Origin of the sequence: Streptomyces sp. NPDC051569 (assembly GCF_044454085.1) — a bacterium.
Classification (GTDB): Bacteria; Actinomycetota; Actinomycetes; order Streptomycetales; family Streptomycetaceae; genus Streptomyces.
Map to the genome: position 1 here is coordinate 1 of NZ_JBITDJ010000013.1, position 114066 is coordinate 114066.

Here is a 114066-nt window from a genome sequence, read left to right on the forward strand (position 1 = left end):
GGCAAGGATTTCCTGGCCTTCCTGAAGAAGGCGGTGAGACCGCACGCCGGGAAGGACATCCACGTCGTCCTGGACAACCTCTCCACGCACACCACGCCGGACGTCAGGGAATGGCTGGCCAAAAACCCACACGTCCACTTCCACTTCACTCCCGTCGGCTCCTCGTGGCTCAACCAGATCGAGATCTGCTTCGGAATCCTGACCCGGCAGTCCATCCGCCGAGGCACGTTCTCCAGCGTCAATGTCCTGATCAAACAGATCCGCGACTACATCACCTCCTGGAACGAGAGCGCGAAACCGTTCACCTGGACCGCGACCGCCGGCGAGGTCCTCGCGAAGGTCAGGCTCGTCGCGACCAACGTGAAGAAACTTGTCAATAACAACTCGAACTGACATGAACAGGATCACGAGACACTAGCTGAGATCGGCTCTGGGCGCCTTGCCGGAAAGGACCTTGAGGGAATGAGTGGCTGGTTCGAGGTGACGAAATTGGCGACGGGCATCACGGGAAGTGAACGACTTGGCCGCATCTACTACAAGCCGGACGGCCCAAGAATACTTGTCAGTGTGCACATCAAACAGGACGGCAAACAGCAGAGACGCCACATCGAGAGGCTGCGAGCCTTCTGACCCCATTTACCGACGCCTGAGGGCAGCCTCGAGTCGGGACAGGTACTCGACGACGTGGCGCGGGACGTCGAGCGTGGCGACGTAGGTAACCAACGTGAAGCCTCTGTGGATACGGACATCTGTCCTACCAGGGGCTTTACGTCTGCCTAGAGCCGGGCTACCCGGACTGATCCATCCGGGCATGTGCCGATCAGCCCGCTTCACGGAGATCATTCCGCTGAGAAAGCCTCACTGCGCACGGCGGACGGAATCGAGTTGGTCCGTGCTCTGGCCCAGAAACCCCACAGGAACTCATCGAACTCAAGGTCACCGCCCACATCGGTGCCGCACCGGGCGAGCACACCGAGACCCGCACAGGCCGGGGACCTGGACCTGGCGATCCCCAAGCTCCGCACTGGATCTCTCTCCCCATCACTGCTGGAACGCCGGCGTCGAATCGACCAGGCCCTCTACACCATGATCATGGAGACATACGTCCACGGGTGTCCACTCGCAGCGTGGACGACCTGCTCAAGGCGCTGGGCGGGGCGGCATCACCGAGGACCCGCGGACGCGAAGTCCTCGGACTCATGGTCGGCGACAGCGAGACCGATGCGTTCTGGACCGAGTTTCTGCGCTCCCTGCGTGAACGCGTCCTGACCGGGGGTCCGCCTGGTCATCGCCGACCATCATTCCGGGCTGGTCAAGGTGGTCCGCAAGGCCATGCTCGGCATCGCCCTCCAGCGGTGTCGCATTCAGTTCCTGCGCAACGTCATCTCCGTGCGATCAGCAAAGACTCCGGCGAGATGGTGGCCGCGACGATCCGCACGATCTTCGCCCAGCCCACCACCGAACTGGTCCGTTCCAGCTCGACACCGTCGCCGACATGCTCGGACGGCAGTTTCCCAAGGTCAAAGCCATGCTCCTGGCAGCCGAGACCGACCTGACCGCCTTCGCCGAGCGGATTTGGAAGAAGACGGGAGATCAAGCACCGCGTCGACGTCGTCCAGATCTTCCCCACCCCAACGCCCTCGAACGTCTCACCACTGCCGTCCTCATCGAGATGTACGACGAATGGATCGCGTTCCCCCACAGCTGCCTCCCCAAGTACGGCACGGACTCGGTCTACCCCACGACCGAAGATCCCCGACGCGGTTACACCGCCACAAGGACCGGGCTCACGATGCACGACCTGGGCACCGCCGAGCTGGAAGGCTTCCTCCGCGAGCACTGCCTCGTCCGCTCGACACTGGGCAGACAGCGGCTCAAGTTTGCGCCTAAGGCCCACCGTCCCGATCGTGAGCGACACGTTGGCGACTTCCTGAAGTGAGGACTGGCTGATGGCCTGTGTGGCCCAGGGCGGACCGACCCCCCAGTTTACGGGCGGGCCGTAGCGGTCGACGACGGGTTCGGGGCGCCCCACGACACGCCCGTGGGCCGGTCCGGGCCTCGAACTCACCGCCAAGGTCACCCAAAGGGCGTGTCCAACGCCTGATTCATCCCCCTCTGCCACCTACGTTGGTCCGGTGGAGCAGCACAGGACACGTCAACCCCAGCGCCGGCAGCGACCGGGAGCCCCTCCCTCACCGCGCGGCACCGCCGCCGGGACCGGCGGCGGCTACCGGGCGCCGGGTGCCCGGCGGGTGCCGCCCGTCGTGCTCCAGCTGCGCGGACTGCCCAATCCCCGGTTCACCGGGCTGGGGGCCGGCCTGTTCGCCACCGCGACGATGCTGTTCTTCGCCTTCCTGGACGATCTGGTCTTCGACGGCTCGCCGCTGGTCTACGGGCTGCTGTTCCTGCCGGTCAGCGCACTGACGGCGCTCTGGGTGCGGACCGCCGACCTGGTGACGGCCCCGATCGGCGTGCCGATCGCCTTCGCGGTCGGCACGCTGCCGATCGCCGGCGGGACCGAGGGCTTCGGCGGCCATCTCATCGCGCTCGTCACCGCACTGGCCGTGCACGCCGGCTGGCTGTACGGCGGCACGCTCGTCGCCGGGGTGATCGCGTCCGTGCGGAAGGTCCGGCAGATGGGCCGGCGCCAGTTCGCCCGGGACGCGGCAGCGGGCCGGACCGGGACCGGCAGGACCGGCAACACCACCACCGGCGTCACCGCGCCCAGGACCGGTACGCCCAGGGGCGGCACGGTCAGGGGCGGCACGGTCAGGACCACCGCCACGGGGGCCGAGCGGCGCCGCTGAATCCGGCGCCGCCGGAGCCCGCTCGCGTCGGGGCCCGCTCGCGCCGGAGCCCGCTCGCGCCGGAGCCCGGCCGTCGCCTACGGGCGGAGCCGGGCCGGTGTCACTTCCCCGCCGCCGCCATCGCCGCGCCCACGATTCCCGCGTTGTTCTGCAGCTCCGCCGGGACGATCTCGGCCCGGATCCCTTCGAGCAGCGGAATGAACTTGTCGGCCTTGCGGCTCACCCCGCCGCCGATGATGAACAGCTCGGGCGAGAACAGCATCTCGACGTGTGCCAGATACTTCTGCACCCGGTGTGCCCAGTGGTGCCAGCTCAGATCCGCGTCGTCCTTGGCCTTCGTCGAGGCGTGCTTCTCCGCGTCGTGGCCGTTCAGCTCCAGGTGGCCCAGCTCGGTGTTGGGCACGAGCTTGCCGTCCATGAAGAGCGCGCTGCCGATGCCCGTACCGAAAGTCAGCAGGAACACCGTGCCCTTGCGACCGCGCCCCGCGCCGAACGCCATCTCCGCCACGCCCGCCGCGTCGGCGTCGTTGAGGACGGTGGCCCGCAGGCCCAGCCGGTCGCCGAGCACCTGTCCCGCGTCCACATCGATCCATGCCTTGTCGACATTGGCGGCGGTGCGGATCACGGAACCGGTCACCACCCCCGGGAAGGTGATGCCGACCGGCCCCGACCAGCCGAAGTGCTGTACGACCTCGACCACGCCGTCGGCGACGCTCTCGGGCGTCGCCGGGTGCGGGGTGAGTACTTTGTGACGCGGCTCGACCAGGTCGCCGCGCTCCAGGTCCACGGGTGCGCCCTTGATGCCTGAACCGCCGATGTCCACTCCGAAGACGTTCATGGACACAACGTTACGGGCAGACGCTGATAGCGACTTCCAGGAGCGGAACTTCTCGGCCGGGAAGTCGCCTGCCGGAGGGCCGCCCGGCGGGCGACCGCCCGGCAGGGGCTTCCGTCACCGGACGCGCTGCCACCCGCCGGCCCGCCGCCGCTCCTTCCGCTACTTCCGCGCGAGTGCCGCCGCCGCCTCGGCCCGCAGGTCGCGGCGCAGTTCCTTGGGCAGCGAGAACGTGATCGACTCCTCGGCCGCCTTGACGATCTCGACGTCCTCGAAGCCGTGCCGGGTCAGCCACTCCAGCACGCCCTCGACGAGCACCTCGGGAACGGACGCGCCGGAGGTGACGCCGACCGTGGAGACACCGTCCAGCCACGCCTCGTCGATCTCGTCGGCGCCGTCCACCAGGTAGGAGGCGCCCGCGCCGGCGCCGAGGGCGACCTCGACGAGGCGTACCGAGTTGGAGGAGTTCTTGGAGCCGACGACGATCACCAGGTCGGCGTCGGCGCCCATCTGCTTGACCGCGATCTGGCGGTTCTGCGTGGCGTAGCAGATGTCGTCGCTCGGCGGCGCGATCAGCTGCGGGAACTTCTCCTTGAGCTTGTCGACGGTCTCCATGGTCTCGTCGACGGAGAGCGTGGTCTGGGAGAGCCAGACGACCTTGGACTCGTCGCGGACCTCGACATTGGCGACATCGTCCGGACCGTCGACCAGCGTGATGTGCTCCGGGGCCTCGCCCGACGTACCGATGACCTCTTCGTGGCCCTCGTGGCCGATCAGCAGGATGTCGTAGTCCTCCTGGGCGAAGCGGACGGCTTCCTTGTGGACCTTGGTGACCAGGGGACAGGTCGCGTCGATGGTGGCGAGCCGGCGCTGGGCCGCCTCCTCGTGGACGACCGGTGCGACACCGTGCGCGGAGAACATGACGATCGACCCCTCGGGGACCTCCGCCGTCGCCTCGACGAAGATCGCGCCCTTTTTCTCCAGGGTCTGCACGACGTACTTGTTGTGGACGATCTCGTGGCGGACGTAGACCGGCGCGCCGTACTGCTCCAGGGCCTTCTCCACGGCGATCACGGCACGGTCCACACCGGCGCAGTAACCACGGGGAGCGGCGAGCAGGACGCGTTTGCCGGCGCGGCGCGCGGCGTCTCCACTGGGGGCGGCGGCGGGCGACGGGCGGGACGTGGCAGTCATACGTCCCATCGTAAGGCCGTCCAGAAGAGGCGGAAGTTCGCCCGGCGGCCCGAGACTGGGCGTACGCGATCGACGGAGGGACGCGATGGCCGACACCGGCACCGGTACGGACGGGCAGTCAGCGGGCGGTGGCCTGCCGGTGGAGGGGGTTCTGCGGCGGACGCTGGGGTTCCGCGATCTCGTCGTGTACGGGCTGCTGTTCATCGCCCCGATGGCTCCCGTCGGTGTCTTCGGCACGCTCGACGCCAAGTCGCACGGGTCGGTGGCGCTCGTCTACGTGGTGGCGACGGTCGCCATGGCGTTCACCGCGATCAGTTACGCGCAGATGGTGCGGGTCGCCCCGCAGGCCGGCTCCGTCTTCGGTTACGCCCGCAAGGGGCTCGGCGAGGGGCCCGGATTCATCGCCGGCTGGATGGCACTGCTCGACTATCTGCTGATCCCGGCCGTCGCGTATCTCTTCGCCGGGATCGCGATGCAGTCGCTGGTGCCCTCCGTCGACCGGTGGGTGTGGACCACGATCGCCGTCGTGATCACCACGCTGCTCAATCTGTGGGGGGTACGGGCGGCGGCCCGGGTGGGCTTCGCGGTGCTCGCGATGGAGATCGTGGTGCTGGTGGTGTTCGTGGTGTCGGCCATCGTGGTGCTCGTACAGAACGGCGCCACGCGCGGCTGGTCCACACCGTTCACCAGCGACGCGGGCTTCTCCCTGACGGCGGTGCTCGGCGCGGTGTCGGTCGCGGTGCTCTCCTATCTGGGCTTCGACGCGATCGCCTCGTTCGCCGAGGAGGTGACGGGCGGTTCGCGGAAGGTGGCGCGGGCGGTGCTGTTCTGTCTGGTGCTCTCCGGCGTGCTGTTCATCGCGCAGACGTATCTGGTGGCGCTGCTGGAGCCGATGTCCTCGGCCGAGCTGGCGGCTGACCCGGTCAAGCAGGGGTCGGCGTTCTACGACGCGGTGGACAGCGCTGTCGGGAGCTGGCTGCACGACCTGGTGGCCGCCAGCAAGGCGATCGGCGCGGCGTTCGCGGCGCTGGCCGGGCAGGCGGCGGCGGGGCGGCTGCTGTTCGCGATGGGCCGGCAGCGCCGGCTGCCGCACGTGCTGTCGCGTACGGACTCGGGCGTGCCCCGGGTGGCCCTGCTGCTGGCCGCGCTGGTGACGCTCATCGCGGCGGTGTGGGCCGCCCGGCTCGACAACGGCCTGGACGATCTGGTCTCGATCGTCGACATCGGGGCGCTGACGGCGTTCGTGCTGCTGCACGCCTCGGTGGTGGGATGGTTCGCGGTCCGGCGCGCGGAGGGGCCGCCGCGCTGGTTCCGGCATGTGGTGCTGCCGGTGGTCGGCGCGGGGATCCTGATCGCGGTGATCGTGGAGGCAGCCGACTCGGCGCAGATCGTGGGGGCCTTCTGGCTGGGCGTGGGACTGGTGGTGCTGGCGATGCAGCGGGGGCATGGCGGACGGCCCGATTCCGCGCCGGTGGGACCGGCACGGTAGGCGGTCCAGGGGAGGTGGGACCGGCACGGTAGGCGGTCCCAGGGGAAGGTGCGACCGGCACGGTAGGCGGTCCCAGGGGAGGTACGCGCCCTTCGGCCGCCGGTTTCGCCTCGTCGTCGCCGGGCCGCGCGACCGGTCGGCACGGGCAGCGGGGGCGGCACGGGTCGGTACCGGTCGGCGGGGGCGGCACGGGGGCGTTGTCGGTCGGCGGGGGCGGCACGGGGGCGTTGTCGGAAGGGGCCGATACGCTCCTTGTATGGCTCTCAACACGTCCGCGGAAGCCCCGCTGCCCGTCGGCGAGGTGTCGCGGCTCATCGGCGGATGGATCGACCGGCTCGGCGCCATCTGGGTCGAGGGGCAGATCACCCAGCTCTCGCGCCGGCCGGGCGCGGGCGTGGTCTTTCTGACGCTGCGTGACCCCGCGCACGACATCTCGGTCAGCGTCACCTGCTACCGGCAGGTCTTCGACGCGATCGCCGACGTGGTGTCCGAGGGCGCCCGGGTCGTGGTGCGGGCCAAGCCGGAGTGGTACGCGCCGCGCGGGCAGCTCTCGCTGCGGGCCACCGAGATAAGGCCGGTCGGGATCGGCGAGCTGCTGGTTCGGCTGGAGCAGTTGAAGAAGTCGCTGGGGGCCGAGGGTCTCTTCGACACCGCCCGCAAGAAGCCGCTGCCCTTTCTGCCGCAGCTGATCGGGCTGGTGAGCGGGCGGGCGTCGGCGGCCGAGCGCGACGTGCTGGAGAACGCGCGGCGGCGGTGGCCCGCGGTCCGCTTCGAGGTGCGCAACACAGCGGTGCAGGGGGTGAACGCGGTGGTGCAGGTCGTCGAGGCGGTGCGGGAGCTGGACGCGCTGCCGGAGGTGGACGTGATCATCGTGGCGCGCGGCGGCGGCAGCGTGGAGGATCTGCTGCCGTTCTCGGACGAGCGGCTGATCCGGGCGGTGGCCGCGTGCCGTACGCCGGTGGTCTCCGCGATCGGGCACGAGCCCGACGCTCCCCTGCTGGACCTCGTGGCGGACGTACGGGCCTCCACCCCGACCGACGCGGCGAAGAGGACCGTGCCGGACGTCGGGGAGGAGCTGGACCGCGTCCAGGCGCTGCGGGACCGGGCGCTGCGTACGGTGCGGGGGCTGCTCGACCGGGAGGAGCGCGGCCTCGCCCACGCCCTGGGCCGGTCGGTGATGGAGCGGCCGCAGCGGATGGTGGACGAGCGCGCCGCCGAGGTGACGGCCCTGACCGACCGCGGCAGGCGGGTCCTGCGGCATCTGCTGGACCGTGCGGACTCCGAGCTGTCGCACACCCGGGCGCGGGTGGTCGCGCTGTCTCCGGCGGCGACGCTGGAGCGGGGATACGCGGTACTCCAGCGGACGGACGGATCGGTCGTACGGGCCCAGGGTGATGTCCGCGCGGCCGAGGAGCTGCGGGCCCGGGTGGCGGAGGGTGAGTTCACGGTCCGTGTCGTGGAGTAGGGGAGTAACGGATCGGCCGGCTCGGACCGGAGCGGCGGAGCAGGAGGAGCCGCGGGATGAACGGCGGGGGCGCTCCTCCCGGCCGGACCGCAGGGCAATCGTTGTCGGACCCGCGTCCACGGACGCGTACGGAGGGTGGACCAGATGGCAGGGACGGAAGAGACCGCGCTCGGGTACGAGCAGGCGCGGGACGAGCTGATCGAGGTCGTGCGCCGGCTGGAGGCCGGCGGTACGACACTGGAGGAATCCCTCGCCCTGTGGGAACGGGGCGAGGAGCTGGCGAAGGTGTGCCGCCGCTGGCTGGAGGGCGCCCGGGCCCGGCTGGACGCGTCGCTGGCGGCTCCGGACAGCGCCGCCTCGGGAGACGTCTGATCCCGCGCTTTCCCCGCTCCGCGCCCCTTACCTCACCTCGGCTGTGAAGTGAATCACCAGGCTCCGGCATTGGTTGAAAATTAACCAATTTCCCCCGTACGGTGGGCCGACCGCATGATCCACCGCCCGTCCGGAAGGCATTTCCATGTCCCTCGTCCTTGACCCGATCGCGCAGGACCTCCTTTTCCGGGAGGCCCGCACCGCCAACACGTTCACCGACGAGCCGGTGACCGACGAGCAGGTGCAGGCGATCTACGACCTGGTCAAGTTCGGTCCCACCGCCTTCAACCAGTCGCCGCTGCGCGTCGTCCTGGTCCGCTCCGCCGAGGCCCGTGAGCGCCTCGTCCAGCACATGGCCGAGGGCAACCAGGCCAAGACCGCCGCCGCGCCGCTCGTCGCCATCCTGGCCGCCGACAACGAGTTCCACGAGGAGCTGCCGCAGCTCTTCCCGGCCTTCCCCCAGGCCAAGGACATGTTCTTCAGCGAGCGCCCGATCCGCGAGTCGAACGCCCAGATGAACGCCGCCCTCCAGGCCGCCTACTTCATCGTCGGTGTCCGCGCCGCCGGTCTGGCCGCGGGCCCGATGACCGGCTACGACCCGGCCGGCGTCCAGAAGGAGTTCCTGGACGGCGACCACACCCCGCTGATGATCGTCAACATCGGCAGGCCCGGCGACGACGCCTGGTACCCGCGCTCGCCGCGCCTCGCGTACGACGAGGTCATCACCACCGTCTGAGACGCACGACGGACGACGGACGGCGTCCGAGCCGTCCGACCCGGCGGAACGACGAGGCCGCCACCCCCGGAGGGGGTGGCGGCCTCGCCCGTACCCGGCCCGTGTCATCGCGGGACAGTCATGTCACCGCGGGGCCGTCGCTCCGGCCCCGGACATGCCCTCGGGACCCCGGGACCCCGGGACCGCTTCAGCCGGCACGACCTCGGCACAGCCCCTACGGCCTCAGGACGCCCGCTCCGCCTTCAGCGCGGCCACCATCTCCGCCAGCCGCTCGTACGACGCCGTACCGGTCACCACAGTCGTCGCGCCGCCGGCCGTGCGGACCAGGGCGTCGTACTTCGGCCCCTCCCAGCGCTGCCAGTCCTCGCCCGCGATCCGCTGCGTCTCTCCGGTGTCGGCCGCCTGCTGGCTGACCTCCGGCACGTACTTCGCCGCCGGCGCGCTGGACTGCTCGACCGCGATGTACTGGCCGTCCGGGTCCAGATAGCCGAGGTGCCACGCGTTCTCGTTCCGCCGCTCGTAGGAGACGGACGTCGGCTTCCAGTTCTCCGGGAGTCCGGCCGGGGCCGCCACCGGATACGGCGCCGCACGCCGCGCGGTCACCAGCTCGACGCGGTAGTCGACCGCCTGGACCGGGTCGCCGTTCTCGTCGTGCGGAATGAAGATGTAGATGCCGCCGACGACGAGCCCGATGACCGCCATCGACAGGAACATGTCCCGCACTGTCTGTCTGCCTCGCATACCTGCCACCGCCCCATCGTCGCATCCGGGGTTACGCGCTCATCCGTGGCCCCCTCTGCTCAAACTATCGATCTGTGGATACAGTCGTATCACCCTCTTTTCCGGCCGTCGTCGTACAGAAAGGTGCGCACCGATGACCGAACATGATCTGCCTTCCGCCCTTGAGGTCGCCCCCGAGGCCCCCGACCGCAACCTGGCCCTGGAGCTGGTCCGGGTCACCGAGGCCGCCGCGCTGGCCGCCGGCCGGTGGGTCGGACGCGGCGACAAGAACGGCGCGGACGGCGCGGCGGTGAACGCCATGCGGACCCTTGTCTCGACCGTGTCGATGAACGGCGTCGTCGTCATCGGCGAGGGCGAGAAGGACGAAGCCCCGATGCTCTACAACGGCGAGCGGATCGGCGACGGCACCCACGCCGAGGTCGACATCGCCGTGGACCCGATCGACGGCACCACCCTCAACGCCAAGGGCATGTCGAACGCCATCGCCGTGCTGGCCGCCGCCGACCGCGGCGCCATGTTCGACCCGTCCGCCGTGTTCTACATGGACAAGCTGGTCACCGGGCCCGAGGCCGCCGACTACGTCGACATCAACGCGCCCGTGGCCGTCAACATCCGCCGGGTCGCCAAGGCCAAGCGGATCTTTCCCGAGGACGTCACGGTGGTCGTCCTCGACCGGCCGCGCCACGAGGGCATGGTCAAGGAGATCCGGGAGACCGGCGCCCGGATCAAATTCATCTCCGACGGCGACGTGGCCGGTTCGATCATGGCGGCGCGCGAAAGCACCGGCGTGGACCTGCTGATGGGCATCGGCGGCACACCCGAGGGCATCATCTCGGCGTGCGCGATCAAGTGCCTCGGCGGCGTCATCCAGGGCAAGCTCTGGCCCAAGGACAACGAGGAACGGCAACGCGCGATCGACGCCGGCCACGACCTGGACCGCGTCCTGTCCACCGAGGACCTGGTCGGCGGCGACAACGTGTTCTTCGTGGCCACCGGCATCACGGACGGCGAGCTGCTGCGCGGGGTGCGCTACCGCTCGGAGACCGCGACCACCCAGTCCCTGGTCATGCGCTCGAAGTCGGGCACGATCCGGCAGATCGACTCGACCCACCGGCTCTCCAAGCTGCGCGCCTACAGCACGATCGACTTCGACCGCGACGAGTGAGGGCCGGCCCGTCATACGTGCGCCCGCCAGTCAGGGCGGGACAGCCCTGAGGCACCACCACCGCACGGAAGGGGCGCCCCCGTTGTGCGGCGGGGGCGCCCCTTCCGTCGCACGGGTACGGGTACGGGTACGGATACGAGTACGGGTACGGATACGAGTACGGGTACGGGTCGGCTGCGCGGAGTCGCGAGCCTGGGCCGGTCCGGGTCAGCCTGCGGCGGCGATCCGGCCGTCCGCCGCGACCGCCTTCCTGAGCTCCACCTCGCGCCGCCTGCGGCGGGCCAGCACCACGCGGCGCTCGGCCGCCGTCAGGCCGCCCCACACCCCGTACGGCTCGGGCTGGAGCAGTGCGTGCTCCCGGCATTCCACCATCACGGGACAGCGGGCACAGACCCGCTTGGCGGCCTCTTCCCGCGCCAGCCTCGCGGCTGTCGGCTCCTTCGAAGGAGCGAAGAACAGTCCGGCCTCGTCCCGGCGGCACACCGCCTCCGAATGCCAGGGGCCGGCCTGATCCTCCCGGGCGGGACTCCGCTGCGGGGGCACGGCGGCGACCCGCACGGGCTGATGCGGCAGTTGCAGCACGGTCTACTCCTGACGACGGCTTCGCGAGCGAGAGACGATGCAGCCTTCCCTACCCGCTGTGCGCGCTCCTATGCACTGCGTGGCACTCAGTTCCGGAATTCGGAATGCAGTACGGAATGACGGACGCCCACTCGCCGCCGGCCCCCCGCGCCGGGTTGAACAACAACCTCTTTAACCGAGGTCCTTGCGGAACCGGTCCTGGAGATCCGCGATGCGCTTCCCGCGCTTGGGCTTGGCCTCGACATTGCCGAACACCGAGTAGCCGTTCACCGCGACGACCGGCGCCTGCGGGTCGGCGCCTTCCAGCGTGACCACCTCGAAATTGCCGAAGATACCGGTACCGCTGCCGCGCAGCGTGATGTTCTCGGGGACGCGGACCTCGACGTTTCCGAAAATGGCCGTCGCGTTGATCACGGAGGTCCGCTGCCCGAAGAGCGCCTCGGTGAGGTCGATCTCGATATTGCCGAAGAGCGAGAAGGCATGGGTCCTGCGGCCGATGCGCCAGCGGCCCTTACGGGTCGAGCTGCTGAAGATGGCGACCAGGCTCTCGGCGGGGGACGTGGAGTCCTCGGGGCCGTATCCGTACGCCGTGGACGCGGCGGCAGCGGGCTGCCCTTCGCTGCCGACGGCCGGCAAGTCCCGTACCAGCGGCTCCAGTTCGCCGACCGTCTTGGCCCGGTAGACGGAGTCGATCCGCTCGGAGTGCTCCTCCGCGTCCAGGCGGCCCTCCGCCAGGGCCTCCCGGAGGATGTCCGCGATCCGGTCCCGGTCGGCGTCGGAGGCCCGGATTCCGGCGGGCTCCGCCGGTGCGAGCGGCTGCTGGGGGTGCTTTTCGAGGTCCACGGTCCCAGGGTAGCGAAACGCGATAGATCGCGACCAGGCCCTGTCCGGCGGATCTTCGCGGGCCCGGAACTCCTGGCACGGCAGCTCGCCGCGACTGAGCCCTACCTCACACCGGCGGCGCCGGCGGCGCACCCTACGCTGGACAGCGGCGCTGCCAACGGAGGCGGCGCCACTGTCTGTCGAGTGAGGAATGGCCGAAATGCCAGAGTTTGCGTACTCCGACCTGCTTCCCCTGGGAGAGGACACCACGCCTTACCGCCTGGTGACCGCCGAAGGTGTCTCCACCTTCGAGGCCGACGGGCGTACGTTCCTCAAGGTCGAGCCGGAAGCGCTGCGCACCCTCGCCGCCGAGGCGATGCACGACATCTCGCACTACCTGCGCCCGGCCCACCTCGCACAGCTTCGCCGGATCATCGACGACCCCGACGCCTCCTCGAACGACAAGTTCGTGGCGCTCGACCTGCTGAAGAACGCCAACATCGCGGCGGCCGGCGTACTCCCGATGTGCCAGGACACCGGCACCGCCATCGTGATGGGCAAGCGCGGCCAGAACGTGCTGACGGAGGGCGGCGACGAGGAAGCCCTGTCGCACGGCATCTTCGACGCGTACACGAAGCTCAACCTGCGCTATTCGCAGATGGCTCCGCTCACCATGTGGGAGGAGAAGAACACCGGTTCGAACCTGCCCGCGCAGATCGAGCTGTACGCGACCGACGGCGGCGCCTACAAGTTCCTCTTCATGGCGAAGGGCGGCGGCAGCGCCAACAAGTCGTTCCTCTACCAGGAGACCAAGGCGGTCCTCAACGAGACCTCCATGATGAAGTTCCTGGAGGAGAAGATCCGCTCGCTCGGAACGGCCGCCTGCCCGCCGTACCACCTGGCGATCGTCGTGGGCGGCACGTCGGCCGAATTCGCGCTCAAGACGGCGAAGTACGCCTCCGCCCACTACCTGGACGAGCTGCCGTCCGAAGGTTCCCCCACCGGTCACGGCTTCCGGGACAAGGAGCTGGAGGAGAAGGTCTTCGAGCTGACGCAGAAGATCGGCATCGGGGCGCAGTTCGGCGGCAAGTACTTCTGTCACGACGTGCGGGTGGTGCGGCTGCCGCGCCACGGCGCCTCGCTGCCGGTCGCGATCGCCGTCTCCTGCTCCGCCGACCGCCAGGCCGTCGCGAAGATCACCGCCGAGGGCGTCTTCCTGGAGCAGTTGGAGACCGACCCGGCGCGCTTCCTCCCGGACACAACGGACGAGCACCTCGGTACCGAGGACGACGTCGTCACGATCGACCTCAACCGTCCGATGGACGACGTCCTCGCCGAGCTGACCAAGTACCCGGTCAAGACCCGCCTCTCGCTCACCGGTCCGCTGGTCGTGGCCCGCGACATCGCGCACGCCAAGATCAAGGAGCGGCTGGACGCGGGCGAGGAGATGCCGCAGTACCTCAAGGACCACCCGGTCTACTACGCGGGCCCGGCGAAGACCCCCGAGGGGTACGCCTCCGGGTCGTTCGGCCCGACGACGGCCGGCCGGATGGACAGTTACGTGGAGCAGTTCCAGGCGGCCGGCGGCTCCAAGGTGATGCTCGCCAAGGGCAACCGCTCGCAGCAGGTCACCACCGCCTGCGACGCGCACGGCGGCTTCTACCTCGGCTCGATCGGCGGCCCGGCCGCCCGGCTCGCGCAGGACTGCATCAAGAAGGTCGAGGTCGTCGAGTACGAGGAGCTCGGCATGGAGGCGGTCTGGAAGATCGAGGTGGAGAACTTCCCCGCGTTCATCGTCGTGGACGACAAGGGCAACGACTTCTTCACCGAGCCGGTCCCGGCCCCGACCTTCACCACCATCCCGGTGCGCGGCCCCGGCCTCGTCTGACGTCCGTACCCCTCGACACCCCTCAGCACGCCCTCCCCGGCCTTCCTCCGGGGAGGGCGTTCCCGTGCCGTCGTGTGGTGTCGTGTGGTGTCGCGGGCGCGGGCGGGAACACATCGGATCAGCCGGACGCTCACCCTCCAGGAGGTACGACGACGATGACGACCGATGAGAGCCAGTACCGCACCGAGCACGACTCCATGGGCGAGGTACGGGTCCCCGCGCACGCCAAGTGGCGTGCCCAGACGCAGCGCGCGGTGGAGAACTTCCCCATCTCGGGGCAGCGCCTGGAACGCGCCCATATCGAGGCCCTGGCCCGGATCAAGGCCGCCGCCGCCAAGGTCAACGCCGGTCTCGGGGTGATCGACCAGGACATCGCGGACGCCATCCAGGACGCGGCGGCCGAGGTCGCGGCGGGCGACTGGGACGAGCACTTCCCGGTGGACGTCTTCCAGACCGGTTCCGGTACCTCCTCCAACATGAACACCAACGAGGTCCTCGCCACGCTCGCCACCGAGCGCCTCGGCCGTTCCGTGCACCCGAACGACCACGTCAACGCCTCGCAGAGCTCCAACGACGTCTTCCCGTCGTCCATCCACATCGCCGCGACCGCCGCCGTCACGGGTGAACTGATGCCCGCGCTGGCCCACCTCGCCGCCTCCCTGGAGCGCAAGGCCGACGAGTTCGCCGATGTCGTGAAGTCGGGCCGGACGCATCTGATGGACGCCACGCCCGTCACGCTGGGCCAGGAGTTCGGTGGTTACGCCGCGCAGATCCGGTACGCGGTGGAGCGGCTGACCGCCTCGCTGCCGCGCCTCGCCGAGCTGCCGCTGGGCGGTACGGCGGTGGGTACCGGCATCAACACCCCGCCGGGCTTCTCCGGCGCCGTCATCGCGGAGGTGGCCCGTACGACCGGGCTGCCGCTGACCGAAGCACGCAACCACTTCGAGGCGCAGGGCGCCCGCGACGGACTCGTGGAGACCTCGGGCCAGCTCCGTACGCTCGCCGTCTCCCTCACCAAGATCTCCAACGACCTGCGGTGGATGGCCTCCGGACCCCGCACCGGACTGGCCGAGATCAGCCTCCCCGATCTCCAGCCCGGTTCCTCCATCATGCCCGGCAAGGTCAATCCGGTGATCCCGGAGGCCGTCCTGATGGTCGCGGCCCAGGTCACCGGCAATGACGCCACGGTCGCGGCGGCCGGCGCCGCCGGGAATTTCGAGCTGAACGTGATGCTCCCGGTGATCGCCAAGAACCTCCTGGAGTCCGTACGGCTGCTCGCCAACGTCTCCCGGCTGCTCGCGGACCGTACGGTCGACGGCATCACGGCCGACGCCGAGCGGGCCCGCGCGTACGCCGAGTCGTCACCCTCGGTCGTCACTCCGCTGAACAAGTACATCGGGTACGAAGAGGCCGCGAAGGTCGCCAAGAAGTCCCTCGCCGAGCGCAGGACGATCCGCGAGACGGTCCTGGCCTCCGGTTACGTGGAGCGCGGCGACCTCACTCTGGAGCAGCTCGACGAGGCGCTGGATGTGCTGCGGATGACGCGGCCGTGAATGCGTGACGCGAACCGCAGCGGCGCGGGAGCCCCGACACTAAGATCTGCGCATGACAGACACGGCGGCGAACGGGCACTGGGTGCCCGGCACACAGATCCTGTGGCGGTACCGGCAGAACGCCGCCGACCACGTGCACATCTGCCGCCCCGTCACGGTCGTCCAGGACACCGACGAGCTGCTGGCGGTATGGCTGGCGCCGGACACACCCTGTGTGAAGCCGGTCCTCGCGGACGGCACCCCGGTCCACCGCGAGCCGCTGGACACCCGCTACACCAAGCCGCGCACGGTGGTGCGGGACCGCTGGTGGGGCATGGGCGTGCTGAAGCTGGCGCGGCCGGGTGAGCCCTGGTCGGTATGGCTGTGGTGGGAGCGCGGCTGGCGGTTCCAGAGCTGGTACGTGAATCTGGAGGAGCCGCGCACCCGTTGGTCCGGGGGCACCGACTCCGAGGACCACTTCCTCGACATCGACGTCTATCCGGACCGCAGCTGGCGGTGGCGCGACGAGGACGAGTTCGCGCAGGCGCAGCAGGACGGGCTGATGGACCCGGAGCGGGCGCGGCGGGTCCGCGAGGCGGGCCAGGAGGCCGTCGGGCTGATCACGGCCTGGGGAGCGCCGTTCTCCGAGGGGTGGGAGCACTGGCGGCCCGACCCCGCCTGGCAGGTGCCCGAACTGCCCGCGGACTGGGACCGTACCCCGGCGCGGCTGGCCTCCTGACGCGTCCGCCGGGGTCGTGGGTGGAGTGATGGATTCCGCCCCCGGACCGCGTTCCGGCGTATACGACCTCGTGAGACCCTTGTTGTGCCCCCAGGGTTCAAACGTAGGATCGTCCTCCGGAAGGCCGCTCCCGGGCAACGGACGAGCGCCGCGCCGGACCTGACCCCAAGTCACACCAGACGTCACACCGATCGCATCGCACCACCGGCCCGGACGGACGGAACCCCACGCGTGACGGAGCATCCCCCCTCCCACGAAGGCCGGCAGCCCCTGGTTGCCCGGTCGCAGGAACGCACCCGGCCGCGGCAGGAGGCGGCCGCCGCCGTTCCCCAGCCCGCCGCCCCGGTGCTCGACCCCGCGGGGACGGCGCGGCGCGAGGGTGACCGGCTGCGCTTCGTGGGGGCCGCCACCCGTCGTATCGCCCGCGGTATAGACCTGGACGAGATCGTCCTCGGGCTGTGCCGGGCGACGGTGCCGACGTTCTCCGACGCGATACTCGTCTATCTCCGCGATCCGCTGCCCGTCGGCGACGAACGGCCGGTGGAACCCTTCGTCCTGCGGCTGCGGCGCACCGACCGGCTGCGGCTGACCGACGAGTACCCGGAGGGCGCGGGCGCCATCCCGCTCCAGATCGCCGACGGCGGCCCGCTGCCGGTCCTCGACCCGCAGTCCGACGTGATGGCCGCCGCCGAGCTGTGCGAGGTGCACGCGGGCGGCGCGCTCTCCGAGGTGCTGCGCGGGGTCCGTCCCGTCTTCGGCGACTCGGCCGCGGCGCGGGCCGCGCTGCCCGAGCTGCTGGGCGCCGACCGCACCGTACCGACCGGGCACCGCGCGATCCTCGCGCCGCTGCGCGGCCGGCGCCGGGTCATCGGCGCGGCGGTCTTCCTGCGCAGGCCGGACCGGGCCGCGTTCGAGCCGAACGACCTGCTGGTCGCGGCGCAGCTGGCCACCCACACGGCACTGGGCATCGACAAGGCGGTGCTGTACGGGCGCGAGGCGTACATCGCCGACGAGCTGCAGCGCACGATGCTGCCGGAGAACCTCCCGCAGCCGACGGGCGTACGGCTGGCCTCCCGTTACCTGCCGGCCGCCGAGACGGCCAGGGTCGGCGGCGACTGGTACGACGCGATCCCGCTGCCCGGCAGCCGTGTCGCGCTGGTCGTGGGCGACGTCATGGGCCACTCCATGACCTCCGCCGCGATCATGGGCCAGCTGCGGACGACCGCGCAGACCCTCGCCGGTCTCGACTTGCCGCCGCAGGAGGTGCTGCACCACCTGGACGAGCAGGCCCAGCGGCTCGGCACGGACCGGATGGCGACCTGCCTCTACGCGGTCTACGACCCCGTCTCGCACCGCATCACCATCGCCAACGCCGGCCACCCGCCGCCGATACTCCTCCACCTGGGCGGCCGGGCCGAGGTACTCCGGGTACCGCCCGGGGCACCGATCGGGGTCGGCGGCGTGGACTTCGAGGCGGTCGAGCTGGACGCACCCGCCGGGGCGACCCTCCTCCTCTATACGGACGGGCTCGTCGAGTCGCGGCTGCGCGATGTGTGGACGGGCATCGAGCAGCTGCGGGAGCGGCTCGCGGCCACCGCGCAGCTGACCGGCCCCGACCACGCGCCGCCGCTGGAGGCACTCTGCGACGACGTCCTCGACGTGCTCGGTCCCGGTGACCGGGACGACGACATCGCGCTGCTCGCGGCCCGCTTCGACGGGATCGCGCCGAGCGATGTCGCGTACTGGTTCCTGGATCCGGAGGACGCCGCTCCGGGCCGGGCCAGGCGGCTGGCCCGGCGTGCGCTGGCCCGCTGGGACCTGGAGGAGCTGAGCGACTCGGTCGAGCTGCTGATCAGCGAGGTCGTGACCAACGCCGTGCGGTACGCGGAGCGCCCGGTGACGCTCCGGCTGCTCCGTACGGACGTACTGCGCGTGGAGGTCGGGGACGATTCCCCGCAGCTGCCGAGGCAGCGCCGGGCCCGCGACACGGATGAGGGCGGACGCGGATTGTTCCTGGTCAACCGGCTGGCGCGGCGGTGGGGGGCGACCCGGCTGTCCACCGGCAAGGTCGTCTGGTTCGAGCTGGCCACCCGGACATAGGGCACCGGCCGGGGCCGGGCCCGGGCACCGTCGATATGTTGCCGACCTGGTGTACCGGGGTTTGACTGGGGCAGGCGGCCATCTGACCGCTGCCATCCCCCGGGCTGCCCTCGGTTCCCCGGGCCCTCTATCGACGGGAGGACGCTCGTGACCGAGTCATCCGCCAAGGCTCCTTACACGACGAACAACGTCGGCATTCCGGTGGAGAGCGACGAGAACTCGCTCAGCATCGGCTCCGACGGCCCGCTTCTGCTGCAGGACCACTACCTCATCGAGAAAATGGCCCAGTTCAACCGTGAACGGGTCCCCGAGCGCGTGGTCCACGCCAAGGGCGCGGGTGCGTACGGCGTCTTCGAAGTGACGAACGACGTCAGCCAGTTCACCAAGGCCGACCTCTTCCAACCGGGCAAGCGCACCGACATGCTGGCCCGTTTCTCCACGGTCGCCGGTGAGCTCGGTTCGCCCGACACCTGGCGCGACCCCCGCGGTTTCGCGCTGAAGTTCTACACCGAGCACGGCAACTACGACATGGTCGGCAACAACACGCCGGTCTTCTTCGTACGCGACCCGATCAAGTTCCAGGACTTCATCCGGTCGCAGAAGCGCCATCCGGCCACCGGGCTGCGCAACAACGACATGCAGTGGGACTTCTGGACGCTCTCGCCCGAGTCCGCGCACCAGGTAACGTGGCTGATGGGCGACCGGGGCATCCCGAAGTCGTTCCGCCACATGAACGGCTACAGCTCGCACACCTATATGTGGGTGAACGGCGCGGGCGACCGGTTCTGGGTGAAGTACCACTTCAAGACCGATCAGGGCATCGACTACCTCACGCAGGCCGACGCCGACGAGATGGCCGGCTCGGACGGTGACCACCACCGCCGTGACCTGTACGAGTCGATCGAGTCCGGGAACGCGCCGACCTGGAGCCTGAAGGTTCAGATCATGCCGTTCGAGGCGGCGGCCGACTACCGCTTCAATCCGTTCGACCTGACCAAGGTGTGGCCGCACAGCGACTACCCCCTGATCGACGTCGGCCGGATGACCCTCAACCAGAACCCGGACAACTTCTTCGTCCACATCGAGCAGGCCGCTTTCGAGCCCTCGAACCTGGTGCCGGGCATCGGCCCGTCCCCGGACAAGATGCTGCTCGGCCGGCTCTTCTCGTACCCGGACACGCACCGCTACCGGATCGGCCCGAACTACACCCAGCTGCCGCCCAACCGGGCGCGCTCGCGGGTGAATTCGTACGCCAAGGACGGTCCGATGCGGTACGAGGCGTCGAACGCGGCGATGCCGTACGCGCCGAACTCGTACGGCGGTCCCGCCGCCGACGTCGAGCGCTTCGGCGACCCGGCCGGGTGGGCCTCGGCGGGCGAGATGGTGCGCGAGGCGTACAAGCTGCACCGCGAGGACGACGACTGGGGCCAGGCGGGCACCCAGGTCCGTGAGGTGCTGGACGACGCGGCGCGCGACCGGCTCGTGTCGAACGTCTCCGGGCACCTGGCGCAGGGCGTGTCCCGGCCGGTCCTGGACCGGGCACTCCAGTACTGGCGCAACATCGACAAGGAGGTCGGCGACCGGATCGCCACGAAGGCGAACGGCGGCTGACCCGCCCCGCTGTACGACGGCGGCCCCGGAGAACGCGTGTGCGTTCTCCGGGGCCGCCGTCCTGCCACGGGTGGGCAGCGCACCTGCCCGGGGTGGGCGGTCGTCAGCGGGGCCCGCGGGTCGGCCGGGGGATGCCGATGGGCCGGCCCCCGCCCTCGTCGGGGCTTTCCTGGCCGCCGCCGGGTTCGGTGCTGCCTCCGCCGCCCGGCTCGGTCGGCGCCGTGGCCGGCGGGGTCTCCTGGGGCGGGCCGGGCGGGGTTTCGCTCGGTGTGCCGGCCGGGTCGGGGGTCTCCTGGGCCGGGGCGCTCGGCGACGGCTCGCCGGACGGGGTCTGCTCCGGCGCGGATTCGACCGGTGACCGGCTCGGCTTCTTGGGGGCGGGCTCCATGGCGTCCAGGTCGAACGTCGCGTCGGAGCCGCCGTTCAGCGCGGCCAGCGTGTAGCTCGCCCAGATCCTGGCGGGGAAGCCACCGCCGTTGGCGCGGCCGGAGTTGGCGGTGCCGGTCAGGGTGACCTGTCCGCCGCCTTCCTCGGTTGACTCACCGAACAGTGCGACGACCGTGGTCAGCTGCGGGGTGTAGCCGGCGAACCAGGCGGACATGTTCTTCTCCGAGGTGCCGGTCTTGCCCGCCGCGTCGTAGGCGGAGGTGTTGGCCGCGGCGCCGGACCCCCGGTCGACGACCCCCTGGAGGACCCGGGTGACGGTGTCGGCCGTCTCCCGGCTGATCACCTGCTTGCCGATCGGGTCCGGCAGCTTGACCACGCGGTCCCTGTGCTCGGCGGACTTCACGATCGTCGGCGTGACCTTCCTGCCGTGGTTGTCGAGGGTCGCGTACACCCCGGCCATGTCCCAGGTGGAGGCGTTCATCGTGCCGAGCGTGATCGCGGGCCGCTCGGGAAAGTTCTTGTCCGGCATACCGAGGCCGAGCGCGGTCCGCTTGACCTTGCCGGGGCCGACGTCCACGACCATCTGCGCGAAGACGGAGTTGACGGAGTCCGCCATCGCCTTCCTGACGTCGACGTCGCCGTAGTCGTGGTCGTCCTCGTTCTCCGGGGCGAAGGGGGTGTCGCTGCCCTCGACGGGCCGCTTGCTGGTGCCGTCGTACTCGGTACCGATGTCGATCTTCCGGCCGTCCTGCGTCTCGGAGCCGTTCTCCAGCGCGGAGGCGAGCACGATCGGCTTGAACGTCGAGGCGGGCTGGTAGTCGGAGCGCGTGGCGTTGGATATCCAGTGCCGCGTGGCGCCCACACCGCCGTAGAGCGCGACGACCCGCCCGGTCTTCGGATCGACGGAGGTCGCACCGGCCTGCACCGTCGCGTCCGTCGTGTTCTTCTTCCGGTCGATCTTGTCCTCGAGCTGCTCGTCGACCGACGCGACGAGTGCCTTCTGCCGCTTCTCGTCGATGTTGAGGGTGATCGTCCAGCCGCCCGCCGCGATGTCGGCCTTGTCGACGCCCTGGCGGGCCAGTTCGTTGTTGGCGGCCTCGACGAGATAGCCGGTCTGGCCCTCCATGCCGGGAGCGGCCCTGGGCTCGCGCGGTACGGGGAACTTCAGGCCCTGGCGGACGGACGCGTCCAGCCAGTGCTCCTCGACCATGTTGTCCAGGACGTAGTTCCAGCGCTCGGTGACCAGCGCCTTGCCCGTGTCGGAGGCCACCGCCCAGTCGTACTGGCTGGGGGCCTGGAGCAGCGCGGCGAGATAGGCGCCCTGCGCGACGTTCAGCTTGTCCGCGTCCACGCCGTAGTACGCCTGGGCCGCGGCCTGGACGCCGTACGCGAGGCGCCCGTAGTAGCTGGTGTTGATGTACCCGGCGAGGATCTCGTTCTTGTCCATCTTCCGGTCCACCTTCAGGGCGATCACCAGCTCCTTGAGCTTGCGGGTGGCCGTCTGGTCCTGATTCAGGTAGTAGTTCTTGACGTACTGCTGGGTGATGGTCGAACCACCCTGCTTGCCCTTGCCCGCGAGGGTGTTGAAGAGACCGCGCGCGGTGCCCTTGATGTCGACGCCGGAGTCCTTGTAGAACGACTTGTTCTCGGCGGCGACGAAGGTCCGCTGGACGTCCTTGGGAATCTGCTCCAGGCCGACGATCTCGCGGTTGACCTCGCCGGTACGGGCCAGGATCTTCCCGTCGCCGTACTTGTAGACGTTGCTCTGCATCTGAGCGTCGGCGTTGGCCGTCGGCACCGGGACCAGCAGATAGACCGCGAAGAACCCGCCCATGGCGAGCAGGCAGAGCCCGAAGAAGGTGCCGAGCAGCTTCTTCGGGGTGAAGAGGCGGCCTGTCCCGCCCTTCTTCGCCGCCCGGCGCGCTCCGTGCTTGCGCGCCCGTCTGGCTTCAGCTCGACCCATCGCCGTGTCGCTCCGCTTCTTCAGGTCTCGTCGTCAGGACTCGCCGGAGTCGCCGCCGGTGCTCGCCGGTGCTCGCCGGTGCTCGCCGGTACTTGTCCGCGGCTCGCCGGTACTTGTCCGCAGCTCTCACCCATCGGAATCAGCTCAGAAAACTAACACCGCTCGCTATGACAAAGGGCGCCGATCGGAACTTTTGGGTCGTGACAATCAGCACCCGTTCCCCAGGGAACCGACTCACCAGGGTGCTGAAGGGTTGCCACACGCGTTAATCTGATATCACAATGCTAGTGACCGCCGATCGGCGGAACTGGATGGAAACGGGGAATGATCATGGCCTCCACCAGCGCGACCCCTACGAACGACCTGCCCGAGATGCCCGCACCACGCGTCCGGGAATTTTCCGCCCACAGCATCGGCGGCGGACTCGCCCTGCTGCTCGGCCTGTTCGACGTCGTCGTCGGTGTCGGCCTCGTCGTCGCCGGCGCGACCCTGAGTTCGGCCGGCACGAGCGGCGCGGTGATCGCCGTCGGCGTCCTCGTCGGGATCGCCGGGTTCTTCGCGATGGGCGGACTGAACATGGTGGCGCCGGGCGAGGCCCGTGTCGTCCAGCTCTTCGGCCGCTACCGCGGCACCATCCGCACCGACGGCCTGCGCTGGGTGAACCCGCTCACCTCACGCAGCAAGATCTCGACCCGGGTACGCAACCACGAGACGGCCGTCCTCAAGGTCAACGACGCCTACGGCAACCCGATCGAACTGGCCGCGGTCGTCGTCTGGAGGGTCGAGGACACCGCGCAGGCGATGTTCGAGGTGGACGACTTCCTGGAGTTCGTCTCCACCCAGACCGAGGCCGCCGTACGGCACATCGCGATCGAGTACCCGTACGACGCCCACGACGAGGAGGGCCTGTCGCTGCGCGGCAACGCCGAGGAGATCACCGAGAAGCTCGCGGTCGAACTCTCCGCGCGCGTCGAGGCGGCCGGGGTCCACATCATCGAATCCCGCTTCACCCACCTCGCCTACGCCCCGGAGATCGCCTCCGCCATGCTCCAGCGCCAGCAGGCGGGCGCGGTCGTCGCGGCCCGCCGGCAGATCGTGGACGGCGCGGTCGGCATGGTCGAGGCGGCCCTCACCCGCCTCACCGAACAGGACATCGTCGAGCTGGACTCGGAGCGCAAGGCCGCGATGGTCAGCAATCTGCTGGTGGTACTCTGCGGCGACCGTGCCGCCCAGCCGGTCGTGAACACGGGCACGCTTTACCAGTGACCGAACGCAAGCAGGTTCTCCTGCGACTGGATCCGGCGGTGCACGACGCCCTCGCCCGCTGGGCGTCCGCCGAACTGCGCAGCGCCAACGCGCAGATCGAGTTCCTGCTCCGCCGGGCCCTGGCCGAGGCGGGCCGGCTCCCCGGCGACGCGGCGCCGATCGCGCGCCGGGGCCGGCCTCCGAGGGCTCCGAAAGCGGGCCCGGAGGCGGAGCGATCCGGACCGGAGTGATCCGGACCCGCACCCCGCACGACCCGTCCGCACCCAGGCCCGCCGGGGCCCGCACGGCCCTCGGCGGGCCTTGTCCACAGCCGCTATACACCGTGGGTATACACACGGTGTAGAGTGCGCCGCATGTCAATCGGTCACACCCTCCTCGGGCTCCTGGAGTCCGGCCCCCGCCATGGTTACGACCTCAAGCGGGCCTTCGACGACAAGTGCGGCCTCGACCGCCCGCTGCACTACGGGCAGGTCTACTCGACCATGTCGCGACTGCTGAAGAACGGGCTCGTCGAGGTCGAAGGCATCGAGGCCGGCGGCGGCCCGGAGCGCAAGCGGTACGCGATCACCGAAGCCGGGGTCACGGATGTCGCCCAGTGGCTCGCCCAGCCGGAGAAGCCGGAGCCCTACCTGCAGTCGACCCTCTACACGAAGGTCGTCATCGCGCTGCTCACCGGCCGGAGCGCCGCTGATCTGCTCGACACCCAGCGCGCCGAACACCTGCGCCTGATGCGCGTCCTCACCGAGCGCAAGCGCTCCGGAGATCTGTCCGACCAGCTCATCTGCGATCACGCGCTGTTCCACCTGGAGGCCGATGTGCGCTGGCTCGAATTGACCGCGGCCCGCCTGGACCTGCTCGCCACCGAGGTGATGGCATGATCGCCCCCGGTTCCCTGCTCGCCGCCCATGACCTGCGCAAGGCGTACGGTCCGACGCCCGCGCTCGACGGCGCCTCGTTCTCCATCCTTCCCGGCGAGGTGGTCGCGATCATGGGCCCCTCGGGCTCGGGCAAGTCGACCCTGCTGCACTGCCTCGCCGGAATCATCCGCCCCGACTCGGGCGTCATCACGTACCGGGACCGCGTGCTGAGCGACATGTCGGACGCCGAGCTCAGCGCCCTGCGCAGGACCGAGTTCGGCTTCGTCTTCCAGTTCGGGCAGCTCGTCCCCGAGCTGACCTGTGTCGAGAACGTGGCACTGCCGCTGCGCCTCGCCGGCACTCGGCGCAAGGACGCCGAGCGCGTCGCCCTGGAGTGGATGGAGCGTCTGGAGGTCGACGGTCTGGCCTCCAAGCGGCCCGGCGAGGTCTCCGGCGGACAGGGCCAGCGTGTCGCGATCGCCCGTTCCCTCGTCACCTCACCGCGTCTGATCTTCGCCGACGAGCCGACCGGCGCGCTCGACTCCCTCAACGGGGAGCGGGTGATGGAGCTGCTGACCGCCATGGCCAGGTCCGCCAACACCGCCGTCGTCCTGGTCACGCACGAGACGCGCGTCGCCGCCTACTCCGACCGCGAGATCGTCGTACGGGACGGCAAGTCCCACAACATGGAGCGCGCCGTATGACGCTCCTCGACCAGCGGGCCGCCCCCGCCCCCACTCCCCCGCCGGCTCCGGCGGCCGGCGGCCGGGGATCCTGGCTGCGCGACCTCCAGCTCGGCGTGAAGTTCGCCGCGGCGGGCGGACGCGAGGGCTGGACCCGTACGGCGCTGACGGCGCTCGGGGTCGGATTCGGCGTCGCGATGCTCTTCCTCGCCGCGTCCATCCCGCACATGACCGACGCCCGCGCCGCACGCCAGGATGCCCGCAGCGCCATCGGTTACGTCTCCGGCAAACCGGCGGAGCGCACGGACGCGACGCTGCTCTGGGCCCTGGCGGACACCGAGTACCACAACGAGACCATCACCGGCCGGCTGCTGCGCGCCGAAGGCCCGAGAACACCGGCCCCACCGGGGGTGGGGCACTTCCCCGGCCCCGGTGAGATGGCGGTCTCCCCCGCCCTGCGGGACCTGCTGGACTCGCCCGGCGGGGAGTTGCTGAAGCAGCGCCTGGACTACCGCGTCACCGGCATCATCGGCGACGCCGGCCTGCTCGACTCCGGCGAGCTGTTCTACTACGCCGGGAACGACAGCCTCAGCACCGAGCAGGGCGCCAAGAGGGCGGCCGGTTTCGGCAGCCACGTCGAGCACGATCCGCTGGACCCGGCCCTGGTGGTCCTGGTCATCCTGATCTGCGTCGCCCTGCTGGTGCCGGTGGGCATCTTCATCACCACCGCCGTCCGCTTCGGCGGCGACCGCAGGGACCGCCGGCTCGCCGCGCTGCGGCTGGTCGGCGCCGACACCCGGATGACCCGGCGCATCGCCGCCGGTGAGGCGCTCTTCGGCGCGATCTTCGGGCTGCTCGTCGGTGTCGGGGTGTTCCTGGCGGTACGGCCCCTGGCGGGCACCGTGCGGCTGTGGACCCTCGCCGCGTTCCCGGCCGATGTGGTCCCGGTACCGGCGCTCGCCGCGCTGATCGTGCTGGCCGTCCCGGCCGGAGCCGTCGCGGTGACCCTGTTCGCCCTCCGCTCGGTCGCCATCGAGCCGCTGGGCGTCGTACGGAACGCCCGCCCCCGGCGCCGCCGGGTGTGGTGGCGGCTGCTGGTCCCGGTCGCCGGTGTGGCTCTCCTGACGATGACGGGAGGCACCAGCGACACCGAGGCCTTCAGCGTCTACCCGGTCGCGGCCGGCGCCGTCCTGGTCCTCGTGGGCCTGACCCTGCTCCTGCCCTGGCTCGTCGAAGCGGTGGTGTCCCGGCTGCACGGCGGGCCCGTGCCCTGGCAGTTGGCGACCCGCAGGCTTCAGCTGAGCAGCGGATCAGCGGCCCGCGCCGTCAGTGGCATCACCGTGGCGGTGGCGGGCGCCGTCTCCCTGCAGATGCTGTTCAGCGGCGTGCAGGCCAACTTCACGAAGGCCACCGGAGCGGACCCCACCCGGGCGACCGTCACCGCCACCGCGGACTTCCCGAACGGGGAGCTGGCCCAGAAGATGATCGACGGGTTCCGGGCGACCAAGGGGGTCACCTCCGTCATCGGCACGGTCCAGAGCTATGCGGCCGGGACGGCTCCCCGGGCGGAGGGCGAGGGAAGCTCCAGCACGCTCGTCGTCATCGGCACCTGCGCCACCCTGCGGGAGGTCGCGCACATAACGTCCTGCCAGGACGGCGACACCTTCGTCTCCCACCTCCCCGGCCAGCAGGCCCAGACCGACGCGGTCGGCCAGGCCGCCCGGCCGGGCAAGCCCCTCGATCTGAACATGTACGGGGATGAGGACGGCACGGCGCCGCAGCTGTGGACGCTGCCTGCGGCGACCCGTACGGTCGCGGCCAGGCCGGACCCGGCCGGTAATCTCACCGCGGGCGTCCTCGCCACACCGGGCGCCCTCGACCCGAGCCGGCTGCCGACGGCGACGACTATCGCCTCGATCCTCGTCGACGAACGGGTGCCGGACGCGCGGGAGTACGTACGGAACACAGCCGCGCGTATCTACCCGGCCATGGGGATCTTCACGATCAGCTACGCGGAACGGGCGCACCAGTTCAACAGCGTGCGCAGTGCGCTGCTGATCGGCGCCACCGGCACGATGGGCCTGATCGCGATCAGCCTGCTCGTGACGCAGCTGGAGCAGCTGCGCGAGCGCCGGAGACTGCTGTCGGTGCTGGTGGCGTTCGGCACGCGCCGTTCCACCCTCGCCTGGTCGGTGCTGTGGCAGACCGCCGTACCGGTGGTCGTCGGCACGGCGCTGGCTGTCGCGGGCGGGCTGACCCTCGGAGCCGTACTCCTGCGTCTGGTCGACAGCTCGGTCAGCGACTGGTGGGTCTTCCTGCCCTTCGCCGCCGCGGGGATCGGGGTGATCCTGGTGGTGACCTTGGTCAGCCTGCCGCCGCTGTGGCGGATGATGCGGCCGGAAGGCCTTCGATCGGAGTAACGCGCGGGCGCGTCAGCGTGTCGCGGGTGCCGGGCCGAGACCTCTCGGGCCCGGCACCCGTGCCGGTGCGGGAAAGCGCGCCGACGCGGGCACGCGCGCCGATGCCGGTACCTGTGCCTGCACCGGCGCCTGTACCGGCGCCTGGAGGACTCGCACCGGAAGCGTGCGCAGTGCCTCCCGCAGGGCACCCGCGAACACCTCGAACTCGCCGCCCCGCGCCGCACCCGTCCGCATCGCCAGCGCGATCCGCCGCGACGGTGCGGGATCGGCGAAGTATCCGGTCAGCAGCCGGTCGTTGCGGCCCGTCTCGACCTGCACCGCCGTGCGCGGCAGCAGCGTCACCCCCAGCCCGCCGGCCACCAGCTGCACCAGCGTGGAGAGCCCCGCCGCGGTGGTCGTCACGGGCACACCGTCGGCCCGTCCCGCCTCCCGGCAGATGTCCAGCGCCTGGTCGCGCAGGCAGTGCCCCTCGTCGAGCAGCAGCAGCGGCAGCTCACGAAGGGCCGCGCGAGGCAGGTCCCGCCGCCCGCCGAGGTCGTGATCGCCGGGCGTCACCAGGACGAAGTCCTCGTCGAAAAGCGGCAGTTCGGTGATCCCGGGCTGACCGAGAGGCACGGCGAGCAGCAGCAGATCCAGCCGGCCCGCCGTCAGGCCGTCCAGCAGCGAGGAGGTCTGCTCCTCGTGCACCTGGAGATCCAGCTCGGGATAGCGGTCGCGTACCAGCCGGAGAACCGCCGGCAGCAGATAGGGCGCCACGGTCGGGATCACCCCCAGCTTGAGGACCCCGGTGAAGGGCGCCCGTACCGCCTCGGCCTCGTCCAGCAGCGCGCCGACCGCGCGGAGTACGGCCCCGGCCCGGACCGCGAGCCGTTCACCGGCCGGCGAGAGCAGTACCTTTCGCGTCGTACGCTCGACGAGCTGGACACCCAGCACCTCCTCCAGCGCCGAGACGGCACCGGAGAGCGCGGGCTGGCTCATCCCGATCGCGGCGGCCGCGTCCCGGAAATGAAGATGTTCGGCCACAGCCGCGAAAGCACGCAACTGGGACAAGCTGGGCTGTTTACCCCTGGGCATGACGGCCACTGATAGGCACCTCCGATCACGGCGGCCCAGTCTAGCTATTTCTTTGATCAATGTTCTCTGTGCCACCATCAGTGATCTGTCCAGCCCCCACGGAAGACCCCAAAAGGGATTTCCTCCCCCCGCAAGGAGAGCGCGTGCTCACTGTTGGTGACCAGTTTCCCTCGTTCGAACTGACCGCCTGCGTCTCGCTGGAGAGCGGCAAGGAGTTCGCGGAGATCAACCACAAGTCCTACGAGGGCAAGTGGAAGGTCGTCTTCGCGTGGCCGAAGGACTTCACCTTCGTGTGCCCGACCGAGATCGCGGCCTTCGGCAAGCTGAACGACGAGTTCAACGACCGTGACGCCCAGGTCCTCGGCTTCTCCGGCGACTCGGAGTTCGTCCACCACGCGTGGCGCAAGGACCACCCGGACCTGACCGACCTCCCCTTCCCGATGATGGCCGACTCGAAGCACGAGCTCATGCGCGACCTGGGCATCGAGGGCGCCGACGGCTTCGCGCAGCGCGCGGTCTTCATCGTCGACCCGAACAACGAGATCCAGTTCACGATGGTGACCGCCGGTTCCGTGGGCCGTAACCCCAAGGAGGTCCTGCGGGTGCTGGACGCCCTGCAGACCGACGAGCTGTGCCCGTGCAACTGGACCAAGGGCGAGAACACCCTCGACCCCGTCGCGCTCCTCTCGGGCGAGTGATCTGTCATGGCACTCGATGAACTGAAGTCCGCTCTGCCGGACTACGCCAAGGACCTCAAGCTGAACCTCGGTTCGGTCATCGGCAACAGCGACCTCCCCCAGCAGCAGCTGTGGGGCACCGTGCTGGCCTGCGCGATCGCCTCGCGCTCACCGAAGGTGCTGCGCGAGCTGGAGCCGGAGGCCAAGGCCAACCTGAGCGCCGAGGCGTACACCGCCGCCAAGTCCGCCGCCGCGATCATGGCGATGAACAACGTCTTCTACCGGACCCGGCACCTGCTGTCGGACCCCGAGTACGGGACGCTCCGCGCCGGTCTGCGGATGAACGTCATCGGCAACCCGGGTGTGGAGAAGGTCGACTTCGAGCTGTGGTCGCTCGCCGTCTCCGCGGTCAACGGCTGCGGCCAGTGCCTCGACTCGCACGAGCAGGTCCTCCGTAAGGCGGACGTGTCCCGCGAGACGATCCAGGAAGCCTTCAAGATCGCCGCGGTGATCCAGGCCGTCGGCACGACGCTCGACGCCGAGGCCGTTCTCGCCGAGGCGCTCGTCGCCGAGTAGGGGCGCGGTACACATCCGTACGCGAGGGGCCCCGCGGACACCATGTCCACGGGGCCCCTCCGGCTGTCGGCCGGCTGCCGGCGTCACTTCGTGGGCGCGGCCACTTCCCGCGCGCTGCCGCCCGACCGGCGAGCTGTGACGCGAGCGGGGTGGCCGCCGTCCAGCGCTTCCGGTTCGCGGATCACTCCGGACCGACCGTCGACTCGGCGGCCGCGAGCCGCTCCGCCGGCGCCGGTTCACCGGAGGTGGGCGGCGCGCCGGGCGCCGGGACCCCCGTCCCGTCCGCGGTCCCCCGCTCGGTCCCCGGCGGGGTCCCCGTGGCGGCCGTGCCGGCGGTCGTCCCGGCCGCGGGCGCGGCGCCCGGCGGTGGTGGTTCCTGGCTGTACGCGCGGAGATAGCCGACGACCGTGTTGGTGACCGCCACCAGCGGCACCGCCACCACCGCGCCACCGATGCCGGCGATCAAGCCGCCGGCCGCGACCGACAGGACGACAGCGAGCGGGTGCACCCGTACCGCGCGGCCCAGGATGAAGGGCTGCAGCACATGGCCCTCGATCTGCTGGACGGCGAGGACGACGATCACGACCATCAGCGCGGTGAACACGTTCTGGGTGACCAGGGCGACCACCACCGCCAGCGCGCCCGAGATCACCGCACCGACCAGCGGGATGAAAGCGCCGAGGAAGATGATGACGGCCAGCGGCACGGCCAGCGGGACATCGAGGAAGTAGAGCCCCAGACCGATGAATATGGCGTCGATGAGGGCCACGATCACCGTGCCGCGCACATAGGCGGTCAGGGTGCGCCAGGCGCGCGGCCCGGCCCCCGCCACGCCCTCGCGCGCCTGCGCCGGGACCAGCTTGAGCGTCCACTGCCAGATCCGCCTGCCGTCGTAGAGCAGGAAGAGCGTGGAGAACATCGCGAGCAGCATGCCGGTCAGGAACTCGACCATCACGGTCACGCCCTGGAGGCCCGCCGAGGTGATCTCCTCGGTGTTGGTGCCGATGGCATCGCTCAGGTTCTTCGCGATGTCGTTGATCTGGTCCTCGGTGACATGGAACGGGCTGTTGAGCAGCCAGTGCTTCAGCTCGTTGATGCCGTCGGTGACCTGGTGGGAGAGGTCGTCGATGTTCTCCATGACCTGCCACACCACGAACCAGCCGATCAGCCCCATGAGGACGAACCCGGCGATCGCGGTGAGGGCGGTGGCCAGCGCCCGCGGCACCCCGTACCCCTTGAGCCGGGCGACGGTGGGCTGGAGCAGCGCGGTGAAGAGCAGGGCGGCGACGAAGGCCAGGACGACCAGCTGAACGGCGCTGATGACCCGCATCAGCACCCAGAGCGTGCCGGCGAGGACGAGCAGCCGCCAGGCGGCCTCACCCGCGACGCGGATACCCCAGGGGATGGCGGCGACGGGATCGGGCTTGCCGGCGACGGAGGGGGCGTACGCGGGGGGCGGGGGGATACTCTCGACCGCCGGCCCGCCGACCGGCCCGCCGGCGCCCTCGGCCTCCGCCTCGGCCCTGCGCTCGTCCAAGCGGTCCCCCATACGGGTCAGTTCCGCGCCCACCCGACCGAGCCATGCTGGCACTCTCGACATGATGATTCCTCTTCCCCCCGGCTGTCCCTCCACGCACGTCCCCCGACGCCGTCCGGACCGACCGTACATGCGCGAAGCCCCCCACCGTAGGACGGCGGGGGGCTTCCCGGGGTTGAGCGCCGGACGGGGCCGGCGGCTTCTGGGTACCGCGACCGGTACTAGTACCAGTGGTTGGCCTGCCAGAACGACCAGGCGCCGCAGGGGCTGCCGTAACGGCCGTCCATGTAGCTCAGGCCCCACTTGATCTGGGTGGCCGGGTTGGTCTGCCAGTCGGCGCCGGCCGAGGCCATCTTCGAGGCGGGGAGCGCCTGGACGAGACCGTACGCACCGGAGGACGGGTTCTGCGCCCGGTAGTTCCAGCCGGACTCGTGGCTCACGATGTTGCTGAAGCACTGGAACTGATCGCCCGACATCATCTGCGCCGCGATCGCCTGGACCTGCGAGACGCTGTACGAGCCCTGCGCGGAGAGCGAGGTGATGGCGGAACGCGCCGAGTCGCGGCTGGCGCGCTCCGCGTCGTCGGCCTTGCGCTTCTCCTCGGCCTTGTCCGCCGCTTCCTTCTTCGCCTTGGCGTCCTTGGCGGCCTGCACACGGGCCGATTCCTCCGCGGACTTCTTCGCGGTGGCGTCGGCGGCCGAGGCCTGGGCGTCGGCCTGCTGTGTCAGCGAGGCGGTCTGCACCAGCGCCTGCTGGCCCGCGGGGATGTCTGCGAGGAGCGTCGTGCCGGCGGCCGCCGCCTCGAAGTTGTCGTTCGAGACCTGAGGGTCGCCCGAGGCGACACCTACGACTGCGCCGACGGTGGTGACCGCGGTGGCCGATGCCACGGCGAATCCCCGGACCGAGATCCGGCTCACACGGTGTCCTTCCAGCAACACCCGCATAGGTGACCTCGCGGGCGCGATCGTGCCCCTGGCACTGGTCTCCGTACTGCTCAGGTCACGGGAGACACGGGCCCGGTGGGCAATCCTCCTGCGAGGACTGCCGCGTGGTGCGCGGGCGGCATGCGGCGGCAGTTGTGGAGTTGTGTATGCCGCACCTCGGGGGTGCGTCGGATGCCGCATGCGGGGCCTGACGGAAGCAAGACTCTGCCGGAAGGCGATACCGCGAGGCAATTCTTCCTCGCGTGGGAAAGCTCACACCCTGTTTGGCGCATCGGTTCGTTGGAAAAGGCGGTAAAGCGCGGCGCCGCCCGGCTAAGCTCTCTGGCTTCGCCGGGCGGCGCCAACTGCGGTGATACCGCCTAGATCTGACCGTCCTCCAACATTTCGGTCACGAGCGCCGCGATCTGGGAGCGCTCGGAGCGGGTGAGGGTGACGTGCGCGAAGAGCGGATGGCCCTTGAGCTTCTCAACGACGGCGACGATCCCGTCGTACCGCCCCACCCGCAAGTTGTCGCGCTGGGCCACGTCGTGAGTGAGCACCACCCGGGAATTGGCCCCGATCCTGGACAGAACGGTCAGCAGTACGTTCCGCTCCAGGGACTGGGCCTCGTCGACGATGACGAACGCGTCGTGCAGGGAACGGCCGCGGATGTGCGTGAGCGGCAGCACTTCCAGCATGCCGCGTCCCAGCACCTCCTCGATCACGTCCCGGCCCGCGACCGCGGACAGCGTGTCGAAGACCGCCTGCGCCCAGGGGCTCATCTTCTCGGCCTCGGTACCGGGCAGATAGCCGAGCTCCTGCCCGCCGACCGCGTACAGCGGCCGGAAGACCATCACCTTCTGATGCTGCTGGCGCTCCAGGACCGCTTCCAGGCCCGCGCAGAGAGCCAGCGCCGATTTGCCGGTGCCGGCCCGGCCGCCCATCGACACGATGCCGATGTCCGGGTCGAGGAGGAGATCGAGGGCGATGCGCTGCTCGGCGCTGCGGCCGTGGATCCCGAAGGCCTCACGGTCGCCGCGCACGAGGCGGACATCGCCCTCCGGGGTCACCCGGCCGAGCGCCTTTCCGCGCTCGGACTGGAGCACCAGACCGGTGTGCACGGGAAGCCCACTCGCCTCGGGCACATGGAGGGTGTCCTCGGAGTAGAGGAGATCCACCTGCTCGGCGGCGAGCGTCAGCTCGCTCATCCCCGTCCAGCCGGAGTCGGTGACGGCCAGCTCGGCGCGGTACTCCTCGGCGAGCAGCCCGACCGACGACGCCTTGATGCGCAGCGGCAGATCCTTGGAGACGACCGTGACGTCGTACCCCTCGGCCTGGAGATTACGTGCGACCGCGAGAATCCGTGAGTCGTTGTCCCCCAATCGGAAGCCGGCGGGCAGGATGCCGGGATCGGAGTGGTTGAGCTCGACGCGCAGCGTGCCGCCCAGGTCGCCGAGAGGGATGGGGGCGTCGAGACGGCCGTACCGGATACGGAAGTCGTCGAGCAGGCGCAGGGCCTGCCGGGCGAAGTAGCCGAGCTCCGGATGATGCCTCTTGGCCTCCAGCTCTGTGATCACCACGATGGGGAGCACCACTTCGTGCTCCTCGAAGCGATACATGGCGTTCGGATCGGCGAGCAGGACACTGGTGTCGATTACGTAGGTGCGCCTGTCGGGCATGCGGCGCTTCGTGCTGGTCACCACGGAAGGACGTACCCCCTCGGATGAGGTCGGGGTGCGACGGCATCGGGGGCCGGGGCCGGATTCAGGCCCTGTGCGCGGGCCGAACTCCGGCCCTCCACGTCGCCCGTACGTCTCACCGCACGGTCGTCCTGGTGCAAAAGGACCTCCCGGGCGGACGGCCCCATGCCGTCCACTGAGATGCGACGTCCTCGGACAGAGCTGCTTTCGGACGTCGACCTGCAGGAGGTATGCCCTCGAACACGCGCCGCCATGCCATGGCATATGACGGACAGGGGGTGAACCTGGGGTGACATACCCGCGCCGGGGCCGGTCGGGGCCGCGGGGGTGCCGGTGAACCGGTGAAGGGGGAGGTCAGGATCCGTAGCGGCGGTGGCGCGCCGCGTAGTCACGCAGGGCCCGCAGGAAGTCGACCTTACGGAAGGCCGGCCAGAAGACTTCACAGAAGTAGTACTCGGAATGGGCGCTCTGCCAGAGCATGAACCCGGAGAGCCGCTGCTCACCGCTGGTACGGATGACCAGGTCGGGGTCGGGCTGGCCGCGGGTGTAGAGGTGCGAGGAGATCATGTCGGTGTCGACGATCTCGGCGAGCTCCTCGAAGGAGGTGCCTCTGCTCGCGTGGTCATGGAGCAGGGAACGGACCGCGTCGGCGATTTCCTGCCGCCCGCCGTAGCCCACGGCGACATTCACGAGTATTCCCTCGTTGCCGAGGGTGGCCTGCTCGGCCTCCTTGAGGACGGTCTGCGTGTGGCCGGGCAGCAGGTCGAGCGTGCCGACGTGGTGCACCCGCCAGCGGCCGTCTGCCGCCAGATCGCGGACCGCGTCCTCGATGATGCCGAGGAGGGGGGTGAGCTGATCCTCGGGGCGGTCGAGGTTGTCGGTGGAGAGCAGCCAGAGGGTGACGACCTCGACATCGGTCTCGGAGCACCAGCCGAGCAGATCCTGGATCTTACTGGCGCCGGCCTTGTGTCCTTGCTCGGCCGTACCGCCGGACGCCTTCGCCCAGCGACGGTTCCCGTCGAGGATGACGCCGATGTGCTTGGGCACCTGGGTGTGGTCGAGGCGGCCTTCCACCCGGCGTGCGTAGAGCCTGTACACCAGGTCGCGCAAGTTCACTGAAGTCCGCCTCTCGATTCCATGGGGACCGGCGCGTCCGCTGGCGGGATCCTGGGGCCGGCCCAGGGACCCCGAAGCCGTCACATTACTGCTCGGCCCCCGTGGTCTCCCAACCCGGTCTGTCACAAGTCCGTGATAAGGAAGGAACCATGACTGATTCCTCCTCTTACCTCGCTGCCGGTGACCGGTACGACTCCATGGAGTACCGGCGCAGTGGGCGCAGCGGCCTCAAACTGCCCGCGATCTCCCTCGGTCTCTGGCACAACTTCGGCGATGACCGCACCCTCGATTCGCAGCGCGCGATCCTGCGCCGCGCCTTCGACCTCGGCGTCACGCACTTCGACCTCGCCAACAACTACGGACCGCCGCCCGGATCCGCCGAGCTGAATTTCGGCAAGCTCTTCGCGCAGGACTTCGCGCCTTACCGCGACGAGCTCGTCATTTCGACCAAGGCCGGTTATCTCATGCACCCGGGCCCTTACGGAGAGTGGGGATCCCGCAAGTACCTGCTGTCCTCCCTGGACGCTTCCCTGGGCCGCATGGGTCTCGATTATGTCGACATCTTCTACTCCCACCGCCCCGACCCGAATACTCCTCTTGAGGAGACGATGGGCGCACTGGCCTCCGCCGTACAGCAGGGCAAGGCGCTGTACGTCGGCGTCTCGTCGTACAACGCGGAGCAGACCGCCGAGGCGGCCAGGCTCCTGAAGGAGATGGGCGTCCCCGCGCTCATCCACCAGCCGTCCTACTCGATGATCAACCGCTGGATCGAGGACGACGGGCTGCTGGACACCCTGGAGACGGCCGGCATGGGCTGCATCTCGTACGTGCCGCTGGCGCAGGGACTGCTCACCAATAAGTACCTCAAGGGAATCCCGGAGGGCTCGCGGGCCACCCAGGGCAAGTCCCTGAACCCGGATCTGCTGTCGGACGAGGTCATGCAGCGGCTCAACGGGCTGAACAAGATCGCGCGGCGGCGCGGCCAGTCGCTGGCACAGCTGGCGCTGAACTGGGTGCTGCGGGATCCGCGTATGACCTCCGCGCTGATCGGCGCGTCCAGCGTGAAGCAGCTGGACGAGAACGTCGCGGCACTGACCGGGGCGCCGCTCACGGCCGAGGAGCTGAAGGAGATCGACGGCTTCGCGGTGGACACCGAGGGCACGAACATCTGGGCCGCCCGCAGCTGACGGTCCATGAGGACTCGTCAGCGTCACGCCGATAAGGCAGTTGACGCCGTGACATGAAAAACGGGCCGGTCCGTGGGGGGGATACGGACCGGCCCGAGGGGGGGTTTCCACAATAACCCTTCGTAAGCGATGCTGCGCCCCACGCCGGGCCGCGATCACGCTCCGGAGGCGTCGATGCCCGCTGCCCCGCCTGGAAACGCGGGGTCAGCGGGTTTTCACACCCGGCGTGGCGTGTAGTCGCCACGGCGCGCCGTCCCCCTCATGAGCGACCTCCGGAACGTGCGGCCTGGGCGCCTGGGGCACTGAGGTGTGGGGGATGGGGCGGTGCTGTGCGATGGGCGAGGACAGGCGACGGCGGTGAAGCAACCCGCTTTACGGTGGAGGAAATTGGCCATCGCCCGGCAGCCCGGCGCCGCGATGCGGGAAACGGGACGAACCATTGGGTCGTGCGCATGCCAAGCGATAGAGTTTTACTCACCAGTGGACGCAATGGGACTACGTAGAGTGACGAAAGCGTAGCGGCGCCGGCGACTGGGCGAACGGGGAGAGGGGCCGGATCTCGCGATGGCGAGCGGACAGTACAGAGTTGATCTGAGTGCGTTGGACAACGTGGTGCGGAAGCTCAATGCGGTGATCGCCGACTTGGGCGAGGCGCATACGAGTTCTTGTTACAGCACCTACCTGCCTCCGGGGGCGCTCGGGAAGGGCTTCGGGGAAGCGAGCAATCTGCATATCGCCCATGACGAGATGAAGGCGCATCTTGAGGATGTCGTCAAGCATATTCATGGGCTGGTGGATGAGTTCGGTACGAAGACGAGGAAGACGCACGGTGCGTACCAGGACCAGGACGCGGCTGTGAAGGCGTCGATGGCGGGGGGCGAGTAGGTCATGGCGGGTGGCGGCACGGGTGATGACTTCACGTACGACTATGTTCCGGCGGAGAGGTGTTTCAACGAGTCGCACACGACGGATTTCGCTGGCCTGACCATGGATCAGATGAAGGCGATGGTCGTGGGGGCGAATCCGGGTGAGGTGCACAACGTGGCGACCGGCTGGGGTGATGTGAACACCAAGCTGGTCGGTGAGGGCGGTGGGGGTGGTGTCCGTCAGGCGTTCCTGGCGGCGGTGGACGAGGTGCTGGAGCACTGGGAGGGTGACGCGGCGGACGCGTTCCGGGCCCGGGCGCGGGTCATCGGGGTGAAGATCCAGGACGGTGCGAAGTACGCGGAGTACACGTCGACGGCGATGCGCAGTGCGGCGACGGTGCTGGAGACCATCAAGCCCGAGGTCGAGGCGATGGAGAAACCCGGAAAGCTGGACAGCGCTCTCAACGCCTTCGGGGACGGACTCACCCGCTCAACCGACAACTTGCAGCGTGACCAGGCTGCCGGTAAGTCCACGCAGGATGCGCTGGACAGGAACAAGGACGACCTGTCGGCGGGCAAGGAAGCCCAGCTGCGGATGGCTGTGAAGATGGAGCAGTTGGGGGCGGCTTACGCGTCGCAGGCGAAGGCGATGGGGTCGTGGAAGAAGAACCGCCTTCCCAACGACAGTCATGACGACTATCCGGGTGATCCTGGGGGTATCGCGCCTGTTCCGATCGTGGCGGTTCCTACGGAGGGTGGTCCCCGGTTGGTGGGGAGGACTCCTGCCGGTGGTGGCGTTGCCGGGGGTGGCGCACCCGTTGCTCCGTCGCCGAATTCGCCGCGGCTCGGTGGCGGTATCGGGGGCGGTTCGCCGTCCAGGGGATCTTCTCCTTCCGGTGTCGGTACGGATGTGGACGGCATCGTGTCCGCGGGTCCTCGTGGGGGTGGTGCCGGAGTCGGTCCCGGGGGCGGTGCCGCAGGCTCCGCGGGGGTGATCGGTGGCGGGCCCGGTAGTACGGCGGGTGCGGGTGCCGGTCTCGGCGCGGGGGGTTTCCCGGGTGTTCCCGGGGTCGGTACCGGTGTCGGGCGTGGTGGTTCCGTCGTCGGCGGGTCGGCCGGCACCGGCGCGGGTGCCGGGCGGCCGGGGATGGGTGCCGGTGGTGGTGCCGGGGCGGGTGCGGGGCGTGCGGGAGCGGCCGGCGGCCGGGGTCCGCTGGCCCGTGCGAAGGGCGGGACGGTCGGTGCGGCCGGCGGCAGGCCCAGCCCGGCAGGCGGCGCCGGATCCGGGCTGCACGGCAGCCGCGGCGGCAGCGCCGAAGGCCGCAAAACCTCCGGAACCTCCAACGGCGCCCATGGTGCCGGAGCCACCGGCAAGGGACGCGACAAGGACAAGAACGGCAAACAGCGCCCCGACTACCTCGTCGAGGACGAGGAAACCTGGGTCACCCAGCAGAACGTGACCCCCCGAACCATCGAATAACCACCACCCCACCACCACAAGCGATCATGAAACGGGGCCCACCCCACCACACAGGTGGGCCCCACCGGGCGGGCAGAGAGGACAGACACAGCATGGTGCTCACGCGGACGCTGCGCATCCTGGGCAGCGCGGCAGCAGCGGGAGCGCTGCTCCTCACCACCCCACCCACCGCGACCGCGGACCAGGTACGGAACGACCAGTGGCCACTCCAGGCCTTCGACGCCGACAAAATCTGGCAACTCGCCACCGGCAAAGGCATCACCGTCGCCGTCATCGACGACGGCGTCGACGCCCACCACCCCGACCTTGCGGGCAACATCCTCCCCGGCAAAGACTTCATCGACGGGGACTCCGACGCCTCACCCGCCCCAGGGGACGATCACGGCACGGGCATGGCCGGAATCATCGCGGGACACGGCCACGGCGCCGGAGGAACTGACGGCGTGATGGGACTCGCTCCCGAGGCGAAGATTCTGCCGATTCGTGACAGAGGGTCGGATAGTGACGGCTTCGCTTTGTCGATCAAGTACGCCGTGGATCAGGGGGCTTCGGTCATCAATATCTCCCAAGGTGGCGGATCGCGGCCGGACGGAGACTCGGAATTCGAGGCGGTCAAGTACGCCTTGCAACGCAACGTCGTCATCGTGACTTCATCGGGCAACGACGGAAAGAGCGGAGCCGACGCCATCGGTTATCCGGGAATCTATCCTGACGTAGTGAATGTCGGCGCAGTACAGAGCTCCGGCGAGATCTGGGAGAAGTCCAACTCCGGCCCGAACCTGATGCTTTCCGCTCCTGGTGACGGCATCGTCTCCACGGGTACGGATGCGGACGGCTACCGCATGGGAACCGGCACTTCCGATTCGGCCGCGTTCGTCTCCGCAGCCGCCGCCCTCCTCCGGGAGAAGTTCCCCGACCTCACCGCCGGCCAGATCGTCAACCGCCTCACCAAAACCGCCGGACTCCCCTCCTCGGCCAAGGGCATCAAACTCCCCGACGAGAAATACGGCTACGGCTACATCCAGCCCCTCGCCGCCCTCAAGAACAACATCCCGCCCGGCCCGGCAAACGGCCCCCTCATCATGCCCGCGCCATCCGCGCCTTCGGCCACCGACGACAGCAACAACGGCAGCAACAGCGCGGCGGCAGGCGACAGCGAATCGGGGACTCACCTGGCCCGCTCCGCCGTCTATCTGATCGCCGCCGTCGTTGTGCTCCTGATCGCGGGCGTCGTCGCCCTGGTCATCATCAGCGGCAAGAAACGCAAGCGCCACGCGGCCGAACAGCGGATTCACGGCCAGGGATACGGGAGTTACCCGCAGCAGCAAACTCCGTATCCCCCACAGTCACATCCCCACCCGTACCAGCAGCAGCCCCCGCCCCCGGCTCCGCCGAACCAGCAGCCGCCCGGGTACAACCCGTATCAGCAATAACCCGAACTGGCTCATTCAATCAGTCCAAGTACCAGAGATGAGCCTCAAGATCCTTTCTGAGGGACACCGTTGGCGTCAAAGTCGGCGCGTGTCGGACGGACACAGGAGAAACAAGGGTATGACCGGTTATTACAGGGTGGAGCTCGAAGCGCTCGGCCGGCTGACGGAACAACTCGGCAACTGCGCTGATGACATGCGTGCCGCGATGAAACTCCTTAAGGACTTCGACCCCAAGGGCTCGGGTTTCAACGAGCTGGACAAGGCATGTGACGACTTCCAGGAATCCTGGGGATATGGCATCGGGCGTATCGCTGATGCGACAGGCGGGGTCACCGAAGGACTGATCCAGACCCAGAAGATCTACTCGGCCCTTGAGGAACAGATCGCCGAGGGCTTCAAGATGGCCGACGGAGGCACGGACAAGTGATACCCGAACAGGCGGCGGCGGACGGCATGGCAACGGACGGCGCCGGCCACTCCCCTCGTACGGCAGTCAGCTTCCAGCCTCAGCCAGAATTCCACGAGGTTCCTCTCGGCTTGGACGTCGACGAGGAGACTCTCGACGAGCAGATGCGTACGTTCTCCCGCGCGTACTGGGGCGAACGCGAGGAGTGGGAACCGCTGCGCCGCGTGTTCGCAGCCATGCAGACGGCGAACTCCCAGCAACTTGCCGCAGATGGCGCGATCTACCAAGCGATGGGCATCTTCCCCCGCGCGGGTACGGCGGACGATTCCACCGTGTCCGAGCGCGTCAGCCACTGCACTCTGCTGGTGAGCATCCGGGACATCGACAACCCCGATCCAGGCGTCGCCGCCGCCGGCGTGGCGGAGACACTGTCACGGACCGACGACGGCGGCGAGGCGCAGCTCATCGCGCTGCCCGCGGGCCCCGCCGTGGTACACATCGCAGGACAACGCGTGATGTGGCGGTTGGACGAAGGCGAGCGGGAACGCTTTCTCGTACGCATCGAGGTCTGGATTCCGTTTCCCGCAGAGAACCGGCTGCTGCTGCTCTGCCTGAGTACCTCTGACGTTGGGGACCTGCACCTCTACCAGGCCGTCCTGGCCGACATTGCCGACACCGTCACCTTCGGCGACGCCCCACAGGCAGATGACACAACGGTCGAAGCCACACCGTCGCTTTCCGATTTCGGCTGATCGCCGTCAAGGGGGGACCACAGCGTGAGTACACACATTTTTGACGCGCTCGGATTCGATCCGGCTCCGGGCAGTCCGGCATCGGTGGAGCATCTTGCCACCACCCTGGGCAGGGTCGGCAATCAGCTGAACGACTCTCACAGCACGCTGTCGCGTCTGGGAACGAGCGACGGGATCTGGGAAGGGGAGGCAGCCGCCGGATTCTCGAAGAAGGTCGGTGCACTGCCGAAGTACCTTGCGGAGGGGCACCATTCACTGATCGACGCGGCAGCCGTGCTGCACAGGTGGAACGTTGAGCTGACGGATTTCCAGTCGATCGCCGCGCGCTACGAGTCCGAGGCGGAAGAGGCACGCCGGGTCCTCAGCCAGGCCGAGAACAACCCGGACCTGCATCTCGTAGGGCAGACCTTCGCCACGGACGAGGCGCTACAGGATGCACAGGGACGGATCGACTACGCGTCGAAGCGGGTCAACGAGGCTCAGGCGGCGCTCAACCACATCCTGAAGAAGGCACACGACCTCCTCGACGCCCACGCGGCCGCGGCACGCGCCGCGGCCGAGGCGATCCACAGGGCTGCTGATAGCGCACCGGACGAACCGGGGCTCTTCGAGAGCTTCCTGGACACTCTCAGCAACCTGGGTGACGAGCTCAAGTCGCTGGGGACCGCCATCAGCACATGGCTGAAGGAGCATGCCGATCTCATCTACCAGATCGGCGATTGGCTGGGGCTGGCCAGCGCGGCCTGTGACGTTCTCGCGCTGATCTTCTCCGAAACAGTCATCGGTGCCGTGGTCTTCGAAGCCATCGGAATGATCCTCAACGCGGCCGCTCTGGGTTTCCATGTGAGTGGCTGGGCGCTGGGCGCGAAAAATGGTTCATGGACGGATATCGGCCTGGATCTCGTCGGCTTCATTCCCTTCGGTGATGTCGCGCGGTACGGCAAGGTCGGCTTGGGAGCTTTCAAAGGCGTCAAGATCCCGCTGAATGTGGCGGAGGTGGGGGCGAAAGCGTCGGACGCACTCCAGCGAGCAGGCGATATCGTCGACGTGGTGGGAGGCACAGCCAGGATCGGCCAGGATGCCGCAGGGCAGGTCGCACGTCAATTCGGCGTTCTGGGCAGAGAGGTGGAGGCGATTCATATAACTGCTGACACCTTCAGGGACCGTCTGGGTGTCGCAGTGGCCAGACACCTCGGCGACGCGAACCTGTACAAGGCGGGGACTCACCTCACGGATCGCGCTTTTCAGAAGATGATGCCGCAACTCATCGAGCACACACCCTTGAAGCACATTCCGGCGATAGCCGACTCGGTGAGATCGGTCGCCGACAGCGCCGGCAGAGAAATCAAGTACATAGACCCTCGCTCCTGGGTCGCCCGCGGGAACGAGGCCGTCACAGGCGCGAAAGATCTCTACAAGGAAGGCGTGCGGTATTCCTCAGGGGAAGTCGATTATCTGTCGGACACAGTGCACGAGAAGGTCGATCAGGCCAGGAACGCCATCGGGAGCGTCGCCTCCGTCATCAATCTGTTCGGATGAGCGAAAACAGGAAGAATCTCCAGATGACTGAACCGCGCAAAGACCCGAGATCAGCACCGCGGGCGGCGAAGCCCCTCTCGATGGCGCGTGCCCGTTACGTCTTCCAGATACTCTGGTTCCCTTTGCTCTGGGTGATACTGGCTCTTCCTGCCCTCCTCGCTTTCTGTGTGCTGTACGCGATGTCCGTCCTGCTCGACGCGGACAGCGGACTTCCTTATGTGGCCACCGGGCGCCGTTGGCGGCTACGTCGACGGATGTGGCTGAACCGGGCACGGATGCGCCGGGAATCCTCCACAGATCTGCCGTGGCTCCAAGACGAATTCCGAACGTTGTTCGACGGCAGAAAGACTCCGGGAAGCGACACCGCCGGAACGGTCCGATACCACAAGGACGGCCGAGTAGAGGTCGACGACAGCTACTTCCGCCAGTTGGGAGCGGCACAGGCGCTGCGGATCGCGGCGGAATACGGTTACGTGTCCGCCGACAACGGCAGGGACCTGCCCGTGTGGCTGGTCTTCGGAAGACCGCTTCCCTCAGCGAGCGGTCAGCCGCACGCGGGAGGAGGCCTGGGCCTCGCGGCCGAGACGGATCTGATGCGCCTCATGAATACATTGCACGGGGATCCCCGCGCGGCGCCGCGACCCGCCAAGTCCGCGGCGCTGCTGCGCATCCGCTACATCTGGCAATTTCTCTGGTTCCCGCCACTGTGGTTGCCGTTGGCTGTTCCGACGTTCATCGTGTTGTTGACGTTGAACGTCATCAACGGTCTCCTCGAAGGGGATGGTGGGTTGCCGGTCCATCTGGCTGGTGGCCGCCGGTGGCGGCTACGCCGCCGGATGTGGCTGAGCCGGGCACGCGTGCGCCGGGAGCGTTCCATGGATGTGCGCTGGCTGGAAGGCGAATTGCGCGCTGTCTTCGATGCTGTGGCCGCCCGCCCCTTGATGGACCACACCACCGACACACTGTGGTCTCACCGGGACGGCCGTCTGGAGATCGACGACAGCTACTTCCGCCGGCTCGGCGCGGTACGGACCCTGCAGATCGCTGCTGAGTACGGATACGTCTCCGCCGACGAAGGCCAGGGGCTTCCGATATGGGTGGTCCTGAAGCGGGCTCTGCCCGTCGGAGGGGAGACGTCAGCTGCCCTGTGATCGAGGGCTCGCGCGTGCGGCCGCGATTTAACTCAGGGAGTCGGTCACCGTTTGGACCTGGGGGAAGCCGAACAACAATTCTCCCGCCGATCCGGATCATCTGGCCGAGTGGATCGACCGCTCCGGTGCTGGATCGATCGACCGGCCCCCGGCCTGAGGAAGAAGACTCTCCTGGAATGGGCCCGAGAGATCCCCGCGTCCCGTACGAGACGCGGGGACCGTTTCCTGGCCCTGACACCGCCCGGACTTCAGCTACCGGTCGCGCCGTCGCCGTCATACGTCGGCATCATGTAACCGCCGCGCGGGTCTTGCGCGGTGATATCGAAGTCACCGGGCGGCGGGCCGAACGCATGGCCGGTGGAGGTGTCGGCCGGATTCCAGGGCCCCTCCGGGGCACGGGCCACCGGATGCGTGATGCCGGCGGCCGGAGCGGAGAGGGTCCCGGTGCCTTCCAGGCCCTCGAAGTCCTTGGCCGTGGCTTGCTCGTTCCACTCGTGCCCGTCCGCCGACGTACGCAGGTTGTCGGCGCCCGTCCGCATCCGTTCCCGCAGCCCGTTCAGGGCCGGTTTCCAGCTGTCCGCCAGGGTCCGCAGCGAGGGGCCGACCGACCAGCCCTCCAACGCCCCGGCCGCCGCGCCGGATTCGGTTACGGCCTTGTCGGACGGGCCCTTCATCGCCTGGGCGATCCCCTCCTCGGCGTGCGCGGAGGCACGCAGCTCAGCGGGGTCGGCCTCGGTCTGTCCTGACATCGATCGTCACCTCTCAGAACTGCTGCTGCTTGACGCCGGGCGGAAGCATGCAGAGGGTACGGACGCCGAAGGACATGGACGACGGCGCGCCCTTGTGTGGCTTGCCCGGATCGGACATCACCGAGTAGCCGTCCTTCTCGTGGCGTGCGGAGAACGTGGCGGTGTAGCGGGAGTCCTGGTATTCGCGGTAGCCGGTCACCTCGAATCCCTCCTTCGCCAGACGGCTCTTCAGCTTCCTGACGACATCGGTCTGCTGTTCGGTGGGGACTTCCGCGAAGACGTAGTAGAAGAGGCTGAAGCGGCCGTCCTCGGCCACCTCGTCGCCCTCCCCCACGCAATCTTCGTAGTGCGTCACCTCGGTGGCGCGGTCGATGTCGACGGCCGCCACGGTGCCCAGGTAACTGGTGTATTCCTTCGCCCAGGTCAGGGCGGATTCCCTGCTCATGCGGGGCAGCGGGGCGTTGATGTCCTCTTTGTCGTCGGTGAAGGGCATGCAGCCTCCTGCGATGAGTACGGCGGCCACGACCAGCGCGGCCCGGAGCGGACGGGACCTGCCGAGGAAGGTCCGGAACGGGCGGGATCTACCGAAGGGGACCCGGAGCGGACGGGACCTACCAGGGCAGGAAGGGGACATCGTTCTCCTCCTTGGGAGTCTCTGCCGGCGGCACACCTGCGATGATCTTGCCTTGGTTGTCCAACGAGGCGCTTCCCTCGTCCCAGTAGCCGCTGTGGCCGCTCGTGTCGACCGTGAAGTTGCGCCCGCCGAAGGGCTCTTCCAGCGGGTTGTCGCCGAGCGTCAGATCGGAGGCCCAGTCGATGACACCGTCGTCCTTCGCCCCACCGGCCCAGACGTGGTCAGGGTCCATCTGGAGGTCCGACGCCCGGTCGACGGTCATGCCGGGGCTTCCGACCACCAGGACGTCGTCCGCCCCGAGACCCTGGCCGCCGGCCGCCGCGGCGCCGACGACGGTCGATCCGTAGCTGTGTCCGAGGACGGTGGTGTGGCTGGGCGGGCCCTCGTGCGACGCACGCGTCCCCTCGACGAACTGGCGCAGGTCGGGGGCCGCGTCGTGGGCGCGTCCCGTTCCGCCGACGCTGTTGAAGTCCGTCGCGGAAGCCTCCGGGGCGTCGTATCCCAGCCAGCTCACCATCGCCACCGATCCGCCGTCGGGCTCGTTTCTTCCGGCGGCATCCTGAAGTTTTCCGAGCCGGGTGAGCTGCCCCGGAACGCTGTCCATCGTGGTGTTGGTGCCCGGGACCAGGACCCCGGTGTGGTCGGCGGTGTCCGGGTTGCCCATCGCGATGATCGCCCGCCCCTCCCCCTCGGAGTCGTACCCGAGGACGTACAGCTCCTTGCCCGGAGGCGCGGAGTCGCCCTGCTCGATCCGGTCGCGGAGGAGCTGGAGATTGTGCTGGCGCTGGTTCAACTCATCCTGGCTCGCGCCGGGGTAGAGGGCCTTCGGGTCGCCCTCCTCGATGGCGTTGAGTTCCTGCGTGAGCGCCGTACGGTTCGCGTCGTCGCGTACGGTCGTGGGAAGGCCGTCGGTGGCCCCGATCTCCCTCGGGTAGAGCGTGGCGTATTCGCGTCGCTCCTCCGGGCTCAGCGCGTCCCACCACGCGGCCGCCGCCTTCGGGTCCTTCTCCGGGATCTGCGGGGCCTGCAGGCCCACGGCCTTCATGGCGTCCCTCACGTCCTGGGCGGACTCCGCCGAACCGCCGTGGTTCGTACTGTCCAGGACATCGCCGTTCAGCATCCCCAAGGCCCGGCTGCCGTCGGCGCTCCCTTTACGGGCCATGTCCAGCGCGTCGTCGATCCACTGCTGGTATTCGCTGCGCGGCCCGGCACGGTCCTGGATGATCTGCCGGGTGTCCGGGTCGTTGTGCGGGAGGTCGGCGGTGGTCGGGTCGCTGACCCGGCCGTCGTCGTCCACCGTGTAGTGGTTCTCCTCGGCCCGCTGGACCGCGTTACGGAGATTGGTCTGCGCGCCCGACATCTCGGCCCGTACGTCGTCCAGCACGACGGCGATCGCCATGCCCTCGGTCTGGACGATCCCCAGCCGCGACTCCACGTCTTCCAGGTAGAACAGGGCGCGGTCGGCGTCGTCCCCCTTCCAGGTGGCGTGCAGTGGCCCGGTCACCTGGGAACGGTGCCGGTCCACGCCCTCGTCGGCCTCGGTGGCGAGCTTCCGCCAGGCGGACGCCGCCTCCTCCAGGTCCCCGAAGTCCTGCTTCATCAGCCGTGCGAAGTCCGATGCCATGGTCAGGTCACCTCGCCGGCCTCGATGGAATCGGCTTCATGCACTCCTGCACCCCGTGAAAAACCCACTAGAAACCTCTCCGCGCGCGGTCAACTGCCCTGCCATTAAATACTGGTGACACCACGGTGGGATCGCCGGAGCGGAAATGCCCCCCTTTCCCTGGCCCGCGACGCTCGGTCAAGCCTTCTCGCTTCCCCGCGAACTCCTCTTGACGGCCTCGATCAGGAAGCGGGTCGTCGTGGCCACGAAGGGGCCTTCGGTCTCGATGCGGCGGTGCAGCGCGATCAGCCGGTCCCGGTAGTGCTCGACCGTGAAGCCGGGCACCATCCAGATCACCTTCCGCAGGAAGTAGACGACGGCTCCGATGTCGTGGAACTCGGTGCGGAGCGAAGCCGTCCGCAGATCGACGACATCGAGGCCGGCCGCTTGGGCGTCCCGCCCGGCCCGCTCCGGGTCGCGAACGGACCGCGCGGCGGGCGGCTGCGGCCCCAGGAAGTACTCGACCAGTTCGAAGACGCTGGCCGGCCCGACCTCCTGGGAGAAGTACGTACCGCCGGGACGCAGGACCCGGGCGATCTCGTCCCACCACGCCTTCACCGGGTGGCGGCTGACGACGAGGTCGAAGGCGCCGTCCGCGAACGGCAGCGGCGGCTCGTCCGGGTCTGCGACGACGACGGCACCGAGCGGATGGAGCAGGGCCGTGGCACGGGCGATGTTCGGCGGCCAGGACTCGGTGGCCACGGTGAGCGGCGGCAGTCGCGGTACGGAGGCGAGGACCTCACCACCGCCGGTCTGGATGTCGAGGGCGGCCGAGGCGCGGGACATCCGCTCGGCCATGGCCCGGGCGTAGCCCCAGGAAGGGCGCTCCTCGGTGGCCCGGCCGTCCAGCCAGGAGAAGTCCCAGCCGTCGACGGACACGGCCGCGGCCTCGGCGATCAGCTCTTCGAACGTACGGTGGGTACGAGGCATCGGGCCATGGTCGCAGCGGGGCGGTCTCCCGGGCCATCGGCTTATGGCCGCCGTACGGCTCCGAGCACCGCGAAGCGTGGCCCGGCCCATGAGTCAGCCCGCCCACGAGCCGGCCCGGCCCGCGGGTCAGGCGGCGGCCAGAGCTCCGAGAAGGATGCCCAGCAGGGCTCCGGCGATCATGAACGGGCCGAAGGGGATCGCCGTCCCCCGGCCCGCCCGGCGCAGCAGCATCAGCCCGAGGCCGTAGAGCGAGCCGAGCAGGAATCCGGCGAAGGCGCCGACGAACAGCACGAGCCAGCCGTACCAGCCGAGGGCGACACCGAGCGAGAGCGCGAGCTTGACGTCGCCGAAGCCCATGCCGTTCGGGTTGATCACGAACAGGATGAAGTAGCAGGCGCCGAGGGCGAGTCCGCCCAGCAGCGCCGTCGTCCACGTCCCGCCGTCGCCGGGCAGCAGAGCGGCCAGACCGAGCAGCACGGGGGCCCCGGCGGCCAGCGGCAGGGTCAGCTGGTCGGGGAGGCGGCGGACGTTGCGGTCGACGAGGGCGAGGAGTACGGCGAACGGCGCGAGCAGCAGCCACACGGCGAGCTCGGGGCGGGGTCCGGTGGCAGCGGCGAGCGCGGCGCAGGCGAGCCCGGTGAGCGGGGGGACGAGGAAGGAAGGGGCGTATCGGACCGAACGGGTCGCTGGGGGTACGACGACGGGCGCCGAAGCCACCGGGCCCGGTGGGGGCAGCGGGACAGGTGGTGACAAGGGGCCGGGTGGGGGCTCGGGAACGCCGGTGGCGGATGCGTCGGGCACGGGAGCGTCGCTACCCGGGCTTGTCGCCGTACGCGAGGGCACGGTCACCTCGCAGCTCGGGCAGCCCGCACGACCGAGCCACCCGCGGGCGGGTCCGGTGATCGGGTGGCCGGCCGGGCAGCCGGCCCGCCACGCGTCCTCGGGTTCGACCGAGAGACGGTACGCGGCACGCGGCAGCAGCAGTCCGGTGGCCACCCCCCAGAGAGCGGCGACGGTGATCAGCGAGGCGTACACAGCGCCGAGCTTAGGACGGGGAGCGGCCGGGGGCATGGGTCCAGGGGCCCACTCCCCGCACCGGGTCCCGGAAAGACCGGCCCTACGGGAGGCAGTCGGTACGGCGGGCGCTACGGTCACGCCCATGGGTAAATGGCTGAACGGCAGAGGGAAGTTGACGGTCCCGGAGCACGACGCACCGGTGGAGCTGGAGATCGCCGCCTCGTACGGGACGCGGCGGCGCGGCCTGCTCGGCCGGGACGGGATCGAGGGGGCGTTGCTGATCACCCCGTGCAACAGCGTGCACACCTTCCGGATGCGCTTCGCGATCGACGTCGCTTATCTGGACAAGGAGTTGAAGGTCATCGACGTGCATACGCTGAAGCCGGGCCGGATGCCTCTGCCGCGCCTGCGCGCCCGCCATGTGCTGGAGGCGGAGGCCGGGGCGATGGCCCGGTGGGGGGTACGGCAGGGCACCCGGCTGAGCGTGGACGGGTAAGCGCCCCCCGAACGGGACTACTTGAGTTTGGCCGCCTGGGCGGAAAGCAGGGCGTCGGGCAGCTGCGGCGCCCCGACACCGTCGGGGTCCGCGGCGTGGAACGTCGCCACGGTGCCGCCGACCCGTACGACATGGAATATCAGCGGGAAGGGCAGCCCCTCGCGGTCGCCGGTCACCTGGTAGGCGACCGCTTCGTCGCCGTCCTCAACCGCGTGCAGCCGTTTCACGGCGGTGTAGTGGGACGAGCTGCCCCCGCCGGTCGCGGTGAAGCCGTCGGCGCATGCCTCGACGGCGTCGCGCAGCCGGCCGAGCAGGATGCTCGCCGCCTGCGGACCGTGCGCGGTGAGGAATTCGGAGATGGTGGTCAGGCTGTCCGCGGCGTCGGCGATCCGCCGGTACGCCGTGGCCTGGGCGAGCGGCTCCGGGCGGCCGTTGATCAGGGCGATGAGGGGCGCGCACTCGGCCCGGTCGGCGGTCTCGGCCCCCGGCGGCGGTCCGTCCGCCGGATCGACGGTGAAACCGGGAACGTCGTCGGCGGCGAGGATGGCCCGGTCCAATTCGGCCTGGCTGAGCACTCTTTCGCCGCCGGAAGCGGAGGCGTTCCCGCCGGTGCCGGTGCCGCTGCCGCCGCCGGTGCCGATCTGGCTCGGCCGTAAGGCCTGACCGGGCGCCGCGTCCCCGGTGAGGGCCACCGCGGCGGCTTCCTTCTCCACGCCTCCGCCCCCACAGGCGCCCGCGAGCCCCAGTGCGAGTGCGGCGGCCGCTGCGGCCAGGATGGTGCGGGGTGACATAGCTGTGGTGCTCGTCCTCATCCGTTTCCCCATCTCCCGAGCCATGCGCCGCAGTCGACCACGGCCGACCGCACTTGTCCGGCGGGCGCAGGCTAACAAGCCGGAGGCCACTCCCGCATGGGTCTCCGGACCTAACCTCGGCCCCAGCGGCCCTTCGATCCGCTCGCCAGGGCAGGGAGACAGCGAAGGGGGACGGTCCGCCACCGGCGCGGGACGGACGAGGCCGGCCCACGCCGAGCCCCGGCTCCCCCACACGGAGCAACCCGGTCCGCAGCGCCGTACGTCGCGGACCGGGCCCTTCGTGCAGGTAACTGTGGGGGCTCGCGGTTGACGTCATAGGGCGTCACGCTGACCAGCTGTTTCTCAGGTTGTCTCACGCAGTGGCCGGTGCTCTTGTCTCAGGATCGGTGGCATTTCCTCACGACCGCTGTGGCGATCACGACGGACGGGCGGCGATGTCCTGGCGGGCGGCCTTCCAGACCTCTTCGAATTCCTCGGAGGTGAGCGGCAGCGGGTCGTGGCCTTCCCACTCGGAGACGGGCAGTTCGGCGGTGATCCCGAACCTGCTGTCGTACTCGTCGAGGCGGCCTGCGTCATGGGCTCGCTGCCATTCTTCGAGGGAGGCAGCCGCGATCGGGGTCAGGTCAGGCCCTTCGAGCTCGATCTGCCGGACCACCACCCAGCCTTCGGCATCGACCTCGAAGTAGAACCAGGTGTCTTCCTCGTCCCAGTAGCAGCGCATCCATGTGGTCACCAGCCAATGGTCCCAGGGAGTGTTCTCCCTGCTCACCGAGGTACTGTCAGCGCCATGGTGGAGAATCACGCCATACTGATCGCAACCGACGCGGCCGGGCTCGTGAAGGAGAAACCTTCGAAGCCGGCGATAGGAAGGATGGTGGCGAACCTCCGTCGGGGGAACGCCCATCTGATCCTGGAGCGTGTGCAGGAGGGCATCGAGGGCAGCTGGTACATCCAGGTACTGCTGCGCGACGACAACACGTACCAATTCGAATTCCGGGACGGCGTAGCGGCCGAGCACTATCAGACGCGGACCATCTCCCAGGAGAAGATCCTGACCGCCCTGCTCGGCTGGGCCGCCGGCAAGGCGGACTGGAGGGGCGAGTTCATGTGGAACAACATCGGCTCGGAATTCGAGATCTGAGTGCTTGGCCACTCAGTGCGTGGTGGCATTTCCTCGGGCCGCGTCTGACCCGTACGGGAAGATGGGGGCGTGCTGCCCTACGTCTATCGCGTCACCAAGTACGGCCCTGCCGACCGTGATGAACACGGCCACTACACCGGTGCCAAGGACACGGTCAGCGACCACGCCCAGGTCGAGGATGCCTACCTTCAAGCGATCGAGGCGTTCGCCTCGGACACCGGCATCGAGCGCTTGGCGGTGCGCGAGCCGCAGGTTCCGTCTCTCGCGCACTTCGGTACCGAGCGGCCGTTGGACGGCTTCGGGCTTCGAGGGGCTGGTGCACAACACCGAACTGGGAGACGGGCACCCGGATCATCCACAGTTGGCCGTCCACGTCGGCGACGCACTCCCCGTGAAGATCCTGGACATCGACCCGGCCCAGCGCCGCATCACCCTCTCGCACCGGCAAGCGATCTCCGCCGGCCAGGAGGAACCCGGCGCCTGATACGCACTTACCCCGGAGCCCGGCCTCACAGAGCGTCGTCATCCCCTGATTCTCACGTTCCTGGCCCACCACAGGTGCACTCAGTCCAGGTCTTCGAGGTCCTGAGACCACCACATACGAGGGCTGATGGGCGTGCCGAGATCGAGGGTGAAGTCCTGCTTGCGGAGCATATGCATTACGGGGGCTCGAACTTGAGGCTCTGAACGACTCGGCAGCCAGCCCGTGGCCAGCCCAGAGAGACTCCGTCAAGCTCCACCTGGCCGACTCATCCATGAGCGCCGGGCCGAACAGCCGGCCCCTGCGGTATCCGGCCAGGAACCGGATGTTATCCAGATCCACCGGTGGCGGCTCGATCCGGGCCTCGTACCGCCACCCCCGCGACTCCACCAGCTGACGGATCCAGCCGAAGGTGAAGGCCACCCCGGGCTTCGACACCCTGTGCAGCAGCAATTCCCATCCCGCACCGATCACTGCTTGGGTGGCCCGAACCGAAGTCCGGGCCACCCAAACGAGTGAACCGCCTGAACTGGCAGTCTCAGAACTACGACATATCTGCCGCCACTTGGCCATCCCCTCTGAGAGTCGGCCAAGAAATCCGAGACCCTACAGCCGTGTCAGCCCTCGGAGCTGCCGCCCGCCCCGCGCGGGAAGGAGACCTCCACGCGGCGGTTCTTCTTGCGGCCCTCCTCGGTGCTGTTGTCCGCGACCGGGTACTGCTCGCCGTAGCCACGGATCTCGTACGTGATCCCGGCGGAGGCCAGTTCGTGGTCCAGAACACCGTGGACGGCTTCCGCGCGCGCCTTGGAGAGCACGTCGCCGTGCGCGGCGGAACCGAGGTTGTCCGTGTAGCCGAAGACACGCACCGTGGTCGCGCCCTGCTTCTTGATCTCCGCGACGATGGACGCGATGCGCTCGTTCGCCGCCGGGGACAGCTTGGCGCTGTCCTTGCCGAAGAGGACCTCGGCCTGGAGGGCGATCTTCACGTTCTCGGGGGTGTCCTCACGGCGCTCCTCGCCGCCCTCGGACTCGACGACGGAGACGATGTCCAGCACCTTGGCCGGGGCGAGGGTGGCGCCGTCCCGGAGCTTCAGCCCCGGAGCCGTGCCGTCGACCTCGGGGGGCGGCGAGGTCGACTCGGTCCCCGGCGGAACGCTGGGGGCGTCGTCGGCGCGCGCGCCGGCCGCCAGGGTGAACTGCACGCTGGTGAGCAGCAGGACGGCGGCGAGGGCTGTCGCCGCCGGCCGCCGGGAGGCTCCGCGCGCCCGGGGCTTCGTGGCACGCATCAGGAGATCTCAATCGTGGCGGAGGGCATCATCGGAACCTGGATATCGACCTGCGATGTACTGTCCGGCGGTGCGGGGAACTGCGCGAAGAAGGCGATGCTCTCGCCGGCCTTGACGCCGGTGACACCCGTAGTGGTCAGAGGGAAGCCATCGGTGTCCCGCAACACGTAGTAGCGCTTCTTCTCCGTCTTGTCCACCAGGGTCGTGCCCCCGAGTGACGGGCCTGTGCGCTTGACCTGGGTCTCCTGGCCGTTCCACTGAATGGGGGCGTAGATCTGCTTGTCAGTCGTGTTCTTGATGCTCCCCGTGACCGTCAGGAATCCACCCGCGTCACGGACGGCGGTGTTGATGACGAACTGAAACCCATTGCTGCCGATGATGGTCGCCAAGGTCACGCTGGTGTCCGGCACCGTGTTGCCACCGTTGCCGTCGTCCGTCGACGTCTCCTTGCTGGGAGCAGAGGACGGCGTGTTACCGCCCCCCGCCTTCTGTCCGTCTCCGTCGCCACCGCCACAAGCGGTCAGGGAGATGGTCAAGGCCACCGCAGCGAGGGCGGCCCCCGCCGCCCTGCGCGCCTTCGCTCCACGCCACATACTCATGAGTGCTGTTCCTTTGCGTTCGCTCGCGGTCAGTCCTGGGCCAGACGAACGGAGAATAGATCGGCCAGGCTCGGCAGGCGGTCAAGATGCTCCGGATCGATGGGCCACTTCGTCCCGCCGCAGTCGAGTTCGCCCGGCGACACCGGCTTGTCGTCGCCCGGTTCGTCCTCGTCTCCGCCGTCCGACGGCTCTTCCTCATCCTCGGCGGGCTCGAACGAGCACCGGGACGTGACGATCGCCGTCGCCTGGGCCCTGGCCTTCTCGTTGCCGGTCCCCGGCAGGACGCTGTCGCCCATCGGCTCCTGCGTGATGACGTGGACCGTGAACCCCCACCTGAAGCCACCGATCCTTCCGCAGCCCCCCGCGTCGACATCCACATCGGCCTTGTTCTGGTCGGCGAAGCGCGTTGCCGCCGCACAGCCGTCGGCGGTGCCGATCGGGTTGCCGTTGAAGATGTCGTCCAGATGACCGGGATCCAGCAGGTCCCCGAGGAGGAACGCGTCCCGGGACTCTTGAGCGGCTGCCAGTGCCGCGGCGTCCGCCGCCGACTGGGCGCCGTTACGTGTGGCGCCGGCCTGGCCGACCGCGAAGAACGCGAGCGCAAGAAAGAGCAGGCCCGCCACCATCGTGATGTAGATGGGAGCGGCCTGCCCTGTCTCGTGAAGTCTGCGCACCATCAGCCGCCGAGGATCTCGCCGACCTTGGTGGTCAGACCCGTCGCGATGGTGTCCGCCACACCCGAGCCCACCAGCGCCGCGATGATCAGCGCCACCAGCACGATCACACCCACGTACTCGACGGCACCCTGGCCCTTGTCGCTGCGGCTCTTCATCGTCTTGACGGCCGTGTTCGCCCAGGTGCCGACGTAGAGCTTGGTGGCGGTGGCGGCCTTCAGCGTGATGTTCGACATGGTGTTCTCCTCCGGTGTCGGCCGGCCGTGTACCGGCCGACTCGTACGAGTCCTTGGTGTCGTTCGCGCTTCCGGCTTCCTCCTGGCCGGTCTCGCTGGCGACATGAGAAACGTACGCCGGGGGCAGTCCCTCCAACATGGGTCTGAGGGCCCAAAATCGGGCCCAGCCAAGGGATTGGGCCTTCTTCCGTCCGCCCGGTGCGGTGCCCGCCGGTGCCGTACCCGCCGGTGCCGTGCCCGCCGGTGTGGTGCCTGCCGGTGCGGTGTCCGGTGCGCGCTCAGCCATGGTGGGCCACCCCGCCTCGTGTGGTGCCGTTCCACAGGGCGATGGCCTCGCCGCGGCTGCCGGCGTTCAGCTTGGCGAAGATGCGGTTGATGTGGTTCTTGACCGTCTTCTGGCTGATGAAGCAGGCGGCGGCGATCTGCTGGTTGGTCATTCCCGACGCGATCAGGTCCATGATCTCCACCTCCCGCTGACTCAGCTCCGCGTGCGGGGTCCCCGCGGCTCCGGTCTGTTGCCTGGCCTGAGAGGAATGTGGCACATTCCCTTGCGGTTGCGAAGGGTTGACAGCGAATTGTTGCGGGTTCAGGACATGGTCGATCTGGGGTCCAGGCATGGGAATCGCCGGGGGAAGGATCGAATGGACCGTGGCCACGTGTGCGGAAGCAGACGGTTTCCTCGGCGCTGTGAACGCCGTCCCCAGCCCTTCCGGGAGCGGCCCGGACGGCGCCCCGGCGCTCTCCGGACCGCCTCCCCGCAGCCCCGCCAGCAGCGCGCTCGACGCGGAGTGGGTGAAGTGTGCCCGGCCCTGCTTGATGTCTCGTACCGCGAGGACCAGTTGGTCGGCTGTGAACTCGCCGTGGACGAGGTAGCCGCCCGCGCCCAGCCGTAGTGCCTCGTGGACGATCTCGCTCTCCCGGCTGTACGTCATCATCAGTACGGGCGCCAGGCTCACCAGATGAGGCAGCGCGGAGATCCCGTCCACGCCCGGCATACGTACGTCCAGGAGGATGACGTCCGGGCGATGCCGTACGGATTCCTCGTACGCCTGACGGCCGTCCGAGGCCTCCGCGACGACTTCGAGGTCGTCGCGTCCGGAGAGCAGGACGGTGAGACCGGCGCGTACCACCGGGTTGTCGTCCGCGACCACGACGCGCAACGGCGTCTCCGCCGAGGGCGGATGGGGGAAGACGGGGAATTCCGTGGCGTGCTGACTGGCGGGACTGCTGGAACCGCTGGAGCTCTCGTCCGGCATGACCGCGGCCTCCTCTCAGAGGGTTCGGGGGGTGGAAACAGGGGGCGGTGCGAAACCCGCGGGTGCGGGGGGCGGTGCGAAATCTGTGGGTACGGGCTGCGGTGCGAGCTGCTGGGAGCCCAGGACCGCCGCCGACAACTCCAGCCGTACTTCCGTGCCCTTCGTGGCCCGTCCCTTGCCGATGCTGATGCGGGCCCCGATCGACGCGGCCCGCTCGACCATGCCGACCAGGCCGAAATGGCCCGCCCGGCGCAGGTCGCCGAGGGTCGTGCCGGGCGGCAGTCCCTTGCCGTCGTCGTACACGCTGATGAGCAGCACACCGCCCACGACGCCGGCCGAGACATCCACGAAGGTGGGGTGCGCGTGGCGCTGCGCGTTCTCCATCGCCTCCGTGGCGATCGTCAGCGCGTGCCGCGCGATCGCGTGCGGAACGGTCGGTACGGGCGACTCTCCGAGCCGCCGGAAGGATGCCGTCACCCGGTGCCGGAGCGCGAAGTCGTCGGTGCGTGACTGCAGTTCGGCGAGTACGTCGACTCCGCCGTCCAGCCCCGACTCCCGGCGCAGGTCCGAGAGGAGTTCGCGCGATTCGGCGGCCGCCCGCCGTGCCGAGCGACCTACGAGTTCCGCCTGGTACTTGACGAGCTTCGGGTCGATGCGGTCCGCCGAGTGGGCGAGGCCGTCCGCCGCCATGGCCAGGCCGTGCAGGGTCTTGGCCACCGAGTCGTGCATCTCACGGGCGAGGCGGGCCCGCTCCTCCTCGACCGCCTCGTTCACCGCGAGCCGGGCGCGGGCCTCGGTGAGGGCCTGGCTGGCGGTGCCGAAGCCGAGCATCAGGTTGCGCAGGGTGCTGCCGATCGCGCCCGCCATCACGCACAGGCCGGGCAGGAGCAGCGCGCCGAACCCGGCGTCCGCGTCACTGTTGACGGCGTACGCGGCGGCGATGATCAGCGACTGGAGTACGGCGAAGAGGGCCGCACCGCGCCAGCCGTACACCAGCCCCGCGAGCAGCGGGGTACAGATGGTGACGTAGGCGAGGGTCGAGTCCGGGGACGCCGTCGCCAGGAGCAGCGAGCCGCAGAACATGTCGGCGGCGAGCAGCGCGGGGTGGCGCAGCAGTACGGGACCGAAGCGTTCCCAGTCGCGCAGCAGGACGTACGAGCCCATGAAGGTGAGGAACACGGCCGAGCCGACGAGCCAGGTGCCGAACCCCGGCTTCGTATGAGCGAGGGCGAAAGGGGTGGCCAGCGCGATCATCGCGAGCCGGAAGCCGAAGGTCTGCCGGCACAGCGCCTGCAGGGCGTTGACCTGGATCGGGAGGGGTGGCACATGGCTCGGCGCGCTCGTCGCCGAACGCGGCACCTCGCTGGTGTTCCCGCCGGTGAGTGTCAGGGTCTTGTGGGTCATGGGGGCCATGGGGTCACCTCCCGTTCGGACGAGCAGGACGATCAGGACGGGCTGGGCGGGCTGGGCGGGCTGGGCGGGCTGAACGGGCTGAACGGGGCACGACGCGTACGGACGGGCGCCGGCCGGTCATCCGGACAGGATGTTCGCGAAGTCCACCCCCGAGCCGTAGTAGAAGCTCAGGACGATCAGGATCATGGTCGCGGGCAGCATCACCATCGTCACGACCAGCGTGCTCTTCGGCACCGCCTGGGCGGCACTGCGCCGGGCGCTCTGGGCGTCCGCGCGCCGCATGTCGTTGGCGATCTGGATCAGTGTGTCGACGATGGGCGCGCCCAGCTCCTCGCCCTGCTGGAGTGCCGTGACGAACATCGACACCTGCTCGGAGGCGTTCCGCTTCCGCAGCTGGTCGAAGGCGTCCCTGCGGCTGACGCCCATGTCCATCTGGCGCAGCGTGACGCGCAGTTCGTCGGACCAGGGGCCGGTGTACTTCTCCGAGACGCGGTCCAGCGCCTGGCGGAATCCCAGGCCGGCCGAGACGACGACGGCGAGGACGTCGAGGAAGTCGGGCAGGGTGCGTTCGATGTCCGACTTGCGCCGCCGGATGGCCGCCCGGATGATCACGTCCGGCCAGACCAGGCCGAAGGCCAGGGCGACCACCGCGATGACCGGCTGCCCCCTGGTGATCATGGCGAGTGCCGCGAACGCGCCCAGGCCGCCGTAGACGGCCCGGCGCGCCGCGAAGCGGTCGACGGTCAGACCGCCCGGGTTGCCCGCCATGTCGAGCCGGCGGCGCAGGGCGTCGACCCGCTTGGGTCCCATCCAGCGCAGTACGGAGGGGGCCCAGCGGATGCCGAGCCGGTCGATGCCGGAGCCCACGGCGGTGGTGCGGGAGGCGCCGACCTCCAGGGCGATGGCCAGGTCATCGGGGAGCCGGGCGTCGGCACGGTACATGCGGATGCCGTGGAAGGCGCCGTACACGGCGAGCGCCACGGCGGCTGCGAGCAGAAGTTCCATGGGGTGTTTTCTCCTGCCTCAGACCTGGATCCGGGACATGCGCCGGATCAGGAGGTAGCCGACGGCGTACAGGGCGAAGGCGACGATGGTGCCGACCTGGCCGATCACCGATCCCGTCATCTTGTCCAGCGCGCCCGGTGTCATGGCGTTGATCAGCAGCAGGAAGCCGAGGCCGAGCAGCGGCACCGCCAGGGCCGTGACCTTGACCTGGGAGAGCATCGTCGTGACCTCACGACGGGTTTCCTTGCGCTCCTCCAGCGTCTCCGTGAGGTTGCGCAGGGAGCTGACGACCTGGCCGCCCGCCCGGCTGGACAGCACCAGGGTGGTGACGAGTACGACCAGCTCGCGCGAGGGAAGCCGGTCCGCGAGTTCCCCGAGCGCGTCGTCCAGGGAGTGGCCGACGGACAGCTGGTCGGCGACCCGGCGCAGTTCCTCGCCGGCGGGGTCGTCGAGTTCCTCGGCGGCCATCGCCAGTGCCGTGCGCATCGCGAGGCCCGCCTGGGTGGCGTTCGCGAGCACCCGGGTCAGCTCGGGCAGCTGGCTGATGAACGCCTCCGTACGCCGTACCCGCTGCCAGTTGAGGAAGGCGTTGCCGCCCCACAGGCCGATCAGCGCCGCCAGGATGCCGAAGAACGGGGCGAAGATCGCGCCGACGACGAAGTAGAGCCCGAGCAGGCCGCCCACCACGTACACGGCGTACTCACCGGGCGTCAGATCGAGGCCGGTCACCGCGATCTTGCGCTCGATGCGCTTGCCCAGGGTCGTCGTGCGCAGCCGCCGGTCGACGCCGCTGAAGCGCCGGCGCCGGCCGCCGGGCATCACGACCTCTCCCGTCTGGGCCATGCGGTCCACGAGGGCCTGCCGCTGGGCCTTGCCCGACGAGTACACGTGCACGCCGATGACGGCGAGCACACACGTGAGGAGTGTGACGCCGATCGTCAGGAGTGGGAGATCAGTCATGTCGGACGAGGACCTTCTCGGTGGGCGAAGGGGAGGGGGCAGGTGGTCGGGGACGGGGGTTGTCCGGTTGCGTACGGTCAGGCGCTGGAGCTGCGCACGGCCAGCTGCTCTTCCGTACGGGCGATCCCGAAGGCCGGTGGCACGGGTTCACTTCGCAGGTAGAGGCGGTCCGCGATCCGGCGGGGCAGCGGGTAGTACTCGAACTTCCCGTGGACCCGGCCGTCCTCCGCCATCGGCTGCGCGATGTAGCGGCAGACGGAGACGATGCGGTACTCCTCGCGGCCGTGGGAGTCGACGATGGCGATCTCGGTGACCCGGCGGGAACCGTCGGCGTGCCGGGTGAGCTGGACGATCACATCGACGGCGCTGTTGATCTGGTCCTTGATCGCCACGAAGGGGATCTCGACCTCCGACATGGAGGCCAGGGTCTGGAGTCGCATCAGCGCGTCCTCGGCGCTGTTGGCGTGCACGGTGGCCAGCGAGCCGTCGTGACCGGTCGACATCGCCTGGAGCATGTCGAGGGTCTCACCGCCACGCACCTCACCGACGATGATCCGGTCGGGGCGCATACGCAGGGAGTTGCGGACCAGGTCGCGGATCGTGACCTGGCCCTTGCCCTCGACGTTCGCCGGGCGGCTCTCCAGGGTGATCACGTGGGACTGCTGGAGCTGGAGTTCGGCGGAGTCCTCGATGGTGACGATGCGCTCGCCGTTGGGGATCAGCCCGGAGAGGGAGTTGAGCAGGGTCGTCTTGCCGGTGCCGGTGGCCCCGGAGACGATCACGTTGAACTTCGCCCGTACCAGCCCGGCCAGCAGGACCATCATCTGCTCGTCCAGCGAGCCGAGGCTGATCATCTCCTGCAGGGTGAAGGAGCGCGGGAAGCGCCGGATGGTGAGGATCGGCCCGGTCAGCGAGAGCGGCGGAATGATGACGTTGACGCGCTCGCCGGAGGGGAGGCGGGCGTCGACCATCGGATTGGCCTCGTCCACACGGCGGTTGACCGTGGAGACGATACGTTCGATGGTCTGCATCAGCTGCTCGTTGGACGCGAACCGCATGGGCAGCATCTCCAGCCGGCCACCGCGCTCCACGAAGACCTGTTCCGCGCCGTTGACCATGATTTCGCTGATGGACGCGTCTTCGAGCAGAGGTTCGAGGATGCCCAGGCCGAGGGCCTCGTCGACGACCCGGCGGATCAGCTGGGAGCGCTCGCCGGTGGAGAGCACCGGGCCTTCCCGGCTGATGATGTGGCCGAGCACCCGCTCCAGGCGGGCCCGGCGGTCCGCCGCGGCGAGCGCGGACATCTCCGCGAGGTCGATCTCCTCCAGGAGCTTGGCGCGGTAGACCCCGACGAGTGCGCTTTCCTCGCTGTGCCCGTTCGTCGGCTCGGGGCTGTTGATGCGCGCCCGCAGGCTCATGTCCTCAACTCCCAGGTTCTGCTGATGTGGTGCTGTGCTTGTGCCGTGCTGTGCCGGCCGGCTGTGCATGTGTGTGGTGCGGTCGTCCGTCGGTACCGGATCCGGTCAGTCGAGGGGCATCGTGACGCTCCTGCTCGCGTCCGGGAGCTCGAAGACGGGCAGGATGGACGGGATGCGGACCCTCGCCGTCACCTCGACCTCGTCGCCGCCTCCGCCGAGCGTGAAATGGGCCCCCTTGGCGAGCCAGGGGCTCATCGCCGCCCGGCCCGCGTCCGCGTAGTTCGTACGGGCCTCGCGGTACGAGGCCGCGCGGGCGGCGGCCCGCGAGGCCGTTCCCGCCTGCTGTACGGCGTAGGCGGCGATCCCGAGCTGGATCGCGGCGAGAGCGACCAGGAGCAGCAGGGTGATCACGCCCACGTATTCCAGGGCGGCCTGGCCCCGCTCCCGGGTCCGGCCCGGCTCCCGGCCCGGCTCCCCGGTACTGCTCAGCTCCTGGTCCTGGTCCTGGTCCTGGTCCTGGTGAAGTGTGCGTTCGCGCATGACTCAGCTCTCCCTCACGGCGGCGGCCCGGCCCGGGATCGTGATGTCGAACGGCACGTTGAACACGCCGGGGATGACCATCGGCACCTTCACGTCGACCTCGGCCTTGACCAGGTCGCCGTCGGCGCGGCAGGTGATGCCTCTGGCGGTCCAGGCGGCGGGCAGGTGCTTCTTCGCGGCCCGCTCGCACGCGCCGTTCCGGTCCAGCGGCGCGACCGTGGCCGCCCGTACGCCTTCGTCCGCCGCGTTGCCCGCGAGCGAGAACGTGTAGCCGACCAGCGCGGCCTGCCACAGCATGAACGCGGTGAGCAGGATGAACGGCACCACGCCGGTGAACTCGATGATCGCCTGGCCCCGGTCGTCACGGAGCCCGGTACCGAGCCGCCCGGCACCGAGCGGCCGCCCGGCCACGCCGTCGCGCCGACCGACGACCGGACGTAGGCGTGCGCCTATTCGTGCCCGTTCACGTACACGTGTTTCTGGAACGCTCATGGCTCAACGTGCCCCTCAGCCTCGTCAACCCGCGCTATCTCTGCGCCTTCGCTCTACCGCGCCGGACCGCGACCGCGCCGCTGTCCCCCTTGTGCTTTCCCTGCTTCTCGGCGCCCTCGGGCGCCTTCACCAGGCCCAGCTCCGCCGCCAGGCCCCACAGGGCCTGCTTCACCGTGGACTTCGACTCCAGGTCCTGCATCCGGCCCGCGTCGACGGCACCCTGCAGTTCCTTGAAGTTCGCCGGAATCACCACCCGGGAGACCCGGGTGCCCGTGATCCGCTCGATCAGCGGCGGCTGGATCTCCGTGTTGCGTACGTACCGGTTGACCACGGTCACGGTCTCCTCCGCCTTGCGGATCTGGAGCCGGTCCCACAGCCGCACCAGGCGCTTGGTCGCCCGGACCGACACCACATCGGGTGTCGTCAGCAGGACCGTGGTGTCCGCCATCTCGATCGCGGCGGCGTTCGCGCTGTTCATCTGGGTGCCGCAGTCGATGATGACGATGTCGTAGCGGTTGCGGAGCGCGCTGACGATCTGCCGTACGGAGCGCTCGTTGACCTCTTCGCCCCGCTCGCCCTCCCCCGGCGCCAGCAGCAGTTCGACGCCTGTCGGGTGGACGAAGACCGCGTCCTGCAGCACCCGGGGCGATATGTCCTGGATGGAGGCGAGGTCCACGACCGACCGGCGGAACTGCACATCGAGGTACGAGGCGACATCCCCGGCCTGGAGGTCCAGATCGGCGAGTGCGGTGCTCATGCCCGACGCGTTCGCCGCGAGGGCCAGCTGCACGGCGGCCACTGTCGTACCGACGCCGCCCTTGGCGCCGCTGACCGTGACGACGGTGCCGCCGGGGCCGGTGAACACGTCGCCGCCCTGGCCGAGGTGGCGCCGTACGCCGACCGACCAGGCGGCCGCCGCCTGGACGCGCTGGATCAGCTCCTCGTACGAGAGCGGCAGCGAGACCAGTCCGCGGGCGCCGGAGTCCATCGCGGCCGAGAACAGCGCCGGGCCCGCGTCCGTGGTGACGAGGATGACGCCGACGGCGGGAAACCGGAGCGCCACTTCCCGGATGAGTTCCAGGGCGGGCACCGGACCGATGCGCTCGTGGACCAGGACGACCTCGGGCAGTTCGTCGATCGACTCGGCCGCGAGCCGCGCCAGGGTGTCGATCAGCGAGGTGGAATCCGCGACCGGCGCGGCCGGCTCGGCGTCGGGGAGCTGGCTGAGCAGGGTGGCGATGGACCGGGCGGCGTCGGCGTCGCCGACGACCGGAAGGATTCTGGTGGTCATGCGTCGCTCACTTGTCCCCTTCGAGGGTGTAGGTGTTCTCCCCCGGGCGAAGCGTCGTGGGGCTGCCGTCGGCGAGGAGCGCGAGACGTACGTGCGCCGCGAAGGACTCGGCGTACGCGACGCGCTGGGCGTCCTTCGTCTTCAGCGCGAACGTGATCGGCACGGCCTGCTGGACCCCGGTGCGGTTGTTGTCCTCCTCCTTCGGCTCCAGCGCGGTGATCCGGCCGACGTCGATGACCTTGGCGTTGGGGACGATGATCCGGGACTGCGCCTTGTCGCCCTTCTCCTGCGGGCCGAAGGTGGCGAAGATGTTGACCAGGTCACCCGGGGTGATCTTGCCGGCGACGCCCGTCTCGGCGTCGATCATGATGGCGATCTCCTGCTCGTCGTTGGCGAGAGCGGGCCGTTTCACGATCATGTCGTCCTGGAGCAGCGAGCCCTTTTTGAGCTGAGTGACGGCGATCTTTCCGTTGACGACGGAGAGGTCGGCCACGGCGTTCTCGGAGAGCCAGCGCTTCGGCATCGAGATCTTCTCGAACTGCTCTTCCGTGAGCTGGGTGTACGGCGCCACGTCAGCCTTCAGCCGGTAGGCGGCGACCTCGGGGCCGACCTTCGAATTCACGTCGCTTATCACCGAGAGCACGCCGGCGAAGGCACCGAAGGCGCAGAGAACCGAGAGAAGAAGAAGTATGACGCCGCGGCGTTGCCGTGAATTCATGGGCGGGACGACCTCGTTCGGGGGACATCGGAGACAGGGGACGTGTGGGGGGAGTCCTGGTGCGGGGGTAAGGCGTACGGCGCCGGGGAGCCCGGCTTACGACCCGTGGCCGGCGGACGTGCCGGGGGGCAGCGCGCCGATCGCCACGCGGCTCTGGAGAGCGCGGCTCTGGACAGCGCGGTCCTGGACAGCGCCGTCCTGGACCGCACGCGTCCGGTCCGCGCGGGGCTGATTCGCGGGTGGCGGTGCGAGTGGTGCCGAGCAGAATCCGCAGCGGTCACCTATGAGTTCGATGCCGCACCAGGAGCACGTTTCCCGCCGTACGGAGGAAACCAGCTGGTAGAGCACCGAGACGTCCGGCAGGAACGCGGCGAACTCGATCATCTTGGACGTACCCCACCAGCGGGGCGAGTCGGCCGGCAGCGCACACTCCTGGATTCCCTGGACGTGCCATGAGGGCGCGAGGGTCTCGGCGACCCACGCCGACTGCGACTGGCCTTTCGCGAGCATGAGTTGGGTACCGAAATCGGGTCCGGCGAGTTGATCCGTCCCGTGTCCGACGCGGATCAATTGGGGTGTGGGATTGGCGAGGACGCCGAACTGTGATCCAGGGACCCAGGATTTCGCGTGGGTCTTGAGACTCACCGGGACCCGGTCGAGCTTGGTGACGGAGTGGAGCAGCGCTCCGGCGTAAATGTAGTGCGACAGCAGCCGGGCGGCGGAGGCGACGACCCCGGCGCTGAAGTCGCAGATCGACAACTGCCGCAGCTGGCGTACGAGTACGGCGATGCCGAGCGGCGGCAGGTCGAGCTTCAGCAGCGCGATGCGGTCGCTCTCCATGATCGAGCGGACCGTGTGCAGCCGCCGTTCGTGGGCGACGGGGAGGTTGGCGGGATAGAGGCCGACCACATAGCCGTGCTGCTCGACAAGGACCTGCATGTCGGCGAGCGCGGCGTCCAGCGGCTGGCTGTCCGGGGACTGCAACAGTGCCGCCGTGGGCATCTGCTGGTCCGTCGGTGGCAGCACCAGATCAGGGCTGGTGACAGCAATCGCGGTGGGCACGGTGGTTCCCCGTTCAGCTCCGGTCGCCGGAGTCCCGGCGCGCCGCAGATCTATCCTGCTCGATGCTTGTGCCTCGCACTTTATCCACGTCTTACGGTGGAGAGAACACCTTCTGGTTACCAGCTACTTCGGCACCGACGGGACGGCCACTGGCAAAGTCGGGCGAAGCCGTCAACAAGCGGCTCGCGTTTTGCCGAATGTTGCCCTTTGTTGAATTGCTGGTCAACTGATCGCTCTTTGGGCCCTCATTGGGTCCACGGGCCCACGCCAGTCCTGTGCCCACGTCCGTACGCTCCCATTCCGATTCCGTGTGCGAAAGGGTGCGCGGCCGCCGAGGGGACGACGTCGGATGAGACGGGTAGCGGTTCGCGGTCCGAGGCGCGACCGGGGCGCCACGGCCACCGAGTACGTCGGTGTGGTGGTCGTCGTGGCGGCCATCGCCGGCGCCATGGTCGGGACCGGCGTCGACGGGACCATCGCGACGAGCCTGCGCTGCCTGGTCTCGCTCGCCGGGCCGTGCGACGCGGGCGGCGGGCGCGACCAGGCCGGACCCAGGACCGACGCCGACTACGAGCCGCCGCTGTGCCAGCTCTCCTCCATCACCGACAAGGCCGGTGCCAAGGCGAAGATCCTCTTCATCGAGTGGGGTCAGGAGTACGGCTTCCAGCAGCAGACCTTCCAGGCGAAGACCGACGTCAACGGTGACGGCCGGGTCGACGAGAACGACCAGCAGGTCACGATGACCTTCACCGACGCCGCCTCGGTCGCCGCCAGGAAGGACTGGAAGCCGGGCGCCAAGATCGGGAAGTTCGGCGCCGACAAGGTCGAGCTCGGCGCGGGGATCAAGGTCACCAACGGCGACACCTGGATCTTCGACAGCGAGGCGGACGCCGCGGCCTTCCGTGACGACATCGAGGAACTGAAGATGTACGAGCTGACCAACCGCAATTCCAACGCGCAGGGCGGCGGCCTCGGCAACAGCATCCTCTACCTCTTCGGCAAGGGGCCCATGGCCGAGGAGGAGAAGCTGCGCGACCGCATCGAGGACAAGCTCGGCAACCGGCACATCAGTTACGGCAAGGTCAGCCTGGAGGCGAGCGCGGCCGGCGGCCTCAAGCTGTCGCCGGGCGACGAGGAGAAGCTGAGCGCGACCCTCGGCGGCAACTTCAGGTTCTCGCCCGAGGCGACCTGGACGAACAACGACTTCAAGGGCACCAAGGCGTACACGTACAGCGCGGCCGTCGAGTACGGCACGAAGGCCGGGTACCAGGCGGGGCCGCTCAGCGGCGACGCCTCCGCGTCGACCACCCGGACCGGCACGATCACCGTCACGCACGACAAGAAGACCGGTGAGCTGCTGCGGATCGACATGACCCGTACCGTCGAGCGGGGCAAGGAGAAGGACGGGGTGAAGGTGGGCGGCGACAACGGCGGGAGCGGCGAGGACAAGCGCGGCGGCAGCGGCGCTCTGAAGGGCGGTGACACGACCACCGGCATCGAGGTCGTCACCAACTCGATCGTCATCCCGCCGGGCGCCGAGGGCGACGAGCAGCGCCGGATCGCCCAGGAATGGCTGGACGGCCATGGTGACAACGCCGCGCCCTTCACGTACATGTTCGACGACCACGCGCCGACCGAGCGGCCCGGCGCGGACGATCCGTTCGGCCGGCTCCTCTTCGACGAGGGCCTGTCGAGCCGGACGAACTACACGGGCAGGACGAACGCGGCGGAGTACGGCTTCGAGCTGAATCTGGGGCTGAGCCTGGGCTTCTCGGTCTCCACCGAGAAGAAGGAAGAGACCCTCGACCAGGCGCAGTTCCTGGGTGCGCCCCACGGGGACAGCCGCAGCTACGTGCCGTACAGCTACTGTGCGAACTGACCTCACGGGCGACGGGAGCGCACACGCCATGAGCAGCAGGAAAACGATGAGCCGGTGGACCTCCACCGCCGCCACGGCCTCCGTCCTGACCACCTGCGCCGCGCTGGTCCTGACGGCCGGGTGCGGGACGCAAACGGTGGGCGGGACGGCGCCCGGCGGCTGGCCCACCCTGAAGACTCCGGCGGTCACGGTCGCCTACCCGCCCGCCTTCGTCCCGCAGGGCGACGCGCGGCGCAGCGCGTACAACGCGGCGGCCGCGACGCTCTCCGAGGGGGGCCAGGACATCGGCATGATCACCGTCCAGCTGGACTTCACCCAGGCGGATTCGGCGGAGGAGGCGGCGATCGGCGCCGAGGCGGGCATCGCTCTCGGCTCCACACCGGGCAAGCAGACGGACATCCAGGTCGCCGGCCCGCAGGGCCCGGAGGAGGCCCGGCGCATCGACTTCACGTTCACCGGGAAAGCCACCGGAAAGGCCACCGGGACGGGCTCGGGCAAGGGCTCGGGCAAGGGCTCGGGCTCGGGCACCGCGCAGGACCCCCGGATCAACGGTGTGATCATCGCGGGGCTCGACTCGGCGGAGAAGTCGTACGCGGTACGGATAGACGCCGCCCAGGGGAAGCTCAGCGCCGGCGATCTGCAGAAGATCATCGACTCGATCACGGTCAAGTAGCCCGTCGCCATGGACATACCCGGTGGTGACGGGGTCTTCTTCGCGGGCATGATGCTGCTGTTCGGCTGGCTCGCGTTCCACTACGCGCGGCGGCTGGCCACGGTGGCGCGCGCGCTGCGGTCCGGCGGCCGGACGACCGGGGTGTGCGTACGGATCGAGACCGAGCCGTACAACCGCTCCGACGCTCAGCGGTACGTCTTCGCCTTCCGCGCGCCGGACGGGCGGGAGATCGAATTCGAGGACCTGTCGACCCGCGCGGTGCGGGTCGGCACCGAAGTGACGGTCGCGTACGATCCGGCGGCCCCGGAGCGTACGGCGACGGTCACGGGGCGGGGCAGCGGGTCTCCGGTGGCGCAGTACGCGCTGCTGGTGGCGGGGTGCGGGCTGGCGGCCGCCGCGTTCGCGGCCGTGTTCGTTTTGACGGTGATCTGATGGAGCGGCGATGACGCGATACGACTACCCGGGGGCGCCCACCCGCCGGGACGAGCAGGGCGGTCCGCCGTTCTTCGCGCTGATCCGCGCCTGGGCGACCGGCATCCTGGTGCTGGTTTTCACGGAGTACCTCCAGGCCACCGTGGTCTATGAGCATCTGGCGTCGGAGGACCGGCTGGAGACGTTCACGGGCCGGCTGCTGCTGATCCATCTTCCGAACGCGCTGTGCATCGCGCTCGCCGCCTGGGCGGCGGGCCGCCTCCACCCCGAGCCCTATCGCGACGCCCCGCGCCGGCACCTCGCGGCGGTGATCACGGTCCCGGTGGCGGCGCAGGCCCTGAACATGGCGCTCCAGTGGCACGGCCTGTCGACGGAGGATCTGCTGATGTCGAACGCGGTGCTGGTGGTGGGCTGCATGACGGGCTACGCGGTGGACCGGCTCCAGGAGGACTGAGAGCCGGTCGGACGACCGCCTGATCAGAGGTCACCCGGCAGGTTCCGAGGCCACGGCGGCGTCGTCGTGGGACCCCCGTTCGCACCAGCGGCGGGGGTCCTTCTCGTATACGTCCTTCTGCCAGAGGTCTTGACAACTCGATTGGTCTGGACCAGCTTTACGCCCGACGGTGGCCACCGTTCACCCCTCTCATGTACCTCCATCCCCCGAAAATCCCCCGAAACCAGCGGAGGCGGCAAGTGGAACGTGCACCAGGCGGCAGAGGACGCGTACGGAACTGGATCGGCGGGGCGGTGGCCGCGCTGGCCGCCGGAGCGCTGAGTGTGACCGGGCTCGCCGGGACGGCGCAGGCCGCCGACATCAATGTGGCCAAGAACGCGGGCTTCGAGTCCGGGCTCGCCAACTGGACCTGTTCGGCGGGCAGCGGGGCGACCGTCGGATCGCCCGTGCACGGGGGCGCGGCCGCGCTCCGGGGCACGCCCGCCGGGCAGGACAACGCGAAGTGCACGCAGGCCGTCGCCGTACAGCCCAACTCGGCCTACACACTGAGCGCCTGGGTGCAGGGCGGCTACACGTACCTCGGGGCCGAAGGCACCGGGACGACCGACGTGTCGACCTGGACCCCGGACAGCTCCGGGTGGAAGCAGCTGACGACCAGCTTCAGGACCGGCGCGTCGACCAGGTCGGTGACCGTCTACACCACCGGCTGGTACGGCCAGGCCCCCTACTACGTGGACGACGTGTCCGTCTTCGGCCCGGACGGCGGTGGCGGGAGCGACCCCGCCCCCCAGGTGCCCGCGACGCCCACCGGGCTCGCGGTCGGCTCGGTGACCTCGTCGTCCGTGACGCTGAACTGGGGCGGGGTGTCCGGGGCGACCGGGTACAACGTCTACCAGGGCGGTACGAAGGTCCAGTCGGCGAGCGGCACGTCCACGACCGTGACGGGACTGGCCGCGAACACCTCGTACCCGTTCCAGGTGAGCGCGACCAACGCGGCCGGTGAGTCCGCCAAGTCGGCGACGGTCACCGGGAAGACGGCGGCGAGCGGGGGCGGCGGCAACCCGGCGGTGCCGAAGCACGCGCTGACCGGCTACTGGCAGAACTTCAACAACGGCGCGACCGTCCAGAAGCTCCGGGACGTGCAGTCGCAGTACGACATCATCGCCGTGTCGTTCGCCGAGGCGACGAGCACGCCCGGCCAGCTCACCTTCCACCTCGACCCGGCCGTCGGATACGGCTCCGTCGCCGACTTCAAGGCGGACGTCGCCGCGAAGAAGAGCGCGGGCAAGTCGGTGATCCTCTCGGTCGGCGGCGAGACGGGCAGCGTCTCCGTCAACAGTGACGCCTCCGCGACGGCCTTCGCCGACAGCGCCTACTCGCTGATGCAGGAGTACGGCTTCAGCGGCATCGACATCGACCTGGAGAACGGCCTCAACTCCACGTACATGACGAAGGCGCTGCGTCAGCTGTCCACCAAGGCCGGCGCGGGCCTGGTGCTGACGATGGCCCCGCAGACCATCGACATGCAGTCGACGTCGGGCGAGTACTTCAAGACCGCGCTCGCCGTGAAGGACATCCTCACGGTCGTCAACATGCAGTACTACAACAGTGGTTCGATGCTCGGCTGCGACGGCAAGGTGTACTCGCAGGGCTCGGTGGACTTCCTCACGGCGCTGGCCTGCATCCAGCTCCAGGGCGGACTCGCCCCCTCGCAGGTCGGCCTCGGGGTGCCCGCCTCCACGCGGGGCGCGGGCAGCGGCTACGTCTCGCCGACCATCGTGAACAACGCGCTGGACTGCCTGGCCAGGGGCACCAACTGCGGTTCGTTCAAGCCCTCCACGACGTACCCGGGGATCCGTGGCGCCATGACCTGGTCCACCAACTGGGACGCGACGGCGGGCAACGCCTGGTCCGGCGCCGTGGGACCGCACGTGCACGGCCTGCCGTAACCGCGCGGCGCCGGGCGTCCCCGCACCCCCGCAGACCCGACCGGAAGCCGAGAACCGTCCGGTCACCCAGGCCCCCCACAGGGCCGGCAGCGCCGTCGCTCACCCGACGGCGCTGCCGTGTGTCCGGCGAAGGCCGCCCCGGGCCCCGGCACGGGGCGTGGGGCTCGACAGGCGCTCAGCCCAGTACGGCCAGCGCGTCGATCTCGATCAGCAGGCCCTGGGGCAGGCCGACGTAGACCGTCGTGCGCGCGGCGGGGGCTTCCTTGAGTCCCTGCTCCTCGAAGTACGTGTTGTAGATGTCGTTCATCTCGGCGAAGTGGTCGACGTCCGTCAGGTAGACGCGGATCATCATGGCGTCGTCCCAGCTCGCGCCGCCCTCCTCCAGGATCGCCTTCACGTTGGCGAGGGTCTGCAGGGTCTGCTCGCGCAGGGTCGGGCCCGCCGGGGTCGGCTTACCGCCCTCCACGGCCGGGAGGAAACCGACCTGGCCCGCCACCTGGAGGATGTTTCCCTTGCGGACGCCGTGCGAGAACTTCGCCGGCGGGGTGGTGTGCGTGGCCGGGGTCAGCGCGGTCTTGGCGGTGCGGTCAGTGCTGTCGCTCATGAGGCTTCCTTGGGTGGTTGTTTCCGGAGCACTCCCCGCTGATCGCGTCGGCGGTGCGGCGCAGCAGCGGAAGCAGGGTGAGGAGTTCGTCGGCGGTGACGACGACGTTCGGCGCGGACACCGACACGGCGGCGGTGACTCTGCCGTCCGCACCCCGGATGGGGGCGCCGACGCAGTTGATCGACTCCTCGTGGCCGCCGAGATCGGTGGCCCAGCCCTGTTCGCGTACGGTCGCCAGTTCCGCGAGGAAGGCGGCGGCGTTCGGCGTCGAACGGGGCGTGTACAGCGGGTAGTCGAGGCGCCCGGCGAGCGTGCGGCGCTCGGCCTCCGGAAGGTCCGCGAGCAGCAGTTTGGCGACGGCGGCCACGGTGATCGCGACCGGTTTACCGATCAGGGAGTACATCCGGACCGGGTAGCGGCTCTCCACCTTGTCGATGTAGAGGACCTCGTGCTCCGTGTACACCGCGAGGTGGACGGTGTGGCCGCACTGCTCGTTGAGCGCCACGAGGTGCGGGTGGGCGATCTCCCGGATGTCGAGGTTCTCGACGGCCTCCTGCGCGAGCGCGAAGAGCCGGGCGCCGAGGCGGTAGCGGTGGTCCTGCTGGCGGTAGACGAGTCCGTGGTCGTGGAGCGTACGGAGCAGCCGGAGCGCGGTCGACTTGTGGACGCCGAGCCGGTCGGCGACCAGCCCGAGGTCGGCCGGCCCCTGGGCGAGCAGCGGGAGGATGGTCAGCGCCCGGTCCACGGACTGGCTCATGGGACCCGTACCTCCCGCTCCGTCCCGGCCGTCCAGCCGGGGCCGAGACGGAGTGTGCCCCAGTCGGTCGCGTCGAGGCCGGCGAGGCGGTCGGCGTGGGCCCGGGCGGGCGGGGTGGCGAGGTCGGCCGCGACGGTGAGGACGGCGGCGGCCATGAGGTGGCCGTGCCGCAGCCGGGCGGCGGCGGGCAGGCCGCGCAGGGTGGCGGAGAGGAATCCGGCGGCGAAGGCGTCACCGGCGCCGACGGATGCGACGACGTCGACGGTCAGGGCGGGCACGGTGGTGACGGTGTCGGCGGCTTCCGGCCCCTTCGTATAGGCCGTCGCGCCCGCGCTGCCCCGCTTGATCACCAGCGTCCCGGGCTCGGGAAGCGCCGCGCGGATCGCGTCGCCGCCGTGCAGCCCCCACGCCTCCGCCGCCTCGTCCTCCCCGACGAAGACGAGGTCGGCGCCGCGTGCGAGGTCCAGCAGGACCCGGGCGCCGGACGCGTCGCGCCACAGCGCCGGGCGGTGGTTGACGTCGAAGGAGACGAGCGGGCGGCCCGGCCTGCGGGCGGTCAGCTCCCGCATCAGCGCGAGGCAGTCGTCGGAGAGGGCGGCGGTGATGCCGGAGAGGTGCAGGACGCGCCCCGACCACAGGTTCTCGTACGGCATGGTCGCCGGGGACATGGCGGAGGCGGCGGAGCCGGCCCGGTAGTAGGCGACCTCGTGGGCGTCGGTGGCGCGGTCGGCCGCCGTGCGGAAGTAGATGCCGGTGGGCCGGTCCGGGTCGCGGAGCACGCCGGACGTGTCGACGCCGTACGCCGCCACCGCGTCCACGAGATGGTCGCCGAAGCCGTCGGCGCCGACCCGGCTGACCCATTTCACCGTGTGTCCGGCGGCCGCCAGCGCGCAGGCGACGTTGGACTCGGCACCACCGATCGTGCGGGCGAAGGACGGGACGTCGGCGAGGCGGCCGGGGTGCGAGGGCAGGAAGGTGACCATGGACTCCCCGAGGCAGACGACCTCGTCCTCGTCGGGGAGGACGGGGAGGGAGGGGCGGCCGGCCGGGGCCGGGCGGGTGGTCGCCTCCGGACGAACGGCCGCGTCCGGGCGGGTGGCCGCCTCCGGGGGGACAGCCGCGTCCGGTCGGTCACGCACGTCCGCGATTCCGGTCACGCTGGGGGCTCCTGACCTCGGCCGATCTCCGCTGGGTTCGACGGGATCACCATTGACCCGGCATCGGCTCGGATGTTAGACAGCCCCCAGCGATATGCGCAATGACCGTTGCACATGGTGCAACGGCGACGCCACTGACGAGGGGGACTCCCATGGCCGCCGCCGAACGCGACCCGCGCCTGAGCGACGAGCGTGTCGACCACCGCTTCAAGGCGCTCCCGCCGGACGCCGAGGGCCTGACCGTGGCCGCACTCGCCGCCGAGCGCCGCTCCCTCTTCAGCGGCGGCTTCACCACCCCCGTCCTGGCCCTGTCCGCCGAGTCCGTCGCACACAACCTCGCCCTGCTGGAGACGTACGCGGAGCGCCACGGCCTCGCTTTCGCCCCGCACGGCAAGACCTCCATGTCCCCGCAGCTCTTCGACCGCCAACTGGCCCACGGCGCCTGGGGCATCACCGCCGCCGTGCCCCACCAGGCTCGCGTCTACCGGGCGTTCGGCATCCAGCGGATCTTCCTGGCCAACGAGCTGGTCGACGCGGCGGCCCTGCGCTGGATCTCCGCCGAGCTGGACCGTGACCCCGGCTTCCGCTTCCTCTGTTACGTCGACTCGGTGCGCGGCGTCGAGCTGATGGACGAGGCCCTGCGCGCGGCCGGCGCCACCCGCCCGGTGGAGGTCGTCGTCGAACTGGGCGCGGGCGAGGGTGCCCGTACCGGAGTGCGTACGGAGGCCGGGTGCGCGGCGGTCGCGGACGCGGTGGCCGCCGTACCGACCCTGCGGCTTGCCGGGGTCGCCGGTTACGAGGGTGAGGTGCCGGGCGCCGACAACGACACGGTCCGCGTGTGGCTGCGCCGGCTCACCGCCCTCGCGGCCGAATTCGACCGGGCCGGCCGCTTCGGCGCCACGGACGAGATCGTGATCAGCGCGGGCGGCAGCGCCTGGTTCGACGCGGTCGCGGACGTCTTCGCCGAGATCCCGGGGCTCTCCCGGCCCGTGCTGAAGCTGCTGCGGTCCGGCGCGTACGTGTCGCACGACGACGGTCACTACCGGCAGGCGACCCCCTTCAACCGCGTCCCCGAGGAGGGCTCCCTCCAGCCGGCTTTCCGGCTCTGGGCGCAGGTCGTCTCCCGCCCGTCGGACGCGCAGGCCTTCGTCAACGCGGGCAAGCGGGACGCGGCGTACGACCTCGGCCTTCCCGAGGCGCAGGTCGTACGGGACGGGCGCACCGGTGAGATCCGTCCGGCGGCCGGCATCACGCTGACGCGCCTGTCCGACCAGCACGGCTGGGTGTCCACCACGCCCGACGCGGCGCTGGAGGTCGGTGACTGGGTCGGGATGGGGCTGTCGCACCCGTGCACGGCGTTCGACAAGTGGCAGCTGATCCCGGTGGTGGAGGCGGACGGCACGGTCACGGACCTGATCCGCACGTTCTTCTGAGCCGGGACTTCCTGAGCCGGGGCACCTGAGCCGGGACTTCCTGAGCCGGGACTTCCTGAGCCGGGACTTCCTGAGCCGGGACTTCCTGAGCCGGGACTTCCTGAGCCGGGGGCCGTGGGCCCGGCCCCCGGCTCAGGAGTCCCGGTCCCGACCCCGCAGGGGACTTCTGCCACCGACTACCGCGACCGACTTCCGCATCCGCATCCGCATCCGCATCCGGGAGGGGCTGGACCAGCCATGGATCTCGTCATCCGCGACGTACGGGTCATCGACGGCACCGGCGGGGCGTCGTACCGCGCCGATGTGGGCATCACGGACGGCCGTATCACCGGGATAGCCCGTGCGGGCGCCCGCCGCCCGACCGGCACCCGCGTCCTCGACGCCGAGGGCCTCGCCCTCGCCCCCGGCTTCATCGACATGCACGCGCACAGCGATCTCGCCCTGCTGAGCGACCCGGACCACTCCGCGAAGGCCGCGCAGGGCGTGACCCTCGAAGTGATCGGCCAGGACGGACTGTCGTACGCGCCGGTCGACGACCGGACACTCGCGCAGGTCCGGCAGACCATCGCGGGCTGGAACGGCGACGGCTCGGACCTGAGTCTCGACTGGCGCACGGTCGGCGAATACCTCGACCGCCTCGACCACGGCTTCGGCGGCGAGGGCATCGCGGTGAACGCCGCGTATCTGGTCCCGCAGGGCACGGTCCGGATGTACGCGGTCGGCTGGGACGACCGCCCCGCGACCGACGCGGAGCTCGCCCGGATGAAACGGCTGGTGGCCGATTCCCTGGAGCAGGGCGCGGTCGGGATGTCCTCGGGGCTGACCTACACGCCCGGGATGTACGCGGACGACGCCGAACTGACCGAGCTGTGCCGGGTGGTGGCGCGCTACGGCGGCTACTACTGCCCGCACCACCGCTCGTACGGCGCCGGCGCGCTCCAGGCGTACGAGGAGATGGTGACGCTCACCGGAAAGGCCGGCTGCGCGCTCCATCTGGCCCACGCCACGATGAACTTCGGCGTGAACGAGGGCAGGGCGCCTGAGCTGCTCGCCCTGCTGGACGCGGCGCTGGACGCGGGCGCCGACATCTCGCTCGACACCTATCCGTACACCCCGGGCTGCACCACGCTTGTCGCGATGCTGCCCAGCTGGGCGAGCGAGGGCGGCCCGGAGGCGACCCTGGAGCGGCTGCGCGACGAGGCGACGGCCGAGAGGATCCGTCACCACCTGGAGGTCGTCGGGGCGGACGGCTGCCACGGCGTGCCGATCGAGTGGGACACGATCGAGATCTCCGGGGTCTCGGCGCCGGAGCTGGCGGACCATGTGGGCCGTACGGTCGCCGCGTCCGCGTCCCGGGCGGGCGAGAGCCCGTGGGCGACCGCGCGCAGGCTGCTGATCGAGGACCGGCTGGGCCCGACGATCCTCCAGCACGTCGGCCACGAGGAGAACGTCCGGCGGATCATGCGCCACCGCGTGCACACGGGCGGCAGCGACGGCATCCTCCAGGGCGCCAAGCCCCATCCGCGCGCGTACGGCACGTTCCCGGAGTATCTGGGCCGGTACGCGCGGGAGTTGGGCGTCCTCACCCTGGAGGAGTGCGTGGCCCACCTGACCTCCCGCCCGGCGGCCCGCCTCCGCCTCCCCGACCGGGGTCTGGTCCGCGAGGGCTACCGCGCCGACCTGGTGCTCTTCGACCCGTCCACGGTCGCGGCGGGCGCCACCTTCGCTTCTCCGCGCACCTTGCCGGTGGGCATCCCGCATGTGCTGATCGACGGCCGCTTCGTGATCGAGGACGGCCGCAGGACGGATGTCCTGGCGGGTCGCTCGGTGCGGGGGACGGGCTGAAGGCCCTGCACACCACAAGCCCTGCCCAAGCAGAATCAGAGAATCAGATAGACTCGTGGCATGAAGACGATGACAGCGACCGAAGCCTCGCGGAACTTCGCGAGCGTCCTCGACCTGGCCGAGCGCGGCGAAACGATCATCGTGACGCGCGGCGGAAGACGCCTGGCGATGATCTCGCGGGCACCCGCGGCGAATGGCGCGGATCTCGCCGATCTCCTTGATCGTTTCGAGGGCACCCTCGACGACTCCTTCGAGAGCGACGTCCTGGGCATCCGTGATCTCCTGACCTCGGAGGACCCGTGGAGCGAGTAATTCTGGACACGGGCGTCCTGATCGCCGCCGAACGAGGCAGGGTCAGCCTGTCGGCGCATTTGCGGCAGTCGAACGACGACGTCTGTGTCTCCGCGGTGACCGCCGCCGAACTGCTCCAAGGTGTCGAGCTCGCTGATGGGCGAACCCGCGAGAAGCGGCAGGCGTTCATCGAAGGGGTGTTGGCCTTGGTCCCCGTCGAGGAATACACCCTGGAGGTCGCGCGTATCCACGCCCGCCTCCTCGCCCATGTGAGGCGCGAGGGCAGACCGCGCGGCGCTCACGATCTCATCATCGCCGCCACGGCGGCGGCAACGGCCCGTACCGTGGTGACGCTGGACGCGAAGGCCCGATTCGGCGACCTGCCCGGCGTGAGCGTTCGCGGCCTGGACTGACCCGGCTTCGCCGGGGTCAGTCAGTCCGCCGACGCCCACGGCGCCGGTCAGGCGGAGGCGATCCGCAGCACCAGTGCCGCCACCGCCAGCAGGAAGATGATCACGACGGGCGCGATCTCGTAGTCCTTCGCGCGCAGGTGTGTGATCGCGGCGCCGATGAAGTAGAGGGCCACCCCGATCGCGGCGGCGATACCGATCGCGGGGACCCAGAGGCCCACCACCAGGCCCACGGCGCCCGCCGCCTTCAGCGCGGCCAGGCGCGGGAACCACGTGTCCGGCACACCCAGGGCGGACATCGAGGAGATGATCTTCTCCTGGCGGGTGAAGGTGCCGACGGCGGAGCCGGTCAGGGCGACGGCGAGCAGGATGCCGACGACGGCATAGGCGATGAACACAGGTGACCCCCCGAAAGCGGGCGCTAACGCCGCGCTGGTCGCGACGTGCGCGGCTGTTGAGCGTACGTCCGCCCCAACCTGCCCGCAACGGCCGCTCGGAGGAAGGCCGGGCCCAGGCTCGTACCGGCAGGGCCACCCTCCGCGAAACCGGGGCCGGGTAGATTCCCTCCGGTGAGCGACAACGAGCTGGGCCTCTTCCTGCGCACCCGCCGCGAGTCCCTGACCCCCGCCGAGGTGGGACTCCCGCACGGCACCCGGCGCCGTACGCCCGGTCTGCGCCGCTCCGAGCTGGCCACGCTCGCCGGGATCAGCGTCGAGTACCTGGCCCGGCTCGAACAGGGCCGGGACCGCCGCCCCTCCCCCCAGGTCCTCGCCGCGCTCGCCGACGCCCTGCGTCTGTCCCCCCGGGAGCGTCTCGCGCTGCTCCACGCCGAGAAGTCCACGAACGGTACGGGCCTGCTCTGTCCCGGCGCCGGGCGCCCGCCCGCGCGTACCGTACGGCCCACCCTGCGCGCCGTGCTCGACCGGCTGGAGCCCACGCCCGCCGTCCTGGTGAACCGGCTGAGCGAGGTCCTCGCGTACACGACGGGGTACGAGCGGCTCTTCGGCCCGCTCGGGCTGCTGGACTCCCCGGCGCCGAGCCTGGCCCGTTTCCTGTTCACCGATCCCCGGTCCCGCACCGCCCACCCGGAGTGGGACCGCGCCGCCGACGAGCTGATCGCCCGCCTCAGGACCGACTCCGTACCGGACGATCCGCACCTCGGGGATCTCGTCCAGGAGCTGACGCTCACGGCCGGGGCACCCTTCACGGACCGCTGGTCGGCCGGGGCCCTGATGCCCGAGCACACCGGGGTACGGCGGCTGGCGCACCCGGTCGCGGGCGAACTGCGGCTGGACGGTGAGACGCTCGACCTGCCCGGCGCCGAGGGTCAGCGCCTGGTGGTCCACCTGCCCGCCGACGACGCCACGTCCACCGCCCTGGACGCGCTGACCGGCCGCCGGCCGGGGGCGCTACGCGTGGTGGCGGGCTGAAAACCACAGCCGGGCCTACGGATCGCGCCGGTCCACCCGTGCCGGTTCACCCCTGCCGGTTCACCCCTGCCGGTTCACCCCTGCCGGATCCCCCCTGCCGGATCACCCGTGAGGACGAAGCCGCCTCCGGGGTGTCGGCGACACGTCCACCAACCCGTTCCCCGGCTCGTTCCCGGCCCCGCCCACGCCCCGCCGACCCCTCGGCCTCGCCCCAGAACCGGCCGGAGTGTCCGAAAACACCCGGCGGCCCGCGTTACCCGGTCGTAAGCTCACCGGCATGCAGGTCATCCAGTCCACCAAGCTCGCGAACGTCGGATACGAGATCCGGGGCCCGGTCCTCGATGAGGCGATGCGGCTGGAGGCGGCGGGGCAGCGCGTCCTCAAGCTCAACACCGGCAACCCCGCCGCCTTCGGCTTCGAGTGCCCGCCCGAGATCCTTGAGGACATGCTCCGCAACCTCGGGGACGCCCACGGCTACGGCGACGCGAAGGGGCTGCTGTCGGCGCGGCGCGCGGTCATGCAGCACTACCAGACCAAGGGCATCGAGCTGGACGTCGAGGACATCTACCTCGGCAACGGCGTCTCCGAGCTGATCCAGATGTCGATGCAGGCGCTGCTCGACGACGGCGACGAGGTGCTCGTACCGGCCCCCGACTATCCGCTGTGGACGGCGTCGGTCTCGCTCGCGGGCGGAACGGCCGTGCACTACCGCTGCGACGAGCAGGCCGACTGGATGCCGGACCTCACCGACATCGAGCGGAAGATCACCGATCGCACCAAGGCGATCGTGATCATCAACCCGAACAATCCGACGGGCGCGGTGTACGACGACGCGATGCTCGGCGCGCTCACCGAGATCGCCCGCCGCCACAATCTGATCGTCTGCTCGGACGAGATCTACGACCGGATCCTGTACGACGGCGCCACGCACACCCCGACCGCCGCCATCGCCCCCGATCTGCTGACGCTCACCTTCAACGGGCTCTCCAAGAACTACCGGGTGGCCGGTTACCGCTCGGGCTGGCTCGCGGTCTGCGGCCCCAAGGCGCACGCCTCCTCGTACATCGAGGGCCTGACGATTCTGGCCAACATGCGACTGTGCGCCAATATGCCGTCGCAGTACGCGGTGGCCACGGCGCTCGGCGGCCGGCAGTCGATAAAGGATCTGGTGCTGCCTGGCGGCCGGATCCTGGAGCAGCGGAACACGGCGTACGACCTGCTCACGCAGATCCCGGGCGTCACCTGCGTCAAGCCCAAGGGCGCGCTCTACCTCTTCCCGAGGCTCGATCCGAAGGTCTTCAAGATCAAGGACGACCGGCAGATGGTGCTGGACCTGCTGCGGGCGGAGCGGATCATGGTCGTGCACGGTACGGGCTTCAACTGGCCGGAGCCCGACCACTTCCGGATCGTGACCCTCCCGGCGGTAGACGATCTGGCGGACGCGGTGACCCGGATCGGCACCTTCCTGGACGGATACAGCCAGCCGTAGGGCCCCTCATCGGCCCGTCCGGAATTCGATCAGGACGACACTCAACTTTAGACTCGTTCCAAGGTAGGATGGCCTCCTGACGCTGCCAGGAGGCCATCCTCATGTACGAACCGATCCGCACGAAGTCGGTCCACGCGATGGCTGACGACGATGCCGACTTCCCGCACCGCAGCCGCGAGGAAGAGCTGGACATCCAGCTCGCCGGACACCTCTCCGCGCTCCTCGCCGTCACCGACGAGCTGGGTCTCGACGAGGCCGCCGAGGCTGTCGCCGGCCGGCTGGCCAGACTGCGCGGCACCCCGCCGGTACGCCACGCGGGACTCTCCGGCGCCGACCCCGCCACCCTGCACCGCCGCGCGCTCGCGCACGCGGGCCGCGCCCTGGTCGTCGCGGCCTCCCGCGCCGACACGGCGGCGGCGATCCTCTCCGCCGAGCGGATGGACGCGCACACCGCCGCCCTCGACGAGCTGTCGCCCCACCAGGACAACCGCCTGATCGCCGCCCGCTGACGGCTGCGGTAGCCGGTAGCCGGTAGCCGGTAGCGGAGTTTCGTATGGCGGCGGGGGGTACCGGCCTTATCGGGAGGCGGTACGGGAGGGGATACGGAACACTCTGCCGGGTGATCGTGATGCAGCCCGTTCTGGAGATATACGCTCCTGACGCTTTCGCCCTCTGGCCCGTCGCCGAGGGTGAGCCGTTCACATACCTGGCACTCAGCGGTGCGCTCACCTCCGCAGAGGTCGGTACAGCGGTGATGCGCATCGCCGAGTGCAACGACCTCGACCCCGATCCCGATGCGGAGGACGATCGCCCGCCACGGCCGGCTGATCCGCTCGGATCGTTCCTGCACGGAATGCTGACTTTCGACAGCCTCTTCGCGCCGGGTGGCCTGCGAGTCACGGACCGCTCCACAGGCGTCACCTTCCTTCCCGGTTGCTGCAACGGGCTGGAGGACTGGCGTGACTGCTGCACGGTCGTCGGCGGCAGCGGACCGGTCGAATTCGGCCACGACCCCACCCCACTCGCCGAGCTCTTCGGTGACACCGTCCGACTGGTTGTCGACGCCGAGCGGAGCGACAGCCCGGTGATCGAATTGCCGGCCGGCGATCTTCGCCGCCTGCTGAACGGCGTCGAGCGCGATCTGGCCGACTTCCTCACGCTGGCAGCCGACTGGGGCTCCAGGCAGCTGCCGGACCATCACGCCCCCGTCACTGCCGCGCTCGCCCGCGTCCTCCATCTGCCCACGCCGGTCGTACCGTCAAGTAGGTAGTGCCATCAGCCGACTCAGGGGCCCGCGCAGGGCGGGCCCCGCACCCGCATCGATTTTTCCCGCTCAAGACCAGGAAACGACCCGCATGATTCAGGCGATATTCAACGGCAATCAAGGAATGTTGGCGACCGTCGTCGCCTTCTCTTTGATTGCCGCCCTGGCGTCCTACTTCCTGGGGCGCCGTCTCGGAAAACCCGGTTTCCCGTGTGCCCTGGTGGGCGCGGCGCTCGCCATCGAAACAACCGCCACTCTCTACCCGATTTCTCCCAACGCACCCGCCTCCGCAACCTGCTTCATTGAACGCAATTTCATCAATATCGCCGCCGGGACGTTCACTACCCAGGGGTTGTTGAACGTTCTTCTCTTCGTCCCTCTGGCGGCCCTGGCCACCTGGCTGACCCGCCGCCCAATTCCGGTCACCCTGGCCTGCGTTGTCCTGTCGGCCGCCACCGAGGTCGCGCAGGCACTCACCCCGGGCATGGGCCGCTCCTGCGACAGCATCGACCTGTGGACCAACAGCACAGGCGCCTTCATCGGTGCCCTCGTCGCAACTGCTGGGCTGTACTGGCACACCGCCCGTGACGGACGGGACGTCGCCGTCCTCATCAGCAGGCATCAAGTCCGCCGCTCCCTCGTCGGGTTCGCCGCCGGTTTCGCCGCGATCGGCGTCACCGCCGCTTTCACCGTCACCTTCGTGATGGCAGAGGTGGCATGGGCGAACACCGCCTCCGCCGAACAGGAGGGAGTCGCCCGGAAAGCCGCCACAGAGTTCCTCGGCGAGCAGGCTGATCTCAAACAGGTGCGGTTCTTCCCCGGGCCCCCTGGAGGTCCCGGGCGGATCTCGGCCAATACCGATCGCGGTGTCCTCGACATCGAGTGGCCCTCCCGTGAGGTGTTCTCCGGCCTACTGCAGCCCATCAGTCCGGCGCTCAGTCCCGATACCGCACCTGTCAGCGACAGTACCGCCCTCAAGACCGGCATCGCCTTCGTGCACGACCACTTTCCCTGGGCGCTCGCCGGCCGTACGACCGTCAGCGCCTCGGGCCCTCAGCAAGCCTCAAGGCTGGTCTCCTGGCGCTCCCGCAAGGACGGCGTGTTGATGCCCATGCGAATGGACGTTCTCGTCGGCCCCGACCACAAGATCATCTCGTTCACCGCGCGTCACGTTCCCGACCCCGAGCTGCCCTCGGTCCGCGTCGACCGGCGGCAGGCTCACGCCATCGCGACCCGCCGGTTCCGGGGTGATGTCGTCCATTCCGATGAACTTCTGGCTCGCACCGACGACACCGGCCACTGGCGCCCTTACTGGACGCTGAGCGTCGGCCCCCCTGGCGCCACGGACGCTCCCTCCCAGGATGGCGTTGCCCAGGATGACACCGGCGACGGCGCCCCCTCTTCACAGTCCACGGCCGCCCCCTCCACCCGCGTACTCGTGCTGGACGCCGTCACCGGAGCCGTCGTGCCGACAACTCCCGACCCGCCCCGGCTGGGATGAGGTCGGGTTGCCCTTCCGGCCTCATCCCGAACCGCGGCGGTGACGCTAACCCAGCCGTGAGGTGACGCGCTCGCCGCCCACGAGGTACGCCGCGCGGCCCGTGACCCACGCCTCGAAGGCGGCACGGACGCGGTCGCGCTCCGGTACGGGGCAGAGGTCGTCGGTCTCCCGCATCGGCACCCAGCGGCACAACTCCGGCTCCGAGGACCGCCGGACCCGCACATCAGCCGGCACCTCACCACCCTTGAAGACGATCTCCACGCGTTCGACGTCATCACCCGTCCCGGGCAGGTAGTCGATCGCGAGGATCTCCTCGGGCGGCGAGAGCGGCAGCCCGGCCTCTCCACCCACCTCACGCAGATAGGCGAGGTGCGGCGCCTCGTCGACGAGCGCCTGACCACCGGGAAGCCGCCAACGGCGGTGCCCGGCAGTGGACCTGACGAGCAGGACGTTCAACTCGCCGCCGAGATGGCGCGTGAAGAATCCGGCGACCCCGGCTCCACGGCGGGGCGGCGATGCCGCACCGGCGGGCGGGTGCGGCGACGGTGGCGGCGACGCGGACGCGTGCATGGCTCCAACTTCCTTTTCAGCGGCCTGCTCGGCGGCGAGGGGGACGGCGCCGCCGAGACCCAGCAGCACCCGCTTGAGCAGCCGTACATAGCGGGGGTCGTCGCGCGAGTCGACGTCGGTCAGCCGGTGGTCGTCGCTTCGATCTGACACGGACTTCCCTCCAGGGTGAAGATCAGGCCCTTGCCGGCCGGCGTGGTGACCACGGACCATCCGGGAGCGAGGGCGTCGAGCAGTTCCAGCCCTCTGCCGTGGCAGTCCCAGTCGGTGTGCTCACGCCGCCGCGGCTCGATCCTGCTCCGGTCATGCACCTCAATCTGGACCGAACTCGCGACCGGGGCATGGCAGATCAGGTCGAATCCGCCACCTCCGGCGTACAGAACGGCGTTGGTGGCGGTCTCGCTCACCAGCAGCTTGAGGAGGTCGTGGTCGACCCAGGGAAAGGGCGCGTAGGCACGCCCGGCAAAAGCTCTGGCCTGGCCCACGGCGGGCGCCGTACACGGGTAACGCTCGAACGCCAGGACATAACGACGCAGATTCACGATCCACACCCTCCGGACACGGTCCCGGAGAGTCGGGCCGCGCATGACGTAGGACTACACACCGCAGTCGGTCGCTTTCGCGGTGTGCATGGAATGAGTGTGGGTCGCGCGACTCGTCGCGCGCAAGTCTCTCGGGTGAAGTAACCCCAGAAGAGTCATGAGCGTCTACGCGAGCGCTACGCTGCTGTCACTGGCAGCTCTTGCCATCTGGGAGGGAAACCAAGTGCCCGTCAGCGTCAATGCCAACGCGATCTTCGCCATGCGCAAGGTCGGCGAAGAGCTGGCGCGACTACGCGAACAGGCCGGTCTCCGACAGGACGACATCGCCGTACGCCTCAACTGCTCACGCCACAACATCAGCAAGATCGAACGAGGCAAGGCGTACCCCAGCCCGGAGCAGCTCGAAGAGATGCTGACGACCTACGGTGCGAGCGTCGAGCAGCGCGCCGCCGTGGTGGCGGCGATTGACCAAGGCAAGTCCTTCGGTCGCGCCTGGTACGAACGCCCGCAGGTCCAGGCGCTCTTCACGGGCGACTCGTACCGCTACCTCTCACTCGAAGACGCCGCAGAACATCTCTCGATGCACTCGGCAACGTACGTGCCAGGCCTGCTTCAAACCCGTGAATACATCGAAGCGATCGTTACTTTCGGGCAGAAGCACGAGAGCGCGGAGCGTCGTGAGGCCTTTGTCGAAACACGGCTGAGGCGGCAGGCAGTCCTCACCCGCCGCTACCCCCTCACCCTTGACGCCCTATGCCTTGAATCTGCGCTCCGGGCGATTGTGGGTGGGCCGAAGGTCATGCGCGCTCAGTTGCGCCACCTGTTGGAGAGCACCAAGCAGCAGAACATCAACCTGCGAGTGATTCCCTTCGCCGCTGGAGCCGCAAGCATTTCAAGTGTTCCCTTCACCATCATTGACTTCCCTGGCGCCGACAATCGCAGCGTCGTGTCGCAGGAACGCGTAAGAGGGGAAACCCTCCAGGACGATTCGGCGGAAGTCCGTCGCACACGCAGAAAATTCGCCGACCTGACAGACCATGTGTTGGATGAGGAAGAGAGCATCCGACTCATCGAAGAGATCGAGAAGGAACTCCCGTGAGCGATCCAAAGGACGCCCTGTACGCCGCGCCGCTCGACGGCGAGTGGGAGAAGTCCTCGTTCAGTGCGGGCTCAGGAAACGACTGCGTCCAGATCATGCCCATCCACGGCGGCGTCGCCTTCGGCGACACAAAGCGTCGCGACCTGGACGGCGCCCTCCGCTTCACCGACAAGGAGATGCTGGCCCACATCCTCGCCGTCAAGGCCGGCGAGTACGACCACCTCGTCCCCGAGGCCACCGAACTCTGACGCGACGTCCCCCATACCCACGCCTGGCAAGCCGCCGGATACGCGCGGACCGGGAGACCCGGTAGCGTGCGCCGGATGAACAGTGCTTCCCGTCTCCCGCGCACCTTCCGCTTGATCGTCACGGGGGGAGGGACCGGCGGCCACACGTACCCCGCCCTGACTGCGATCCGAACCCTGCGGGCCAGGCTGGCGGCTGAGGGGGGAACGCTCGACGTGCTGTGGATCGGCACGGCGGACGGCTTGGAGGCACGGGTCGCCCAGGCCGAGGGCATCGCGTTCACCACGGTCGCCACGGGCAAGATCCGCCGCTCCAGCAACCCCCTCAAAATGGTGAGCCCGGCCAACGTGCGGGACATGGCCAGGGTGCCGCTCGGTGTGGCGCAGGCCCGGAAGATCGTCGCCGGCTTCCGTCCGGATGTCGTACTGGCCACCGGCGGGTACGTCGCCGTCCCGGCGGGCCTGGCTGCCCGCATGTGCCGCCGCCCACTGGTCCTCCACGAACAGACCGTGCGACTGGGTCTGGCCAACCGAAAGCTGGCGAGCTCGGCGACGAGGATCGCGGTTTCGTCGGAGTCTTCGCTGCCGCTCCTGCCGGAGTCGGTGCGGGGTGCCGCCGTCGTCACCGGCAATCCGATCCGCCCCGAAGTACTGGCCGGGCACGCCGACAAGGCGGTCGAGGCGCTGGAGCTGCGCGGCTTCGACCGGCACCTCCCGACCGTGTACGTCACCGGCGGCGCGCAGGGGGCCCAGCAGATCAACGCCGTGATCCGGGACTCGCTGCCGTGGCTGCTGAGCCACGCGAACGTGATCCACCAGTGCGGACCGGCCCATGTCGAAGCCCTGCGTCAGCACGCGGCGTCCCTGCCTCCGGAGTTGACCGGCCGGTACCACCTCACCGGGTTCGTCGGCCCGGAGCTTCCCGATGTCCTGGCTCTGGCCGACGTCGTGGTCTCCCGGAGCGGTGCGGGCACGCTCGCCGAGCTCACCGCCCTCGGCAAACCGGCGGTGTTCATCCCGCTCGCCTCCTCTGCGGGGAACGAGCAGGCTCACAACGCCCGTCACCTGGAGGACGCGGGTGCCGCCGTGGCCCTGATCGGCGAGGTCACCGGGGCAATCCTGCGCGACGCGGTGAGCCCGCTCCTCACGGACCCCGTCCGGCGGACCGCGATGGCGGAGCGGGCCCGGGGGCACGGAAGGCCGGACGCGGCGGACAGGCTCGTGGACGTGATCCTGTCCGCCGCGTCCGGCTGACCGGCGCCGAGAAGTTACGCGGAGTGCAGCGCCGTGCCTGTCTCGATCAGCACGGCGCAGTCGTTGGACGCTTCGTCGCCCTGGCCGATCGGATCGGGGACGTCCCGGGCGCCCAGGGGCAGGGCCGGAACCGCTGGCGCGCGGGCGGCGCGCGGTCGGGCGCCCGGCTCATGCCCGTACGGGAGCCGTGGTGACGGCGCGGTAGATGTGCGTCGTCATGGGCGGCCGCTCGTCATCGCCGGTGGGGCCGTACGTCTCTCTGACGATGCCGGTGAACCCGTACCGGGTCAGCAGTTTCTCCCAGACCGGTGCGTCGAGGACCCATCGGCTCATGGTGGTCCCGGTCCCGTCCGCGAGGCGTGCCGGTACGGCGGCGGCCCGTACCTCGGACTCGGGCGGGGCGCCGCCCCGGTAGTGCGCGAGGGTGGAGAAGACGAGGGTGCCGCCGGGTTTGAGGGCGGTGGCGACGGCCGGCAGGAGGCGTCGGGGATCGGTGAAGTCGAGGGCTCCGAAGAGCGAGTAGCAGACGTCGTACGAGGCCGGCCTGGAGCGCAGGTGGTCGGTGGTGTCGTCCAGGACCAGGCGGAGCCGGGAGATATGACCGTAGAAGTCCTGTCCGAAGCCGTGCTGCGCGGGCGAGCTGTCGATCGCGTCGATCCGCGCGGGACAGAAGTCGCGGGCGATGTGAGCGGCTTGTCCGCCGGGTCCGGCGCCGAGGTCGGCCACGACGCGGCCGGTCAGCTCGCCGAGGAGTTCGGCGCCGGGGCCGCTGTCCTGGTACCAGGTCCAGAAGAGACGGTCCGGTACGGCGCGGTCGGTGCCCGCGCGGGTGCGCCCGTACCCGTGCCAGAGGTCGGGCGGGGTCCGGGGGGAGGGTGAGTTCACCGCCTCATCCTGTCGTGGCCGTCGTCCGGGCGGGGCCCAGCCTGGCGCACCTCACCGGAGGTCACACCACTCCATACCCTCCTCGAAGCCGGTCGCCCACCGGGATCGGCGTGGCCCGCCGCCGTTCCGGTCCAGGGCACTGACAATGGCCCCGTATCGCGGAGGGCAACGAAAGGCGCGCGCATGAACAGGGACGATCTGCCGGCTCCCACCGAGGGCATTCTGCTGACGCACTTCCTGACGGTGGCCGACGTACCGCGTTCGCGCCGCTTCTACACCGAGGTGCTCGGCGGCGAAGTCGTTCTCGCCGAGAACCCGTGCATCATCAAGCTCGCCAACAGCTGGCTCATCATGAACCCGGGCGGTGGCCCGACCCCCGACAAGCCGGACGTGACGCTGGTGACGCCCCAGGACCCCCACACCGTCTCCAGCTTCATGAACATCCGGGTCGCCGACATCGCGGCCTGCCATGCCGAGTGGAGTTCCAAGGGGGCGGAATTCCTGACGCCCCCGATCGACCGCCTCGCCGAGGTCCGCTGCTATCTGCGCGACCCCGACGGGTATCTGATCGAGGTGGGCGAGGCGACGGGAATGCTGAAAGGCGTCTTCGCCCGTACCGAAGCGACTCCGGCCTGAGGTGTGTCCGTCACCCCCTGGCCGGGAGCGGGTGGGGACTGACAGGATGACGTTCATGACCGCGTACCGAAAGGCCCATGCCGCGTAGACGGCCTGGCGCCCTGCGCACCGAACCTGGCGCCCTGCGCACCGAACGGCCTGGGCCTCGTGCCTGGGGCAGCCCTCCCCCTGATCGGATCCACGGGCTCTCCGCTCGCACCAGTCTCGCGGTGCACCAGGTGGAGGGGCTCGCCGTCTGCTACGACGTCCACCCCGGCGCCACCGACCGTGCGTTGCGACGGTATCGGGCCCCGGTACGCGGAGTGTTCGTGCCGTGGCTGCTCCTTCGACGACGTGAGGCACGCCCGCGACATACTCGAAGAGGTCCTGCGTCGACTCCCCACCCGGGCCCGCGCCGAGCTGAATCGCCGGGTGAGGTCCTTGGACACGCTGTACCTCCGGCGCACTCTGCCGGATCCCTTCGCCGATCGCCGGCTGTGGTGCTCCGACCGATGGTGGCATCGCCGCCTCGCCGGCGGCAGGGAGTCGACGCGGTGAGCTGCGCTGATCGCGGCTCGGGGTCGGCGTCGTCTGTGCCAGATTTCCGCGTCACCGCGCATGGTGACCGTCGTGCACGTCACACTGACAACGACACCTCGGCTGTGCCCACTCCGTACCCCGCCCCCGGATGGTGGTCCCCGTGCCCGCGTTCTTCGATCTCCCCGAGCCCCGTCACGTCGCGCCGGGCGAATACCCGTGGTGGGACCGGGCCCTCGCCCTTCTCAACCAGGACCTGGCGGTGACGCTCCCCCAGCAGAAACCCCTGCGACTGCGGGCTCTCCCCCCTGTCGGCGGGGATGAGGCGGAGCAGGTCTGCGTCACCCTGGCCAACGGCGACTGGCACGGCAATTACCTCTGCCCGTCCTCGGCGGACGACGCCGCCTCCGCCCTGGCGGCCGTCGCCGACGCCGGGCAGGAGACCGTCATCGAGTGCCTGTGGCAGGTCTGGCCGCTCTGCACCGAGCACGGCCTGGGTGCGCATCCACGGGACGCGGAAGGGCAGCTCGTCTGGTGGTGCGCGGGTGAGCGGCAGCGCGACGGGCGGTCCCACATCCTCGCGCGCGTCGGGGCACTGGACACCCTCATCCGCCCGCATCGTCCCCATCGCAAGCCCAAGCCGGGGTCCCATCCCAAGTCCAATCCCAAGCCCAAGCGGGCGCGTTGACCGGATTTCCCGGGGCTGTTTCCGTACGACCTGTGACGGCGGACCCGTACCGGCGCGACCGGTGACGACTCCCCTCGCCGAGCGAATTTGTCGGATCGTCAGAAGATGAAAGGGTGTCCCCTCGAACGCGGCAAGGCCGTTGATGATCGGAGTATTGGCAGAGTGAGGCAGGCATGAGCGCGCCGGACGAGCAGACCGAGGGCCAGGGCCCGGAGCGGGCCTTCCTGGCGGACGACACACTCCCCCTGCGCCTGCCCGCCGCGAACGCCGACGCGGACGGGCCCCGACGCGAGTACGAGGGCGGGATGCGGCCCGCGCTCGCTCCCGGCGCGGCCGACATCCTCGTATCGACCACCGCTGAGCCGGCGGCCGATTCCGCCGCCGGGCCGGCCGCCGGGCCGAAGCGGGACACCGCCGGCTCCTCCACCCTCCTGAAGTCCAGCGCCGTGATGGCGGCGGGCACGATCGTCTCCCGTATCACCGGCTTCCTGCGCACGCTCGTGATGGCCGCCGCGATCGGCGTCGGCACGCTCAACGACTCGTACCAGGTCGCCAATGTCCTGCCCACGATGATCTACGTACTGGTGGGTGGGGGCGCGCTGAACGCGGTGTTCGTCCCGCAGCTCGTGCGGGCCATGAAGACGGACGACGACGGGGGCGAAGCGTACGCCAACCGTCTGCTCACCCTGGTCGTCGCGGTGCTGGCGGGCGTCACCGCGCTCTGCGTAATGGCGGCCCCGCTGCTCGTCCACCTGATGTCGCCGGACATCGCCTCCGACCCGGAGCGTATGGCTGTCACGGTCGCCTTCGCCCGCTACTGCCTCCCCACCCTGTTCTTCATGGGCGCGCATGTGGTGCTCGGACAGATCCTCAACGCGCGCGGCCGTTTCGGGGCGATGATGTGGACGCCGGTCCTCAACAACATCGTGATCATCGCGGCGTTCGGGGGCTTCATCTGGGCTTTCGGTGGCTTCACCGACTCCGGCGTCAGCCCCTCGACGGTCACTCCGGAAGGGGTTCGGCTGCTCGGTCTGGGGACGCTGCTCGGCCTCGGGGTGCAGGCGCTGGCCATGCTGCCGTACCTGCGCGCGGCGGGCTTCCGGCTCCGCCCGCGCTTCGACTTCCGTGGCCACGGCCTCGGCAAGGCCCTGGGCCTCGCCAAATGGACGCTTCTCTTCGTACTCGCCAACCAGCTCGGCATGGTCGTCGTCACGCAGCTCGCCACCAAGGCGGGTTCCCTCGCGGAACGGTCCGGGTATACCGGCTCCGGCATCACCGCGTACAACTACGCCCTGCTTCTCTGGCAGATGCCGCAGGCCATCATCACCGTCTCCGTGATGACCGCGGTACTGCCCCGGATCTCCCGCTCGGCCCAGGACGGCGACGCGGCGGCGATCCGCGGCGACATCTCCTACGGCCTGCGGACCTCGGCCGTCGCCATCGTGCCCTGCGCGTTCGCCTTCCTGGCGCTCGGTGTCCCGATGGCCACGCTGCTGTACGCCGGTTCCGGCGCCGAGGGCGCCCGGGGCATCGGCTACGTCCTGATGGCCTTCGGCCTCGGACTCATCCCGTACTCGGTGCAGTACGTCGTGCTGCGCGGCTTCTACGCCTACGAGGACACGCGTACGCCCTTCTACAACACGGTCATCGTCGCCGTGGTCAACGCCACCGCCTCCGGTCTGTGCTTCGTGGCGCTGCCCCCACGGTGGGCCGTCGCCGGCATGGCCGCCTCCTACGGTCTGGCCTTCGCGTTCGGCGTGGGCGTCGCCTGGCGGCGGCTGCGCAGGCGGCTCGGCGGCGACCTGGACGGCCCGCGTGTCGTGCGCACGTACGCCCGCCTGGTCACCGCCGCCGCGCCCGCGGCGCTCGCCGGCGGCGGGGTGGCCTACGCGATGACCACGACCCTGGGCAGTGCCGCCGGGGGGTCACTCCTCGCGCTGGTGGCCGGTGGAGGCGTTCTGGCCGGGGTCTTCCTGGCCATCGCCCGCCTCATGCGGCTGCCGGAACTCGACGCCATGCTCGGCATGGTGCGAGGCCGGCTCGGCGGCTGAGGCCCCTTACCCCCCTGGCGATACCCCGAAGCCGTCGGGCCGACGCCGGCCGCTTCCGACCCGACGCCGGCCCGGAAGCGACTGGACGTGAGCACCGCCCAGGGCACCGTGCCCCTCCTGCGGCCGGGCCGGAAGATCCAGCGGATTCTCTCCCACACCGATACGGAAAAAGCCGGCTCACTCCCACCCGGAGTAGCCCGGCGGCCCGGCGGCCCGGCAGCCCGGCAGCCCGGCAGCCCGGCGAAGACTCCGCCAGGAAATGATTCCCGGCGGAGATCCGCGCGACCGAGGTGACCTTCGTTCCACGGGCGACTCCGAGGACACCCATCACCCGAGCCCGGCCGAACGTCTCCGGCGGACACCGCCCCGCGGAAGGGACTCGTGCGACGGCAGGGGGCGTGCACAGATGGATGGCATGCCTTGACGGCATTGCGCTGATGACACGTCATATCCGCTGTGTGAGAGGAGACTTGACGCAAATTTATGACAATGGACGTATAAGACAAGGCGGTTGAATCGTCCTCGTTCCAGACGACCTGATTATTTGGTGCATCTGACGCCATGTGGCTTCATCAAGGCGTTTTTGTTTCGATGTGACGAGGAGACGGCATGAGATCCCGCAGAGGGACGGCCGAAAGAGCGGCAGGTCCCGTGTTGCCGCGGTGGCTATCCGGCATATCCGGCGTACTGGCAATGTCCTTGGCGGTTGAGACCGCGATAATGGTACGACCCGGTCAGCGGGAAGCCGACCAGCGTCGCCGCCGGCGGGAAGACAGTCGCGTACGGCTACGACGCCCTCGGGCGCGGGGTCTCCTACGACGACGGCGCCGGCAACGTCACCACCACTGAGTACGACCCACTCGGCCGCGTGGTGAGGGTCTCCGACTCCGCGCCCTCAACGGTGACGTACGCCTACGACACCGCCAAGGACCCACGTGGTCTGCCCACCTCGATGACGGACTCCGTCGCGGGCACCTTCGGTGCCACGTACGACGCGTCCGGCAACGTCGCGGGCGAGACCCTGCCGGGCGGCTACACGCTCAGTACCGTCTCTGACGAGACCGGGTTCACCACCTCACGCTTTTACACCCGCGAGACAGACGGCATCGCGCTCCTCACCGACGTGGCCGTCCCGACGGTCCATGGCCAGACGAGCTCCAGCACTCGCAGCGCGGGTGCCGGCAACGGTCAGGTCTTCCGCTACGACCGCACCGGCCGCCTCACCGACGTCGACGAGTCCGGCGCGTACGGGCAGCAACACCGCACGTACGGCTTCGACGCCAACTCCAACCGCATACGCCTGGTCTCCACTCGGGACCAGGACGGCACGCCCGTGTCCACGACCACGGATTACACGTACGACGCGGCCGACCGCCTGACCGGCACCGGCATCACGTACGACGCGTTCGGGCGCACACTCACCAAGCCGGGCACCACTTTCGGCTACTACGCCAACGACCTGGTGCACCAGCAGACGTCCGGCGACCGCCGCCAGACGTGGAGCCTTGACGCCCAGGGCCGCCTGGCCTCCTGGAGCGCTGAGACCCTCGACGGACAGGGCGCGGTCACCGTCTCGGTGAGCTCGGTGAACCATTACCGCAACGGGGCGGACACCCCGTCCTGGACGGTGGAGGATGTAGCCGCGAACCTGCGCAGCCGCAACGTAACCAGCCTGTCGGGCGACCTGGCCGCCGTCACCGGAACCTCCGGCGGCACCGTGCTCCAGCTCACCGACCTGCACGGCGACGCGGGCGTCGCACTGCCGCTCGACCCGGCCCAGCCACTGGCAGTGGCCGACACGGACGAGTACGGCAACGTCCGCGAGGGCACGGCCTCGGCCCGCTACAACTGGCTGGCCGCACACATGCGGGACTCGGACACACCGTCCGGCGCCATCCTCATGGGCGTCCGCCAGTACGACCCGTCGACCGGCCGATTCCTGTCCGTCGACCCCGTCTACGGCGGCAACGCCAACCCATACGAATACTGCTCCGGCGACAGCAACAACTGCACCGACCTCGGCGGCGACTGCAGTTCCGGCAAGCTGTGCTGCACCTTCTCGGTGGACAACCCGCACCCCTCGCACACGGTCAACGGCCGCATCAACGTGCACGCCGACATCAAGAAGTGCTCGAAGAAGGTGGGCAGCTACTCCATCCGCATCTCGCTGTACCGGTCGCGCTGGTACGGCTGGGAGAAGATAGCCTCCGGCTACAAGACGGGAGGGGGCGTGTACAAAGCCCGAGAGGTAGCCAACTGGGCTCCGCGGGGCTCCTGCTACTACTACAAGGGTGTGGGCGAGTTCATGATCTCGACCGGCCGGGCCGGGTCAGGGAGTAAGGGGTACGCCACCATCGCGAAATACGACAAAAACTACAACAAGGGCTGGGACGAGATGTGCCTGTGACAGACCGTCTGCGGGCCGTGTGGCTGCTGGACTGGCACGCTGACACCCCATACGGGCTGACCGCACTGGGCGTCCCCGCGGACCGCCTGTCCGAGGCAGAGGAGAAGGCCGCCTCGGCCTTGGTCGGCCAGGCCCTCCCCGCCTCGTGGCAGGGCGCGGACCCGGCACTGCGGCGGCGTCTCGTCGCCGCGTGCCGGCCGGTCCCGACGACGCGCCTCTGGCACGTCTCGGACGACCGGCCGGTCACCGACGAGGCCCGCGCCCGGCAGGACTGCCTGCGGGTACTCGCCACCGAGCAGCCCGAGGCAGAGCCGCTGCCGGCCGACCGGGTCAGCCGCCTGCCGGGGCTGACCGCCCTGGTCCGGCTGACGGCCCTGGTCTGCCGCATGCCGCCGGAGGTGTGGCTGGACGCGGACGAGGACCTCCTCGACGTGTTCGACAGATATACGGTGGGCTACCTTCCGGACGACCTCCTCTAGCCGGCGACCGCATGCCGAGCGCAGTCCCGAGTGCCCCCCGGCCGCCTCCCGCGGCCGGGGGGCACTCGGGCTTCTTGCGGGCCGCATCACGCCCGCGTGCGGGGCCGGAGAAGGCGGACGATCCATGGGCACTGGCTGAGCCGCAGACGGCGGCGGCAGCCGCGAGAGTGAGGCGGCGGCGACTGCCGACTCCTGCCCCGTCAAGCCGACGACCAGCGTGGAGCACGTCTACGACTCCGCCGGACGCATCGTGGACGCCGGCTATGTCTACGACGGTCGACACCGGCTCACCGCCACCCCCGACGGCCTGATCAGCAGCTACTACGCCAGCGACACGCTGGAGCGGCAGACCGCCGGTGACCGGAGGCAGAGCTGGACGCTGGACCCCGAGCAACGCCACCGTGCCGCTCTGCTGGAGAGCCGGACCGACGACCGCTGGACCTCGGTGGGCTCTCAGAGCTTCCGGTATTCCGACGACGGACTCACCGGGGCCATGGACGGAACGGGCAAGGTGAGCCGCACCCTGCTCACCACCGTGGACGATCTGAACGGCATCGCCTCGATCGACTCCGAGGGCACGGTCGCCGTGAAGCTGAAAGAAATCAGCGACGAGGGACAGGTCTCCTTCATCCCCCGTACCGGGGAGCTGGTGGCCCAGGACTTCGGCGTCCCCGCCTCCGGATCGGCTTCGGGTACCGCCGTCGGCGACCTGACGGACCCGACACTCGGCGGGCAACTGACCGGCACCGAAGTCATGACCGCACCCCAGGGACTTGCCCTGTGCTTCGGATGCGAAGCCGGGCCGCTGTCCTCGACGGCCAAGAGCAAAGCGGCGAAGAACTCCCCCACCGGAAGCAGGGCTTCAGCCACCGACTACTGGCTCTTCGACCGTGGTCTGTGGGCCTTCCGGGATGAGAAGAAGCGCAAGGGCCGCCGAAGCGACCTCGTCTGGACCGACGACGGCTGCTCGGCTCCCTGGTACACCAAAATGAGCGCGACCGTGAGAAACTACGCGAAACAGTTCAACATGCCTTGCCAGCGGCATGACTTCGGATATCGCAACTACAGAAAGCAGAACCGAAACACCACAAGGGCTCGGAAGGACAGGATCGACACCCGCTTTCTCTACGACATGAAGAAGCGGATCTGCGAACCGAAGCTCGTGTCCTTCCCTTGCAACGTGGCTGCGAACGGATTCCACTACGGGGTATCCAAATTCGGCGACAGTGCCTTCTTCTAGGTTCCTCCCGGCACCGCGCCGTTAAGGTCCGTCCCCCGTACATCCTCCGTCGAGGTACATCCTCCGTACGAGGATGATCCGTACGAGGACGATCCGTCATCGTGTGACCGCCGCGTCAGCCCCTGGCGCGGCCCACGAGCCCGACGGTAAGGGCCTGAGCCGCTGTGTCACGTCTCGTTCGGCGTGCGGGGGCGGTCCTCCGACCGCCCCCGCACGTTTTTCAGCTCTGTTTCTCCGTCTCGCTTCAGTCCCGGAGTATGTTCATGCCCGCTCGCGTCATCCCGCTCGGTGTCACCCTGGCCGCCGGCCTGCTCTCAGCACTCGGCTACTCACTGCTCATACCGTGGGACCTGCGCAACAACGTGCCGGTCTCGCCCGGCTCCGACACCCTCACGTCCGCCGTCACCTGGTGGGGCGTGGTCCTCCTCGTCGTCCTTCTCGCGGCCTGCGCCGCCGCCGCCGGGCGCCTTGGCCGTCCCGCCTGGGCCGCTCACGCCGTAGGGTGGCCGCCGGTCATCCTCCTGCTCGTGTCCAGCCTGAGCCACCAGCCGGAAGCCGACGGCTTCGCCGCGTTCTGGCTGCTCGACTGGCTGTTCACGTCGGCACTGGTCCTCGAAGGCAGCACGGTCGTTTCGCACTTCGCGCGCAGCGATCTGCCGGACGGCGCCGACAGGCACCGGTCGCTGACGCGCCGGACGATCGCCGTCGGCGTCTTCCCGGCGGCGGGGATATCGGCTTTCCTGGCGATCGCCTTCGTCGCCACGGGCTCGGTGACGGAGACGGTGGTGGCACTGGCGTTCACCGGCGCCGTCGGATGGGCGACAGCCCTGGCGGCGCGTTCGGGCCCCGGGCACCGCACGGGCCTGGCCGTCGGAGCCCTCGGCATCGTCGTCGTGGCGGTGATCGACCGGCTCACCGAGCCGCTGTGGGACTGGCGGCCCTACGCACTCCTCGCCTGGGCCCTGCTGCTCGCCGCCTACGTCGTCGGATTCTTCCTTTCGCGTGAGACGGCGCGCCGCAGGGCGTCGACGGCGTAAGCACGGCCGGGCCCCCGGAGCCGACGCCCGGCTCCGGGGGCACTCGTCGTCCGGGGGCACTCGTCGTCCGGGGGCGCTGTTCATCCGGGCGCACTCGCCATCCGGGCGCACTCGTCGTCCGGGGCTCACCCCAGGCGCTTGACCAGCGCCTCGTACTCCTCCCACAGCTCCTTCGGCGCGTGCGTGCCGAAGGTGTTGAGGTGGGCGGGGATCAGCGCGGCCTCCTCGCGCCAGACCTCCCGGTCGACCGAGAGCAGGAAGTCCACCTCGGCGCCGGACAGGGTCAGACCGTCCGTGTCGAGGGAGTCCCTCGTCGGGAGGATGCCGATGGGGGTCTCGACACCCTCGGCCGTGCCGTCCAGGCGCTCCACGATCCACTTGAGGACGCGGCTGTTCTCGCCGAAGCCGGGCCAGACGAACCGGCCCGCCTCGTCCTTGCGGAACCAGTTCACGTAATAGATCTTCGGCAGCTTCGAGGGGTCCTTGTCCGCGCCGACCTTGAGCCAATGGCTCATGTAGTCACCCATGTTGTAGCCGCAGAACGGCAGCATGGCGAACGGATCGCGGCGCAGCTCGCCGACCTTGCCCTCGGCGGCGGCGGTCTTCTCGGAGGCGACGTTCGCGCCGAGGAAGACACCGTGCCGCCAGTCGAAGGACTCGGTGACCAGCGGTACGGCGGAGGCGCGGCGGCCACCGAAGAGGATCGCCGAGATCGGGACACCCCTGGGGTCCTCCCACTCGGGCGCGATGATCGGGCACTGGCCGGCCGGGACGGTGAAGCGGGCGTTGGGGTGGGCGGCGGGGGTGCCGGACTCCGGGGTCCAGTCGTTGCCCTTCCAGTCGGTGAGACGCGCGGGCGGCTCCTCGGTCATGCCCTCCCACCAGACGTCGCCGTCGTCGGTGAGCGCGACGTTGGTGAAGACCGAGTTGCCCCACATGGTCTTCATGGCGTTGGCGTTGGTGTGCTCGCCGGTGCCCGGCGCGACGCCGAAGAAGCCCGCCTCGGGGTTGATCGCGTACAGCTGGCCGTCCTCGCCGAACCGCATCCACGCGATGTCGTCGCCGATGGTCTCCACGGTCCAGCCGGGGACGGTGGGCTCCAGCATGGCGAGGTTGGTCTTGCCGCAGGCGGAGGGGAAGGCGGCCGCGATGTACCTGGCGCCTGCGGGGGCGCCGGGCGGCGGGGTCAGCTTGAGGATGAGCATGTGCTCGGCGAGCCAGCCCTCGTCGCGGGCCATGACGGACGCGATGCGCAGCGCGTAGCACTTCTTGCCGAGCAGGGCGTTGCCGCCGTAGCCGGAGCCGTACGACCAGATCTCGCGGGACTCGGGGAAGTGCGAGATGTACTTGGTGGGGTTGCAGGGCCACGGGACGTCGGCCTCGCCCGGGGCGAGCGGGGCGCCGAGGGTGTGGGCCGCCTTGACGAAGAAGCCGTCGGAGCCGAGTTCGTCCAGGACCGGCTGCCCCATGCGGGTCATCGTGCGCATGGAGGCCGCCACGTACGCGGAGTCGGTGAGCTCGACACCGATCGCGGAGAGCGGTGAGCCCAGGGGGCCCATGCAGAACGGCACGACATACATGGTCCGACCACGCATCGCACCACGGAAGACGCCCCGCTCACCCGTGAAGATGTCGCGCATCTCGGCCGGGGCCTTCCAGTGGTTGGTCGGGCCCGCGTCCTCCTCCTTCTCGGAGCAGATGAACGTACGGTCCTCGACGCGCGCCACGTCGGACGGGTCCGAGGCGGCGTAGTAGGAATTCGGCCGCTTGACCGGGTCCAGCTTCTTGAACGTCCCCTGGGCGACGAGCTCCCCGCACAGGCGCTCGTACTCGCTCTCGGAACCGTCGCACCAGACGACCCTGTCCGGCCGGGTGATCGCCGCGATCTCGTCCACCCAGGAGATGAGTTCCTGGTGGTTGGTGGGGCGGGCGGTGGGGCGGGTGCTGGGGTGGGTGGGGGTGGAAAGGGTGGTGGGAGCCGCGTTGTCGCGCGCCACGATCGCTCCTTGATGAGGGTTTTTGGTTGTCTGCCCCTTGGGGGCCACGACCCGGATGCTTCGTAGCCGCTCATCCGGTGCCGACCGCACTCATTTGATGATCCGACTCACGCGCCCATCTGTCCAGAGGGCCTCACATGTGAGCATGGCCACGGAGGCGGGAGCCAACCATGCGGCACACCGGCCGCTTCCGCACGCCGGACAGCCCGCCTTTCAGGGCGATTTGCCGGAAAATTTAACCTACGGAGGCGTAGGTAACATGAACCTATGACTCCTTCCGCGTCCGATCCGATCGCGAAGTCCCAGCAGCACGAAGGGGGGCCCGGCGGGGGGCCTGAGCAGGCCGGAGGAGGGCCGGTGGAGATCCAGCTGCCGACCCCGGTCAAGCCGAAACTGCGCGGCTGGCTGCACGCGGGGATGTTCCCGGCCGTGCTGATAGCTGGACTGGCCCTGATCGTGCTCACGGATTCAACCCGCGCCCGGGTCGCCTGCGGGATCTACGTCCTGACGGCGTGCCTGCTGTTCGGGGTCAGCGCCATATACCACCGTGGTACGTGGGGTCCGCGCGGCGAAGCCGTACTGCGCCGGCTCGACCACGCGAACATCTTCCTGATCATCGCGGGCACCTACACCCCCCTGACCATGCTGCTGCTGCCCGACTCGACCGGCCGGACCCTCCTGTGGGCGGTCTGGGCGGCGGCTGCGGCGGGCATAGCGTTCCGGGTCTTCTGGGTCGGCGCCCCGCGCTGGCTCTACACCCCGTGCTACATCGCGATGGGCTGGGCCGCCGTCTTCTTCCTGCCCGACTTCATGCACGCCGGCGGGATCGCCGTCCTCGTGCTCGTGATCGTCGGCGGGGTGCTCTACAGCGCGGGCGGCGTGATCTACGGACTCAAGCGCCCCAACCCGTCACCCCGGTGGTTCGGCTTCCACGAGGTGTTCCACTCCTTCACCCTGGCGGCCTTCGCCGTGCACTTCGTGGGCATCTCGCTGGTGGCGTACCAGCACTCATGAGCCGGGGGACGGCATGAGAAGAGGGTCACCTTCCTCGGAAGGTGACCCTCTTCATGTCCGGACTCGACCCCGATCGACCCGCGCGGCCGGCTAAGGGCTGTCGCGTTATCCCTGGCGGATCAAGCACACGCCCGATGGGATGCACCTGGTGGGAAATTCGGGCCTTCCATATCGAATTGCACTCCGAACGCCGAAATTCTCGGCCCCGGATTGACACTGTTGCTGCTTCTGATCGGCAGGGCTCTCTAAAATGATGTCCCGTTGATCAGAGTCGACTGATGTTCGTTTGCCGGACGATCAGCTACGCCGCTCTGGTGTCCGGTTTGGCCTCGGCGCCCTGGCCCGGGCCAAACCACAACTTCCTGTCGCGCAGGGGCAGGACCTCGCAAGCGAACCGACGCCGTGCACGACGGACTCGGCCGCGTTCTCAAGGTCTGGGACCCCGCCTGGTCGAAGGCAGCCCACGCCACCAAACCGTCCATGGAGTACAGCTACAAGATCTCCCGTGTCGAGGCGAACGCCGTCACGACCAGGACGCTCAAGCGCGACGGAAACTACCGGGTCAGCCACACCCTCTACGACGGTCTGCTGCGCGAGCGCGAGACCCAGTCCGTCGCGGTCGGCACGCAGGACCGGGTGGTCACCGAGACGCACTACGACACCCGCGGGTGGGCAGCGAAGAGCTACGCCCCGTACTACGCCAAGGGCGCTCCCTCCACGACGCTGACGACGGCCGCGGTCAACACCGTTCCGGCTTCGTCGGAGAACCTCTATGACGGGGCGGGCCGGGTCACGGACGCGATCTCCCGCACCTTCGGCGACGAGAAGTGGCGCACCCGCACGCTCTACGACGGTGACCGCACCACCGTGATCCCCCCGATGGGCGGCATCGCCACCACGGTCGTCACCGACGGACGCGGCCGGCAGACAGAGCGGCTGGAGTACACGGACGCGGAGCGGAAGACGTCCCAGAAGACCGTTTACCACTACGGGAAGTACGACGAGCCCGAGACCGTCACCGATCCCTCGGGCAACACCTGGACGTACACCTTCGACAACCGGGGCCAGCAGACCGAGACCGTCGACCCCGACAAGGGGCCGTCGACCACCCAGTACGACAAGCTGGGGCGCGTCGAATCGGCCACCGACGCCCGCACGGTCAAGCTGACCACGGAATACGACGACATCGGCCGCAGGACCAAGCTCAAGCAGGGCACGAGCACGCTGGCCGAGTGGACCTACGACACCGTCGCCAAGGGGCAGCTGACCAGCAGCACCCGTTACGTCAACGGCGCCGCCTACACCACCGCGACCGGTGGCTTCACCGACCGCTATCAGCCGACCTCCAGCACGGTCACCGTCCCTGCCGCGGCGGGCGGCCTGGCCGGCGCCTACACCTGGACGTACGGCTACAGCGCCGAGACCGGTCAGCCCGACTGGAGCCTCGCCCCCGCTGTTGGCAACGTCCCCTCCGAGCGCATCACGACCAACTACAACAGCGACGATCTGCCGATCCGCACCAGCCGGGCGGGCGTCGTCCTTGTCACCAACACGCTGTACGACGTGTACTCCCGCCCCACCCGTACCGAATTCGGGGCACTGGGCAAGCAGGTCTACAAAACCCAGGTCTACGACGAGTTCACCGGGCGTACGACCCGGCAGACCACCGACCGCGACCTGGCACCCCAGCGCATCGACGACACCAGCTACGCCTACGACCCGGCGGGCAACGTCACCGGCATCACCACGGCCAGCGGCCAGGACACCGCCAGAACCGTCGACACGCAGTGCTTCACCACCGACCCCCTGGCCCGGCTCACCGAGGCATGGACCGCGACGACCGACTGCGCCAAGGCACCTTCGTCCACCACCGTCGGCGGTCCGGACGCCTACTGGCAGAGCTACGGCTATGACGCCCTCGGCAACCGCACCTCACTCATCGAACACGGCACCGGAGCACTGGCCGGCTCGGACGCCACCACCACCGAAGGCGGACCGCCCGCACGCCGTCCAGCAGGCGAGCGTCACGGGCGGTGCCAACAACGGCCGCACGAGCACCTTCGCCTACGACGACGCCGGCAACACCACCCAGCGGAGCATCGGTGCCACCGTCCAGGACCTGACCTGGGACAGCGAGGGACACCTCGCCACCCTCACCCAGGGCGGCAAGACCACCAGCTACCTGTACGACGCCGCAGGCCAGCGCCTGATCACCAAGGACGCCGACGGCAGCCAGACCCTCACCCTGCCCGGCGGCAACGAACTCAAGGTCGCCGCGAACGGAACCAAGACAGGCACCCGCTACTACGACCACAACGACGAGACGGTCGCGGTCCGCACTGGCGCCGACATCGCGTACCTCATCTCCGACCACCAGGGCACCGCGATGACGGCCGTGGCCGCGGTCACCCTGGCCATCACCCGACGCAAGCAGCTCCCCTTCGGCCAGACCCGTTCCGAACAGGGCGCCCAACTGCCGGGCACACGCGGCTTCGTCGGAGGCACGAACGACCCCACCGGCCTCACCCACCTCGGCGCCCGCGAATACGACCCCACCCTGGGCCGCTTCCTCTCCGTCGACCCGGTCATAGACTTCAGTGACCCGGCACAGATGAACGCCTACAGCTACGCCCACAACAACCCGGTCACCAAATCCGACCCCACCGGCCTCCGCCCGGCCGGCCCCACCGACGGCGGCGCGTCAGCCGACGACGCCTGGGCCCGCGACCGAGGCATGAACGCCGGCTACGTCCTGAAGAACGGCAAATACGTCTGGGTCCAGACCCCCAAGAAGGACAAGGCATCCCAGAAAAAGTACGCCGCCTACCAGGCCAACCCCTCCAACTACAAGGTCTACCACTACAACGCAAAAGTAGCGGCAGCATCCAAGGCGGCAGCCGAGGCCCGAGCAGCGGACCGAGCGAAAGCCGCACAAGAACAACGCCGCAAGGAAGACGGAATCTTCGGCAGCATCACCAAGGGAAACTGGAGCAATGCTTGGGAAAATGCCAAGGAGAGCACCAAGGACGCCTTCGATTACGCCTCCACATATAGCAACACCTCAGGAATATGCGTAAGCGCTGGGGGCGCTATCGGCCTCGGCATCGAATTCACGGGATGCATAATTGGCACAAAACGACCCGACGGAAAAACCGACTACAGCCTCAGCGGTACCTTTGAAGAGCAAGTCGGCCCCGGTGTAGGCGGTGCAGCAACCTTGTCCGCCGTATACAGCAATGCCGACGACATCGATCAGATTCGGGGCGAAGCTGCGGGAATGGGCGGAACCGTTGGATACGGCCTCGCATTCAACGGAAGCCATCGAGGAACATTTGGCACAAGAAATTCCCGCGGCGACATAGTCCACAGTTTTACTCAGGGCGTTGGAGCTGGATACGGGGCAGAGGCGAACTTCGGCTCCGGAGTGACAGGAGTGCACAAGCTTTTCACGTGGTAATTAAGCAGAGCTCCCAAGATTAGAAACCGAGATTAACCACATAAAGGACAGGCGGGAATAACCTACGATGATTCACGTCATATGGGCGGCGGCGGTGGCGATACTGGGCTTCATCATCGCTTTCGATTACAGAAACCTCGGGATGCGCGCCTACGACCTCGCGTGCGCGTTTACCCCTGGCGGCCCACCTGGCCCCAGTTTCTCGCCCGACAGATTCAGAATCCTCTGGGGAATCCTTGGCCTGGGTTCATCTGCAGCCGTAGGCGTTTACGTCTACAACTGGCTCAACGGATACTGATCGAACCACAAAGTAGAGCCATTTTGAGAAGCGCCGCCATCCCGGGGAGAAGTAGGTGCTGTTCACCCTCATCGCTGGGGCGGTGGCCCTCGCCGTGGCCGTATCGAGACTGACCGACGGGTAGCTGCCTCCCAAGCGTGATGTCCGTCAGCGACCTGGTCACTGACGGACATCAGGCGCTAAACAAAGCCCTTCTGAGAGCACTTGTTTCGTAGAAGGCGTTAGGTGTACTGACCCGTGAGGTTGGGGACACGGCTGGCGGGTGGTTGGCTTTTGAGTGCGGTGTGTCCGCAGTGGTGATTGTAGGTGTGGAGCCATTGCGGGTAGGCGTCGCGTCGTTCGGTCTCGGTGCGGTAGGGCTTTGCGTAGGCCCACTCGTCCAGGAGGGTCCGGTTGAACCGCTCCACCTTGCCGTTTGCCTGTGGCCGGTAGGGGCGGGTGCGCTTGTGTGAAATGCCTTGATCCGCGAGGTGGTTGCGCCATAGGTGTGACTTGTAGCAGGCGCTGTTGTCGGTCAGGACCCGCTGGACGGTGATGCCGGCAGTGGTGAAGTAGGCGTGGGCCCGTTGCCAGAATCCGACGCGGTTTCCTTTTTTCGTCGGTGAGGATTTCGCTGTAGGCGAGGCGGGAGTGGTCGTCGACGGCGTTGTGCGGGAAGCTCATCCCGGCTTTGGCCCGGTTCTTGCGGCCCGCCTGTCGGCCGACGACCTTGTGGCCGCCGCCGTCGGGGATGTTGCCGAGTTTCTTGATGTAGACGTGCACGAGGTCGCCGGGGGCGGCGTGTTCGTAGCGGCGGATGACCCGGCCTGTGGCGCGGTCCAGGTGGGACAGGCGGGCCAGCTTGTAGCGGGTCAGGACATGGTGGACGGTCGCGGGGTTCAGTCCGAGCAGGTAGGCGATGAGGGCCGGTCCCCAGCGGCGCAGGAACCAGATCTTGATGATCCGCCGCTCGGTCCTGGTCGGTGTTCGGCGGGGACTGTGGCGAGGCCGGGAGGAACGGGTCGGCCATCCTGGCCTCGCCCCGCTCGCGGAAGCGGGCTGCCCACCGCTGAGCCGTGGTGGGCGAGACCTGGAAACCTGGAAACGCTCGGCGGCCCGCCTCAGCGGCCAGCCGTCCTAGACGACGCAGCGGGACAGGCGCAGACGGCCGGCCTCGGTCAGGGGTGCATTACGGTGAGGCATGAGGGCCTTCAGGTCGTTCGGGTAGATGTCGCAATCCACACCGAACCCGGAAGGCCCTCACCCGTTCAAGATCCCCTAACCGTGGATCCGTCACCACCTCCGTGGACAGAACACCTAGGCCCAGGGCATCGCCGGCCGCACCCGCGTCTCCAGGGCGGCTACGCGCACCTGGGTATGAGCCGCACGCGGGCCGTGATGGTCTTCGGGCGCTGATATTCGTGCAGGGTCAGGGTGCTGACGTCCGTGCCGTGTCCCGAGGTGCCACCGCCGCCGTGGGCCAGTTCCGCCGTCTGGACAAGGTAACAGCTGAGCCAGGTCACCCCCGCGTTCAGCGGCGAGGCGAGACCGAGTCCCATCACGATGTCCCGCGTCCACACGGTCGCGGCGAGCGCCTGCGGTACCCCGTTCGCCGGCGCGGTGGCGCCCTCGACGGTGTCCAAAGACTGCACCGTCAGCATCGGGCCGAACACTTCCTCCCGTACCGCCGGATCGTCGTCCGGCAGGTCCACGAGGACACGCGCGGGACGCCAGGAACCGCCGTCCTCGCCGTTGCCAAGGACCTGTTCGGCCGTCGCCGACACCCTTCGCCGAGGAGGGCGCCACGATCCGGCCGTGGCGGGCCGCCTGGTCGGCGTTGCTGGGCGGGCCGAAGTCGCGATACGCCCAGCGCTCGCACACCGCCTCGGTGAGCAGGCTCACGGCTGTGTCGTAGTTTCTCGCAGACGGTGATAACCCGCGCGAACGGCACAGCTCTGGCCCGCGTTGTACGTGGTCGCCTTCCCCAGCTCGGTCCAGGTATCGCTGGGCGACCGGCAGGACGATGACCGGGCTGTTGCCACCCAGCTCCAGGCTCAGGCGCTTTCGTGCCGACGCGAGCCGTCACATCAGCTCCGGCGGCGGCACTCGCCGTGAACGCGATCATGTCCACCTCGCTCCCGGCCAGCAGCCTGCCGGTCTCCCGGTTGCCGTGGAGGGTCTGGAATATGCCCTCTCCCAGTGCCTTCCCGCGTGTGCTCGGCGAGCAGTGTCAGCGAATCAAGAGGTGGTCTCGGCGGGTCTAGCCACGACCGTACTTGCGGCGAGGGCCGGGGCACACCGCCAGACGGCCATGAGCAGCGGGTAGTTCCAGGGGCGATGTATTCGCCGCCGTGGGGGGTGCGTGGCAAGGCGCTGCGCGGTCCGACGACGCCAAGCGTGAAGGTGGCCTTGTACGGGCACTCGGGGTGAAGTCCGCGCGCCACCGACGAGGTAGTAGGCGAGCTTCCCCTCGTCGATGACGCGGAGGAACTCCTTGCGTGGGCCGGGTCGGCGTGCGCCGTCGCGGTCCGCGAGCAGCACGCTGCCGCCGGGGCGGAGGCGGAAGACCTCGGCCCCGTGCGGGAGATCCCGTGACAAGCGTTCCCCTCCCACGCGACCAGGGCCCACCGGAACCGGACAGATCCGGAGGTTCCCCGGCCTTCCATCACCAAGGTAAACAGAGGACGTTGACGTGAGGCGGGCGAGCTCAGCCCTTCCCGCCTCCCAGGTCACCCTTTCCGCAGGCCGTGCCGTCCCCGTCCGGGTCGAGGCGCAGCGGGTCGTCCTTGCCGTTGATCTTCAGGCGGCCGTAGTCGTTGGCCGTGAGCCAGGCGCAGCGCGCCTTCGTCGTGGTCTGGACCGTGTCCGGGAAGACCGTGGGGACGCAGACGTTGACCGAGCCGTAGTGCCGGTCGCAGCCGGCGATCTGCGGGCTCACCGGCTGCGAAGTCCGCTTCGCCTGCGGCTTCTTGGCGGCTTTGGTCAGGGCTCCCGCGAAGTCATGGACGTGCGCCGACCCCCCGGCCTGCTCCGCCAGCGCCGCCGGGCCGCCCAGGTGGACCCACTTGGCCACCGACGGGATCCCGTTGGCGTCGACCGCGAAGAGCATGTACCAGCCGGGCGGCGCGAGATTCGGGTTGCTCGTCACGTTGAGGTCGACGGTGTTCCCGTCGACCGACAGCGGCAGATCCACGAACCGCTGGTTGGGGTCGGAGGAGTGGGTCACCGCGGCCGGCCGGATCAGCTCGGCCTTCGCGATGGGCCGGTCGACGGTGATGCGCTGGGTGTCGCCGTACAGCCACTGGCTGTCGATGAGCGACGTGATCTCCGGCCGGGGGCCCTTGAGCAGATACGGCGGGGTGTAGAGCGAGACCTTGTGGTTCCAGGTGCCGCTGCCCGGGTTGTCGCCGGTCGTCATGACCCGGCCGTCCGGGAGCAGGAAGGCCGACGAGTGGTAGCCGCGCGCCTCGGGGTCCACCGAGACGGGGTCGAAGGTCTCCGTCACCGGGTCGAACAGTGAGGTCTCGTAGACGGGGTTGGCGCGGTTGTGCAGTCCGCCGCCCGTCTCCAGCACCTTGCCGTCCGGCAGCAGCACCGCCGAGCCGTACATCTTGCCCTGCGCCCCGGTCTCCGGCTGCGGGCCGTTGCCGAGGTCGACCGTGCCCTGGGGCAGGAGCGGGCCCGGGGTGTAGCGCGGGTCGGGGTCCTTGAGGTCGATGAGGTCGGTGAGCCGGTTGCCGTCCGGGTTGGAGTCGACGTTGCCGCCGCCGATGGTCAGCACCCGCTGGTCCTGCGCGGGCGGCAGCAGCACGCTCGCCGACTGGTCACGCTCGTCCTTGTTCTGCAGGCCGGGCACGTCGGTGATCGTATTGGCGTCGTAGTCGTAGACGGACGCGCCGGTGCCGGGGGTGTTGTTCCCGAAGACGTGGCTGCCGGAGTAGAAGAGCCGGCCGTCCTGCATGAGGATCATCGACGGGTAGAGCCCCCAGTACGCCCAGGTCTGGTTGACCTCCCCCATCGGCAGCCACTTCTCCTGCGCCGCCGACCACCGGTCAGCGGTGACCGATCCGGTGGAGTCCTCGCGCAGGCCGCCGAAGGACATCACATCGCCGTTGCCCATGACGGTGGCCGACGGGTACCAGTGGCCGTCGTTCATGTCGTTGGTCCTGCTGTACGTCTCCGTCACCGGATCGAAGATGTACGACTGCTTGTAGCCCTGGTAGCCCATCGTGCCATCGGCGGACGGGTAGCCCTTGTTGCCGCTCATCACCAGCACGCGGCCGTCGGCGAGCTGGACGTGTCCGGAGCAGAACATGTCGTCGGGGGTGGGGATCGTCCGGTACGAGCCGTTCTCGGGGTCGTAGACGGCGGAGGTGAGCGTGCCGGCCTCGAACATCTCCGGGTCGTTGCCGGATCCGGCGATCAGCAGCACCTTGCCGTTGTTGAGCACCACGGAGTGCATCGAGCGCACCGGGTTCAGCGTCGGCAGGACCTCCCATTCGCCGTTGGCGCACTCTTCGGGGGTGCCGGTGCAGTCCGGTTCGACGGGCGGCGGGGCGACTTCTTCCATGGCGTAGTCGTCGGTGGTCACCCTGCCCGTGCCGTAGACCGACACGCCCCAGGTGATCCGGTCGGTGCCGGGCGGGACGACGGGGGTACGGACCTCGGCCCGCCGGTAATCGGGGCTCAGGTCCAGGGTCTTGAGGTCGGTCCAGTACTGCCAGCCGTCGGTCGAGTCGTGCCGGAAGAGCGTGATCGCGGCGTCCGGGGTCGTCGAGCGGTACCAGAGGGACAGGTCGTACTGCCGCTCCGGCGTCACGTCGGGCGCGCACTCGGCGGACTCGGTGATCAGCGCCTTGCGGTCGCCCTCGACACGGCGGACGACCTCGACCTGGAGCGCTTTCGCGCCGGAGTGGGCATCGGCGACGGTGGTGAAGCTGAAGTCGTTGTCGCCCCAGCCGGACTGCTCCCAGCAGTACGGCATCCCGTCAACGCCCGGCGTCTCGAAGCCGGGGTTCTGGATGAGGTTCGCCCCGGCGGACGCGGGCTGCTGGACACCGAGCAGCAGGGCGCCGGTCAGCGCGGCGACGGCGAGCAGCGCGGTACGGCGGCTGGAGCCCCGGCGCTTCGACGCGGTACGGAACGGCCTCATCGGGTGACTCCCTCCGGCTGCCCGGCCGGCGCCCGGTCCCCGGTGGCCCGGTCCCCGGCGAGGAGGGCGGGCCGCCCCCGTTTCGGCAGGTAGACCAGCGCTTCCGTGCCGGCGAAGCGCAGCACGAACGTCGCCAGCAGCGCCATCGCCGTGGCCGTCAGCACTCCCATCCCGAGCTGGGAGACGAAGAGCGCGATCAGCGGGATCCGCAGCAGCAGATCGGCGTTGGCGAGCAGCGCGAAGCGGCCCACCCGGTCCGCCCAGTGCCGGTGCGCGCGCCTGCCGCGGAAGAGCAGGACCTCGATCAGGAGGAAGTTCCACGCCACGCCGAACTGGTTGGCCAGCACCTCGGCGGGCACGTAGTGCACCCCGGCCGCCGTCAGCCCGGACAGCGCCACCAGGTTCGGTACGAAGCCGGTGAGCCCGATCAGTCCGAAGGCGATCATCCGGGCGAGCGGCGCGACCGTGCGCAGTTCCACCAGGTGGCGCAGGAAGCGCAGGCCTTCCTTCGCCGACGACTTGGACTCGCCCGCGAACCGGTCGCGGAAGACGAACGGCACCTCGGTGGGGTGCCCGGGGCGGCAGCGTACGGCCAGCTCCAGCAGGATCTTGTAGCCGAGCGGGCGCAGCCCATCGGCGGTGACGGCGGAGCGCCGGATCGCGAAGAATCCGCTCATCGGGTCGCTGATCCCGCGCAGCCGGCGCGGGAAGATCCCCTTGGTGAGCCAGGTGGCGGCGCGTGACACCGCGATCCGGTAGCCGCCGGCCAGTCCGGCCCGGCTGCCGCCCTCGGTGTAGCGGCTCGCGACGACGAGGTCCGCGCCGTCCCGTTCGCCCGCCGCGACCAGGTCGGGGACGAGCGCGGGCGGATGCTGGAGGTCGGCGTCCATGACGACGATCCACTCGGATCCGGCGGCCTTGAGGCCTTCGACGACGGCCCCGCCGAGACCGCCCTCCGGGCTCTCGCGGTGGATCACCCCGACCGGGAAGGGGCAGTCCTGCGCGGCGGCCCGGATCACCGCGGGGGTGTCGTCCGTCGAGTCGTCGACGAAGAGCACCTCGCAGGGCAGCCTGGCCGGTACGGCGGCGGTGAGCTGCCGGAGCAGCTCCCGCACATTTCCCGACTCGTTGAAGGTCGGGATGATGACGGTGACGGCCCCGGGCTCGGCCACCGTGGCGGCTTCCAGCTCCGGCTCGCCGAGTTCTCCGGCGCCCAGCGGGGGAAGAATGGTCATCGCTCGCCTCCCACGATCTGCCGGATCTCGATCCGGTCCTCGCCGTCACCGAAGACCGCGACGGGGGTCGAATGGTCGAGCGCGTCCCGCACGTTGGGCAGGGTCCGCGCGTCGCGCCGTACGGTCGGGGAAGCGACCACGTAGTCCAGGTCGCGCCAGCCGCCCGGCATCGTCTTCGTGACGGCCGGGTCGAGGTCGGCCTTGTAGAACCAGATCGCGCCGAGTCCCGGCTCGTACCCGCTGTGCACCAGGTCGAGCCAGAGCGCGTCGTCGACGAGCACCCGGGCCTTCGCCGGGTCGGGGACCTTCTCCGCCATCCAGGAAGCCGCCGCCCGGTAGGGGGCGTTGGCGTCGGCGGTCAGCGCGGTGTGGTTGCCGTCGTACCAGCGCGGCGCCACGTAGACGGCGGCGGTGGCCGCCAGCGCCACCAGCACGGTCCAGCGGACGCCGGTCAGTACCCGGCCCTGCCGCTCGGCACGTCCCTTGCGCAGCACGGCGTGGGTGACGCTCGCCGCGCCGCCCGCCAGCACCAGCGCCAGGAACGGCAGCCCCTGGATGACGTACATCGCGGGCAGATATCCGGACGGGCGCAGGGCGACGGCGGTGAGGATGACCACGGCCAGCGCGGGTCCCGCCAGCGCCCGCGCGGTGACCGACCAGCGGAAGGTCACCATCAGCAGGACGGCGCCGGCGATGCCGCCGAGCGGCAGCACCCGGTCGTAGTACAGCCACGACCGCAGGACGCCGTTCGAACCGCTGCCGGGGTCGAGGACGAAGCCGGAGCCCGGGCGGCTCATCTGGTACGTGATGCCGTCCCAGAGCGAGACATGCCCGGCGCCCGGCAGCAACTCCCCCTTGAGCAGGGCGAACAGCGGATAGAACAGGCCGATGACCACACAGGCGGTGATCGCGCCGGTGAGCGCGAACTTCCGGGTGTCGCGGTGGGTGAAGCGCCACATCGTCACCAGCAGCGCGGGCAGGACGACCAGCATGGTCTCCTTGGTGAGCACCGCGGCGGCCGCCGCGAGCCCGGCCGCGAAGTGGTGCCAGAGGTCGCGCCGGGGCGAGGCCGCGCAGCAGAACGCGAGCAGCATCCACATCACGGCGATGTTGTCGAGGAATATCTCCCGCTGGAGGACCACCGACAGCGGGGAGAGCCCGAAGAGGACCATCGCCAGTCCGGCCGCCCAGCGCGGCAGCCACAGCCGCCGGGCCAGTACGTAGAGGAGCACCGAGCTCGCCGCGCTGACCAGCAGCATCGCGGACCGCATGGTGGGGACGGTCATCCAGTCGGGCGAGAACAGCGACGGCAGCCAGGTCAGGAAGGCGATCTGGAGCCAGCCGAGCGGCGGATGGTCGTACCAGTACGTGTAGTGGGCGAGGCCCTTGCCGTTCTGGACCGCCCAGGCCTGGGCGAGGTAGGTGCCCTCGTCGTCGCTGAGCGTCGGGTAGTGCTGGATGTTCCAGCCCTGGACCAGCAGGATCGCCACGAGGAGTACGGCGCACAGCAGCAGGTCCGGGCGTGAGCTGCGGAAGCGCACCACCGGACGGACGATCAGGTGCCGGCCGCTGGGGAGCTTCGGGTCCGGGCCGGGGGCTCTCCCGCCCGGAGGACCACCGGCGTCCGTCGCGGGCTCGGGCCGCGTGGTGCCGGGCTGCGCGGTTCCCGGCTGAGCGGTTCCCGGCTGAGCGGTTCCGGGCTGAGCCGGGATGGGCTGCGTGGTTCCCGGCTGCGTGGTTCCCGGCTGAGCCGGGATGGCCGTCTGCTGCCCCGTCGTCACCACGGGGAGTATGGAGGTCACGCGTGGACGTCCTCTCGGATGAGATGCGCGCCGACATGACTGGTCAGCTCCCAGTCGCCGTGTCCCCGCTGCTCGCGCCAGACGGCCCGGATCGCCGCTCCGGCGAGCAGCAGCTGGTAGAAGGGGCCGCCGACGATGAGTTTGAGGTAGTGCGTGAGACGGACGCGGAGTCCGTACTGCCGGCCGAAGTCATGGAGCCCGACGAGTTCGAAGACGAAGGTGACCATGGCGGTGACCAGCGGCAGGAACGTCACGAAGGCGATCGTCACCGGCACGTCGAGGAAGAGGGCGATGCCCACGTTGAGCGGGATGATCAGGCCGGTGAACGCCTGGAGGAACGGCGTCATCAGGGTGTAGCGGGCGAGCATCCGCTGCCCGCGCGTGGGCAGTTGCTTCCAGTCCTTCTTGCGGTAGACCTGGAGGAAGCCCTGGTTCCACCGGGTGCGCTGCTTGAACAGCGCTATCAGGGAGCCGGGCGTCTCCTCGCGGGTCACCATGTCGGAGTCGTACGCGACGACGACCTTCTTGCCGACGCTGGAGAGCCGTACGCCCAGGTCGCAGTCCTCGGCCAGGCAGTTCTGGTCCCAGCCGCCGGCCTCGCGCAGCACGTCGGTCCGGACGAAGACGGTGTTGCCGCCGAGCGGGATGAAGCCCTTCTGGGCGTGCAGGTGGAGCCGGCTGCGGAACCAGAAGAAGTACTCCAGGCAGTTGCGCAGGCTGTACCAGCTGGAGTGGAAGTTGATCAGCTGCACGCCGCCCTGGACGACGTCCGCGCCGGTGGTTCTGAAGGCGTGGTCGACGTGGGTGAGCAGCTCGGGATGGACCTGGTCCTCGGCGTCGAAGACTCCGACGACCTCGCCGGTGCAGTACGGCAGGGCCGTGTTCAGCGCCTTGGGTTTGTTCTTGGCCTGATGGGTGTCGACGACCACCCGGACCCGGCCGGGGTCGCGGGCCGCGGCCCGCTCGGCGACCGCCGCCGTCTCCGGGTCGTCGTGCCCGACGATGACGATGATCTCGAAGTGGGTATGGCTGGATTCCAACAGCCGTTCGATGGTGTGCTCCAGCACCGCCTGTTCATGGCGGGCGGGCAGGAGCAGGGAGAACGAACCCGCCCGGCCACCGTCAGGACGGTCGAATCTGGTCGCGGCCAGCGTCTCGGGTGTACGCCAGGCGTGCATCTGCCACCAGAGCGTGAACGCGGCCATCCAGAACAGCGCCAGTGAAACGGCGGCGATGAATACGGATGTGAACACAGGCCCCCCTCGGACAGGGTGGACCCCAGCAGACCCCCCTGCCACCGGCGCACCCGTGATCCCCCTCGCACACAGGCCCCCATGCACACCTGTTGTGCCTACTGTGAAGACAATAAGGGGGAGCTGTGACGGCCGGGGGGCTGTTTGGGTGAATGCTGCGTTTCGGGCCGATTCACATAGCGTCGAAAACCGGCCAAGTCCTATTCGAGTACGGCCAGTTCACGCTTCAGTACGCTCACATCCGTGGTCGGGGCAGCACACACGAACCGGCGGCAGACATAGGCGGTGGCCCGTCCGTCGACCAGCGGCCGGTCCGCCAGCAGCGGAAACTCGTCGCTGCCGGCCGCACCGGCCGCGACCACCGCGCCGGGAGCCGTGGCCAGCAGGGCCGTACGGTGCAGCGCGGCGGCGCCCGTCCCGCCCCTGGCCCCCGAAGTCGCCCGTCCTCCCGATGTCCCCGGGCTGCCCACGACGGCGATCTCGCGCGGGCCGTCCAGCAGCGCCTCGGCGACCGCGAGACCCCAGCCGATGAAGCGCGGCGCGCGCGGCCCCAGCGCCTTCACCACGCCCAACGCCCCTTCGGCCGCAGCCCGGTGGGCCTCGGAGCCGGTGTGCGCGGCGTACGAGAGCAACGCCCCCGCGGCCGCCGTCCAGCCGGACGGAGCGGCGTTGTCCGTCGGGTCCTGCGGCCGGCGGATCAGCCGCTCGGCGTCATCGGCGGTGTCGTACAGCGCGCCGCTCCCGGCCACGAACTGGTCGAGCACAATGTCCAGCAAGAACCCGGCGAATTCCAGCCACGCCCCTTCGCCGGAGACCCCGGCGAGCGCCAGGAACCCCTCCGCGACGTCCCCGTAGTCCTCCAGCACCCCCGCGTTGGCGCCCGTCCTGCCGTCCTTCGAGGTACGGGCCAGCCGCGCCGCGTCGTCCAGGTGCACCCGTACGAGCAGGTCGGCGGCCTCCGTGGCCCGCTCGACCAGGTCCGGGCGGTCGAAGTACGCGCCGGTCTCCGCCAGTGCGGCGATCGCCAGGCCGTTCCAGCCGGCCACGATCTTGTCGTCCCGGCCGGGCCTGGGCCGCGCGTCACGGGCCGCGAGGAGCCGTTCCCGTACCGAGGCGATCCGCTTCCCGTCCACCTCTCCGCCGCCCTGGGGGAGCTGGAGGACTGAGGCGCCTTCCTCGAAGGTGCCCTCCTCGGTCACCCCGAAGTGCGCGGCGGCGAACTCCGCGTCGGAGGCCCCCAGCACCTCGCGGAGCTGGGCCGGTGTCCAGACGTAGAACGCGCCCTCGACATGCTTTCCGCTGCCGTCGTCGCTGTCCGCGTCCAGCGCGGAGGCGAAACCTCCCTCGGGCGTGCGCAGTTCACGCACCATGAAGTCGGCGGTCTCCACCGCCACCCGCCGGGCGAGTTCGGATCCGGTGGCACGCCACAGGTGCGCGTACATACGGCACAGAAGCGCGTTGTCGTACAGCATCTTCTCGAAATGGGGCACCGCCCAGTCGCGGTCCACCGAGTAGCGGGCGAACCCGCCGCCGAGCTGGTCGTACATCCCCCCGCGCGCCATCGCCTCACCGGTGCCGGCCGCCATCCGCAGCGCGTCCCCGTCGCCGGTACGGGCGTGATGGCGCAGCAGGAACTCCACCACCATCGACGGCGGGAACTTGGGCGCCCCGCCGAACCCGCCCCGCTGCTCGTCGTACTCCCGGGCCAGCCCCGCCAGCGC

General features: G+C 69.5%; 105 protein-coding genes and 5 pseudogenes (1 of these 110 only partly in view). 62 read left to right on the plus strand and 48 right to left on the minus strand.

Translation table 11 applies throughout. From position 1 onward, the window contains the following. The 4 genes from ACIBAE_RS19070 to ACIBAE_RS19085 form a co-directional block, all read left to right on the plus strand. Positions 1-393, plus strand: a 393-nt coding sequence (locus ACIBAE_RS19070) for a transposase (protein ID WP_399286556.1), incomplete at its 5' end; no start/stop codon positions are given. Between the two features lie 558 nt (positions 394-951). Next, the gene (locus ACIBAE_RS19075) at positions 952-1269 is read left to right on the plus strand and encodes a transposase (protein ID WP_399286559.1); all 318 of its coding nucleotides are present in this window, start codon (positions 952-954) and stop codon (positions 1267-1269) included. 226 nt (positions 1270-1495) lie between these two features. Then, positions 1496-1939 (plus strand): hypothetical protein, encoded by a 444-nt coding sequence (locus tag ACIBAE_RS19080; RefSeq protein WP_399287001.1) that lies wholly within the window; start codon positions 1496-1498, stop codon positions 1937-1939. Between the two features lie 196 nt (positions 1940-2135). Continuing rightward, entirely contained in the window at positions 2136-2807 is a 672-nt protein-coding gene (locus tag ACIBAE_RS19085) for a DUF6542 domain-containing protein (protein WP_399286562.1), read from the plus strand. 100 nt (positions 2808-2907) lie between these two features. Here ACIBAE_RS19085 and ppgK read toward each other — a convergent pair whose 3' ends face one another. Both ppgK and ACIBAE_RS19095 read right to left on the minus strand, forming a co-directional pair. Then, a complete protein-coding gene (gene ppgK, locus ACIBAE_RS19090) occupies positions 2908-3645 on the minus strand; it encodes a polyphosphate--glucose phosphotransferase (RefSeq protein ID WP_399286564.1) in 738 nt (245 codons plus the stop codon). 159 nt (positions 3646-3804) lie between these two features. Then, entirely contained in the window at positions 3805-4836 is a 1032-nt protein-coding gene (locus tag ACIBAE_RS19095) for a 4-hydroxy-3-methylbut-2-enyl diphosphate reductase (protein ID WP_399286567.1), read from the minus strand. An 85-nt stretch (positions 4837-4921) separates the two neighbouring features. Here ACIBAE_RS19095 and ACIBAE_RS19100 point away from each other — a divergent pair, with 85 nt between their 5' ends. The 4 genes from ACIBAE_RS19100 (at position 4922) to ACIBAE_RS19115 (ending at position 8898) form a co-directional block, all read left to right on the plus strand. Further along, on the plus strand, positions 4922-6325 hold the full coding sequence (locus ACIBAE_RS19100; protein WP_399286570.1) for an APC family permease: 1404 nt from the start codon (positions 4922-4924) through the stop codon (positions 6323-6325). 256 nt (positions 6326-6581) lie between these two features. Then, complete coding sequence (gene xseA / locus ACIBAE_RS19105) at positions 6582-7790, plus strand: exodeoxyribonuclease VII large subunit (protein ID WP_399286573.1); 1209 nt, start codon at positions 6582-6584, stop codon at positions 7788-7790. A 144-nt stretch (positions 7791-7934) separates the two neighbouring features. Continuing rightward, the gene (locus tag ACIBAE_RS19110) at positions 7935-8162 is read left to right on the plus strand and encodes an exodeoxyribonuclease VII small subunit (RefSeq protein ID WP_399286576.1); all 228 of its coding nucleotides are present in this window, start codon (positions 7935-7937) and stop codon (positions 8160-8162) included. A 145-nt stretch (positions 8163-8307) separates the two neighbouring features. Further along, positions 8308-8898: a malonic semialdehyde reductase gene (locus tag ACIBAE_RS19115; RefSeq protein WP_399286579.1), complete on the plus strand. Its 591-nt coding sequence runs from the start codon at positions 8308-8310 to the stop codon at positions 8896-8898. A gap of 222 nt (positions 8899-9120) precedes the next feature. Here the strand turns inward: ACIBAE_RS19115 and ACIBAE_RS19120 are convergent, their stop codons facing one another. Beyond that, positions 9121-9639 (minus strand): DUF4245 domain-containing protein, encoded by a 519-nt coding sequence (locus ACIBAE_RS19120; RefSeq protein WP_399286966.1) that lies wholly within the window; start codon positions 9637-9639, stop codon positions 9121-9123. Positions 9640-9772: 133 nt separating this feature from the next. Here ACIBAE_RS19120 and glpX point away from each other — a divergent pair, with 133 nt between their 5' ends. Continuing rightward, positions 9773-10804, plus strand: coding sequence for a class II fructose-bisphosphatase (gene glpX / locus ACIBAE_RS19125; protein WP_399286582.1), 1032 nt, complete (start codon positions 9773-9775; stop codon positions 10802-10804). A gap of 207 nt (positions 10805-11011) precedes the next feature. Here glpX and ACIBAE_RS19130 read toward each other — a convergent pair whose 3' ends face one another. Together ACIBAE_RS19130 and ACIBAE_RS19135 are read right to left on the minus strand one after the other, a co-directional pair. Next, positions 11012-11386 carry a WhiB family transcriptional regulator gene (locus tag ACIBAE_RS19130; RefSeq protein WP_399286585.1) on the minus strand — a complete coding sequence of 125 codons (375 nt, stop codon included), beginning with the start codon at positions 11384-11386 and terminating at the stop codon, positions 11012-11014. Between the two features lie 171 nt (positions 11387-11557). Then, a complete protein-coding gene (locus ACIBAE_RS19135; RefSeq protein WP_399286588.1) occupies positions 11558-12229 on the minus strand; it encodes a DUF1707 domain-containing protein in 672 nt (223 codons plus the stop codon). A gap of 190 nt (positions 12230-12419) precedes the next feature. Here ACIBAE_RS19135 and ACIBAE_RS19140 point away from each other — a divergent pair, with 190 nt between their 5' ends. The 5 genes from ACIBAE_RS19140 (at position 12420) to ACIBAE_RS19160 (ending at position 20078) form a co-directional block, all read left to right on the plus strand. Beyond that, on the plus strand, positions 12420-14096 hold the full coding sequence (locus ACIBAE_RS19140; protein WP_399286590.1) for a fumarate hydratase: 1677 nt from the start codon (positions 12420-12422) through the stop codon (positions 14094-14096). A 155-nt stretch (positions 14097-14251) separates the two neighbouring features. After that, complete coding sequence (locus ACIBAE_RS19145; protein ID WP_399286593.1) at positions 14252-15649, plus strand: class II fumarate hydratase; 1398 nt, start codon at positions 14252-14254, stop codon at positions 15647-15649. A gap of 52 nt (positions 15650-15701) precedes the next feature. Then, complete coding sequence (locus ACIBAE_RS19150) at positions 15702-16367, plus strand: DUF402 domain-containing protein (RefSeq protein WP_399286596.1); 666 nt, start codon at positions 15702-15704, stop codon at positions 16365-16367. Positions 16368-16598: 231 nt separating this feature from the next. Further along, on the plus strand, positions 16599-18467 hold the full coding sequence (locus tag ACIBAE_RS19155; protein WP_399286599.1) for a SpoIIE family protein phosphatase: 1869 nt from the start codon (positions 16599-16601) through the stop codon (positions 18465-18467). Positions 18468-18614: 147 nt separating this feature from the next. After that, positions 18615-20078 (plus strand): catalase, encoded by a 1464-nt coding sequence (locus tag ACIBAE_RS19160; protein WP_399286603.1) that lies wholly within the window; start codon positions 18615-18617, stop codon positions 20076-20078. A gap of 103 nt (positions 20079-20181) precedes the next feature. Here ACIBAE_RS19160 and ACIBAE_RS19165 read toward each other — a convergent pair whose 3' ends face one another. Further along, positions 20182-22428: a transglycosylase domain-containing protein gene (locus tag ACIBAE_RS19165; protein WP_399286606.1), complete on the minus strand. Its 2247-nt coding sequence runs from the start codon at positions 22426-22428 to the stop codon at positions 20182-20184. 330 nt (positions 22429-22758) lie between these two features. On the opposite strand from ACIBAE_RS19165, the gene ACIBAE_RS19170 reads away from it, so the two are divergent. The 5 genes from ACIBAE_RS19170 to ACIBAE_RS19190 all read left to right on the plus strand — a co-directional run bounded on the left by ACIBAE_RS19170 (position 22759) and on the right by ACIBAE_RS19190 (position 27654). Then, positions 22759-23694: an SPFH domain-containing protein gene (locus ACIBAE_RS19170; protein ID WP_399286609.1), complete on the plus strand. Its 936-nt coding sequence runs from the start codon at positions 22759-22761 to the stop codon at positions 23692-23694. Next, the gene (locus ACIBAE_RS19175; protein ID WP_399286968.1) at positions 23640-23924 is read left to right on the plus strand and encodes a hypothetical protein; all 285 of its coding nucleotides are present in this window, start codon (positions 23640-23642) and stop codon (positions 23922-23924) included. The genes ACIBAE_RS19170 and ACIBAE_RS19175 overlap by 55 nt, the downstream gene beginning before the upstream one ends. 123 nt (positions 23925-24047) lie before the next feature. Further along, entirely contained in the window at positions 24048-24572 is a 525-nt protein-coding gene (locus tag ACIBAE_RS19180) for a PadR family transcriptional regulator (protein ID WP_399286611.1), read from the plus strand. Continuing rightward, on the plus strand, positions 24569-25255 hold the full coding sequence (locus ACIBAE_RS19185; protein WP_399286614.1) for an ABC transporter ATP-binding protein: 687 nt from the start codon (positions 24569-24571) through the stop codon (positions 25253-25255). Before ACIBAE_RS19180 ends, ACIBAE_RS19185 begins: the two co-directional genes overlap by 4 nt. Further along, on the plus strand, positions 25252-27654 hold the full coding sequence (locus ACIBAE_RS19190) for an FtsX-like permease family protein (RefSeq protein WP_399286616.1): 2403 nt from the start codon (positions 25252-25254) through the stop codon (positions 27652-27654). The genes ACIBAE_RS19185 and ACIBAE_RS19190 overlap by 4 nt, the downstream gene beginning before the upstream one ends. A gap of 12 nt (positions 27655-27666) precedes the next feature. On the opposite strand, the gene ACIBAE_RS19195 is transcribed toward ACIBAE_RS19190, so the two are convergent. Continuing rightward, a complete protein-coding gene (locus tag ACIBAE_RS19195) occupies positions 27667-28728 on the minus strand; it encodes a LysR substrate-binding domain-containing protein (protein WP_399286618.1) in 1062 nt (353 codons plus the stop codon). Positions 28729-28871: 143 nt separating this feature from the next. On the opposite strand from ACIBAE_RS19195, the gene ACIBAE_RS19200 reads away from it, so the two are divergent. After that, entirely contained in the window at positions 28872-29426 is a 555-nt protein-coding gene (locus ACIBAE_RS19200; RefSeq protein WP_399286620.1) for a peroxiredoxin, read from the plus strand. 6 nt (positions 29427-29432) lie between these two features. Next, on the plus strand, positions 29433-29981 hold the full coding sequence (locus ACIBAE_RS19205) for an alkyl hydroperoxide reductase (RefSeq protein WP_399286622.1): 549 nt from the start codon (positions 29433-29435) through the stop codon (positions 29979-29981). A 181-nt stretch (positions 29982-30162) separates the two neighbouring features. On the opposite strand, the gene ACIBAE_RS19210 is transcribed toward ACIBAE_RS19205, so the two are convergent. The 4 genes from ACIBAE_RS19210 to ACIBAE_RS19225 all read right to left on the minus strand — a co-directional run bounded on the left by ACIBAE_RS19210 (position 30163) and on the right by ACIBAE_RS19225 (position 35257). Then, on the minus strand, positions 30163-31581 hold the full coding sequence (locus ACIBAE_RS19210; RefSeq protein ID WP_399286625.1) for an AI-2E family transporter: 1419 nt from the start codon (positions 31579-31581) through the stop codon (positions 30163-30165). Between the two features lie 158 nt (positions 31582-31739). Continuing rightward, complete coding sequence (locus tag ACIBAE_RS19215; protein WP_399286628.1) at positions 31740-32435, minus strand: transglycosylase SLT domain-containing protein; 696 nt, start codon at positions 32433-32435, stop codon at positions 31740-31742. A 386-nt stretch (positions 32436-32821) separates the two neighbouring features. Continuing rightward, positions 32822-34144: a PhoH family protein gene (locus tag ACIBAE_RS19220; protein WP_399286631.1), complete on the minus strand. Its 1323-nt coding sequence runs from the start codon at positions 34142-34144 to the stop codon at positions 32822-32824. A gap of 351 nt (positions 34145-34495) precedes the next feature. Further along, positions 34496-35257, minus strand: a complete 762-nt coding sequence (locus ACIBAE_RS19225) for an isoprenyl transferase (protein WP_399286634.1) — start codon at positions 35255-35257, stop codon at positions 34496-34498. Positions 35258-35406: 149 nt separating this feature from the next. Here ACIBAE_RS19225 and mgrA point away from each other — a divergent pair, with 149 nt between their 5' ends. The 8 genes from mgrA to ACIBAE_RS19265 all read left to right on the plus strand — a co-directional run bounded on the left by mgrA (position 35407) and on the right by ACIBAE_RS19265 (position 44071). Continuing rightward, positions 35407-36444, plus strand: a complete 1038-nt coding sequence (mgrA, locus tag ACIBAE_RS19230) for an L-glyceraldehyde 3-phosphate reductase (protein ID WP_399286636.1) — start codon at positions 35407-35409, stop codon at positions 36442-36444. A gap of 630 nt (positions 36445-37074) precedes the next feature. Next, on the plus strand, positions 37075-37329 hold the full coding sequence (locus tag ACIBAE_RS19235) for a hypothetical protein (RefSeq protein ID WP_399286638.1): 255 nt from the start codon (positions 37075-37077) through the stop codon (positions 37327-37329). A gap of 102 nt (positions 37330-37431) precedes the next feature. After that, on the plus strand, positions 37432-38790 hold the full coding sequence (locus ACIBAE_RS19240; RefSeq protein ID WP_399286641.1) for a hypothetical protein: 1359 nt from the start codon (positions 37432-37434) through the stop codon (positions 38788-38790). Positions 38791-38882: 92 nt separating this feature from the next. After that, entirely contained in the window at positions 38883-40223 is a 1341-nt protein-coding gene (gene mycP / locus ACIBAE_RS19245; protein WP_399286643.1) for a type VII secretion-associated serine protease mycosin, read from the plus strand. A gap of 118 nt (positions 40224-40341) precedes the next feature. Beyond that, entirely contained in the window at positions 40342-40650 is a 309-nt protein-coding gene (locus ACIBAE_RS19250) for a hypothetical protein (protein ID WP_399286646.1), read from the plus strand. A 110-nt stretch (positions 40651-40760) separates the two neighbouring features. Continuing rightward, entirely contained in the window at positions 40761-41381 is a 621-nt protein-coding gene (locus tag ACIBAE_RS19255; RefSeq protein WP_399286648.1) for a hypothetical protein, read from the plus strand. A 24-nt stretch (positions 41382-41405) separates the two neighbouring features. Further along, on the plus strand, positions 41406-42920 hold the full coding sequence (locus ACIBAE_RS19260; protein ID WP_399286651.1) for a putative T7SS-secreted protein: 1515 nt from the start codon (positions 41406-41408) through the stop codon (positions 42918-42920). Positions 42921-42943: 23 nt separating this feature from the next. After that, complete coding sequence (locus ACIBAE_RS19265) at positions 42944-44071, plus strand: hypothetical protein (protein ID WP_399286654.1); 1128 nt, start codon at positions 42944-42946, stop codon at positions 44069-44071. 248 nt (positions 44072-44319) lie between these two features. Here ACIBAE_RS19265 and ACIBAE_RS19270 read toward each other — a convergent pair whose 3' ends face one another. The 5 genes from ACIBAE_RS19270 to ACIBAE_RS19290 form a co-directional block, all read right to left on the minus strand. After that, positions 44320-44820, minus strand: coding sequence for a hypothetical protein (locus ACIBAE_RS19270; RefSeq protein WP_399286657.1), 501 nt, complete (start codon positions 44818-44820; stop codon positions 44320-44322). 13 nt (positions 44821-44833) lie between these two features. Next, the gene (locus ACIBAE_RS19275) at positions 44834-45313 is read right to left on the minus strand and encodes a hypothetical protein (protein WP_399286660.1); all 480 of its coding nucleotides are present in this window, start codon (positions 45311-45313) and stop codon (positions 44834-44836) included. 118 nt (positions 45314-45431) lie between these two features. Then, on the minus strand, positions 45432-47078 hold the full coding sequence (locus ACIBAE_RS19280; RefSeq protein WP_399286663.1) for an alpha/beta hydrolase: 1647 nt from the start codon (positions 47076-47078) through the stop codon (positions 45432-45434). A 177-nt stretch (positions 47079-47255) separates the two neighbouring features. Continuing rightward, positions 47256-48047 (minus strand): class I SAM-dependent methyltransferase, encoded by a 792-nt coding sequence (locus ACIBAE_RS19285; protein WP_399286666.1) that lies wholly within the window; start codon positions 48045-48047, stop codon positions 47256-47258. A 126-nt stretch (positions 48048-48173) separates the two neighbouring features. Next, positions 48174-49082: a prepilin peptidase gene (locus ACIBAE_RS19290; protein ID WP_399286668.1), complete on the minus strand. Its 909-nt coding sequence runs from the start codon at positions 49080-49082 to the stop codon at positions 48174-48176. A gap of 124 nt (positions 49083-49206) precedes the next feature. Between ACIBAE_RS19290 and ACIBAE_RS19295 the strand changes: the two genes are divergently transcribed. Beyond that, positions 49207-49560, plus strand: a complete 354-nt coding sequence (locus ACIBAE_RS19295) for a DUF192 domain-containing protein (protein ID WP_399286670.1) — start codon at positions 49207-49209, stop codon at positions 49558-49560. A gap of 17 nt (positions 49561-49577) precedes the next feature. Here the strand turns inward: ACIBAE_RS19295 and ACIBAE_RS19300 are convergent, their stop codons facing one another. Both ACIBAE_RS19300 and ACIBAE_RS19305 read right to left on the minus strand, forming a co-directional pair. Next, on the minus strand, positions 49578-50351 hold the full coding sequence (locus ACIBAE_RS19300; protein WP_399286673.1) for a hypothetical protein: 774 nt from the start codon (positions 50349-50351) through the stop codon (positions 49578-49580). 436 nt (positions 50352-50787) lie between these two features. Next, entirely contained in the window at positions 50788-51093 is a 306-nt protein-coding gene (locus ACIBAE_RS19305) for a hypothetical protein (protein ID WP_399286969.1), read from the minus strand. Between the two features lie 150 nt (positions 51094-51243). On the opposite strand from ACIBAE_RS19305, the gene ACIBAE_RS19310 reads away from it, so the two are divergent. Then, positions 51244-51513, plus strand: coding sequence for a hypothetical protein (locus ACIBAE_RS19310; RefSeq protein WP_399286675.1), 270 nt, complete (start codon positions 51244-51246; stop codon positions 51511-51513). 361 nt (positions 51514-51874) lie between these two features. Beyond that, entirely contained in the window at positions 51875-51997 is a 123-nt protein-coding gene (locus ACIBAE_RS19315; RefSeq protein ID WP_399286677.1) for a hypothetical protein, read from the plus strand. A 614-nt stretch (positions 51998-52611) separates the two neighbouring features. On the opposite strand, the gene ACIBAE_RS19320 is transcribed toward ACIBAE_RS19315, so the two are convergent. The 14 genes from ACIBAE_RS19320 to ACIBAE_RS19385 form a co-directional block, all read right to left on the minus strand. Then, positions 52612-53280 (minus strand): OmpA family protein, encoded by a 669-nt coding sequence (locus ACIBAE_RS19320; RefSeq protein WP_399286680.1) that lies wholly within the window; start codon positions 53278-53280, stop codon positions 52612-52614. Beyond that, entirely contained in the window at positions 53280-53822 is a 543-nt protein-coding gene (locus ACIBAE_RS19325; RefSeq protein ID WP_399286683.1) for a hypothetical protein, read from the minus strand. The genes ACIBAE_RS19320 and ACIBAE_RS19325 overlap by 1 nt, the downstream gene beginning before the upstream one ends. 86 nt (positions 53823-53908) lie before the next feature. Further along, a complete protein-coding gene (locus ACIBAE_RS19330; RefSeq protein WP_399286686.1) occupies positions 53909-54556 on the minus strand; it encodes a pilus assembly protein TadG-related protein in 648 nt (215 codons plus the stop codon). Further along, positions 54556-54789 (minus strand): hypothetical protein, encoded by a 234-nt coding sequence (locus ACIBAE_RS19335; RefSeq protein ID WP_399286689.1) that lies wholly within the window; start codon positions 54787-54789, stop codon positions 54556-54558. The genes ACIBAE_RS19330 and ACIBAE_RS19335 overlap by 1 nt, the downstream gene beginning before the upstream one ends. 278 nt (positions 54790-55067) lie before the next feature. Then, on the minus strand, positions 55068-56045 hold the full coding sequence (locus tag ACIBAE_RS19340) for a response regulator (protein WP_399286691.1): 978 nt from the start codon (positions 56043-56045) through the stop codon (positions 55068-55070). A 15-nt stretch (positions 56046-56060) separates the two neighbouring features. Further along, positions 56061-57449, minus strand: a complete 1389-nt coding sequence (locus tag ACIBAE_RS19345; RefSeq protein ID WP_399286694.1) for a sensor histidine kinase — start codon at positions 57447-57449, stop codon at positions 56061-56063. 126 nt (positions 57450-57575) lie between these two features. Beyond that, a complete protein-coding gene (locus ACIBAE_RS19350; RefSeq protein WP_399286697.1) occupies positions 57576-58463 on the minus strand; it encodes a DUF5936 domain-containing protein in 888 nt (295 codons plus the stop codon). 18 nt (positions 58464-58481) lie between these two features. Next, on the minus strand, positions 58482-59423 hold the full coding sequence (locus ACIBAE_RS19355) for a type II secretion system F family protein (protein WP_399286700.1): 942 nt from the start codon (positions 59421-59423) through the stop codon (positions 58482-58484). 77 nt (positions 59424-59500) lie between these two features. Further along, on the minus strand, positions 59501-60841 hold the full coding sequence (locus ACIBAE_RS19360; protein ID WP_399286703.1) for a CpaF family protein: 1341 nt from the start codon (positions 60839-60841) through the stop codon (positions 59501-59503). A 105-nt stretch (positions 60842-60946) separates the two neighbouring features. Further along, the gene (locus tag ACIBAE_RS19365) at positions 60947-61381 is read right to left on the minus strand and encodes a TadE/TadG family type IV pilus assembly protein (RefSeq protein ID WP_399286706.1); all 435 of its coding nucleotides are present in this window, start codon (positions 61379-61381) and stop codon (positions 60947-60949) included. A gap of 3 nt (positions 61382-61384) precedes the next feature. Beyond that, complete coding sequence (locus ACIBAE_RS19370; protein WP_399286709.1) at positions 61385-61792, minus strand: TadE/TadG family type IV pilus assembly protein; 408 nt, start codon at positions 61790-61792, stop codon at positions 61385-61387. A 115-nt stretch (positions 61793-61907) separates the two neighbouring features. Further along, complete coding sequence (locus ACIBAE_RS19375; protein WP_399286712.1) at positions 61908-63164, minus strand: CpaE family protein; 1257 nt, start codon at positions 63162-63164, stop codon at positions 61908-61910. Positions 63165-63171: 7 nt separating this feature from the next. Then, the gene (gene cpaB, locus ACIBAE_RS19380; RefSeq protein WP_399286715.1) at positions 63172-63882 is read right to left on the minus strand and encodes a Flp pilus assembly protein CpaB; all 711 of its coding nucleotides are present in this window, start codon (positions 63880-63882) and stop codon (positions 63172-63174) included. A 96-nt stretch (positions 63883-63978) separates the two neighbouring features. Continuing rightward, complete coding sequence (locus ACIBAE_RS19385) at positions 63979-64884, minus strand: hypothetical protein (RefSeq protein ID WP_399286972.1); 906 nt, start codon at positions 64882-64884, stop codon at positions 63979-63981. 409 nt (positions 64885-65293) lie between these two features. Between ACIBAE_RS19385 and ACIBAE_RS19390 the strand changes: the two genes are divergently transcribed. The 5 genes from ACIBAE_RS19390 to ACIBAE_RS19410 all read left to right on the plus strand — a co-directional run bounded on the left by ACIBAE_RS19390 (position 65294) and on the right by ACIBAE_RS19410 (position 70331). Further along, on the plus strand, positions 65294-66823 hold the full coding sequence (locus tag ACIBAE_RS19390; RefSeq protein ID WP_399286718.1) for a hypothetical protein: 1530 nt from the start codon (positions 65294-65296) through the stop codon (positions 66821-66823). A 28-nt stretch (positions 66824-66851) separates the two neighbouring features. Then, positions 66852-67496 carry a hypothetical protein gene (locus ACIBAE_RS19395; RefSeq protein ID WP_399286721.1) on the plus strand — a complete coding sequence of 215 codons (645 nt, stop codon included), beginning with the start codon at positions 66852-66854 and terminating at the stop codon, positions 67494-67496. Between the two features lie 9 nt (positions 67497-67505). Then, positions 67506-67928: a DUF3592 domain-containing protein gene (locus ACIBAE_RS19400; RefSeq protein ID WP_399286724.1), complete on the plus strand. Its 423-nt coding sequence runs from the start codon at positions 67506-67508 to the stop codon at positions 67926-67928. Between the two features lie 10 nt (positions 67929-67938). Further along, a complete protein-coding gene (locus ACIBAE_RS19405; protein ID WP_399286727.1) occupies positions 67939-68382 on the plus strand; it encodes a hypothetical protein in 444 nt (147 codons plus the stop codon). 191 nt (positions 68383-68573) lie between these two features. Next, positions 68574-70331 carry a chitinase gene (locus ACIBAE_RS19410; RefSeq protein WP_399286730.1) on the plus strand — a complete coding sequence of 586 codons (1758 nt, stop codon included), beginning with the start codon at positions 68574-68576 and terminating at the stop codon, positions 70329-70331. 175 nt (positions 70332-70506) lie between these two features. On the opposite strand, the gene ACIBAE_RS19415 is transcribed toward ACIBAE_RS19410, so the two are convergent. Genes ACIBAE_RS19415 through ACIBAE_RS19425 form a run of 3 tightly spaced genes read right to left on the minus strand, consistent with a single transcriptional unit; the run spans position 70507 to position 72675 of the window. Next, complete coding sequence (locus ACIBAE_RS19415) at positions 70507-70935, minus strand: RidA family protein (protein WP_399286733.1); 429 nt, start codon at positions 70933-70935, stop codon at positions 70507-70509. Next, positions 70919-71692, minus strand: a complete 774-nt coding sequence (locus ACIBAE_RS19420) for an IclR family transcriptional regulator (RefSeq protein WP_399286736.1) — start codon at positions 71690-71692, stop codon at positions 70919-70921. Before ACIBAE_RS19420 ends, ACIBAE_RS19415 begins: the two co-directional genes overlap by 17 nt. Beyond that, complete coding sequence (locus ACIBAE_RS19425; protein ID WP_399286975.1) at positions 71689-72675, minus strand: sugar kinase; 987 nt, start codon at positions 72673-72675, stop codon at positions 71689-71691. Before ACIBAE_RS19425 ends, ACIBAE_RS19420 begins: the two co-directional genes overlap by 4 nt. Before the next feature lie 326 nt (positions 72676-73001). On the opposite strand from ACIBAE_RS19425, the gene ACIBAE_RS19430 reads away from it, so the two are divergent. The 4 genes from ACIBAE_RS19430 to ACIBAE_RS19445 all read left to right on the plus strand — a co-directional run bounded on the left by ACIBAE_RS19430 (position 73002) and on the right by ACIBAE_RS19445 (position 76831). Next, complete coding sequence (locus ACIBAE_RS19430; RefSeq protein ID WP_399286739.1) at positions 73002-74282, plus strand: alanine racemase; 1281 nt, start codon at positions 73002-73004, stop codon at positions 74280-74282. A 237-nt stretch (positions 74283-74519) separates the two neighbouring features. Further along, positions 74520-76127, plus strand: coding sequence for an amidohydrolase family protein (locus ACIBAE_RS19435; protein ID WP_399286742.1), 1608 nt, complete (start codon positions 74520-74522; stop codon positions 76125-76127). Between the two features lie 60 nt (positions 76128-76187). Further along, positions 76188-76439 carry a type II toxin-antitoxin system Phd/YefM family antitoxin gene (locus tag ACIBAE_RS19440; protein ID WP_399286745.1) on the plus strand — a complete coding sequence of 84 codons (252 nt, stop codon included), beginning with the start codon at positions 76188-76190 and terminating at the stop codon, positions 76437-76439. After that, on the plus strand, positions 76427-76831 hold the full coding sequence (locus tag ACIBAE_RS19445; RefSeq protein ID WP_399286748.1) for a PIN domain-containing protein: 405 nt from the start codon (positions 76427-76429) through the stop codon (positions 76829-76831). Before ACIBAE_RS19440 ends, ACIBAE_RS19445 begins: the two co-directional genes overlap by 13 nt. A gap of 47 nt (positions 76832-76878) precedes the next feature. Here the strand turns inward: ACIBAE_RS19445 and ACIBAE_RS19450 are convergent, their stop codons facing one another. Continuing rightward, positions 76879-77226 (minus strand): DoxX family protein, encoded by a 348-nt coding sequence (locus ACIBAE_RS19450; RefSeq protein ID WP_399286751.1) that lies wholly within the window; start codon positions 77224-77226, stop codon positions 76879-76881. 171 nt (positions 77227-77397) lie between these two features. Between ACIBAE_RS19450 and ACIBAE_RS19455 the strand changes: the two genes are divergently transcribed. From ACIBAE_RS19455 to ACIBAE_RS19475, 5 genes are all read left to right on the plus strand, one after another. Then, the gene (locus tag ACIBAE_RS19455) at positions 77398-78258 is read left to right on the plus strand and encodes a helix-turn-helix domain-containing protein (RefSeq protein WP_399286754.1); all 861 of its coding nucleotides are present in this window, start codon (positions 77398-77400) and stop codon (positions 78256-78258) included. Positions 78259-78535: 277 nt separating this feature from the next. Then, entirely contained in the window at positions 78536-79747 is a 1212-nt protein-coding gene (locus tag ACIBAE_RS19460; RefSeq protein ID WP_399286757.1) for a pyridoxal phosphate-dependent aminotransferase, read from the plus strand. A 101-nt stretch (positions 79748-79848) separates the two neighbouring features. Then, positions 79849-80256 (plus strand): hypothetical protein, encoded by a 408-nt coding sequence (locus tag ACIBAE_RS19465; protein WP_399286760.1) that lies wholly within the window; start codon positions 79849-79851, stop codon positions 80254-80256. Positions 80257-80375: 119 nt separating this feature from the next. Continuing rightward, a complete protein-coding gene (locus tag ACIBAE_RS19470) occupies positions 80376-81017 on the plus strand; it encodes a hypothetical protein (protein WP_399286978.1) in 642 nt (213 codons plus the stop codon). 85 nt (positions 81018-81102) lie between these two features. After that, complete coding sequence (locus ACIBAE_RS19475) at positions 81103-82512, plus strand: VanZ family protein (RefSeq protein WP_399286763.1); 1410 nt, start codon at positions 81103-81105, stop codon at positions 82510-82512. A 45-nt stretch (positions 82513-82557) separates the two neighbouring features. Here ACIBAE_RS19475 and ACIBAE_RS19480 read toward each other — a convergent pair whose 3' ends face one another. Both ACIBAE_RS19480 and ACIBAE_RS19485 read right to left on the minus strand, forming a co-directional pair. Beyond that, positions 82558-83232, minus strand: coding sequence for an NUDIX domain-containing protein (locus ACIBAE_RS19480; RefSeq protein ID WP_399286766.1), 675 nt, complete (start codon positions 83230-83232; stop codon positions 82558-82560). Further along, positions 83202-83621: an ATP-binding protein gene (locus ACIBAE_RS19485; RefSeq protein ID WP_399286769.1), complete on the minus strand. Its 420-nt coding sequence runs from the start codon at positions 83619-83621 to the stop codon at positions 83202-83204. The genes ACIBAE_RS19480 and ACIBAE_RS19485 overlap by 31 nt, the downstream gene beginning before the upstream one ends. A gap of 157 nt (positions 83622-83778) precedes the next feature. On the opposite strand from ACIBAE_RS19485, the gene ACIBAE_RS19490 reads away from it, so the two are divergent. The 3 genes from ACIBAE_RS19490 (at position 83779) to ACIBAE_RS19500 (ending at position 86219) form a co-directional block, all read left to right on the plus strand. Further along, on the plus strand, positions 83779-84720 hold the full coding sequence (locus ACIBAE_RS19490; protein WP_399286772.1) for a helix-turn-helix domain-containing protein: 942 nt from the start codon (positions 83779-83781) through the stop codon (positions 84718-84720). Continuing rightward, the gene (locus ACIBAE_RS19495) at positions 84717-84968 is read left to right on the plus strand and encodes a DUF397 domain-containing protein (RefSeq protein WP_399286776.1); all 252 of its coding nucleotides are present in this window, start codon (positions 84717-84719) and stop codon (positions 84966-84968) included. The genes ACIBAE_RS19490 and ACIBAE_RS19495 overlap by 4 nt, the downstream gene beginning before the upstream one ends. A gap of 75 nt (positions 84969-85043) precedes the next feature. After that, on the plus strand, positions 85044-86219 hold the full coding sequence (locus tag ACIBAE_RS19500) for a UDP-N-acetylglucosamine--N-acetylmuramyl-(pentapeptide) pyrophosphoryl-undecaprenol N-acetylglucosamine transferase (protein WP_399286779.1): 1176 nt from the start codon (positions 85044-85046) through the stop codon (positions 86217-86219). Positions 86220-86387: 168 nt separating this feature from the next. Here the strand turns inward: ACIBAE_RS19500 and ACIBAE_RS19505 are convergent, their stop codons facing one another. Then, positions 86388-87104, minus strand: coding sequence for a class I SAM-dependent methyltransferase (locus ACIBAE_RS19505; protein ID WP_399286781.1), 717 nt, complete (start codon positions 87102-87104; stop codon positions 86388-86390). A 183-nt stretch (positions 87105-87287) separates the two neighbouring features. Between ACIBAE_RS19505 and ACIBAE_RS19510 the strand changes: the two genes are divergently transcribed. From ACIBAE_RS19510 to ACIBAE_RS19545, 8 genes and pseudogenes are all read left to right on the plus strand, one after another. Beyond that, on the plus strand, positions 87288-87740 hold the full coding sequence (locus ACIBAE_RS19510) for a VOC family protein (RefSeq protein ID WP_399286784.1): 453 nt from the start codon (positions 87288-87290) through the stop codon (positions 87738-87740). A gap of 679 nt (positions 87741-88419) precedes the next feature. Then, a complete protein-coding gene (locus ACIBAE_RS19515) occupies positions 88420-88944 on the plus strand; it encodes a hypothetical protein (protein ID WP_399286787.1) in 525 nt (174 codons plus the stop codon). 173 nt (positions 88945-89117) lie between these two features. Beyond that, positions 89118-90995 carry a murein biosynthesis integral membrane protein MurJ gene (murJ, locus tag ACIBAE_RS19520; protein ID WP_399286790.1) on the plus strand — a complete coding sequence of 626 codons (1878 nt, stop codon included), beginning with the start codon at positions 89118-89120 and terminating at the stop codon, positions 90993-90995. A gap of 799 nt (positions 90996-91794) precedes the next feature. Beyond that, positions 91795-91893 (plus strand): annotated as a pseudogene (locus ACIBAE_RS19525) (hypothetical protein); the annotation flags it as partial. A gap of 54 nt (positions 91894-91947) precedes the next feature. After that, complete coding sequence (locus tag ACIBAE_RS19530) at positions 91948-93402, plus strand: RHS repeat-associated core domain-containing protein (protein WP_399286981.1); 1455 nt, start codon at positions 91948-91950, stop codon at positions 93400-93402. Then, complete coding sequence (locus ACIBAE_RS19535; protein ID WP_399286793.1) at positions 93399-93881, plus strand: hypothetical protein; 483 nt, start codon at positions 93399-93401, stop codon at positions 93879-93881. Before ACIBAE_RS19530 ends, ACIBAE_RS19535 begins: the two co-directional genes overlap by 4 nt. A gap of 217 nt (positions 93882-94098) precedes the next feature. Beyond that, on the plus strand, positions 94099-95121 hold the full coding sequence (locus tag ACIBAE_RS19540; protein ID WP_399286796.1) for a phospholipase A2: 1023 nt from the start codon (positions 94099-94101) through the stop codon (positions 95119-95121). Between the two features lie 263 nt (positions 95122-95384). After that, complete coding sequence (locus tag ACIBAE_RS19545) at positions 95385-96158, plus strand: hypothetical protein (RefSeq protein WP_399286799.1); 774 nt, start codon at positions 95385-95387, stop codon at positions 96156-96158. A 125-nt stretch (positions 96159-96283) separates the two neighbouring features. On the opposite strand, the gene ACIBAE_RS19550 is transcribed toward ACIBAE_RS19545, so the two are convergent. Next, on the minus strand, positions 96284-98155 hold the full coding sequence (locus ACIBAE_RS19550) for a phosphoenolpyruvate carboxykinase (GTP) (RefSeq protein ID WP_399286801.1): 1872 nt from the start codon (positions 98153-98155) through the stop codon (positions 96284-96286). A 267-nt stretch (positions 98156-98422) separates the two neighbouring features. Between ACIBAE_RS19550 and ACIBAE_RS19555 the strand changes: the two genes are divergently transcribed. The 5 genes and pseudogenes from ACIBAE_RS19555 (at position 98423) to ACIBAE_RS19575 (ending at position 102924) form a co-directional block, all read left to right on the plus strand. Next, the gene (locus tag ACIBAE_RS19555; protein ID WP_399286804.1) at positions 98423-99169 is read left to right on the plus strand and encodes a hemolysin III family protein; all 747 of its coding nucleotides are present in this window, start codon (positions 98423-98425) and stop codon (positions 99167-99169) included. A gap of 879 nt (positions 99170-100048) precedes the next feature. After that, a pseudogene (locus ACIBAE_RS19560) lies at positions 100049-100228 on the plus strand (hypothetical protein); the annotation flags it as partial. 850 nt (positions 100229-101078) lie between these two features. Then, positions 101079-101780 (plus strand): annotated as a pseudogene (locus tag ACIBAE_RS19565) (RHS repeat-associated core domain-containing protein); the annotation flags it as partial. Beyond that, complete coding sequence (locus tag ACIBAE_RS19570; RefSeq protein ID WP_399287003.1) at positions 101781-102626, plus strand: hypothetical protein; 846 nt, start codon at positions 101781-101783, stop codon at positions 102624-102626. Between the two features lie 67 nt (positions 102627-102693). Then, on the plus strand, positions 102694-102924 hold the full coding sequence (locus tag ACIBAE_RS19575) for a hypothetical protein (RefSeq protein ID WP_399286807.1): 231 nt from the start codon (positions 102694-102696) through the stop codon (positions 102922-102924). Positions 102925-103145: 221 nt separating this feature from the next. Here ACIBAE_RS19575 and ACIBAE_RS19580 read toward each other — a convergent pair. From ACIBAE_RS19580 to ACIBAE_RS19615, 8 genes and pseudogenes are all read right to left on the minus strand, one after another. Next, positions 103146-104106: pseudogene (locus ACIBAE_RS19580) on the minus strand (IS481 family transposase). Positions 104107-104264: 158 nt separating this feature from the next. Beyond that, a complete protein-coding gene (locus ACIBAE_RS19585; protein ID WP_399286810.1) occupies positions 104265-104687 on the minus strand; it encodes an aldehyde dehydrogenase family protein in 423 nt (140 codons plus the stop codon). A gap of 454 nt (positions 104688-105141) precedes the next feature. Then, on the minus strand, positions 105142-105216 hold the full coding sequence (locus ACIBAE_RS19590; RefSeq protein WP_399286984.1) for a hypothetical protein: 75 nt from the start codon (positions 105214-105216) through the stop codon (positions 105142-105144). A gap of 394 nt (positions 105217-105610) precedes the next feature. After that, positions 105611-108055 (minus strand): galactose oxidase-like domain-containing protein, encoded by a 2445-nt coding sequence (locus ACIBAE_RS19595; protein WP_399286813.1) that lies wholly within the window; start codon positions 108053-108055, stop codon positions 105611-105613. Beyond that, complete coding sequence (locus ACIBAE_RS19600) at positions 108052-109290, minus strand: glycosyltransferase (RefSeq protein WP_399286816.1); 1239 nt, start codon at positions 109288-109290, stop codon at positions 108052-108054. The genes ACIBAE_RS19595 and ACIBAE_RS19600 overlap by 4 nt, the downstream gene beginning before the upstream one ends. Beyond that, positions 109287-110849: an ArnT family glycosyltransferase gene (locus ACIBAE_RS19605; protein WP_399286987.1), complete on the minus strand. Its 1563-nt coding sequence runs from the start codon at positions 110847-110849 to the stop codon at positions 109287-109289. The genes ACIBAE_RS19600 and ACIBAE_RS19605 overlap by 4 nt, the downstream gene beginning before the upstream one ends. A gap of 239 nt (positions 110850-111088) precedes the next feature. Further along, positions 111089-112345, minus strand: a complete 1257-nt coding sequence (locus tag ACIBAE_RS19610) for a glycosyltransferase (protein WP_399286819.1) — start codon at positions 112343-112345, stop codon at positions 111089-111091. A gap of 200 nt (positions 112346-112545) precedes the next feature. Then, positions 112546-114066, minus strand: a pseudogene (locus ACIBAE_RS19615) (thioredoxin domain-containing protein); it runs 562 nt beyond the window's last position.

Excerpts from the sequence above, each read along its gene's own strand:
- ACIBAE_RS19080 (WP_399287001.1), top strand. The coding sequence starts at position 1,496 with ATGCTCGGACGGCAGTTTCCCAAGGTCAAAGCCATGCTCCTGGCAGCC.
- ppgK (WP_399286564.1), bottom strand. The coding sequence starts at position 3,645 with ATGAACGTCTTCGGAGTGGACATCGGCGGTTCAGGCATCAAGGGCGCA.
- ACIBAE_RS19095 (WP_399286567.1), bottom strand. The coding sequence starts at position 4,836 with ATGACTGCCACGTCCCGCCCGTCGCCCGCCGCCGCCCCCAGTGGAGAC.
- ACIBAE_RS19100 (WP_399286570.1), top strand. The coding sequence starts at position 4,922 with ATGGCCGACACCGGCACCGGTACGGACGGGCAGTCAGCGGGCGGTGGC.
- xseA (WP_399286573.1), top strand. The coding sequence starts at position 6,582 with ATGGCTCTCAACACGTCCGCGGAAGCCCCGCTGCCCGTCGGCGAGGTG.
- ACIBAE_RS19110 (WP_399286576.1), top strand. The coding sequence starts at position 7,935 with ATGGCAGGGACGGAAGAGACCGCGCTCGGGTACGAGCAGGCGCGGGAC.
- ACIBAE_RS19115 (WP_399286579.1), top strand. The coding sequence starts at position 8,308 with ATGTCCCTCGTCCTTGACCCGATCGCGCAGGACCTCCTTTTCCGGGAG.
- ACIBAE_RS19120 (WP_399286966.1), bottom strand. The coding sequence starts at position 9,639 with ATGCGAGGCAGACAGACAGTGCGGGACATGTTCCTGTCGATGGCGGTC.
- glpX (WP_399286582.1), top strand. The coding sequence starts at position 9,773 with ATGACCGAACATGATCTGCCTTCCGCCCTTGAGGTCGCCCCCGAGGCC.
- ACIBAE_RS19140 (WP_399286590.1), top strand. The coding sequence starts at position 12,420 with ATGGCCGAAATGCCAGAGTTTGCGTACTCCGACCTGCTTCCCCTGGGA.
- ACIBAE_RS19145 (WP_399286593.1), top strand. The coding sequence starts at position 14,252 with ATGACGACCGATGAGAGCCAGTACCGCACCGAGCACGACTCCATGGGC.
- ACIBAE_RS19150 (WP_399286596.1), top strand. The coding sequence starts at position 15,702 with ATGACAGACACGGCGGCGAACGGGCACTGGGTGCCCGGCACACAGATC.
- ACIBAE_RS19165 (WP_399286606.1), bottom strand. The coding sequence starts at position 22,428 with ATGGGTCGAGCTGAAGCCAGACGGGCGCGCAAGCACGGAGCGCGCCGG.
- ACIBAE_RS19170 (WP_399286609.1), top strand. The coding sequence starts at position 22,759 with ATGGCCTCCACCAGCGCGACCCCTACGAACGACCTGCCCGAGATGCCC.
- ACIBAE_RS19180 (WP_399286611.1), top strand. The coding sequence starts at position 24,048 with ATGTCAATCGGTCACACCCTCCTCGGGCTCCTGGAGTCCGGCCCCCGC.
- ACIBAE_RS19185 (WP_399286614.1), top strand. The coding sequence starts at position 24,569 with ATGATCGCCCCCGGTTCCCTGCTCGCCGCCCATGACCTGCGCAAGGCG.
- ACIBAE_RS19190 (WP_399286616.1), top strand. The coding sequence starts at position 25,252 with ATGACGCTCCTCGACCAGCGGGCCGCCCCCGCCCCCACTCCCCCGCCG.
- ACIBAE_RS19195 (WP_399286618.1), bottom strand. The coding sequence starts at position 28,728 with ATGCCCAGGGGTAAACAGCCCAGCTTGTCCCAGTTGCGTGCTTTCGCG.
- ACIBAE_RS19205 (WP_399286622.1), top strand. The coding sequence starts at position 29,433 with ATGGCACTCGATGAACTGAAGTCCGCTCTGCCGGACTACGCCAAGGAC.
- ACIBAE_RS19210 (WP_399286625.1), bottom strand. The coding sequence starts at position 31,581 with ATGTCGAGAGTGCCAGCATGGCTCGGTCGGGTGGGCGCGGAACTGACC.
- mgrA (WP_399286636.1), top strand. The coding sequence starts at position 35,407 with ATGACTGATTCCTCCTCTTACCTCGCTGCCGGTGACCGGTACGACTCC.
- ACIBAE_RS19240 (WP_399286641.1), top strand. The coding sequence starts at position 37,432 with ATGGATCAGATGAAGGCGATGGTCGTGGGGGCGAATCCGGGTGAGGTG.
- mycP (WP_399286643.1), top strand. The coding sequence starts at position 38,883 with ATGGTGCTCACGCGGACGCTGCGCATCCTGGGCAGCGCGGCAGCAGCG.
- ACIBAE_RS19250 (WP_399286646.1), top strand. The coding sequence starts at position 40,342 with ATGACCGGTTATTACAGGGTGGAGCTCGAAGCGCTCGGCCGGCTGACG.
- ACIBAE_RS19265 (WP_399286654.1), top strand. The coding sequence starts at position 42,944 with ATGACTGAACCGCGCAAAGACCCGAGATCAGCACCGCGGGCGGCGAAG.
- ACIBAE_RS19270 (WP_399286657.1), bottom strand. The coding sequence starts at position 44,820 with ATGTCAGGACAGACCGAGGCCGACCCCGCTGAGCTGCGTGCCTCCGCG.
- ACIBAE_RS19275 (WP_399286660.1), bottom strand. The coding sequence starts at position 45,313 with ATGCCCTTCACCGACGACAAAGAGGACATCAACGCCCCGCTGCCCCGC.
- ACIBAE_RS19280 (WP_399286663.1), bottom strand. The coding sequence starts at position 47,078 with ATGGCATCGGACTTCGCACGGCTGATGAAGCAGGACTTCGGGGACCTG.
- ACIBAE_RS19285 (WP_399286666.1), bottom strand. The coding sequence starts at position 48,047 with ATGCCTCGTACCCACCGTACGTTCGAAGAGCTGATCGCCGAGGCCGCG.
- ACIBAE_RS19295 (WP_399286670.1), top strand. The coding sequence starts at position 49,207 with ATGGGTAAATGGCTGAACGGCAGAGGGAAGTTGACGGTCCCGGAGCAC.
- ACIBAE_RS19300 (WP_399286673.1), bottom strand. The coding sequence starts at position 50,351 with ATGTCACCCCGCACCATCCTGGCCGCAGCGGCCGCCGCACTCGCACTG.
- ACIBAE_RS19305 (WP_399286969.1), bottom strand. The coding sequence starts at position 51,093 with ATGCGCTGCTACTGGGACGAGGAAGACACCTGGTTCTACTTCGAGGTC.
- ACIBAE_RS19310 (WP_399286675.1), top strand. The coding sequence starts at position 51,244 with ATGGTGGCGAACCTCCGTCGGGGGAACGCCCATCTGATCCTGGAGCGT.
- ACIBAE_RS19320 (WP_399286680.1), bottom strand. The coding sequence starts at position 53,280 with ATGCGTGCCACGAAGCCCCGGGCGCGCGGAGCCTCCCGGCGGCCGGCG.
- ACIBAE_RS19330 (WP_399286686.1), bottom strand. The coding sequence starts at position 54,556 with ATGGTGCGCAGACTTCACGAGACAGGGCAGGCCGCTCCCATCTACATC.
- ACIBAE_RS19335 (WP_399286689.1), bottom strand. The coding sequence starts at position 54,789 with ATGTCGAACATCACGCTGAAGGCCGCCACCGCCACCAAGCTCTACGTC.
- ACIBAE_RS19340 (WP_399286691.1), bottom strand. The coding sequence starts at position 56,045 with ATGCCGGACGAGAGCTCCAGCGGTTCCAGCAGTCCCGCCAGTCAGCAC.
- ACIBAE_RS19345 (WP_399286694.1), bottom strand. The coding sequence starts at position 57,449 with ATGACCCACAAGACCCTGACACTCACCGGCGGGAACACCAGCGAGGTG.
- ACIBAE_RS19350 (WP_399286697.1), bottom strand. The coding sequence starts at position 58,463 with ATGGAACTTCTGCTCGCAGCCGCCGTGGCGCTCGCCGTGTACGGCGCC.
- ACIBAE_RS19355 (WP_399286700.1), bottom strand. The coding sequence starts at position 59,423 with ATGACTGATCTCCCACTCCTGACGATCGGCGTCACACTCCTCACGTGT.
- ACIBAE_RS19360 (WP_399286703.1), bottom strand. The coding sequence starts at position 60,841 with ATGAGCCTGCGGGCGCGCATCAACAGCCCCGAGCCGACGAACGGGCAC.
- ACIBAE_RS19365 (WP_399286706.1), bottom strand. The coding sequence starts at position 61,381 with ATGCGCGAACGCACACTTCACCAGGACCAGGACCAGGACCAGGACCAG.
- ACIBAE_RS19375 (WP_399286712.1), bottom strand. The coding sequence starts at position 63,164 with ATGACCACCAGAATCCTTCCGGTCGTCGGCGACGCCGACGCCGCCCGG.
- cpaB (WP_399286715.1), bottom strand. The coding sequence starts at position 63,882 with ATGAATTCACGGCAACGCCGCGGCGTCATACTTCTTCTTCTCTCGGTT.
- ACIBAE_RS19385 (WP_399286972.1), bottom strand. The coding sequence starts at position 64,884 with ATGCCCACGGCGGCACTGTTGCAGTCCCCGGACAGCCAGCCGCTGGAC.
- ACIBAE_RS19390 (WP_399286718.1), top strand. The coding sequence starts at position 65,294 with ATGAGACGGGTAGCGGTTCGCGGTCCGAGGCGCGACCGGGGCGCCACG.
- ACIBAE_RS19395 (WP_399286721.1), top strand. The coding sequence starts at position 66,852 with ATGAGCAGCAGGAAAACGATGAGCCGGTGGACCTCCACCGCCGCCACG.
- ACIBAE_RS19400 (WP_399286724.1), top strand. The coding sequence starts at position 67,506 with ATGGACATACCCGGTGGTGACGGGGTCTTCTTCGCGGGCATGATGCTG.
- ACIBAE_RS19405 (WP_399286727.1), top strand. The coding sequence starts at position 67,939 with ATGACGCGATACGACTACCCGGGGGCGCCCACCCGCCGGGACGAGCAG.
- ACIBAE_RS19410 (WP_399286730.1), top strand. The coding sequence starts at position 68,574 with ATGTACCTCCATCCCCCGAAAATCCCCCGAAACCAGCGGAGGCGGCAA.
- ACIBAE_RS19415 (WP_399286733.1), bottom strand. The coding sequence starts at position 70,935 with ATGAGCGACAGCACTGACCGCACCGCCAAGACCGCGCTGACCCCGGCC.
- ACIBAE_RS19420 (WP_399286736.1), bottom strand. The coding sequence starts at position 71,692 with ATGAGCCAGTCCGTGGACCGGGCGCTGACCATCCTCCCGCTGCTCGCC.
- ACIBAE_RS19425 (WP_399286975.1), bottom strand. The coding sequence starts at position 72,675 with ATGGTCACCTTCCTGCCCTCGCACCCCGGCCGCCTCGCCGACGTCCCG.
- ACIBAE_RS19430 (WP_399286739.1), top strand. The coding sequence starts at position 73,002 with ATGGCCGCCGCCGAACGCGACCCGCGCCTGAGCGACGAGCGTGTCGAC.
- ACIBAE_RS19435 (WP_399286742.1), top strand. The coding sequence starts at position 74,520 with ATGGATCTCGTCATCCGCGACGTACGGGTCATCGACGGCACCGGCGGG.
- ACIBAE_RS19440 (WP_399286745.1), top strand. The coding sequence starts at position 76,188 with ATGAAGACGATGACAGCGACCGAAGCCTCGCGGAACTTCGCGAGCGTC.
- ACIBAE_RS19460 (WP_399286757.1), top strand. The coding sequence starts at position 78,536 with ATGCAGGTCATCCAGTCCACCAAGCTCGCGAACGTCGGATACGAGATC.
- ACIBAE_RS19465 (WP_399286760.1), top strand. The coding sequence starts at position 79,849 with ATGTACGAACCGATCCGCACGAAGTCGGTCCACGCGATGGCTGACGAC.
- ACIBAE_RS19470 (WP_399286978.1), top strand. The coding sequence starts at position 80,376 with ATGCAGCCCGTTCTGGAGATATACGCTCCTGACGCTTTCGCCCTCTGG.
- ACIBAE_RS19475 (WP_399286763.1), top strand. The coding sequence starts at position 81,103 with ATGATTCAGGCGATATTCAACGGCAATCAAGGAATGTTGGCGACCGTC.
- ACIBAE_RS19490 (WP_399286772.1), top strand. The coding sequence starts at position 83,779 with ATGAGCGTCTACGCGAGCGCTACGCTGCTGTCACTGGCAGCTCTTGCC.
- ACIBAE_RS19500 (WP_399286779.1), top strand. The coding sequence starts at position 85,044 with ATGAACAGTGCTTCCCGTCTCCCGCGCACCTTCCGCTTGATCGTCACG.
- ACIBAE_RS19510 (WP_399286784.1), top strand. The coding sequence starts at position 87,288 with ATGAACAGGGACGATCTGCCGGCTCCCACCGAGGGCATTCTGCTGACG.
- murJ (WP_399286790.1), top strand. The coding sequence starts at position 89,118 with ATGAGCGCGCCGGACGAGCAGACCGAGGGCCAGGGCCCGGAGCGGGCC.
- ACIBAE_RS19530 (WP_399286981.1), top strand. The coding sequence starts at position 91,948 with ATGACGGACTCCGTCGCGGGCACCTTCGGTGCCACGTACGACGCGTCC.
- ACIBAE_RS19545 (WP_399286799.1), top strand. The coding sequence starts at position 95,385 with ATGCCCGCTCGCGTCATCCCGCTCGGTGTCACCCTGGCCGCCGGCCTG.
- ACIBAE_RS19555 (WP_399286804.1), top strand. The coding sequence starts at position 98,423 with ATGACTCCTTCCGCGTCCGATCCGATCGCGAAGTCCCAGCAGCACGAA.
- ACIBAE_RS19570 (WP_399287003.1), top strand. The coding sequence starts at position 101,781 with ATGAACGCCTACAGCTACGCCCACAACAACCCGGTCACCAAATCCGAC.
- ACIBAE_RS19575 (WP_399286807.1), top strand. The coding sequence starts at position 102,694 with ATGATTCACGTCATATGGGCGGCGGCGGTGGCGATACTGGGCTTCATC.
- ACIBAE_RS19595 (WP_399286813.1), bottom strand. The coding sequence starts at position 108,055 with ATGAGGCCGTTCCGTACCGCGTCGAAGCGCCGGGGCTCCAGCCGCCGT.
- ACIBAE_RS19600 (WP_399286816.1), bottom strand. The coding sequence starts at position 109,290 with ATGACCATTCTTCCCCCGCTGGGCGCCGGAGAACTCGGCGAGCCGGAG.